Annotated in this window: 108 protein-coding genes, 1 tRNA gene and 1 pseudogene (2 of these 110 cut by a window edge); 69 read left to right on the forward strand and 41 right to left on the reverse strand. The window is 64.3% G+C overall.

The annotated features are described in order from the left end of the window. A protein-coding gene (locus ODR01_RS10100; RefSeq protein WP_316977520.1) for a tripartite tricarboxylate transporter permease crosses the window boundary here: on the forward strand, positions 1-413 show its final stretch. The gene continues 1081 nt to the left of window position 1, outside the view; 413 of the gene's 1494 nt are visible here — the last part of the coding sequence; the start codon falls outside the window, past its left edge; it ends in the stop codon at positions 411-413. A 295-nt stretch (positions 414-708) separates the two neighbouring features. Here ODR01_RS10100 and ODR01_RS10105 read toward each other — a convergent pair whose 3' ends face one another. Then, positions 709-1767, reverse strand: a complete 1059-nt coding sequence (locus tag ODR01_RS10105; RefSeq protein WP_316977521.1) for a class I SAM-dependent methyltransferase — start codon at positions 1765-1767, stop codon at positions 709-711. Between the two features lie 126 nt (positions 1768-1893). Here ODR01_RS10105 and ODR01_RS10110 point away from each other — a divergent pair, with 126 nt between their 5' ends. Beyond that, the gene (locus ODR01_RS10110) at positions 1894-2934 is read left to right on the forward strand and encodes a GlxA family transcriptional regulator (RefSeq protein ID WP_316977522.1); all 1041 of its coding nucleotides are present in this window, start codon (positions 1894-1896) and stop codon (positions 2932-2934) included. A 10-nt stretch (positions 2935-2944) separates the two neighbouring features. On the opposite strand, the gene ODR01_RS10115 is transcribed toward ODR01_RS10110, so the two are convergent. Genes ODR01_RS10115 through ODR01_RS10130 form a run of 4 tightly spaced genes read right to left on the reverse strand, consistent with a single transcriptional unit; the run spans position 2945 to position 7074 of the window. Next, complete coding sequence (locus ODR01_RS10115; RefSeq protein WP_316977523.1) at positions 2945-4381, reverse strand: alginate lyase family protein; 1437 nt, start codon at positions 4379-4381, stop codon at positions 2945-2947. Between the two features lie 28 nt (positions 4382-4409). Continuing rightward, the gene (locus ODR01_RS10120; protein ID WP_316977524.1) at positions 4410-5204 is read right to left on the reverse strand and encodes an ABC transporter ATP-binding protein; all 795 of its coding nucleotides are present in this window, start codon (positions 5202-5204) and stop codon (positions 4410-4412) included. Continuing rightward, positions 5201-6121 (reverse strand): ABC transporter permease, encoded by a 921-nt coding sequence (locus ODR01_RS10125; RefSeq protein WP_316977525.1) that lies wholly within the window; start codon positions 6119-6121, stop codon positions 5201-5203. Before ODR01_RS10125 ends, ODR01_RS10120 begins: the two co-directional genes overlap by 4 nt. Further along, complete coding sequence (locus ODR01_RS10130; protein WP_316977526.1) at positions 6118-7074, reverse strand: ABC transporter substrate-binding protein; 957 nt, start codon at positions 7072-7074, stop codon at positions 6118-6120. The genes ODR01_RS10125 and ODR01_RS10130 overlap by 4 nt, the downstream gene beginning before the upstream one ends. A gap of 137 nt (positions 7075-7211) precedes the next feature. Here ODR01_RS10130 and ODR01_RS10135 point away from each other — a divergent pair, with 137 nt between their 5' ends. From ODR01_RS10135 to ODR01_RS10165, 7 genes are all read left to right on the forward strand, one after another. Continuing rightward, the gene (locus tag ODR01_RS10135) at positions 7212-7949 is read left to right on the forward strand and encodes a DUF599 domain-containing protein (RefSeq protein WP_316977527.1); all 738 of its coding nucleotides are present in this window, start codon (positions 7212-7214) and stop codon (positions 7947-7949) included. Then, on the forward strand, positions 7946-8608 hold the full coding sequence (locus ODR01_RS10140) for a TenA family protein (RefSeq protein WP_316977528.1): 663 nt from the start codon (positions 7946-7948) through the stop codon (positions 8606-8608). Before ODR01_RS10135 ends, ODR01_RS10140 begins: the two co-directional genes overlap by 4 nt. A 31-nt stretch (positions 8609-8639) precedes the next feature. Continuing rightward, on the forward strand, positions 8640-9746 hold the full coding sequence (gene mnmA / locus ODR01_RS10145; protein WP_316977529.1) for a tRNA 2-thiouridine(34) synthase MnmA: 1107 nt from the start codon (positions 8640-8642) through the stop codon (positions 9744-9746). 98 nt (positions 9747-9844) lie between these two features. Further along, a complete protein-coding gene (locus tag ODR01_RS10150; RefSeq protein ID WP_316977530.1) occupies positions 9845-10096 on the forward strand; it encodes a type II toxin-antitoxin system Phd/YefM family antitoxin in 252 nt (83 codons plus the stop codon). Beyond that, positions 10093-10359, forward strand: a complete 267-nt coding sequence (locus ODR01_RS10155; protein ID WP_316977531.1) for a Txe/YoeB family addiction module toxin — start codon at positions 10093-10095, stop codon at positions 10357-10359. The genes ODR01_RS10150 and ODR01_RS10155 overlap by 4 nt, the downstream gene beginning before the upstream one ends. Before the next feature lie 201 nt (positions 10360-10560). Continuing rightward, complete coding sequence (locus ODR01_RS10160; protein ID WP_316977532.1) at positions 10561-11856, forward strand: phenylacetate--CoA ligase family protein; 1296 nt, start codon at positions 10561-10563, stop codon at positions 11854-11856. Between the two features lie 357 nt (positions 11857-12213). Further along, a complete protein-coding gene (locus tag ODR01_RS10165) occupies positions 12214-13902 on the forward strand; it encodes a methyl-accepting chemotaxis protein (protein ID WP_316977533.1) in 1689 nt (562 codons plus the stop codon). A 73-nt stretch (positions 13903-13975) separates the two neighbouring features. Here ODR01_RS10165 and ODR01_RS10170 read toward each other — a convergent pair whose 3' ends face one another. Genes ODR01_RS10170 through ODR01_RS10180 form a run of 3 tightly spaced genes read right to left on the reverse strand, consistent with a single transcriptional unit; the run spans position 13976 to position 16710 of the window. After that, complete coding sequence (locus ODR01_RS10170; RefSeq protein WP_316977534.1) at positions 13976-15025, reverse strand: ethylbenzene dehydrogenase-related protein; 1050 nt, start codon at positions 15023-15025, stop codon at positions 13976-13978. A gap of 34 nt (positions 15026-15059) precedes the next feature. Then, positions 15060-15752, reverse strand: coding sequence for a cytochrome b/b6 domain-containing protein (locus ODR01_RS10175; protein WP_316977535.1), 693 nt, complete (start codon positions 15750-15752; stop codon positions 15060-15062). Then, a complete protein-coding gene (locus ODR01_RS10180; RefSeq protein WP_316977536.1) occupies positions 15745-16710 on the reverse strand; it encodes a cytochrome c3 family protein in 966 nt (321 codons plus the stop codon). Before ODR01_RS10180 ends, ODR01_RS10175 begins: the two co-directional genes overlap by 8 nt. Positions 16711-17064: 354 nt before the next feature. On the opposite strand from ODR01_RS10180, the gene ODR01_RS10185 reads away from it, so the two are divergent. From ODR01_RS10185 to ODR01_RS10195, 3 genes are all read left to right on the forward strand, one after another. After that, a complete protein-coding gene (locus ODR01_RS10185; RefSeq protein WP_316977537.1) occupies positions 17065-20517 on the forward strand; it encodes a CheR family methyltransferase in 3453 nt (1150 codons plus the stop codon). Positions 20518-20590: 73 nt separating this feature from the next. Continuing rightward, on the forward strand, positions 20591-21283 hold the full coding sequence (locus ODR01_RS10190; RefSeq protein WP_316977538.1) for an AzlC family ABC transporter permease: 693 nt from the start codon (positions 20591-20593) through the stop codon (positions 21281-21283). Beyond that, positions 21280-21615: a branched-chain amino acid transporter permease gene (locus tag ODR01_RS10195; RefSeq protein ID WP_316977539.1), complete on the forward strand. Its 336-nt coding sequence runs from the start codon at positions 21280-21282 to the stop codon at positions 21613-21615. The genes ODR01_RS10190 and ODR01_RS10195 overlap by 4 nt, the downstream gene beginning before the upstream one ends. Here the strand turns inward: ODR01_RS10195 and ODR01_RS10200 are convergent. The 4 genes from ODR01_RS10200 to ODR01_RS10215 all read right to left on the reverse strand — a co-directional run bounded on the left by ODR01_RS10200 (position 21596) and on the right by ODR01_RS10215 (position 25410). Further along, a complete protein-coding gene (locus ODR01_RS10200; RefSeq protein WP_316977540.1) occupies positions 21596-22492 on the reverse strand; it encodes a DMT family transporter in 897 nt (298 codons plus the stop codon). The two genes, ODR01_RS10195 and ODR01_RS10200, sit on opposite strands and share 20 nt — an antisense overlap. 155 nt (positions 22493-22647) lie before the next feature. Continuing rightward, positions 22648-22863 carry a hypothetical protein gene (locus tag ODR01_RS10205; RefSeq protein ID WP_316977541.1) on the reverse strand — a complete coding sequence of 72 codons (216 nt, stop codon included), beginning with the start codon at positions 22861-22863 and terminating at the stop codon, positions 22648-22650. Between the two features lie 274 nt (positions 22864-23137). After that, positions 23138-25000 carry an ABCB family ABC transporter ATP-binding protein/permease gene (locus ODR01_RS10210; protein WP_316977542.1) on the reverse strand — a complete coding sequence of 621 codons (1863 nt, stop codon included), beginning with the start codon at positions 24998-25000 and terminating at the stop codon, positions 23138-23140. Positions 25001-25200: 200 nt separating this feature from the next. After that, positions 25201-25410, reverse strand: coding sequence for a cold-shock protein (locus ODR01_RS10215; RefSeq protein ID WP_316977543.1), 210 nt, complete (start codon positions 25408-25410; stop codon positions 25201-25203). A gap of 486 nt (positions 25411-25896) precedes the next feature. Between ODR01_RS10215 and ODR01_RS10220 the strand changes: the two genes are divergently transcribed. Then, positions 25897-27219 carry an EAL domain-containing protein gene (locus ODR01_RS10220; protein WP_316977544.1) on the forward strand — a complete coding sequence of 441 codons (1323 nt, stop codon included), beginning with the start codon at positions 25897-25899 and terminating at the stop codon, positions 27217-27219. A 129-nt stretch (positions 27220-27348) separates the two neighbouring features. Here the strand turns inward: ODR01_RS10220 and ODR01_RS10225 are convergent, their stop codons facing one another. From ODR01_RS10225 to ODR01_RS10240, 4 genes are all read right to left on the reverse strand, one after another. Continuing rightward, complete coding sequence (locus ODR01_RS10225) at positions 27349-27741, reverse strand: SRPBCC family protein (protein WP_316977545.1); 393 nt, start codon at positions 27739-27741, stop codon at positions 27349-27351. A gap of 62 nt (positions 27742-27803) precedes the next feature. Further along, positions 27804-28856 carry a molybdopterin-dependent oxidoreductase gene (locus tag ODR01_RS10230; protein WP_316977546.1) on the reverse strand — a complete coding sequence of 351 codons (1053 nt, stop codon included), beginning with the start codon at positions 28854-28856 and terminating at the stop codon, positions 27804-27806. Between the two features lie 84 nt (positions 28857-28940). Beyond that, the gene (locus ODR01_RS10235; RefSeq protein WP_316977547.1) at positions 28941-30326 is read right to left on the reverse strand and encodes a dipeptidase; all 1386 of its coding nucleotides are present in this window, start codon (positions 30324-30326) and stop codon (positions 28941-28943) included. A gap of 125 nt (positions 30327-30451) precedes the next feature. Continuing rightward, positions 30452-31330 (reverse strand): polysaccharide deacetylase family protein, encoded by an 879-nt coding sequence (locus ODR01_RS10240; RefSeq protein ID WP_316977548.1) that lies wholly within the window; start codon positions 31328-31330, stop codon positions 30452-30454. A gap of 125 nt (positions 31331-31455) precedes the next feature. Between ODR01_RS10240 and ODR01_RS10245 the strand changes: the two genes are divergently transcribed. Together ODR01_RS10245 and ODR01_RS10250 are read left to right on the forward strand one after the other, a co-directional pair. Then, positions 31456-32358 (forward strand): LysR family transcriptional regulator, encoded by a 903-nt coding sequence (locus ODR01_RS10245; protein WP_316977549.1) that lies wholly within the window; start codon positions 31456-31458, stop codon positions 32356-32358. Between the two features lie 146 nt (positions 32359-32504). Continuing rightward, positions 32505-32957 (forward strand): DUF1465 family protein, encoded by a 453-nt coding sequence (locus tag ODR01_RS10250; RefSeq protein WP_316977550.1) that lies wholly within the window; start codon positions 32505-32507, stop codon positions 32955-32957. A 120-nt stretch (positions 32958-33077) separates the two neighbouring features. Here the strand turns inward: ODR01_RS10250 and ODR01_RS10255 are convergent, their stop codons facing one another. The 5 genes from ODR01_RS10255 to ODR01_RS10275 all read right to left on the reverse strand — a co-directional run bounded on the left by ODR01_RS10255 (position 33078) and on the right by ODR01_RS10275 (position 37089). Then, positions 33078-33443, reverse strand: coding sequence for an MmcQ/YjbR family DNA-binding protein (locus ODR01_RS10255; RefSeq protein ID WP_316977551.1), 366 nt, complete (start codon positions 33441-33443; stop codon positions 33078-33080). A gap of 47 nt (positions 33444-33490) precedes the next feature. After that, complete coding sequence (locus ODR01_RS10260; RefSeq protein ID WP_316977552.1) at positions 33491-34507, reverse strand: zinc-binding alcohol dehydrogenase family protein; 1017 nt, start codon at positions 34505-34507, stop codon at positions 33491-33493. 158 nt (positions 34508-34665) lie between these two features. Then, entirely contained in the window at positions 34666-35310 is a 645-nt protein-coding gene (locus ODR01_RS10265) for a cupin domain-containing protein (protein ID WP_316977553.1), read from the reverse strand. A gap of 33 nt (positions 35311-35343) precedes the next feature. Beyond that, positions 35344-36375, reverse strand: a complete 1032-nt coding sequence (locus tag ODR01_RS10270; RefSeq protein WP_316977554.1) for an NAD-dependent epimerase/dehydratase family protein — start codon at positions 36373-36375, stop codon at positions 35344-35346. Positions 36376-36684: 309 nt separating this feature from the next. Further along, positions 36685-37089, reverse strand: coding sequence for a nuclear transport factor 2 family protein (locus ODR01_RS10275; RefSeq protein WP_316977555.1), 405 nt, complete (start codon positions 37087-37089; stop codon positions 36685-36687). A 148-nt stretch (positions 37090-37237) separates the two neighbouring features. Between ODR01_RS10275 and ODR01_RS10280 the strand changes: the two genes are divergently transcribed. Further along, positions 37238-38119, forward strand: a complete 882-nt coding sequence (locus ODR01_RS10280; protein ID WP_316977556.1) for a LysR substrate-binding domain-containing protein — start codon at positions 37238-37240, stop codon at positions 38117-38119. Positions 38120-38374: 255 nt separating this feature from the next. Here the strand turns inward: ODR01_RS10280 and guaA are convergent, their stop codons facing one another. Beyond that, on the reverse strand, positions 38375-39925 hold the full coding sequence (gene guaA, locus ODR01_RS10285) for a glutamine-hydrolyzing GMP synthase (RefSeq protein ID WP_394356820.1): 1551 nt from the start codon (positions 39923-39925) through the stop codon (positions 38375-38377). A gap of 715 nt (positions 39926-40640) precedes the next feature. On the opposite strand from guaA, the gene ODR01_RS10290 reads away from it, so the two are divergent. Next, positions 40641-41543: a LysR family transcriptional regulator gene (locus tag ODR01_RS10290; protein WP_316977558.1), complete on the forward strand. Its 903-nt coding sequence runs from the start codon at positions 40641-40643 to the stop codon at positions 41541-41543. A 279-nt stretch (positions 41544-41822) separates the two neighbouring features. On the opposite strand, the gene ODR01_RS10295 is transcribed toward ODR01_RS10290, so the two are convergent. Together ODR01_RS10295 and guaB are read right to left on the reverse strand one after the other, a co-directional pair. Then, positions 41823-43145: an RsmB/NOP family class I SAM-dependent RNA methyltransferase gene (locus ODR01_RS10295; protein WP_316977559.1), complete on the reverse strand. Its 1323-nt coding sequence runs from the start codon at positions 43143-43145 to the stop codon at positions 41823-41825. 144 nt (positions 43146-43289) lie between these two features. After that, positions 43290-44765, reverse strand: a complete 1476-nt coding sequence (gene guaB / locus ODR01_RS10300) for an IMP dehydrogenase (protein ID WP_316977560.1) — start codon at positions 44763-44765, stop codon at positions 43290-43292. Between the two features lie 184 nt (positions 44766-44949). Here guaB and ODR01_RS10305 point away from each other — a divergent pair, with 184 nt between their 5' ends. After that, complete coding sequence (locus ODR01_RS10305) at positions 44950-45399, forward strand: host attachment protein (RefSeq protein WP_316977561.1); 450 nt, start codon at positions 44950-44952, stop codon at positions 45397-45399. A 54-nt stretch (positions 45400-45453) separates the two neighbouring features. Here ODR01_RS10305 and ODR01_RS10310 read toward each other — a convergent pair whose 3' ends face one another. The 4 genes from ODR01_RS10310 to ODR01_RS10325 all read right to left on the reverse strand — a co-directional run bounded on the left by ODR01_RS10310 (position 45454) and on the right by ODR01_RS10325 (position 48451). Next, positions 45454-45960, reverse strand: a complete 507-nt coding sequence (locus ODR01_RS10310; RefSeq protein ID WP_316977562.1) for an Hsp20/alpha crystallin family protein — start codon at positions 45958-45960, stop codon at positions 45454-45456. 46 nt (positions 45961-46006) lie between these two features. Next, positions 46007-46492, reverse strand: a complete 486-nt coding sequence (locus ODR01_RS10315) for an Hsp20 family protein (protein ID WP_316977563.1) — start codon at positions 46490-46492, stop codon at positions 46007-46009. Positions 46493-46673: 181 nt separating this feature from the next. Then, positions 46674-47378, reverse strand: coding sequence for an RlmE family RNA methyltransferase (locus tag ODR01_RS10320; protein ID WP_316977564.1), 705 nt, complete (start codon positions 47376-47378; stop codon positions 46674-46676). Next, positions 47375-48451 carry a Ppx/GppA phosphatase family protein gene (locus ODR01_RS10325; protein ID WP_316977565.1) on the reverse strand — a complete coding sequence of 359 codons (1077 nt, stop codon included), beginning with the start codon at positions 48449-48451 and terminating at the stop codon, positions 47375-47377. Before ODR01_RS10325 ends, ODR01_RS10320 begins: the two co-directional genes overlap by 4 nt. A 221-nt stretch (positions 48452-48672) precedes the next feature. On the opposite strand from ODR01_RS10325, the gene ODR01_RS10330 reads away from it, so the two are divergent. Beyond that, positions 48673-48746: transfer RNA gene (locus ODR01_RS10330), tRNA-Gln, on the forward strand. Positions 48747-48781: 35 nt separating this feature from the next. Here the strand turns inward: ODR01_RS10330 and ODR01_RS10335 are convergent. Further along, positions 48782-49459, reverse strand: a complete 678-nt coding sequence (locus tag ODR01_RS10335) for a class I SAM-dependent methyltransferase (RefSeq protein WP_316977566.1) — start codon at positions 49457-49459, stop codon at positions 48782-48784. Positions 49460-49488: 29 nt separating this feature from the next. After that, positions 49489-50433, reverse strand: coding sequence for a glycosyltransferase family protein (locus ODR01_RS10340; RefSeq protein ID WP_316977567.1), 945 nt, complete (start codon positions 50431-50433; stop codon positions 49489-49491). A 189-nt stretch (positions 50434-50622) separates the two neighbouring features. Between ODR01_RS10340 and ODR01_RS10345 the strand changes: the two genes are divergently transcribed. Continuing rightward, positions 50623-51873 (forward strand): class I SAM-dependent methyltransferase, encoded by a 1251-nt coding sequence (locus ODR01_RS10345; protein ID WP_316977568.1) that lies wholly within the window; start codon positions 50623-50625, stop codon positions 51871-51873. Between the two features lie 24 nt (positions 51874-51897). Here ODR01_RS10345 and rfbA read toward each other — a convergent pair whose 3' ends face one another. Genes rfbA through ODR01_RS10370 form a run of 5 tightly spaced genes read right to left on the reverse strand, consistent with a single transcriptional unit; the run spans position 51898 to position 56197 of the window. Further along, entirely contained in the window at positions 51898-52785 is an 888-nt protein-coding gene (rfbA, locus tag ODR01_RS10350; protein WP_316977569.1) for a glucose-1-phosphate thymidylyltransferase RfbA, read from the reverse strand. After that, on the reverse strand, positions 52782-53678 hold the full coding sequence (rfbD, locus tag ODR01_RS10355) for a dTDP-4-dehydrorhamnose reductase (RefSeq protein WP_316977570.1): 897 nt from the start codon (positions 53676-53678) through the stop codon (positions 52782-52784). Before rfbD ends, rfbA begins: the two co-directional genes overlap by 4 nt. Further along, the gene (gene rfbB, locus ODR01_RS10360; protein ID WP_316977571.1) at positions 53675-54727 is read right to left on the reverse strand and encodes a dTDP-glucose 4,6-dehydratase; all 1053 of its coding nucleotides are present in this window, start codon (positions 54725-54727) and stop codon (positions 53675-53677) included. The genes rfbD and rfbB overlap by 4 nt, the downstream gene beginning before the upstream one ends. Before the next feature lie 17 nt (positions 54728-54744). Continuing rightward, on the reverse strand, positions 54745-55296 hold the full coding sequence (rfbC, locus tag ODR01_RS10365; RefSeq protein ID WP_316977572.1) for a dTDP-4-dehydrorhamnose 3,5-epimerase: 552 nt from the start codon (positions 55294-55296) through the stop codon (positions 54745-54747). A 16-nt stretch (positions 55297-55312) separates the two neighbouring features. Continuing rightward, positions 55313-56197: a glycosyltransferase family 2 protein gene (locus tag ODR01_RS10370; protein WP_316977573.1), complete on the reverse strand. Its 885-nt coding sequence runs from the start codon at positions 56195-56197 to the stop codon at positions 55313-55315. 392 nt (positions 56198-56589) lie between these two features. Between ODR01_RS10370 and ODR01_RS10375 the strand changes: the two genes are divergently transcribed. From ODR01_RS10375 to ODR01_RS10385, 3 genes are read left to right on the forward strand one after another with little or no spacing between them, the layout of a single operon-like run. Continuing rightward, the gene (locus ODR01_RS10375; protein WP_316977574.1) at positions 56590-57024 is read left to right on the forward strand and encodes an SxtJ family membrane protein; all 435 of its coding nucleotides are present in this window, start codon (positions 56590-56592) and stop codon (positions 57022-57024) included. Positions 57025-57034: 10 nt separating this feature from the next. Then, positions 57035-57184 (forward strand): DUF5989 family protein, encoded by a 150-nt coding sequence (locus ODR01_RS10380; RefSeq protein ID WP_316977575.1) that lies wholly within the window; start codon positions 57035-57037, stop codon positions 57182-57184. 11 nt (positions 57185-57195) lie between these two features. Next, positions 57196-59031, forward strand: coding sequence for a carbamoyltransferase family protein (locus ODR01_RS10385; RefSeq protein WP_316977576.1), 1836 nt, complete (start codon positions 57196-57198; stop codon positions 59029-59031). Positions 59032-59042: 11 nt separating this feature from the next. On the opposite strand, the gene ODR01_RS10390 is transcribed toward ODR01_RS10385, so the two are convergent. Continuing rightward, entirely contained in the window at positions 59043-60272 is a 1230-nt protein-coding gene (locus ODR01_RS10390; RefSeq protein WP_316977577.1) for a hypothetical protein, read from the reverse strand. A 176-nt stretch (positions 60273-60448) separates the two neighbouring features. On the opposite strand from ODR01_RS10390, the gene ODR01_RS10395 reads away from it, so the two are divergent. Continuing rightward, entirely contained in the window at positions 60449-61405 is a 957-nt protein-coding gene (locus ODR01_RS10395; protein ID WP_316977578.1) for a glycosyltransferase family 9 protein, read from the forward strand. Beyond that, a complete protein-coding gene (locus ODR01_RS10400; protein ID WP_316977579.1) occupies positions 61402-62163 on the forward strand; it encodes a glycosyltransferase family 2 protein in 762 nt (253 codons plus the stop codon). Before ODR01_RS10395 ends, ODR01_RS10400 begins: the two co-directional genes overlap by 4 nt. Before the next feature lie 7 nt (positions 62164-62170). Here ODR01_RS10400 and ODR01_RS10405 read toward each other — a convergent pair whose 3' ends face one another. Beyond that, positions 62171-63154 (reverse strand): glycosyltransferase family 2 protein, encoded by a 984-nt coding sequence (locus ODR01_RS10405; protein ID WP_316977580.1) that lies wholly within the window; start codon positions 63152-63154, stop codon positions 62171-62173. Between the two features lie 128 nt (positions 63155-63282). Between ODR01_RS10405 and ODR01_RS10410 the strand changes: the two genes are divergently transcribed. From ODR01_RS10410 to ODR01_RS10570, 33 genes are all read left to right on the forward strand, one after another. Next, complete coding sequence (locus ODR01_RS10410; protein WP_316977581.1) at positions 63283-64269, forward strand: glycosyltransferase family 9 protein; 987 nt, start codon at positions 63283-63285, stop codon at positions 64267-64269. 82 nt (positions 64270-64351) lie between these two features. Further along, on the forward strand, positions 64352-65014 hold the full coding sequence (locus ODR01_RS10415; protein WP_316977582.1) for a winged helix-turn-helix transcriptional regulator: 663 nt from the start codon (positions 64352-64354) through the stop codon (positions 65012-65014). A gap of 3 nt (positions 65015-65017) precedes the next feature. Beyond that, positions 65018-65521, forward strand: coding sequence for a transcription termination/antitermination protein NusG (gene nusG, locus ODR01_RS10420; RefSeq protein ID WP_316977583.1), 504 nt, complete (start codon positions 65018-65020; stop codon positions 65519-65521). A 64-nt stretch (positions 65522-65585) separates the two neighbouring features. Then, entirely contained in the window at positions 65586-66569 is a 984-nt protein-coding gene (gene fcl, locus ODR01_RS10425) for a GDP-L-fucose synthase (RefSeq protein ID WP_316977584.1), read from the forward strand. A gap of 21 nt (positions 66570-66590) precedes the next feature. Then, positions 66591-67664 carry a GDP-mannose 4,6-dehydratase gene (gmd, locus tag ODR01_RS10430; RefSeq protein WP_316977585.1) on the forward strand — a complete coding sequence of 358 codons (1074 nt, stop codon included), beginning with the start codon at positions 66591-66593 and terminating at the stop codon, positions 67662-67664. A 50-nt stretch (positions 67665-67714) separates the two neighbouring features. Further along, positions 67715-68728 (forward strand): UDP-N-acetylglucosamine 4,6-dehydratase (inverting), encoded by a 1014-nt coding sequence (gene pseB, locus ODR01_RS10435; RefSeq protein ID WP_316977586.1) that lies wholly within the window; start codon positions 67715-67717, stop codon positions 68726-68728. Between the two features lie 47 nt (positions 68729-68775). Continuing rightward, positions 68776-69657, forward strand: a complete 882-nt coding sequence (locus ODR01_RS10440) for an SDR family oxidoreductase (protein WP_316977587.1) — start codon at positions 68776-68778, stop codon at positions 69655-69657. Further along, positions 69654-70742 carry an N-acetylneuraminate synthase family protein gene (locus ODR01_RS10445; protein WP_316977588.1) on the forward strand — a complete coding sequence of 363 codons (1089 nt, stop codon included), beginning with the start codon at positions 69654-69656 and terminating at the stop codon, positions 70740-70742. The genes ODR01_RS10440 and ODR01_RS10445 overlap by 4 nt, the downstream gene beginning before the upstream one ends. Continuing rightward, on the forward strand, positions 70729-71277 hold the full coding sequence (locus ODR01_RS10450; protein ID WP_316977589.1) for a GNAT family N-acetyltransferase: 549 nt from the start codon (positions 70729-70731) through the stop codon (positions 71275-71277). The genes ODR01_RS10445 and ODR01_RS10450 overlap by 14 nt, the downstream gene beginning before the upstream one ends. A 117-nt stretch (positions 71278-71394) precedes the next feature. Then, positions 71395-72021, forward strand: a complete 627-nt coding sequence (gene hisH, locus ODR01_RS10455; protein WP_316977590.1) for an imidazole glycerol phosphate synthase subunit HisH — start codon at positions 71395-71397, stop codon at positions 72019-72021. 17 nt (positions 72022-72038) lie between these two features. Further along, positions 72039-72803 (forward strand): imidazole glycerol phosphate synthase subunit HisF, encoded by a 765-nt coding sequence (gene hisF, locus ODR01_RS10460; RefSeq protein WP_316977591.1) that lies wholly within the window; start codon positions 72039-72041, stop codon positions 72801-72803. Between the two features lie 14 nt (positions 72804-72817). Then, entirely contained in the window at positions 72818-74029 is a 1212-nt protein-coding gene (locus ODR01_RS10465) for an N-acetyl sugar amidotransferase (RefSeq protein ID WP_316977592.1), read from the forward strand. 4 nt (positions 74030-74033) lie between these two features. Further along, positions 74034-75029 (forward strand): class I SAM-dependent methyltransferase, encoded by a 996-nt coding sequence (locus ODR01_RS10470; protein WP_316977593.1) that lies wholly within the window; start codon positions 74034-74036, stop codon positions 75027-75029. Between the two features lie 445 nt (positions 75030-75474). Next, a complete protein-coding gene (locus tag ODR01_RS10475; protein ID WP_316977594.1) occupies positions 75475-75738 on the forward strand; it encodes a hypothetical protein in 264 nt (87 codons plus the stop codon). After that, positions 75719-76471 (forward strand): class I SAM-dependent methyltransferase, encoded by a 753-nt coding sequence (locus ODR01_RS10480; RefSeq protein ID WP_316977595.1) that lies wholly within the window; start codon positions 75719-75721, stop codon positions 76469-76471. The genes ODR01_RS10475 and ODR01_RS10480 overlap by 20 nt, the downstream gene beginning before the upstream one ends. Before the next feature lie 94 nt (positions 76472-76565). Continuing rightward, a complete protein-coding gene (locus tag ODR01_RS10485) occupies positions 76566-77330 on the forward strand; it encodes a glycosyltransferase family protein (RefSeq protein ID WP_316977596.1) in 765 nt (254 codons plus the stop codon). Between the two features lie 258 nt (positions 77331-77588). Next, the gene (locus tag ODR01_RS10490; protein WP_316977597.1) at positions 77589-79088 is read left to right on the forward strand and encodes a hypothetical protein; all 1500 of its coding nucleotides are present in this window, start codon (positions 77589-77591) and stop codon (positions 79086-79088) included. After that, entirely contained in the window at positions 79085-80962 is a 1878-nt protein-coding gene (locus ODR01_RS10495) for an ABC transporter ATP-binding protein (RefSeq protein WP_316977598.1), read from the forward strand. The genes ODR01_RS10490 and ODR01_RS10495 overlap by 4 nt, the downstream gene beginning before the upstream one ends. Continuing rightward, entirely contained in the window at positions 80959-81993 is a 1035-nt protein-coding gene (locus ODR01_RS10500) for an N-acetylneuraminate synthase family protein (protein WP_316977599.1), read from the forward strand. Before ODR01_RS10495 ends, ODR01_RS10500 begins: the two co-directional genes overlap by 4 nt. Next, positions 81990-83138: a UDP-N-acetylglucosamine 2-epimerase gene (neuC, locus tag ODR01_RS10505; protein WP_316977600.1), complete on the forward strand. Its 1149-nt coding sequence runs from the start codon at positions 81990-81992 to the stop codon at positions 83136-83138. Before ODR01_RS10500 ends, neuC begins: the two co-directional genes overlap by 4 nt. Positions 83139-83148: 10 nt before the next feature. Next, complete coding sequence (locus ODR01_RS10510; RefSeq protein WP_316977601.1) at positions 83149-83847, forward strand: acylneuraminate cytidylyltransferase family protein; 699 nt, start codon at positions 83149-83151, stop codon at positions 83845-83847. A 48-nt stretch (positions 83848-83895) separates the two neighbouring features. Further along, the gene (locus tag ODR01_RS10515; protein WP_316977602.1) at positions 83896-85074 is read left to right on the forward strand and encodes an NAD-dependent epimerase/dehydratase family protein; all 1179 of its coding nucleotides are present in this window, start codon (positions 83896-83898) and stop codon (positions 85072-85074) included. A 52-nt stretch (positions 85075-85126) separates the two neighbouring features. Continuing rightward, positions 85127-86584, forward strand: a complete 1458-nt coding sequence (locus tag ODR01_RS10520) for a hypothetical protein (RefSeq protein ID WP_316977603.1) — start codon at positions 85127-85129, stop codon at positions 86582-86584. A 62-nt stretch (positions 86585-86646) separates the two neighbouring features. Next, positions 86647-87417 (forward strand): imidazole glycerol phosphate synthase subunit HisF, encoded by a 771-nt coding sequence (hisF, locus tag ODR01_RS10525; protein WP_316977604.1) that lies wholly within the window; start codon positions 86647-86649, stop codon positions 87415-87417. A 2-nt stretch (positions 87418-87419) separates the two neighbouring features. Further along, positions 87420-88067, forward strand: coding sequence for an imidazole glycerol phosphate synthase subunit HisH (gene hisH, locus ODR01_RS10530; protein ID WP_316977605.1), 648 nt, complete (start codon positions 87420-87422; stop codon positions 88065-88067). 61 nt (positions 88068-88128) lie between these two features. Then, entirely contained in the window at positions 88129-89319 is a 1191-nt protein-coding gene (locus ODR01_RS10535; RefSeq protein WP_316977606.1) for an N-acetyl sugar amidotransferase, read from the forward strand. A gap of 357 nt (positions 89320-89676) precedes the next feature. Further along, a complete protein-coding gene (locus tag ODR01_RS10540; RefSeq protein ID WP_316977607.1) occupies positions 89677-90690 on the forward strand; it encodes an NAD-dependent epimerase/dehydratase family protein in 1014 nt (337 codons plus the stop codon). Between the two features lie 8 nt (positions 90691-90698). Then, positions 90699-91874, forward strand: coding sequence for a glycosyltransferase family 4 protein (locus ODR01_RS10545; RefSeq protein WP_316977608.1), 1176 nt, complete (start codon positions 90699-90701; stop codon positions 91872-91874). A gap of 99 nt (positions 91875-91973) precedes the next feature. Beyond that, positions 91974-93893: an asparagine synthase (glutamine-hydrolyzing) gene (asnB, locus tag ODR01_RS10550; protein WP_316977609.1), complete on the forward strand. Its 1920-nt coding sequence runs from the start codon at positions 91974-91976 to the stop codon at positions 93891-93893. Positions 93894-93943: 50 nt separating this feature from the next. Beyond that, entirely contained in the window at positions 93944-94972 is a 1029-nt protein-coding gene (locus ODR01_RS10555) for a glycosyltransferase family protein (RefSeq protein WP_316977610.1), read from the forward strand. 9 nt (positions 94973-94981) lie between these two features. Then, entirely contained in the window at positions 94982-95806 is an 825-nt protein-coding gene (locus ODR01_RS10560; RefSeq protein ID WP_316977611.1) for a class I SAM-dependent methyltransferase, read from the forward strand. Continuing rightward, positions 95806-96510, forward strand: a complete 705-nt coding sequence (locus tag ODR01_RS10565) for a TylF/MycF/NovP-related O-methyltransferase (RefSeq protein ID WP_316977612.1) — start codon at positions 95806-95808, stop codon at positions 96508-96510. The genes ODR01_RS10560 and ODR01_RS10565 overlap by 1 nt, the downstream gene beginning before the upstream one ends. Positions 96511-96635: 125 nt before the next feature. Next, complete coding sequence (locus tag ODR01_RS10570; RefSeq protein WP_316977613.1) at positions 96636-97529, forward strand: glycosyltransferase family 9 protein; 894 nt, start codon at positions 96636-96638, stop codon at positions 97527-97529. Here the strand turns inward: ODR01_RS10570 and pseC are convergent. Then, entirely contained in the window at positions 97526-98728 is a 1203-nt protein-coding gene (gene pseC, locus ODR01_RS10575; RefSeq protein WP_316977614.1) for a UDP-4-amino-4,6-dideoxy-N-acetyl-beta-L-altrosamine transaminase, read from the reverse strand. The two genes, ODR01_RS10570 and pseC, sit on opposite strands and share 4 nt — an antisense overlap. A gap of 202 nt (positions 98729-98930) precedes the next feature. Between pseC and ODR01_RS10580 the strand changes: the two genes are divergently transcribed. The 11 genes from ODR01_RS10580 to ODR01_RS10630 are packed head-to-tail and all read left to right on the forward strand — an operon-like array spanning position 98931 to position 113441. Then, positions 98931-99740 (forward strand): class I SAM-dependent methyltransferase, encoded by an 810-nt coding sequence (locus ODR01_RS10580; protein WP_316977615.1) that lies wholly within the window; start codon positions 98931-98933, stop codon positions 99738-99740. Beyond that, a complete protein-coding gene (locus tag ODR01_RS10585) occupies positions 99730-101046 on the forward strand; it encodes a transglutaminase-like domain-containing protein (RefSeq protein ID WP_316977616.1) in 1317 nt (438 codons plus the stop codon). Before ODR01_RS10580 ends, ODR01_RS10585 begins: the two co-directional genes overlap by 11 nt. A gap of 28 nt (positions 101047-101074) precedes the next feature. Continuing rightward, complete coding sequence (gene asnB, locus ODR01_RS10590) at positions 101075-103018, forward strand: asparagine synthase (glutamine-hydrolyzing) (RefSeq protein ID WP_316977617.1); 1944 nt, start codon at positions 101075-101077, stop codon at positions 103016-103018. Continuing rightward, a complete protein-coding gene (locus ODR01_RS10595) occupies positions 103015-104148 on the forward strand; it encodes a glycosyltransferase family 4 protein (protein ID WP_316977618.1) in 1134 nt (377 codons plus the stop codon). Before asnB (ODR01_RS10590) ends, ODR01_RS10595 begins: the two co-directional genes overlap by 4 nt. Positions 104149-104157: 9 nt before the next feature. Continuing rightward, the gene (locus ODR01_RS10600) at positions 104158-106653 is read left to right on the forward strand and encodes a glycosyltransferase family 4 protein (RefSeq protein ID WP_316977619.1); all 2496 of its coding nucleotides are present in this window, start codon (positions 104158-104160) and stop codon (positions 106651-106653) included. Beyond that, positions 106650-107585, forward strand: coding sequence for a glycosyltransferase family 2 protein (locus ODR01_RS10605; RefSeq protein WP_316977620.1), 936 nt, complete (start codon positions 106650-106652; stop codon positions 107583-107585). Before ODR01_RS10600 ends, ODR01_RS10605 begins: the two co-directional genes overlap by 4 nt. A gap of 7 nt (positions 107586-107592) precedes the next feature. Beyond that, positions 107593-109491, forward strand: a complete 1899-nt coding sequence (asnB, locus tag ODR01_RS10610) for an asparagine synthase (glutamine-hydrolyzing) (protein WP_316977621.1) — start codon at positions 107593-107595, stop codon at positions 109489-109491. Next, positions 109488-110846, forward strand: a complete 1359-nt coding sequence (locus ODR01_RS10615) for a lipopolysaccharide biosynthesis protein (RefSeq protein WP_316977622.1) — start codon at positions 109488-109490, stop codon at positions 110844-110846. Before asnB (ODR01_RS10610) ends, ODR01_RS10615 begins: the two co-directional genes overlap by 4 nt. Beyond that, the gene (locus ODR01_RS10620; RefSeq protein ID WP_316977623.1) at positions 110843-111994 is read left to right on the forward strand and encodes a glycosyltransferase; all 1152 of its coding nucleotides are present in this window, start codon (positions 110843-110845) and stop codon (positions 111992-111994) included. The genes ODR01_RS10615 and ODR01_RS10620 overlap by 4 nt, the downstream gene beginning before the upstream one ends. Positions 111995-112017: 23 nt before the next feature. After that, on the forward strand, positions 112018-113226 hold the full coding sequence (locus ODR01_RS10625) for an alpha/beta fold hydrolase (RefSeq protein WP_394356823.1): 1209 nt from the start codon (positions 112018-112020) through the stop codon (positions 113224-113226). Then, positions 113223-113441 carry a hypothetical protein gene (locus ODR01_RS10630; RefSeq protein WP_316977625.1) on the forward strand — a complete coding sequence of 73 codons (219 nt, stop codon included), beginning with the start codon at positions 113223-113225 and terminating at the stop codon, positions 113439-113441. The genes ODR01_RS10625 and ODR01_RS10630 overlap by 4 nt, the downstream gene beginning before the upstream one ends. 345 nt (positions 113442-113786) lie before the next feature. On the opposite strand, the pseudogene ODR01_RS25235 reads toward ODR01_RS10630, so the two are convergent. The 3 genes and pseudogenes from ODR01_RS25235 to ODR01_RS10645 form a co-directional block, all read right to left on the reverse strand. Then, a pseudogene (locus tag ODR01_RS25235) lies at positions 113787-113996 on the reverse strand (hypothetical protein); the annotation flags it as partial. A gap of 47 nt (positions 113997-114043) precedes the next feature. After that, on the reverse strand, positions 114044-114826 hold the full coding sequence (locus ODR01_RS10640; RefSeq protein WP_316977627.1) for a class I SAM-dependent methyltransferase: 783 nt from the start codon (positions 114824-114826) through the stop codon (positions 114044-114046). Next, positions 114823-115343 carry the end of a glycosyltransferase family 4 protein gene (locus ODR01_RS10645; RefSeq protein ID WP_316977628.1) on the reverse strand. The gene runs 589 nt beyond the window's last position, so the window shows 521 of its 1110 coding nt (coding positions 590-1110); the start codon falls outside the window, past its right edge; its stop codon occupies positions 114823-114825. The genes ODR01_RS10640 and ODR01_RS10645 overlap by 4 nt, the downstream gene beginning before the upstream one ends.

Genomic DNA, 115343 nt, shown 5'->3' on the forward strand with positions numbered 1-115343 from the left:
TTGCCAATTTTTTCCTGCTGGTGTTCGGCTTTTCGGGGATCCAGGTCTTCAAGAAGATGGTGTCGGTTCCCAAGGCGTATCTGCTTCCGGCGGTCACCCTCCTGACCATCATCGGCGCCTACGCCATCAATAACAACGTCACCGATATCTTCTGGGCATTCGGCTTCGGAATTGTCGGCTTCGTCCTCCGCCTCAACGGAATCGCCGTCGCCCCCATGGTTTTGGGAATCATTCTCGGCCCCCTGCTGGACGAAAGCGTGCGGGCGACGCTGATTGCCGACAACGGCCAGCTCGATGTCTTCCTGCTCGGGTTCGTGACGTCGCCGATCAGCCTGGTCCTCTCGTTCGTCATCCTTATGGCTCTGGCCTCCAATATCGGGATCTTCAAGCTCTTCGCGCGGGCGCGGACCTGATCGGACCCAACACGGAATTGGGGCGGCGCCCAGGCTGATTCGCCGCCGCGACGACTTCGAGCCGCCGGTCCAGGCGCGGCTGGCTTTCGCCGGCACGCCGGCTTTCACCCGCCGCGCCCCCGAGAAGGGCGGCTACGACGGTGCCGCTACCGGCCGCATCGTCTGGAACGCGCCGTAATTTCGGTGACAGTGCACTAAATTCGACGGCATTTCCCGTTCCAGGTGGGCGCAGTTGTGGCCGCGAATTTAGTGCACTGTCACCGAAATTTGTCACCGAAATTGCCGGCGACGGCGCTCAGCGCCGGGCTTCGAGGATCAGGTTGAAGGGCGTTTCGGCGGCGCGGCGGAACGACCCGAAGCCGGCCTTGGCGAAGATGCCGGCCAGGCGGGCCTCGCCGGCCTGCGCGCCCAGCACGTGCGAGCCCTCCTCCGAAATGGCGTGCGCGCAGCACAGCGTGGCCGAGGCCGAATAGTAGAGCCGGCCCACCGGGGTCAGGTTGTCCTCGACGTTGTCGTTGGCATAGGGCTCGACCAGCATGATGCGGCCGTCCTCGCCCAGCGTGCGGGCGGCATGGCGGGCGGCGGCCAGGGGGTGCCCCATGTCGTGCAGGCAGTCGAAGAAGCAGATCAGGTCGTAGTCCCGGGCCGCATAGGTGTCGGCCGCCGCCTTCTCGAAGGTGACGCGGTCCTCGACGCCGGCGGCGCGCGCATTGTCGCGGGCCGCCGCGATCGAATCCGGATGGGTGTCGAAGCCCCAGAAGTGCGACTTGGGGAAGGCCTCGGCCATGATGATGGTCGAATGGCCGTGTCCGCAGCCGACGTCGGCCACCGTGGCCCCGGCCGCCAGCTTCTCGGGCAGGCCATCCAGGGCCGGCAGCCATTCCGGCACCAGGCTGCCGCGATAGGCGTTGCGGTAGAAGGCGGCGACCCCGCAGTAAAGGCGATGGTTGTGATCGCCCCACGGAATGCCCCTGCCGGTGCGAAACGCGTCCAGCGCCTTGGCCTCGTCGAACCACATGGAGGCCGGCACCTGCCAGGCCGACGGGATGTAGACCGGGCTGGTGTCGTCGGCCAGCACGATGGCCTGTTCCGGGGTCAACTCGTAGGAACCGCTCGACGGATGATAGCGTACATAGCCGCCAGCCGCCTGGGCGTTCAGCCACTCGCGGACATAGCGTTCGGCGCAGCCGCTGCGCGCCGCCAGTTCGTCGGAGGTCAGCGGGCCGGCGCCGGCCATGGCTTTGTAGAGGCCGAGCTTTTCGCCCAGGCTGACCATCACGCCGCCATAGCCGGCGGCGAGATCGGTCACCACTTTATCCAGGAAGGTAGAGAGTTTCTGTTGGTCGATCGTCATAGCCGTTTTCCTTCGTCTCTGGCGGGCCCCGGCGGGGCCCATCGATGCCAAGGGTGACGGCGGCGATGCCGCAAAACGAGAGCCGGACCCGCCAATAGCGGTCCGTTCGTGCCAGGGGGATGCATCATGAGCGCGGATCGAGGAACGCTGCACGTCAGCCTGGTCGCCATTCCCGAGGCGGCGATCTCGACGTTGAGCGGCATTTACGACGTGTTGAACGCCCTGCGGCTGCTGTCGGGATTTAGCGACGCCATCCCCGAGCGCTCGCCGATCGCCGTCGAAATCGTCGGTCTTCGGCGCGGAAACGTGGATCTGGCCAGCGGGCTGCCGATGCCGGTCCAGCGCGCCATCGCCGAGATCGAGGAAACCGATATCGTCATCGTGCCTTCGCTGCTGGTGCCGGGGGGAAACTGGCAGGCCGGCCGCTACGACGGGCTGGTCGACTGGCTCAAGGCCATGTACGCCCGCGGCGCCACCCTGTGCTCGGCGTGCTCGGGCCTCTATGTCCTGGCCGAAACCGGCCTGTTCGACGGCCGCGACTCCACCATCCACTGGTCCTATGCGGCCGGTTTCGGCAAATCCTTTCCGGCCGTCCGGCTGCATCCCGAACGCGTGCTGATCGCTGCCGGCGACGATGGGCGGCTGATCACCTCCGGCGCCTCGACCTCGTGGCACGATCTCGTTCTGTATCTGATCGCCAGGCATGCCGGGCTGGCCGCCGCGCAGGCCATCACCAAGTTTTTCGCCCTGCAATGGCACCAGGAGGGACTGGCGCCCTACGTGGTGTTCAGCGCGCCGACCGATCACGGCGACGCCGCCGTCGCGCGCGTGCAGGCCTGGCTGGCGACGAACTATTCGGTGGCCAGGCCGGTGGAAGAGATGGTGCGCCGCTCCGGGTTGACCGAGCGCAGCTTCAAGCGGCGGTTCACCAAGGCGACCGGCCATTCGCCCATCGCCTATGTCCAGCGCCTGCGGGTGGAGGAGGGCAAGCGGCGGCTGGAGCGCACGACGGCGCCGATCGAGGAGATCGCCTGGCAGGTCGGCTACGAGGACCCGGCCTTTTTCCGCCGGCTGTTCCGCCGCCTGGCCGGCATTTCGCCGGGCGCCCACCGCCGCACCTTCCAGATGCCGGCGAGTGTCGGCCCGGCGCCGGCCGGGCGGGCCTGATGTCGGGGCCTTACAGCCCTCCGCCGGCCGGCCCGAAGCGCAGGGTCATGTCGCCGCCGGCCCAGGCGGAGAACAGGCCCTTGCCGCGCAGGTCCTTCAAGGTGGCGGCAAGTTCCGTCTTGCCGGGGAAGCGGGCGGCGTAGGGTTCGGCCCAGTCCCACATGGAGGGCTTGATGGCGTCGGCGCCGACCACGCTTTGCGCGACGTTCACCCTGCGGGCCACGATGTCGGGGTCGCGCATGGCGGCGGCGGTGTAGGCGACGAGGCGGTGCAGCGCGCCGTCGCCGACGGCGTAAAGGTCGATGCCGTTGGCCGCCGCGATCTCGGCGGCGACCGCCAGGGGTTCCAGCGCGAAGCGGTGGTAATGCGTGGCCTTGGAGGCCCGCTTGAGCTCGTGCGGCAGCGAGCCGTCGGCGTCGATGTTGCTGCCGATCACCCCCTTCAAGGCGGCGACGGACCAGTCGACGAGGCCGGCATCCTGCACGGCGACGCCGGTGGAGAGCGCCGCCAGCGCCGCCCAGTTGAGGTGGTTGTTCTGCTCGGCGAACGGCTTGGCGGCGTAATAGGGGATGGTCGCCCAGGCGATGGCGGCGAACCACGCCTCGACGGCGCGGCGGCGTTCCGGCCCGATCTCGGGGGCGTCGGCCAGCAACGCGTAGTTGAGCGACAGGGTGGTCAGCGTCCACTTGCGCTCGTAGGCCCCCTGGTGGGTCACCTCGCCCAGCATGGCGCCGGCCGCGGCCCAGGTCTCCATCCAGCCGAACAGGCAGGCGGCGAGCTTGGGGTCGCGCGGGCTGGCCTTGATGTAGCGGTCGCCCAGGCGGGCGATGCCGGCGGCGAGTTTATCGAAGGGTGCCGCCGCCTGGCGGCGGGCCTCGTAGGCCGCCGGGTCGACGATGGAATGGGTGGGATCGCCCTTCTGGTAGAACGGCTCGACCTTGACGTCGCGCACCGGCGCCGGCGGCTCGGGGCAGGCGAAGGCGGCGTCGCCGGGCTTGCCGATCAGGGCGCGGCGGGCGGCGACATCGGGCGCGGCGCGATAAGGACGCGTGGCGCCGCTCGGCGGCGGGGCGGCGGCGTCGAGCACGCAGCGGCGCGGGCCGCGCGGCCCCTCGGCGTGCATACGGCCGCCCGCGACGCGGCCCTCATAGCGGATCGGCTTTTCGATGTCGGCCCAATAGCGGCCCTCGATGGTGAGCGCGCCGTCGGCGGTGACGCCGACAGCCATGCGTTCGTAATTGCGCTGGCCGGCCACGCCTTTCTCCGAGATGAAGCGGCCGCCCTGCAAAACGAAGGCTACCGCCTGGGAAAATCCCGGCGAGGCGCCGGAGGCCTCGCAGGCGATGGTTCCGGTGTACAGGCCGTCGAAGGGCGCCGCCGCCGTGGCCGGCACCGACGCCAGCCACCCGGCCATGCCGAGGATGAGGGATCGTTCCGCCCGGGCCATTTTTTATCCCCTATCGGGCCGGCGGCGCCTATCCCAGCAGCAGGGCGTCGTCGTCCAACTCCTGGCCGCGTACCTTCTCGAACATGTGGAGCAGGTCCTCGACGGTCAGTCCCTTGCGCTCCTCGCCGATGACGTCGAGCACCACCTGGCCCTCGTGCAACATCACCGTGCGCTCGCCGACGTCGAGGGCCTGGCGCATGCTGTGCGTCACCATCAGCGTGGTCAGCTTGCGCTCGCCGACGATGGTCCGCGTCAGGTCGATCACGAAGGCGCCGATCTTGGGGTCGAGCGCCGCCGTGTGCTCGTCCAGAAGCAGGATCTTCATCGGGTTCATGGTCGCCATCAGCAGGCTCACCGCCTGCCTCTGGCCGCCCGACAGCAGCTCCATCGGATCGTCGAGCCGATCCTCCAGCCCAAGGCCGAGGCGGGCCAAACGCGCGCGGGCCTCCTCGCGCAGCGTCTTGCCGACCGCCGGGCGAAAGCGGCGGGAGCGGCCGCGGGCGCCGGCCAGGCCGAGGTTCTCGGCGATGGTCAGGTTGGCGCAGCTTCCCGCCATCGGGTCCTGGAAGACGCGGGCCACCAGTTCGGACCGCCTGTGGGTCGGCCACGGGGTGACGTCGGCGCCGTCGATCAGCACGTGGCCCGAATCGAGCGCGGTTTCGCCCGACAGCACGTTCAACAGCGTCGTCTTGCCGGCGCCGTTGCTGCCGATGACGGTGACGAACTGCCCGGTGGGGATGGCAAGCGAGATGCCGCGCAGGGCCGGCGTCTCCATGGGCGTGCCGCGGCCGAAGGTGACGCTGAGGTCCTTGAGCTCGATCATTTGAGCGGCCCGACGATGCGCGTGTCGCCCTTCAGTGCTCTTTTGACCGGCGCGCGCACGCTGGGCAGCACCATGGCGGCGGCGACCAAAAGCGCGGTGATGAGGTTCAAGTCCTGGGCCTTGAGCCCGATGAACTCGGCATTGAGCGCCAGGGCCACCGCCAGGCGGTAGAGCAGCGAGCCGGTAACGCAGGCGAGCGTGGCCAGGAAGATGGTGCGCGGCAGGATCACCGCCTCGCCGCCGATGACGGCGGCCAAGCCCACCACGATGACGCCGACCCCCATGGTCACATCGGCCGCCCCCTGGCTTTGCGCGAACAGCGCGCCGGCCAGCGCCACCAGGGCGTTGCTGATGGCCATGCCGAGCAGGGTATAGAAATCGGTGTTGATGCCCTGGGCCCGGGCCATGCGTGCATTGGCCCCGGTGGCCCGCATGGCGAGCCCGATTTCGGAGTTGAGGAACCAGTCCATGGCCAGCTTGGCGGCGACGATGAGCACGAAAAGGGCGGCCGGCACCGCCACGTAGGTGGAAATGCCCAGCGCGTCCAAGGGGCTGAACACGGTGGTCTCGCCCAGAAGCGCGATGTTGGGCCGGCCCATGATGCGCAGGTTGATCGAATAGAGCGCGATCATGGTGAGGATGCTGGCCAGCAGGTGCAGGATCTTGAGCCGCACGTTGAGCCAGGCCGTCATCAGCCCGGCCGCCGCGCCGGCCACGCAGGCCGCCAGCGTGGCGAGGAAGGGGTTGACGCCGGCGCCGACGATCAGCACGGCGGAAACCGCCGCCCCCAGCGGAAAGCTGCCATCCACCGTCAGGTCCGGGAACTGCAGAATGCGAAACGACAGATAGACGCCCAGCGCGACCAAGCCGAAGATCAGCCCGGTCTCGAGGGTGCCGAGGAAGGCGATCAGGCTCATCGGAAGACCTTGGTCGCCTCGCCGACCATGGCGTCCGGCACCTTGACCCCCATTTTGGCGGCGGAGGCCAGGTTGAGCCACAGGTCCATCTTGCGCACGCCGGAAACCGGGATGTCGCCGGGCTTCTCGCCCTTGAGGATGCGTGCCACCACCTCGCCGGTCTGACGGCCGACCTCGTAGTAGTTGAAGCCCAGCGCCGCGACGGCGCCGCGTTCCACGGAATCCGTATCCCCGGCGAAGACCGGGATCTTGGCGTCGATGCCGACCTTGACCACCGCCTCGAAGGCCGACACCACGGTGTTGTCGGTGGGCACGTAGAAGGCGTCGACCTTGCCGATCAGCGAGCGGGCGGCGGCCAGCACCTCGCTCGATTTGGGCGCGGCGCCTTCCTGCACCTCGATGCCCGCCGCCTTCGCCGCCTCTCGCAGGGCCTCCAGCGAGGAAACCGAATTGACCTCGCCCGGGTTGTACAGGAATCCCAGGCGCTTCACCCCCGGCGTCAGGCGCTTGATCATGGCCAGGTGCTTGTCGACCGGCGCCATGTCCGAGGTGCCGGTGACGTTGGCGCCCGGCTTTTCCCAATTGGAGACCAGCTTGGCCGAAACCGGGTCGGTGACGGCGGAAAAGACGATCGGCAGCGTCTTGGTCGCCGCCACCGCCGCCTGGGCCGACGGCGTGGCGATGGCGACGATGACGTCGGGGGCGTCGCCCACGAACTTGCGGGCGATCTGCACGGCGGTCGCCATGTTCCCCTGGGCGCTTTCGTATTGCCATTTCAGCGTCTTGCCGGCGACGAAGCCGGCCTCGGCCAGCACGTCCTGGACGCCCTGGCGGCAGGCGTCCAGCGCCGGATGCTCGACGATCTGGGTGATGGCGACGGATTTCTCGGCGGCCTGGGCGCCGGTGGCGACGATGAGCGCCAGGGCGGCCGCGGCAAGGCGGATGACGGTCATGGATAGTCCTCGGGTCAGATCCGGGTATCGGCGCATATTAATCCCCGAGGCCGCCAGGGAAAGGAAAAGTTCGCATTGAGAATTGTTGCGCCGCGTCCCATGTTGGGCCGGCCCCATCGTTGGTTTCGAGGCCCGCCATGTTCAGGACCTACCTCGGCGATCTTTCCGCCTTCGCCTGCTTTCTCGTCTGCTGGGTCGGCTACACGTGGTTTGCCGACTACGCGCGCCGCGATTCGCGCAGCATCATGGTCGCCATGCACGACCTGCACCTGCTGTGGATGCGGCGCATGCTGCGGCGCGAGGTGCGCATCGGCGACGTCAACATCCTGGGCGTGGCCAACCGCAGCGTCATGCTGCTGGTCACCACCACGGTCTTCATCCTGGCCGGACTGGTCGCCATCATGGGGGCGCTGGACAAGGCCCGCGAGCTGGTTTCCGGGCTGGCCTTCACGGTGCAGGCGTCGCGCGAGATGTGGGAAATCAAGATGCTGATGATGATCCTCATCTTCACCTACGCCTTCTTCAAGTTCATGTGGTCGCTGCGCCAGTTCAATTATTCCCTCCAGCTGCTGGGCGCGGCGCCGCTGCACGACGAACCCGATTCTCCGGACTGGGAGACGTTCCCGAAGCGGGCCAGCCGGGTGATCACGCTGGCTGTCGATTCCTTCAACCGCGGGGTGCGCGCCTATTATTTCGGGCTGGCGGCGCTGGGCTGGTTCATCCAACCCTGGGTGTTCGGGGTGGTCTCGGTGTGGATCGTGCTGGTGCTCTATCGCCGCGAGTTCCGCTCGCACACCCTCAAGACCCTGACCGCCGAGGAGGGCGATCCCTTCGCCGGCAAGGAAACGCCGGAGCGGGAAGGCGTGCCGCGATGACGCCGCTCCTCTCCACGCTCAAGCGGGCCTGCGCCGCCGAATGGGCGGCCTACGTCGACCATCCGTTCGTCCGCGCGCTGGGCGAGGGCACCTTGCCCGAGGCGGCGTTCCGCCGCTATCTGGGGCAGGACTATCTTTTCCTCGTCCATTTCGCCCGCGCCTACGGACTGGCCGCCTTCAAGGGCGAGACCATCGAGGATATCCGCCAGGCGGCCTTGGGCCTGGATGCCATGATCAACGTCGAGATGGGCCTGCACGTTTCCTTCTGCGCCGGCTGGGGCATGAGCGAGGCCGAGATGGCGGCGCTGCCCGAGGCCGACGCCACCATCGCCTATACCCGCTTCGTGCTGGAGCGCGGCCTGGCCGGCGACCTTCTCGACCTGCACGTGGCGCTGGCCCCCTGCATCGTCGGCTATGCCGAGATCGGCCAGGCGTTGGCCGCCCGCCACGAAGGCGCACTTGCCGGCAATCCCTACCGCGCCTGGGTCGAGATGTACGCCTCGGCCGACTACCGATCCGTCGCCGAGGCCGAGGCCGCCTACCTCGACACCCTGATGGCCCGGCGCGGCGGGCCGGGCCGGCTGGATGGCCTGTTGACCACCTTCCGGCAGGCGACCCGCCTGGAGGCCGCCTTTTGGGACATGGGGCTGGCGGTTTGACTTGGCCCCGTCAGGGGCCATATGAAGGCGCATGAACAGCCTGGGAATCGATAAGCCGCCGCGCGAAACCCGTGTCGTCGTCGCCATGTCGGGCGGCGTCGACAGTTCGGTGACGGCCGCCCTCCTGGCCGAGGAAGGCTACGACGTCGTCGGCGTCACCATGCAGCTTTACGACCACGGCGAGGCGACCGGGCGTCCCGGCACCTGCTGCGCCGGCAAGGACATCCACGACGCCCGGCAGGTCGCCGACGCCATCGGCATTTCCCATTACGTGGTCAATTACGAGGATCGCTTCCGCACCGCGGTCATCGACGATTTCGCCGACACCTATCTGCGCGGCGAAACGCCCATTCCCTGCGTGCGCTGCAACCAAACGGTCAAGTTCCGCGACCTGTTGGGCGCGGCCGGCGATCTTGCCGCCGACGCGCTGGTCACCGGCCATTACGTGCGCTGGCAACGGGGCGCCGCCGGCCCCGAACTGCTGCGCGGCGCCGACCATGGCCGCGACCAGAGCTATTTCCTGTTCGCCACCACCCGCCAGCAGCTTTCCTTCCTGCGCTTCCCGCTGGGCGCCATGGACAAGGGCACGACCCGCGAGCACGCCCGGCGCTTGGGCCTGCCGGTGGCCGCCAAGCCCGACAGCCAGGACATCTGCTTCGTGCCCACCGGCGGCTATGCCGCGGTCGTCGAGAAGCTGCGGCCGGGCGCCACCGAGCCGGGCGACATCGTCGATCTTGGGGGCAACGTGCTGGCCCGTCACGACGGCATCATCCACTACACCGTCGGCCAGCGGCGCGGCCTCGGCATCGGCGGCGGGGCGCCGCTTTATGTTGTGCGCCTGGAGCCCGAGGCGAGGCGCGTCGTCGTCGGTCCGGCCGAGGCGCTGCTGACCGGCAGGCTTGCCGTGCGCGAGGTCAACTGGCTGGGCGACGGCGACGGGCCACCGGAGACGGGGGTCAGGGTCGCGGTCAAGCTGCGCTCCACCCAGCCGCTCACCGCCGCCACCGTGTTCGGCCGCGACGGCGGCATGGCCGAGGTGGCGCTGGACACCCCCCAGGCCGGCGTCGCCCCCGGCCAGGCCTGCGTCTTCTACGACGGCGAGCGCATGCTGGGCGGCGGTTGGATCGTGCGTTCCTAGGCACGTTACGTCTCTGCACTAACCTGGGGCATCCGCTGCGGCGCTTGACACGCGGAGACCTGTACATAATTATGTACATGTCTTTCGAGGAGAGCGCCATGGGACACGTCAGCTACACCGAATTTCGCCAGAACCTTGCGAGTTTCATGGACGACGTCTGCGAGGGGCGAGCTCCCCTCACGGTCACCCGCCAGAAGGGCCGCTCCGTCGTGGTGATTTCCGAGGAGGAGTATGAAAGCCTCGTCGAGACCTTCCATCTGCTCAAGAGCCCGGCGAACGCCCGGCGCCTGTCGGGCGCCGTCGCCGCTCTTGATGCCGGCCAGGGTGTCGAGCGCGATCCCATCGAATGAAGCTCGTCTGGGCGCCGCAGGCCTGGGAGGACTACCTGCATTGGCAGGAAGACGACCGGGAAATCGTCGGCAAGATCAACGACCTCATCAAGGATGCCACACGGAGCCCTTTCCGGGGGCTCGGAAAACCGGAACCCTTGAAGGGAAGCCTTCAGGGCTGGTGGTCCCGGCGCATCACGGGCGAGCATCGGTTCGTCTATCGCGTCACCGGCGCCGGCGATGCCAAGGCGCTCGAGATCGCTCAGTGCCGGTACCATTACTGACGCCGCTTCCAGGCAAACTCCGTTCCGCCGCTAGGTCTCTGGGCTGACCAAAACGGGAAGCCAGACGGGCACTCCGTCTTTTTCCCCATGGTCGGGCTGGAAGTCGGGCTGTCCCCCGTGCTATCAGCGGCAGCGGTTGCGCGCGGCCGTTCGGCCGGCGGCGGCCAAAAACAAAGACGAACGCTGTGTCGGGAGACTGGAATGGACGTGTTCGACGCCGCCGAAAGCCTGGACCGCCAGGCCATCGAGGCCCTGCAACTCGAGCGCCTGCGCGAAACCCTGGGCCGCGTCGCCGCCGTTCCCCTTTATGCCGAACGTCTGGCGGCGGCGAACCTTTCGGCCGCCAGCCTGCGCTCGCTGGCCGATTTCCGGCGCCTGCCTTTCACCACCAAGGACGACCTGCGCGCCGCCTATCCGTCCCGCATGCTGGCTCGCCCGATGAGCGAGATGGTGCGGGTCCATACCTCGAGCGGCACCACCGGCACCGCCATCGCCATCTTCCATACCCGCAACGACATCGCGGTGTGGGCCGACCTCATGGCCCGCTGCATGCATATGGTCGGCCTGCGTTCCAGCGACGTCTTCCAGAACGCCTCGGGCTATGGGCTGTTCACCGGCGGGCTCGGCATCCACGCCGGGGCCGAGCGGCTGGGCTGCTGCACCATTCCGGCGGGGGCGGGCAACACCCATCGCCAGATCCAGCTGATCCGCGATTTCGGCGTCACCGGCCTGCACATCATCCCGTCCTATGCCCTCTACTTGGCCGAAGCCCTGGAGCACGAGGGGATCGATCCCGACGCGCTGGGCCTGCGCATCGCGCTGATCGGCGCCGAGCCGCACAGCGAGGAGGTGCGCCGGCGCATCGAGGCCGGCCTCGGGGTCAAGGCCTACAATTCCTATGGGCTGTCCGAGATGAACGGCCCCGGCGTCGCCTTCGAGTGCGTCGAGCAGGCCGGCATGCACGTGTGGGAGGACGCCTTCCTGTTCGAGGTGATCGATCCCGAAAGCGGCGAGCCGGTCGCCGACGGCGAAATCGGCGAACTGGTGATGACGACGCTGATGCGCGAAGGCATGCCGATCCTGCGCTACCGCACCCGCGATCTTACCCGCATCCTGCCCGGCCCGTGCGCCTGCGGGCGGACGCATCGGCGGATCGACCGTATCACCGGGCGGGCCGACGACATGCTGATCCTCAAGGGGGTCAACATCTACCCCATGCAGATCGAGAAGGTGCTGATGACCTTCGCCGAGATCGGCAAGAACTATCAGATCGTGCTGGAGCGCGAAGGGGTGGTCGAGCGCATCCGGGTGCGCGCCGCGGTGGGGGCCGAGGTGCTCAAGGGCAGCGCCGGGGCGCTGGAGGCCCTGCGCCGGAAAATCACCGCCGGCCTGCACGACGAGATCCTGGTGACGCCGACGGTCGAACTGGTCGCCGAAACCGAGGTGCCGCGCGCCGAGGGCAAGGCCAGGCGGGTGGTCGACCTCAGGGGGCAATAGCCGCGCCAATCCTTCCGATGGCCGCTAAAGCGGGCAACTTGCCACAATTTCCCGCAGAAATTTGTCAAAAATAAATGTAAATTGTCATGCGCGGAAATGGCGTACACCCGATCTGCGGGAGATATCGCTTAAATTTCAACGGATTTTGACGACGTTTGGTGCGCTTCGAAGCCGTAACGGGGGGGCCCTCGGCGAAACGAAAAAGGCCGCGTTCTGACATCGCGGCGTAAAGGGTGGATGTTCCAATTGCGTCAATTGGGACCCTCCGGGCTTTCATCTGCCGTTTGCGTGGCAGGCGGCAGCCGGAGCGATCGGCGGGCGACCGGAATAAGAAAGAAAACAGAGAGGAAACCAGGGATGAGCGTCAATTTGAACAACTGGAAAATCGGCCGCCGGCTGATGGTTCTGGTTGCGCTGTTTGCGGTGATGTATCTCGGCATCGGAGGAGTCAGTCTCGTCGGTCTGCGCGACGCGCTCTATGAACAGAAGGGCGACGAGACGCGGCGCATCGTCGAGGTCGCCCACAGTTTCGTTAAGGAGTTTCACGCCCGCGCGGGACGGGGAGAGCTGACGGAAGCCCAGGCCAAGGAAGGGGCGCTCGCCGCCCTCAAGGGGCTGCGCTACGACGGCGAGCAGTATTACTGGGTCAACGACATGGACGCCTTGATGCTGATGCATCCGACGGCGCCGAAGCTGGTGGGGACCAGCCTGCGCACACTGAAGGACGCGCACGGCAACTTCATTTTCGCGGACATGATCGAGGTCGTCAAAAAGGATGGCGCCGGCCAATACACCTATTACTGGCCGCCCGACAGCACGTCGCCGAAGCCGAAGGTGTCCTACGTGGCCGGTTTCAAGCCCTGGGGCTGGATCATCGGCAGCGGCGTCTTCGTCGAGGACGTCGAGAAGACCTTCTGGGGCAAGGCGGAACTGACCGGCGGCATGGCGGTGCTGACGGTGCTCATCGTCGTCGTCGTCGCCACGTCCATCGCCCGCAGCGTTTCCAGGCCGGTCAAGGAAATGACGAACGCCATGGACGCCCTGGCCCGCGGCGACAGGGCCATCGACATTCCGGCCCGCAATCGCAAGGACGAGATCGGCGAGATGGCCGCCGCCGTTCAGGTCTTCAAGGACGGCATGATCGAGGCCGATCGCCTGGCCGAGGAGCAGCGGCGCGAGCAGGAAGCGCGGACGGCCCGGGCCAAGCGCATCGAGGATCTCTGCCAAGCCTTCGACGCCACGTCGACCCAGGCGGTGAAGTCGGTGGCGGCGGCGGCATCGCAGATGCAGTCGTCCTCCGAAGCCATGGGGGCGACCGCCGAGGAGGCCAACCGTCAGGCCTCCGCCGTGGCGGCGGCCTCGGAACAGGCCTCGGCCAACGTGCAGACCGTCGCCTCGGCGGCCGAGGAACTGTCGTCCTCGATTTCTGAAATCAGCCGCCAAGTGACCCAGGCCTCGCAAATCGCCTCGGCCGCGGTGAGCGAAGCCGAGAAGACCAACGTCAAGGTCCAGGGCTTGGCCCAGGCCGCCAACAAGATCGGCGAAGTGGTGGCCCTGATCACCGATATCGCCGAGCAGACCAACCTGCTGGCGCTCAACGCCACCATCGAGGCGGCCCGGGCCGGCGACGCCGGCAAGGGTTTTGCGGTCGTTGCCAGCGAGGTGAAGAATCTCGCCAACCAGACGGCCAAGGCGACCGACGAGATCGGCGCCCAGATCGCCGGCATCCAGTCGGCCACCCAGGAAGCCGTGGCGGCGATCGAATCGATCACCAAGACGATCTCGAAGATCAACGAGGTCAACTCGGGCGTCGCCTCGGCGGTCGAGGCACAGGGGGCGGCGACCCAGGAGATCGCCCGCAACGTCGAGCAGGCGGCCGCGGGAACCCAGGAAGTGAGTTCCAACATCGGCGGCGTCAGCCAGGCGGCCAATGAGACCGGCACGGCAGCCGAGCAGATTAACAAGGCGGCCGGCGAACTGTCGCAGCAGTCGGAAACGCTTCGCGCCGAAGTCGACAAGTTCCTCGCCGGCGTGCGTTCCGCCTGAAGTCTGGCCCGTAAACCATCGGGGGCGGCCCATGGCCGCCCCCGTTTCTTTCAGGCGATCTCTCCGCCTTCAGCTATTTCTGGAAGACCAGCTTCAGCGGCTTCTCCTGATAGGCGTGACGCACCTGGGCGTTGTCGAAGAAGGCGACGCCGAAGGCGTACTCCTTGCCCATGTCGCTGAACTGGATGTCGAACTTGCTGCCGGTGGCGAGCTTGCGCGACATCTCCACCGTCCACTTGCCGTTGGCCCATTTGGCGCTGGCCTTGATTTCACCGCGGTCGCCCGCGAACGGCGCGATCATGATCGAGGCCACCTCGTCGCCGGCCTTGAACTTGCTGTCGTCGAACGGCGCCTCGTTGCCTTTCGTCACCCAGTAGGTGCCGCCGCCATTGGCCGGCTTGGCATCCTTGCTCATGACCTCGGGCTTGCCGTTGACGAGCTTGATGTCGCTGTAGCCGCCGCCGGTCTTGGGATCGCCGTGGCGACCGGCCTCGGGGGACTTCTCCTTGTCGTATTTGGTGTGGTCCAGGTACTGGTCGTCGACCTGGCCGACCGGCAGGGTGCGCACAAGCTTGAGGTGCCACATGTCGCCCAGTTCGCCGGCCTCGGCGGTGTACTTGTTGCCGAAGGGCTTGCCCGGCTCGCCGGCGTGGCAGGCGATCTGACAGCCGCGGCGGTCGAAGCCGAAGATGGAATCGTTGATGTTCCAGATCAGCGCCGCCTTGTCCTCGTAGACCTTGTTGTTGTCGCCGCCCTTGTCGTCGGGGTCCTTCACCTTGGCCCACGAGCCGTCGGCCTGTTTCTTGTAAGGGCTGCGCTGGTAGCTGAGGGTGGGATCGTCCCACTGCAGGAGGACATAGAGCATGTCCCCCACATAGGCGGCCTTGATCGTGCCCTTGGTCTCGCCGGAACCGCCGAAGTTGACCCCCTTGATCGCCGTGATGGAGGTGGCGGTCGCCTGACCCCAGGCGGCGTCGCCGGCGTCGCCGTCGAGCGTCGGCGCCGCCGAGCCCTTGACGGCCGTCACCGTGAACTCGTCCGCCGCCTGGGCGGCCGAAACAGCCAGCGCCAGCGCGCCCCCCATGACCAGGGCGGTGCCGGCCGGTTTCAGAAAGCGTTTCATGCCTGTCTCCTCAGCAAGGGGTGATGCCTCGTGGTTAAGCCCGCTTCCCGCCGTTTGCGGAGGGGGTCGGGGGAGTGCCCGTTCGATCGGGCGGTTGCCCGGCATGGCCGGGGTGATCGTCGTGCCAGCCGGTGATCATCATCTTGAAGCCGGCGGCGGCGGTGGTTCCCATGGTGCCCATGTAGATGTGGCCCAGCAGGAAAAGGGTGAGCAGGAAGCCGATGACGTAATGGGCGACCGCCAGCGGCAGCAATCCATCCATGCCGAACAGCCGCTCCGGCGCCCATTCGGGAAAGAAGAAGGCGATGCCGGTAACGATCAAAAATGGCATGGCCACGTACATGACCAGCAGGTAGGTGGCCTGTTGCAGCACGTTGAACTTTTTCCCGGGCGTCGGCACCGTCGGCGGCGGCGCGCCCTTGAAGATGCCGGACGCGACATAGGCGTTCTGGGCGTTGAGCCCGGAAATCAGCTCGTCGGCCGCCGGCACGTACTGCCGCCAGTTCCCGGAAACCGTGTTCCACACCAGGTACGCGACATAGAGAACGGTCAGCGCGATGCCCGAGACGTTGTGGATGGTGCGCGCGATGTCGAAGCGGATGAGTGGCAGGCCGGGGTCGGAGAAGTGCAGGCTGAAACCCGACGCCATCAGCAGGATCATCAGGGTGGCGTTCGTCCAGTGCCAGAGGCGGAGCCACAGCGGGATGATGTAGACGCGCTCAGCCATTGCGGCGCCTCCGCCTGATGCCGGCCACGATCCTCGCCAGGCCATGCAGCGCGATGCCGCCCACCACCACCGCCGCGACCAGGCCGAAAGCCAGATCGAGGTAGCGGTTGCGGGTGGCGCCGATCACGTAGGCCTCGTTCAGGATCACGCTGTTGATGAAGCCGACCGTTTCGCGTTCCTCCTCGACCAGATGCCGATACAGCCGCACGCGCAGGGTCGAATTGGCCGAGTGGCAGGCGACGCAGTTCTTCTCGGCCCGTTCGGCGGCCAGGATTTCATGAGACAGGATGCTCTGCGGCACCGGCGTGTGGCATTCGACGCAGCGCACCGCCGCCCAGTGCAGCGGCGTGTTGGGCAGCCAGGCGTGGATCTTCTGCAGGTCGGGCAGGGGGTCCTTGCTCAATTGTGCGAAACGTTCGCCCGAGGCGTGACATTGCAGGCACATGGCGTTGTCCTGGCGCACCGCCTGGCGGGTGGTGCTGAAGTGCGACGCCTTGAGGAAGACGTGGGGATCGTGGCAGGTGACGCAGGTGAAAGAGCCGGGCCGCGCCTCGGCCGTCTTGGCGTGCACGCTTTTGGCGAACTGGTCCTCGATGCGCAGGAAAGTGCGGGTGTGGCATTCGTCGCAGTTGTTGATCTGCTGCTTGGTCGCCTCGGCGTGGGGGAATTCCTTGAACCCCGTCACGTGGCAGGCCACGCATTCGACGTTGGCGTGGTTGGACTTGAGGAAGAGTTCCGGATCGACCAGGCGGTCGGCCAGATCCGCCTTGTCGACGTCGGGCCGCGTCAGCGCCTGCAATCCCGCCTCCGAATGGCAGTCCAGGCATTGGGCGTTGGAGCGGCGGATGCGTTCGAGTTCGGCCGGCTCGACCTTGGTGGCGGTCTGCGCGACGGCCGTCCCGCCGCCGATCAGAACCATCAGCCCCACAGCCGCCAATAGACGAACGGACGTTTGCATTCCACCCTTCGTCCTGTTCGCATCCGCCTCGCCACGAAGGCGCACGGAATGTCGAAAGCGCCATTCCATTCTAGCGGGCAGGCCATGGCGGCGGCAAAGGAAATTCGAATTGTTCCAATTAAAAAAAGAGAAGGGGTTGAAGGCTTTATCGAAAACGAGGAAGGCGAGGGGGAAGAAAACAACGGGAAAAGGCATTCCGGCGGCGGGGGCGGAACATTTGTTTCCCGGGCTTTCTCGGGTAAGATCGCGTCACGGAGGCCGAGAAACGGGCCGATGGAAGGCGGGCTGGGAGCGCCCCGGCCCCGCTTTGCCGTCGAAGGTAGCGTGCGATCTCGGATGATTGGGGATGGCTCGATGGCACGGAAACGGAGTGACAAGACCCGGTCGGGCCCCCGCCAGGCGGTCTTTCCCATCGTCGGCATCGGCGCCTCGGCCGGCGGCATCGCGGCGCTGAAGCAGTTTTTCGAGGCCATGCCGCGAGAGCCGGGCATGGCGTTCGTCGTCGTTCTCCACCTGACCCCGGACAAGCCCAGCCATCTGGCCGGGATCGTCGGCAGGTCGTCGCCCCTTCCGGTTATCGAAATCACCGGCGATATCGAGGTCGAGAAGGACCGCGTCTACGTCATCGCGCCCGCCCAGGCGCTGGTGCTGGAAGACGGTGTGCTGAGGGGCAAGCCGGCGGGCGATCGCCCCCACCATCCGGTCGACACCCTCTTCAAGAGCCTGGCGGTGGAGCGGCGGGAACGGGCGGCCGCGGTCATCCTGTCGGGTTCGGGATCGAACGGGGCGGCCGGCATTTTGCGCATCAAGCAGGAGGACGGCGTCGTCTTCGTGCAGCAGCCGGAAACGGCCGAGTACGACGGCATGCCGCGCGCCGCCATCGGCACCGGCGTCGTCGACCGCATCATGCCGCCGGCCGACATGCCGGCGGAACTGATCGCCTACATGCGCCACCTCGACGCCAGCAGGGCGCTGCCGCCGGCGGAGGCCAAGCAGGCGCCGATCATCGCCCTGCTGCGGGCGCGGGCCGGGTACGATTTTCGTCCTTACAAGGCGAACACCCTGCTGCGCCGAATCCAGCGCCGCATGGGGCTCAGGCGGGTGGACACCGTCGGCGCCTATGTGGAAATGCTGCACGCGGAACCGGCGGAGGTCGAGGCCCTGGCGCGCGATCTGCTGATCAACGTCACCGGCTTCTTCCGCGACGAAGCGGCGTGGCAGGCCCTGGCGGACGGCGTCATCGGGCCCCTGGTGAAGGCGCGCGACGCCGAGCAGCCGATCCGCGCCTGGACGCCGGGGTGCTCCACCGGCGAAGAGGCCTACAGCCTCGCCATGCTGTTGATGGAAGCCGTCGAGGATGCCGACAAACCGCTGGAAATAAAGGTCTTCGCCACCGATCCCGCGCCACACGTCCTGGCTCGCGGCCGGGCCGGCAGCTTTCCCGCCAGCGTCGTCGAGGTCATACCGCCAGAGCGCCTGCGGCGTTTTTTCGACCGCGACGGCGACAGTTTCGTCGCCAAGAAAAGGCTGCGCGACACCATCGTTTTCGCGCCGCAGAACGTCCTGTCCGACCCGCCGTTCTCGCATCTCGACATCGTCTGCTGCCGGAACCTGCTGATCTATCTCGAACCGGAAGCGCAGCGGCGCATCCTGTCGCTGCTCCACTTCTCGCTGCGCCGCGACGGCTATCTGTTCCTCGGGCCCTCGGAATCGGCCGCCGACCACGGCAACCTGTTCGAGCCCGTGGTCAAGAAGTGGCGCATCTACCGGCGGACGGGCGGCAGACGCCCCGGCATCCTGGATTTTCCACGCTCCGGCGTGGCTTTGCACGACCGCGCGCCGTCGCCCCCATCGCCGCCGCAACGCGAGCCCGACGACGCCGAAAGAACCCGCGAGGCCCTGCTTGACGATTTCGCGCCGCCCTCGGTTCTGGTCGACCGGGACTTCACCATCCTTTACTTCCACGGCTCGGCGGACGCCTTTCTGTCGCATCCCAAAGGGGAACCGACGCACAATCTGTTGCGCCTCGCGCAGCCGCGTTTCGCTCCTCACCTGCGTTCCCTCGTGCAGCGGGTCCTCGATGACAAGCGGTCGGCGCGCGTATCGGTCCAGATGACCGGCGACGCCGATGCCCCGACGGCGGAAATCGTCGCCCGCCCGTTGGCGACCGGCGGCGACCGGTTTCTCGTGCTCGTCTCGTTCCTGGCGTCGTCCCCGCCCCGGGCCGCGTCCGGGCCGTGGAACGAACACGACCTCGATATCGCGTTGCGGGCCTCGCAGGAGGAACTGCGCTACGCCGTCGCCGAACTGGAGCGCGCCAACGAAGACCTGAGGGCGTCGAACGAGGAGGTTTCCTCGATCAACGAGGAGTTCCAGGCGGCCAACGAGGAGTTGGAGACCTCGAAGGAAGAGTTGCAGTCCCTCAACGAGGAACTGACCACCGTCAACGTCCAACTTCAGGAGAAGGTGGAGGAACTGGAGGCCCTGACCAACGACCTCAACAACACCCTGAACAGCAGTGCCGTGGTCACGCTGTTCCTGGACAGCCAGTCGCGCATCCGCTGGTTCACGCCGGCGACCCGGGATCTGTTCTCGCTGACGGTGGCCGACATCGGGCGCAGCGTCACCGATTTCGCCCGCCATTTCCAGGACCCCGCCTTCATGGAGGATATCGAAAAGGTCCTGCGCGATCTGCAGCCGCGGGAAGCCGAGATTCTGAGCGCCGCGAACCGCTGCTTTCTGCGCCGCACCCTGCCCTATCGGACGGAGGACGACCGCATTTCCGGCGTCGTCGTGACCTTTGTCGAGATCACCGCCCGCAGACAGGCCGAGGATGCCCTGCGCGTGAGCGAGCGACGGTTCCGGGCACTGGTGGAGGCGTCGGCGCAGATGGTCTGGAGCACGGACGCGGACGGCGGCGTCGTCGAAGATTCGCCAAGCTGGCGCGCCTTCACCGGGCAAACGCGGGAGGAATGGATCGGCCACGCCTGGACGGATGCCGTGCATCCCGAGGACCGCGAGGGCGCCGAGCGGGCGTGGCGGGCGGCCGTCGCCGAGGCGCGCCCGCTGGCGGGTGAATTCCGCATTTGCCACGCGGGCACTAGGACCTGGCGATACATGGCCGTCCGCGCCATGCCCCGGCTCGATGGAAGCGGGCGGGTTCAGGAATGGGTCGGCATGACCATCGACGTCACCGATCAGCGCGAGGCCGGCCATCGCCAGCAGATTCTGCTGGACGAATTGCAGCACCGCATGAAGAACCTTTTCACCAACATCGTCGCCCTCCTGCGCCTGTCGAGCCGCGGCGCCACCGACGTCAAGGGCCTCGTCAACGGCTTCATCGGCCGCCTTGCGGCGCTCGAGCGGACCCAGAACCTGTTGGGCGTCCACGAGTCGAAGGAGGTGGACGTTCGAGATCTGGTGGCCGCCGAGTTGAACGCCCACGGCGCCGCGCCCGGCGGGCACATCCGGCTGGGCGAAAAATCCTGCGCCGTGCCCCAGGCGGTCGCCCAGGTGCTGGGCATGGTCATCCATGAACTGGCGACGAATTCCCGCAAGTACGGCGCCCTGCAGCACGACGGTGCCGGCCTGGACATCGCCTGGGGCGTGGTTGGGAACGAGCCTCCGCGGCTGGTGTTCACGTGGACGGAAAGCGGCGTGCCGATGCCGGAATGCCCCTCGCGGGCGGGATTCGGCAGCCGGCTGATCGAGGAGGCCGCCCCCCACATGCTGCACGGCGAGGCGAAGCTGTCGTTCGAGCCCGACGGCGTGCGCTGCCTGTTGGACGTCCCGCTCGCGCCGCGATGACGATAGAGGGGTTCATCCCGGCAGGATAAGGCCGTAATATCGCGCCGTCCTCGCCACCCGCCGGAGCCGCCTTGTGGGTTTTCCATCCCGTCTGATCGCCCGCGCTTTCCAAGCCACCGTGCCCGTCATCCTCGGCTATTTCCCGTTGGGGGTCGCCTTTGGGCTGTTGTTCGTCGACCAGGTGGGGGCGGGCTGGCTCTATGCCTTTCTGATGAGCCTGATCGTCTTTGCCGGCGCCTCGCAGTTCCTGGCGGTCGGCCTGCTGGCGGCGGGGGCGGGGATCGCCGAGATCGCGGCGGCTACCTTCGTGCTGAACGCGCGGCACGCCTTCTTCGGGGTCAGCCTGCTGGAACGCTGGCGGACCGGCCCCCTGAAGAAATTTTTCCTGATCTATTGGCTGACCGACGAGACCTATGCCCTGATTACCAGCCTGAAGGCCCCGCCCGACGTCGAGGAGAGCGACTTCCATCTGCTGATCGCCGGCATCAACTATTCCTCGTGGTGCGCCGGCAGCCTGGCCGGCGCGCTGGCCGGCGAGGCCATCGCGTTTGATACCGCCGGCCTGGACTTCACCCTGACGGCGCTGTTCGCGGTGCTTCTGGTCGAGCAGGTCCGCCGGGTCCGCGAGCCCTTTCCGTTCCTGCTGGCGTTGGCGGCCGGCTTGGCCACCCTGGCGGTGTTCGGGACCGCCAACATGCTGCTGATCTCGATCACGCTCGCCCTGATCCTGGTGGTGGCCGACGGCGCGAGGCGGGGGTGGGCATGAACGGCTACATTCTCTCCGCCATCCTGGCGATGGCGGCGGCCACCGTCATCAGCCGGGCCGCGCCCTTCGTCTTCCTCGGACGGTGGGCGACGCACCCGGCGGTGCGCTTCCTCGGCAAGGCGACGCCGCCGGTGATCCTGACGCTGCTGGTTCTCTATTGCCTGAAGGGGGTGTCGCCGACGGTGCCGCCCTATGGCCTGCCCGAGGCCGTGGCGCTGGCCGTTACGGTCGGGCTGCATCTCAGGTGGCGCAACGCCCTTCTCAGCATCGGGGCCGGCACCGGCGTCTACATGGCGCTCGTGCAGAGCGGCATCATGGCGGCGGCGATTTAGGCGCCCGGTCCTGGCGGTGGCGCACGCGCTCGCGCCACAGGATGTAAAGGCCGCTGGCGATGACCAGGCCCGAGCCGGTGAGGACGAAGGCGTCGGGAACGTCGCCGAAGACCAGGAAGCCGTAGAAGGCCGCCCACAGCATCTGGGTGTACTGGAAGGGGGCGACGGTGGCCGGCGGCGCCAGCTTGAAGGCCTGCACGATGCAGATGTGGGCCGATCCGGCGAGCAGGCCCACCAGGGCCATCAGCATCAGGTCGAACGGCGCGACGGGAACGAACGAGATCGGCAGGAAAACGCCGGAAACGATGAGCTTGCCGACGATCAGCCAGAACAGCATGGCGGTGTCGGATTCGCGGCCGCCGATCTGGCGGGTGATGATCAGCGCCACGGCGAAGGCGCAGGCCGATCCGAAGGCGCCGAAGTAGCCGATGTCGAGCGGCACCAGTCCGGGGCGCAGGACGACGAGAATCCCCAGGAAGCCGACGACGACGGCGCTCCAGCGGTGGCGGCCGACCGCTTCGCCCAGCAGCCACGGCGACAGCGCGGTGACGATCAGCGGCGAGGCGAAGATCAGCGTATAGGCGTTGGCCAGCGGCAGGCGGCTGAAGGCCAGATAGGCGCCGAAGGTGTCCATCGCCATCAGCAGCGTGCGGATCAGCACCGCCTTGGGGAAGCGGGGCTTGATGACGATCGGGCGGCCGCTGAACCACACCAGGGCGGCGATCGGCAGCGCCGCGAACGTGGTCGTCACGAAATAGATGAGCAGGACGGAATAGCCGCCGCTCAGGAACTTCACCGCCGCATCCGCCGACGAGAAGAAGGCGAACGTGACGACGGAGAAGATGATCCCCCGGCCGATGCGGTCGCCAGCCCTCATCGGACAAACCCCTGACGGGGCCGCCGGGCGGCGACGAACGCGAATTCATTCATGGAAGATGCCCGCACTCACCGCACCGCCTTAGCGCGGCGGCGCGCACCGTAGCAGAGGTTCCCTCGGGACGGAAGGGCGTTTCAGCCGAACGCCGGCGGTCCTCAGTGAACGCGCCCGTACCGCGGACGATTGAGCAGGTTGGTCTTGCCCACCAGCTTTTCGACCTCGGTCAAGAGCATCAGCGCGGTATCCAGGGTCAGGTGATCCCCCTGCCGCGACAGGCGTTCGGCCCGCTCATGGGCGATCTGCAGCGCCATGCTGCCATGACGCTCATAGAGTTCAAGAGCGGCCTTTTGAACCATTGCGGGATTGATCATACCCAGCTCCCCGTGCTCAGGCAGTCCATACGGTTACAACTCCCCGTCTCCTAAAGTGGGGCGGGTTGGCCACCACGACAATGGCAAATAGGAGGAAAAAGAGCCCATTCCTGTGACAATAAAGGGGTATAATCTGTGACAGCGCAGGATTCATGGATTGACAGCCCACGCGAAGGACATATCGCCGGCGCTGAGGGTAATTTTTCGCATAACTCAAGATTTCCCTCCCCGACAGCGGTGAGGCGGCGGAGGTCATTCCTCGTATAGATCTGTCCTATCCGGCCGCGGCGTCGACGGGGTTGGCGGGATCGGCCTCCGTTTCGAGCAGGCGGCGGGCCTGGCTGGCTTCCTGCTGGCGCGTCCACATGCCGGCATAGACGCCCCCCCTTTCCAGCAATTGCGCGTGGCTGCCGCGCTCGACGATGCGCCCGCCCTCCAGCACGATGATCTCGTCGGCGTCGACCACGGTGGACAGCCGATGGGCGATGATCAGCGTCGTGCGGTTGGCCGATACCTCGGCCAAGCTTTCCTGGATCTCGCGTTCGGTGTGGGTGTCGAGCGCCGAGGTGGCTTCGTCGAACAGCAGGATGGCGGGGTTCTTGAGGATGGTCCGGGCGATGGCGACGCGCTGTTTCTCGCCGCCCGACAGCTTGAGTCCGCGCTCGCCGACCATGGTCTGGTAGCCGTCGGGCTGATCCATGACGAAGTCGTGGATGCGGGCCAGCTTGGCCGCCGTCTCGACTTCGGCCGGGCTGGCGCCGGGCTGGCCGTAGGCGACGTTGTAATAGACGGTGTCGTTGAACAGCACCGTGTCCTGGGGGACCATGCCGATGGCGGCCCGCAGCGATTCCTGGGTCACGTCGCGGATGTCCTGGCCGTCGATCAGGATGCGCCCGCCGGTCGCCTCGTAGAAGCGGAACAGCAGGCGCGAGATGGTCGACTTGCCGGCCCCGCTGGGCCCGACGATGGCCACCGACTTGCCGGGCGGCACCGAAAACGAGATGCCCTTGAGCACGTGCCGGCGGGCGTCGTAGGCGAAGTGGACGTCCTCGAAAACGACTTCGCCGCCCCTCACCGCCAGGGCCGGCGCGTCCGGCGCATCCTTGATCTCGGCCGGTTCGTCGAGCAGGCCGAACATCTGCTCGAGGTCGGTCAGCGAACGTTTGATCTCGCGATAGACGAAGCCCAGGAAGTTGAGCGGCATGTAAAGCTGGATCAGGTAGGTGTTGACCAGCACGAAGTCGCCGATCGTCATGGCGCCGCCGGCGACGCCTTGGCCGGCCATGACCATGACGGCGACCAGACCGGCCGCGATGATGGCGCCCTGGCCGATGTTGAGCAGCGACAGCGTGGTGGTGCTTTTGACCGAGGCCTCCTCGTAGGCGGCCAGCGCGGAATCGAAACGCCGCGCCTCGTGGGCCTCGTTGCCGAAGTATTTCACCGTCTCGAAGTTGAGCAGCGAATCGATGGCCCGGGTGTGGGCCAGGCTGTCGGTTTCGTTCATCTGCTGGCGGTACTTGATGCGCCAGTCGGTGATGATCAGCGTCCAGGCGATATAGCAGGCGATGGTGGCGAGCGTGATGAGCGCGAACCACACCGAGTAAAGCGACCACAGGATGGCGCAGACCAGCAGGATCTCGAACAGCGTCGGCAGGATGTTGAACAGCATGAAGTCGAGCAGGAACTCGATGCCGCGCACGCCGCGTTCGATGGCGCGGCTGATGCCGCCCGTCTTGCGGTCGAGGTGGAAGCGCAGCGACAACCGGTGCAGGTGCTGGAAGGTGCGAAGGGCCGCCTGCCGCACGGCCCGCTGTTCGACCCGGGCGAACACCGCGTCGCGCACCTCGCCGAAGGCCTGGGCCATCACGCGGGCCAGCCCGTAGCCGACGATCAGCGCGACGGGGACGGCCGCCACGGCGACGATCTCGGGCGACAGCGCGTCGACCGCCTTCTTGTAGAAGACCGGGACGGTGACGTTGACGACCTTGGCGGCGACCAGGAAAACGACGGCAAGGACGACGCGCAGTCGCAGATTCGACGATTCGGCCGGCCACAGATAGGGCAGCAGGGTGCGCAACGTCGACAGATCCTTGCGGGTGCCTTGCATGGGGGGCAGTGGGTCGCGGTGTTGGGCCATGAATATCCCGGCGCGCGCCGAACGCCCGGGCGCGCCGCTTTCGAATCACGAGGTTCGTGTCGAATATGGGTGGCGCGCGGACGGTTGCCAAACACCATCCCGTCCGTATGCGCCCGCCGGACGGGATAAGACGCCAAGACGGTGCCGCGCTGACGTGCGGCGCCGGGAAGATCGACCGTCGGGCCGAACGGTCCGGCGGACTACTCGATGAGGGCCAACTGATCGGCGGAGGGCCGCCCGCGCATGTCGGGGACCAGTTCGTACTGAACCTTCTGCCCCTCGCGCAGGGTTTGCAGGCCGGCTTTCTCAACGGCGGTGATGTGGACGAAGGCGTCCTTGTCGCCGCTTTCCTGTTCGATGAAGCCGTATCCCTTACGCGTATTGAACCACTTTACCGTACCGACAGGCATAGCAATCTCTCTTTCCGCGTTCCTCGTCATTACGTTCCGCATTCTTAAGGCGGTTGCAATAGCGTACTCCCGGCCAGCGCGGAGAGGCAACCACAAAAGGTTGATGAGAAAAGTTCTTAAAAACTTTTAGTTTCAGTGCGGGAAGCCGGACACACCCCCATCTACCGCCACGCGAATCGCCATTTCCGGCTGCATTTCCAGGAGAAAACGACGGCCTCGGACTTGCGCCCGGATGAGCGCGCCACACGTCATGGGTGTTACCGCGGGCCGCCGTCCGGAAGGCGGCCGCGCCGACGGCGCGATGTGTGCCCGCGGAAATATCATGCTTCGATTGAAAAGGGTGGCAGCCCTATCCTATGATTGTCCCCGCCCGACTTTTTCGACAAGGCCGTAAACGGCCGGAACGCCCGGGTGCGGGCGGTAACGGGCAAGGGCGCGGCGGCGCCGGGGGGAAACGGCGTGCCGCTAGCCAGGGGGATGCGTCAGGTGCCAGGGTCAGATCCAGCGGACGACACGATCGCGAAGGAGGTGGACCAGGCCGGGGACGGCCGGTCCATCGAGAGTTTCGCCGACTTCGAGCGTATATCCCAGCGCATCCAGGCCGATGGCCGGCGGCTGATCGGGCAATTCCGCGGGCTTCGATTGCAAAGCGCCTTCCAGCCGATCTTCAGTTTCGCCCATCCCCGCCCGGTCGGCTACGAGGCCCTGGCCCGGGTGCGCGATCCGCTGGGCCAGCCGGTGTCGCCGGCCGCGCTGTTTTCGCGCTCCAGGGGCGACGACGAGGGCCTCGTTCTGTTGGACCGTACCTGCCGGGCCATTCACATGCGCAACTTCGCGGCGTCCGATCCGGGCATGTGCTGGCTGTTCCTCAACGTCCATCCCCAGGTCATCCTCGATCGGCCGTGGTACTCGACCTTTTTCGCCCAGATGCTCGAAACCAGCGGCATCGAGCCGCATCGCATCGTCATCGAGGTGGTGGAAAGCGAGATCGCCAACGAAGGCGCCCTGGCCGAGGCGGTCAGTTTTTATCGCGACCTCGGCTGCCTGGTCGCCATGGACGATTTCGGCAGCGGCTTTTCCAACATCAACCGCATCTGGAAGATCCGCCCCGACATCGTCAAGCTCGACCGCGATTTCATCGCCCAGGCGCCGCGCAACCCAAGCTTCCGCCAATGGTTGCCCCGGCTGGTCTCGCTGCTGCACGAGGTCGGCTGCCTGGTGGTCGCCGAGGGGGTGGAAACCGAGGGCGAGGCGGTCGCCGCCATGGAGGCCGATGTCGACCTTTTCCAGGGCTACTACTTCGGCCTGCCGGTGGAAACCATCGGCGCCGCCGCCATCCGCCCGCCGCTGGCCGTCCACAACAGCCTGCGCCACCGGGGAAGCGGCGGCGAGGACCCGGGGCGTTTGATCCGCCGGTTTGTCGGCATGGTCGTCGAGGCGCAGACGGGCCTCGCCGGCGGCGCCTCCATCGCCGAGGCGGCGGCGGTCCTCGTCGGGCAGCCGGGCGTGCAGCGCTGTTTCCTGCTCGATGCCGACGGCGGCCAGGTCGGCCCCAATCTCATCAACCCCAGCCGGGCCGAGCGCGACGACCGCAAGTTCGAGCCGTTGCGCGACCCCACCGGCGCCAACTGGGTTCAGCGGCCGTACTTCCGCCGGGCGGTGGCCAATCCCGGCGAGATCCAGGTGTCCCGGCCCTATCTGTCGCTGACCGGGGCCAACATCTGCCTGACCCTCTCGGTGGCCTTCGAGATGGGGCCCCGGATGCGCGTCTTCTGCTGCGATATGGACTGGCCGCCGGAAGCGGCCTGAGGGGATGGGCGGGACGCGCCGCCCAGCCCACGTGTCGTCATTTCCGCTTTTGCGGAAATCCAGCTTTTAACGATGTGCCGGGGTGACGAGACGGGAAGGCCGCGGTGTCTTTCGTGGCCGCCGACGGGCTCAGTTCACGTCATTGGCCGCATAGGCGGCGAGGCTTTTGAGGCGCCGGGTCCAGCCCGCGCGGTGGGTCTCGATCAGGTGATCGCGGTCGTCTTCGGGGAAGGCCGACCAGCCGCCGTGGGAAAGGGCGACGCACGTGTTGCCGGTGCCGCCGGTCAGCCGGATGGTGATTTCGGTGGCGATCGGCCAGTCGGGGCCGGCCCAGGACAGGCGAAGCTCTTTTTCGGTCTTGACGCCCAGCACGTTGCCGCGGGCGTCGCCTTGCGTTTCTTCGAATTGGCCGCCGGGGACGGCGTTAAGGGTGACGGTGTCGTTCCACCAGCGCCGCAGATGCGCGGGGCCGGTCAGGCAGATCCAGGTCTTCTCGATGGAGGCCGGGATCTCGAAAGTCATGTCTATCATGGCCCTGAACGTGTGCCGAAAGCCGGCGCCGATCAAGCCCCCGGGGCCAAACTTCACAGAACCGTCACGCGCACGGCATGGATGGCGTTGCGGGCGCCGTCGCCGGGTTGCGCGGTGCCGTTGGCCTCGATGGCCCGGACGCAAAGCCGAACGTCGCCGCGCCCGGCCGGCCGCCAGGGCAGCGAGAAGCGCTGCCAAGCCCAGCCGCGCCTTTCCTCCAGGGCCGCGCGCGTGAAATTCGCCCCGCCATCGACGCTGACCTCGGCCGCCGCGATGCCGCGAAAGGACCACGCCCAGCCCCAGATTTCCGTCGTCTTCCCGACGGGAACCGTGGCGTCGGGGGCCGGCGCGACGATGATCGATTCCGGGGCGGTGGCCCAGACCGGGCGCCGCGCGGCAAGACCGGCCGCCCTGTCCGCCGCCGAGGAGGGGTCGTTGTAAAGGGTGGTCGTGAACGGCCCCTCGGCCCGGCCTTCGGCGAGCGTAAGCCGTCCCAGCCACTTGACGCTGTTGGTGCCGTAATAACCGGGCACGACGAGCCGCAACGGAAAGCCGTGTTCGGCCGGCAGCGGCGCGCCGTTCAGTTCGTAGGCCAGCAGGACGTCGCCGGCGGCCAGGCGTTCGACAGGCAGGTCCTTGACGAAACCCTCGCAGGACACCCCGTCGAAGGTGCCGCGATCGAGCCCGTGCGACCACAGGAACCGCGCCCGCGGATCGAGTGCAAGTTCGTCCAGCAGCGTGGCCAGATCGGCGCCGCCCCATTGGACGTTGGCGACGCGGCGCGTCGGCACCGTCGGCTCAATGGGACTGCCGCAACACTGATGCACGGCCTCCACCGTTTTCTTGGGGCGCGCCTTGAGATCGTCGAGGCCGAAGCTTGCGGCCCGGCCGACCAGCCCGTCGACGACCAGCGACCATCGCGCCGGGTCGACGCGCGGCACGCCGAGATGGGCCAGGACGAAAACATCCTCCGTCGCCGTCGTGGCGTCCGCCATCTCGTGCGGGCGCTGCTTGATGCGGCGAACGCCGCTGGCGGGGTCCATGGGCGGGCGATAGGGCGCGTGGTTCATGGGGTCCTCCACGTCGATGCCGGTGGACGCACACATGATTTCGCCCAGCCGCGACCACAAGTGGCGAAGCCGAAAAGACGAGCCCGTTCGCCGGTTTTCCGGCGGCGAACGGCTATGCGGTCAGGCGCCGAGGGCGGCCAGGATGCGCGCCCAGCTTCTCTGCCCCTTGTGGAAGGACGACAGATCGTACTTCTCGTTGGGCGAATGGATGCGGTCGTCCGGCAGGCCGAAGCCGACCAGCAGCGAGTCCATGCCGAGGATTTCCTTGAACTCGCCGGCCACCGGGATCGATCCGCCCGCCGCGATGATCGCCGCCGGCTTCGGCCATTCGTCGGTCAGCGCCGCCTTGGCCTTCTTGACGAGCGGCGAATGGAAATCCAGCTGGATGGCCGGCGATCCGCCGTGCGGGTTGAACGTGACCGAGCAGTCGGCCGGCAGGCGCGCCCGGATGAAGTCGCGGAAGGCGGCGCGGATCTTCGCCGGGTCCTGCCTGTGGACCAGGCGGAAGGAAACCTTCGCATGGGCCTCGGCGGCGATGACGGTCTTGAAGCCCTGCCCGGCGTAGCCGCCGGCGAAGCCGTTGACCTCGGCGGTCGGGCGCGCCCACACCAGTTCCAGGACCGAGCGGTCCTTCTCGCCGGAAGGAACCGCCAGGCCGATGGGGCCGAGGAAGGTTTCCGCCGTCTGGTCCAGGTCTTCCCACATCTTCAGGACCTCGGGCGGGGTCTCCTCGACGCCGTCATAGAAGCCGGGAAGGGTGACGCGGCCGGTCTCGTCGTGGAGATCGGCCAGGATCTTCGCCAGGATGTGGAGCGGATTGGCGGCGGCGCCGCCGAACTCGCCCGAATGCAGGTCGCGGTTGGCGGCGCGCACCGTTATCTCCTCGCCCACCAGGCCGCGCAGGCCGGCCGTGATGGCCGGGGTGTCGCGGTCCCACATGCCGGTGTCGCAGATGAGCGCGACGTCGGCCTTGAGTTCGCGCGCATTGGCTTCCAGGAACGCCTTCAACGACGGCGAGCCGGATTCCTCCTCGCCCTCGAACAGCATGGTGACCGCGCAGGGAAGCGTTCCCTGCGCCTGCTTGAAGGCGCGGCACGCCTCGACGAACAGCATCAACTGGCCCTTGTCGTCCGAGGAACCGCGGCCGGTGATGATCTTGCGGCCGGCGCCCAGGTCCTTGATGGCCGGCGCGAAGGGATCGCTCTCCCAAAGATCCAGCGGATCGACCGGCTGCACGTCGTAGTGGCCATAGCAGAGAACGTGCGGTGCCCCGGCCGGCCCCGCGTGATGGGCCACCACCATCGGATGGCCGGGCGTCTCGCGCACACTGGCGTCAAATCCGATGGTCTTCAGGTCCGCGACCAGCCATTCGGCCGCGCGGCGCACGTCCTTGGCGAAGGCCGGATCGGCCGAAATCGAGGGAACGCGCATGAGGTCGAACAGGCGGGCGAGGCTTTGGTCGAGATTGGCATCGATAACGGCAAGGACGGGAGCGAGATCGGACATGGTCGGGCCTTTCAGTCGGTCATCGAAGCAACCGTAGCGGGACTCCGGCCGGACGAAAAGCCCCAAGCACCCGTGGGCCGGTCGAAAAAGCTCGGCGGCGTTTCGTCCCGGCCATTTTCACGTCGTCATCCCGGGATCTTGGCGGTGGAGGCCGCGGCAAGGTAATGGGCGGCGATGTCGTCGCTTGTGGTCAGCCAGACGCCGGGCCGGGACACGATGTGGTCGAGGGCCTTCGCCAGGTATTTGTGGCGGAAGGGTTGCCCCATGACGAACGGATGCAGCGCCAACGCCATCACGCGCCCCGAGGCCGCCCCATCCTCGTAGAGCTGATCGAACTGATCGACCGCCACGCGATAGAAATCGTCGCCCGACAGGCTCTTCGACACGAAAAGGTTGATGTCGTTCAACTCGATCGAGTAGGGCACCGAAATCATGCCCGGCACGTTGATGGGAAACGGCTGATCGTCGGCGCACCAGTCGAGAATGTAGCGCAGGCCCAGGTCCCGCAGGATCTTCGGAGTCCCGAACGTCTCGCTGAGGCCCGGGCCCATCCATCCCTGCGGACGGCGCCCCGTCGCCGCGGCGATGGTTTCCACCACGTCCTCCAGGAACCGGCGTTCTTCGGCCGGCGCGATGTCTGCCTGCAGGATCGAATTGTTTCTGCCGTGGGCGAGCCACGCCCAGTCGCGCTGCCGTCCGGCCTCGATGATCTGGGGATAATGGCGGCATACGTCGGCGTTCAGAAGGGCCGACGCCCTGAGCCCGAATTTGTCGAACGTCTCGAGCAGGCGCCAAAACCCGACCCGGGCGCCATAGTCGCGCCATCCATGATTGAGGGGGTCGGGCTTCAGGTGGGCCGTGCCGTTCCAGATGCTGGTCGACGGTTTGTCGACTTCGAAGTGTTCGATGTTGAGGCCGATATAGAAGGCCACGCGCGCCCCGTTGGGCCATCTCAACGGGGGCCGTTCGACGATGGGCGAATAGTCATACAGGGTGTTGTCCATGACCAACTCCATTTCATGGGTTTTCGACCGCACTCCATCGAAGATGGCGCTTGGCGGGACAATGGAAAATTGGGCTATAGTTCAAAACACTCAGGACGAAGTTTCCATAATCGGGACTGCGGGCGATGGACAATCTCGGTTCAATGAGCGCCTTCGTGGAAGCCGCCGAGGCGCGCAGCTTCACGGCCGCCGGGCGCCAACTCGGCGTCTCGGCATCGGCGATCGGGAAAGCGATCGCGCGGCTCGAGGAACGGGTCGGCGTCCGTTTGTTCCATCGCTCCACACGGACCATCACGTTGACGCCGGAGGGCGCACTCTTCCTCGAGCGGTGCCGGCGCATCCTTGGCGAGCTCGAAGCGGCGGAGATGGAACTCGCCCAGATCCGTGAAGCGCCCCGTGGCCGGCTGCGGGTCAGCCTCCCGCTGGTCGGCGTGGTGATGATGCCGGCCGTGTGCGCCTTCATGCGGGCCTATCCCGAAGTTCAGCTCGATCTCGACTTCAGCGACCGGCTGGTGGACGTCATCGGCGAGGGGTTCGACGCGGTGGTGAGGGCCGGGGAGGTCGCCGATTCACGGCTGATGAGCCGCGTGCTGGGTGAGTTTCATCTGATGCTTGTCGCGGCGCCCGCCTACCTGGCCCGTCGCGGCGTTCCGAAAACGCCCAAAGAGCTGTCGGCACACGCCTGCCTGCACCATCGCTACGCCACGAGCGGCAAATTCGAGCCATGGCCGCTGCGTGGCGGTCAAGGGGGGACTCTGCCGACGGCGGCGATCGCGAACACCATCGAGCCTCTGATCCACATGGCGGAGCAGGGCCTGGGCATCGCTTGCCTGCCGGACTCGGCGATCCGGCGCCAACTCGCCGACGGCACGCTGCGAAGCGTGCTCGACGACCACGTCCGCCACGCCGGCCTCCTCCGTTTGCTGTGGCCGTCCAGCCGTCACCCATCGCCGAAGGTCAGGGCCTTCGTCGACTTCATGGCCGAAAACCTCTTTCCGCCCGTTGCCGCACGCCGCCGCCGGGGCTGAGTGGCGGGCCTGAGTCTCTATTGCTGCGCCAAGCGGGGAACAAATCGCCGGCCGGCCGGGTCTTTAGGAGATGGGGTGGCATGGCCGGACCATGTCGGCGAGGCCGCCACGCCCTCGGTTCGGCTATCTGTTTGGCGGGGCTCGCGATGATCGTGGATCTGAATGTCTGCCCGGCAATCGAGCGACAGGCCCTTGATCTGGCCGTCGAGATGAGGAGCCATCTGCTTCGTTCGGTCGGCCGTGGCGACCTGCGGGCGACCCGCTTGCGGTTCTGGGCCAGCGAGCGGATCCAGCAGGTGGTTGCCTGGGGGCTTTACCAGAAGGCCCTGCGCGCCGGCGAACTGACGCCGGCCGAAATCCGGGAAAACCTGAAAGAGATGATCGAGCGGTCGGGCGAGCCGCCGGCGCTGGATGACGCCATCGATCCGGAACTGCGATCGCTCGTCGAGCGGAGCCGGTCGTTGTTTCAGCGGGTACAGAGGCTGGCCAAGGATGCATCGGCGTCGCGCGTCAAGCGGGGGACGCCCCGGCAATCGTCCGGTCGCGGCCGGGTCGGCGGGGAACCGAAAAGCCTGCCCCGCGAACAGCCGCGGGCCTGAGGGTCACCCCATGATTTCGTTTACGACTGCCGGCGACATCCCTGGGTTCAACTGCCGTCCGGTGTGCGGACCCATGAGAAAGACCCCGCCTGATCCCGGCGGTGCCGAAGGGCCCGGTTCTCAGCGGCCGGCGTCAAGCCCCAGTTGCGCCCGCTTCGCCTTCGGCAGGCCCGCCGCGACGATGGCATGGGATTCTCCGAGGTAGTCCCGCAATTCGTCGTCGGACAGTCCGGGCTTGGCGAAATGCTGGATCCATTTCAGCCCCCGCGACGCCAGGTAAGGGGCGGGGCGCAGGCCCGGCTGCTCCCTCAGCACCTCGTAGGAGATGTCGCTGACCTTGAAGGTGATCCTCGCTTCGTCATCGTTCCAGCCGCCGATGGCGAACACCTTGCCGCCGACCTTCCAGACATGGGACCCGCCCCATTGCACGACGGTGGTGGTGGCGGGCAGGCTACGGCAGAACGCGTTGAACTCGTCGCAGGTCATGTCGGTTGTCTCACGATGTTTTCGCCCAAGGATCGCGGGTCCGGCGTTCAGGCGGAAAAGCCTTCGAGCACGATCTTTCCGCGGGCCCGGCCGCTCTCGATCAGCGCGTGGGCGCGCCTCAGGGTCTCGGCATTGATGGCGCCGAACCGTTCGGTGAGGGTGGTTCGCAGGGTGCCGGCGTCGACGAGGCGCGACACCTCGTCGAGCACCGCGCCCTGCTCATCGACGTCGGCCGTGGCGAACAGGGATCGGGTGAACATGAACTCCCAATGGACCGAGACCGACTTGCGCTTGAACGGCAGAATGTCGAGGGTCGCCGGATCGTCGATGACGGCCAATCGCCCCTGCGGCGCGATCAGCTTGACGATCTCGGCAAGGTGGGCGTCCGTGTGGGTGGTCGCGAAGACGAAACCGGGCGCCGCCAATCCCGCGGCGGCGATCTCTTCCGACAGCGGCCTGGAATGGTCCAGGACGTGGTGGGCGCCGAGATCCTTGACCCACTCGCCGGTTTCCGGCCGCGAGGCGGTGGCGATCACCGTCAGTCCGGTCAGCTGGCGGGCCAGTTGCACGGCGATGGAGCCGACGCCGCCCGCGCCGCCGACGATCAGGATGCCCGTGGCCCCGGGAACGGGGCGCTTGACGTCGAGGCGGTCGAACAGCGTCTCCCAGGCGGTGACCGCCGTCAGCGGCAGGGCGGCGGCCTGCGCCCAGTCGAGGGTGCGCGGCTTGGTCCCGACGATCCGCTCGTCGACCGCATGGAATTCGGCGTTCGCCCCGGGCCGGGTAAACTCTCCGGAATAGTACACCGCGTCGCCGGCCTTGAAGCGGCGCGCCTCCGGGCCGACGCCGGCCACGACGCCGGCGACGTCCCACCCCAGGACCTTCCATTCTCCCTCCGGCGGCTGGGCCCTGACGCGGACCTTGGTGTCCACCGGATTGACCGAGATGGCCTTGACCTCGACCAGAAGATCCCGCCCCCTGGGCTCGGGGCGCGGAAGGTCGACATCGACGAGGGCTTCCCGGTCGTCGATCGGACGGGACACCTTGTAGGCGACGGCGCGCATGATGCATCTCCCTTTTCAGTATCGGAGACGATGTGGCATCTGGAGATCCTATGCGCAAGAACGGATGCCGCGTGCCGCATTCGTCATGGCCAAATCCACCGTGCATGCCTTCTTGCGCTTTTTAAGAGCGTCGGCTCTGCGTCGGGGTTCGCGACCATTCACGCGGCGGGCGGCTCGATGGTGACGCCGTATTTGGCGGCGATGGCCGCCAGCTTTCCGAATTCCGGCATGCCCGCGGTCGCGGCCGCGTCCAGTTCGGCGAACATCCGGTCGAGGCCGCAACTCGGCGCGCACAGGACGAGGACGCGGGCCGGCCTATCGGAGACGTTGCGGTAGGCATGGCGTCGCCCGCGCGGGCCGAAGAAGAAACCACCGGCCGCGATCCGATGGGGCGCCGATTCGCCCTCGAATTCGATGACGATTTCGCCGCTCAGCACATAGAAGGCTTCATCCTCATGGGCATGGGTGTGCGCTGGCGCGCCCGCGCCCGGCGGAACCACGTCTTCCCAAAGCGAGAAGGACCCCGCGGTTTCGGCGCCCGTCGCCTTGTAGATGTGGGTGACGCCCAGTACCTTGAGCGTCGAGCCGGCTGCCGGCTTGCGAACGAACGGTTCGGCTGCGGTGACTTTGGCACCCATCGTCGATCTCCTTGGTGGCTGTCGGTTCACCAGGAGATAGGTCCGCTCAGACCCGATGATCAGCCCGAACAGGTCTATCGACGGCGAATCCTGTGTTAATGGACGAACGAGCTTCGAGTGGGTTTCGTTTTCCGACGGGCTGCCGCAATGCATCGTGCGGCACATTTTGACAAAGTAGGACTTCTTGTCCGGCCATTGTCATGTCTTTCCGGTCCACTGAGCATCGACCGGGTACGGTCCCTCCAGAAACTCCACGTCGTGATAGCCCTTACTGCCTATGGCACGAGCGAGCGGGCTGCGAAAATCCTCATCGTTTTGCACGAGCCGTAGTGCGCGAGCAAAATTCCAGCGCGGCCTCCAACCCAGGGCAGAGATGGCGCGCTGACTCACATAGACACGGTCGATCTCGTCGAACATCGACCAGCCCTTCCTTGCGTAGATCTCTTCGGCATCAGGGAAGAGGCGTTGAACTACGACTGCTGGTTGCTGCCGCAATTGCAGCAAGTCGCTTTTACGAAAAGGCGTCGGCGCGGAGATGATGTAGCGTCCAAACCGGAGTTGAGGTGCGCGCTCCAATGCTAGCAGATGAGCTTGCACAACATCATCCAGGTCGACGCGTCGATATAGCAGTTCGTTTAGCTGGGCATTGTCGAGGCTGAAACGATTCCGAACGGCGACACTATCGTCTTCTTCCGGAAAGAAGCGCGACGTCCTGAGGATGATGAGCGACAGTTTCCGCCTATACGCGAACATTTCGCAAAGGTGCTCCGCGCCGAGCTTCGTTGCCGCATAGATATTTTTGGGGATGGCGACGACTTCTTCATTGATCCAGGCAGCTGGCGCGCCAGGGGCCGGCGTCAAAGCGGACCCGAAGGTGCTTGTGGTGCTTGTGAACACGAAGCTCTCGATACCGGTTTCAGCCGCTGCTTCAAGCAGGCACAGCGTGCCGGTAATATTTGTGTCGACAAATTCCTGATGGGAATGCGTCACCACATGCGGCTTGTGCAATGTGGCCGTATGGATGATCGATTGAATTCCCCCGCGAAATACACTGCCCAGGAAGTCCTGGTCGGATATGGATCCCACGAGATCGGTATAGGACGACGGCTTGATATCGATGCCCACGGCACGCCGATTTGAATGCCGCAGAACGCGCATCAAAGCTTCGCCGAGATGTCCTGCGCTTCCCGTCACAACAATTGTCATCGCCACCTCCACCTGATCACGCAACAAACGCCCTTCTTGCGGACGCGACGGCGATGACGATGATTAGAGCACACACAGCCTGAAACCCCTGAATCGCTTCGCCGAGAAACATCACTGCGCCACTCAACCCGAACACGGGGATCAGCGTCTTGAACAGGGCGGCCGTACTGGCCTTCAGCCGCGCTGCGTCGCCAAAACGCGGTCGATGCCGGAGCGATCGGATAGGAAGCAGTTGACCGACAATCGAACGAGCGAATCTTCCCGCAGAGGCGATTCGGTCTGTCTACATATTTTGTTGTTCGGATACCTGAGGGATTCGCGCCATTGACGCCGTTACGTTTTCGAAGTCATCACTTTCTGAACGATCTTCCAGGTTCCGTTGACCTTTAAGCATGACAACATGTCCGTGAAGTAACGTGGCGGAATCTGCAACTTTAACTTCAAAAGCGCGAGGTCTCTTTCAACGTCTATTGATAGGATCTGGTCGTCGCGCTCCAAGCCCCGTTGTTTCGGAGCTTCCATATTACGGACGGCCGCTAGCCACGTCGCAATCGGCGTCACGCCCACGTTGCCGTCGTCGCCGACCTTTGTCACAGAACTCGATGGATGAAATATGGATGCAAATTTCTCAGCATCCATTTCATAGGCGGCGTCGAAATAGGTCTGCGCTAGGGAGCGCAAGGCACGAACGTCGGTATCCATGGCCATCCCGAAAAAGTTGTTACCGATCCGATTCATACGCCCAGCTATCTTCTGCCGAGCGTCAGCCAGGCCGAAACGTGCAGACAGTTGCCTCACGTCTCCTTGTGGGCCAAGACTAGGACAAAGTGGCTTATGAGACTAGACGTGTTGAACGGGATGCGGTCATGAGCGATATTCATAAATCATGAGGCACGAACTGAACGAACTCGCTACATTTGCAATCGTTGCCAGTGAACGAAGCTTTACACGGGCTGCGGTAAAGCTAGGTGTGTCTCAGTCTGCCCTGAGCCACACGATCCGGGGACTTGAGCAACGACTCGAGCTGCAGCTTCTTGCTCGGACAACCAAGAGTGTCGCACCAACCGCTGCTGGGGCTGCTCTTTTGAAAGACTTGTCTCCGGCACTTGAGCAAATTGCTCGTGCCCTAGACAAAGCCCGAAGCGTTCGGCACCGACCTGCGGGGCGTCTTCGAATTGTAATGTCACGGTCGGCTGCGGTGATGGTATTGCTGCCGAGGCTCACGGCATTCGCTGAGGCCTACCCTGACATCGTTCTCGACGTTGTCACCGTCACTGGCCCTCTAGACCTCGTTGCAGGCGAGTTCGATGCCGGTATTCAGCTCGGCGAGTACATTCAAAAGGATATGATCGCGGTGCCCGTCACGCCAGAATTGCGATTGGCAGTGGTGGGATCGCCCCGCTATTTCGCCTCACGACGCATTCCGCAAAAGCCAAAGGATCTCAATGACCATCGGTGCATAACGCTGCGTCTTCCGGGCGGTCCGTATCGGTGGGAGTTCGAGCAGGGACGAAAGTCGGTCACGATCAGCGTGAATGGCCCGCTCATAATCGACGACACTCACCTGGTGATTCAGGCGGCGCTCGCTGGAGTTGGCCTTGGACTTGCTTATGAAGAGCAGGTCGCAGGGTACATTGCGAAGCGTCGGCTTATCCGCGTCCTGGAGGACTGGACGCCGCCAATTCCCGGCTTTTTCATGTATTACCCCAGTCGCGAGCATAAGCCTGCTGCGCTGTCTGCACTGGTGAACGCGCTGCGACTCTCTTAACGTTTTTCTCGAGCTTGCTAGGAGAACCGAACCGGCGACCTGACCAAAACTACCGTCATCGTCGTTAAGAGAAGATCGTCACCTCCCCCCAGCTCGGTCCATTGCATCGAAGCGCCTATGGGTTGTTCCGCGCCAAGTTGGCCTTTGGCGCCGGTGTCGCTTAGTGGGCTGGGCCGACTATCGACTGCTTTCGCTCAGGGGCAATCGGCTCCGGTGTGCAGCGATAAATCACCATCCTACACCAGAGCATTCCTCTCACTCCCACTCAATCGTTCCCGGCGGTTTGCTGGTGATGTCGTAGGTCACCCGGTTGATGCCGCGCACCTCGTTGATGATGCGGTTGGCGACCCGGCCCAGGAAGTCGTGGGCGAAGGGGTAGTAGTCGGCGGTCATGCCGTCGGTCGAGGTGACGGCGCGCAGCGCGCAGGCGAAATCGTAGGTGCGGGCGTCGCCCATGACGCCCACCGTCTGCACCGGCAGCAGCACGGCGAAGGCCTGCCAGATGGCGTCGTAAAGCCCCGCCGCGCGGATCTCCTCGATGAAGATGGCGTCGGCCTTGCGCAGGATGTCGGCCCGCTCGCGGCTGACCGCGCCGGGGATGCGCACGCCCAGGCCGGGGCCGGGGAAGGGATGGCGGCCGACCAGCCGTTCCGGCAAGCCGAGCTCGCGGCCCAGGGCCCGCACTTCGTCCTTGAACAGTTCGCGCAGCGGCTCGACCAGGGCCATCTTCATGCGCTCGGGCAGGCCGCCGACGTTGTGGTGCGACTTGATGGTGACGGAAGGGCCGCCGGCGAAGGAGACCGATTCGATGACGTCGGGATAAAGCGTGCCCTGGGCCAGGAAATCGGCGCCGCCGGCCTCTTTCGCCGCCTCGTCGAAGACGTCGATGAAGGTGGCGCCGATGATCTTGCGCTTCCTCTCGGGGTCGGTGACGCCGTCGAGCTTGGCAAGGAAGATGTCGGAGGCGTCCTTGGCGACCAGCGGGATGTTGTAGTGGCCGCGGAACAGCTCGACCACCTCGTCGGCCTCGTTCAGGCGCAGAAGCCCGGTGTCGACGAAGACGCAGACCAACTGCTCGCCGATCGCCTCGTGCAGCAGCACCGCGGCCACCGAGGAATCGACCCCGCCCGACAGCCCGCAGATGACCCGGCCCTTGCCGACCTGGGCCCGCACCTTGGCGATGGCCTGCTCGCGGAAGGCGGCCATCGTCCAGTCGCCCCGGCAGCCGGCGATGGTGTGGGTGAAGTTGCGCAACAGTGCGGCGCCGTGCGGCGTGTGCACCACCTCGGGGTGGAACTGCACGCCGTAGAGCTTCTTCTCGTCGTCGGCCACCGCGGCGAAGGGCGCCCCCTCGGTGACGGCGACGGGACGGAAGCCGGGGGCCAGTTCGATGACGCGATCGCCGTGGCTCATCCACACCTGGTGGCGGTCGCCGTGCGACCACACGCCGTCGAACAACCCGCACGTGCCGTCGACCTCGACGAAGGCGCGGCCGAACTCGCGGTGGTCCGATCCCTCCACCCGGCCGCCCATCTGGGCCATCATGGTCTGCTGGCCATAGCAGATGCCCAGCACCGGCACGCCCAGGGTGAAGATCTCGGGCGCCGCGCGCGGGGTGTCGGTCTCGGTGACCGAGGCGGGGCCGCCCGACAGGATGATGGCCTTGGGCGCGAAGGCGGCCAGGAAGGCGCCGTCGACCTTGTGGAAGGGATGGATCTCGCAATAGACGCCGCTCTCGCGCACGCGGCGCGCGATCAGCTGCGTCACCTGCGAGCCGAAATCGACGATGAGGACGCGTTCGGTCATGGCGGGTGCCGGCATTCCGCTGCTCGGGTGAATCGGGAGCGGACGATAGCCGAAACCCCACCCGCCCGCCAGCCCAAAGGCGCGCGTTCCTCGCCATCCCCCCACCGTCGGCATAAGCGATTTTCCTCTCCGCCCCCGGGGGCGGAGAGGATCAAGGTGAGGTGGGGGAAGTCTCAGGCGTCGGCCCTTCCCCACCTCACCCGCACGCTTCGCGCGCACCCTCTCCGCCCCGCCGGCGGAGAGGGTTGGCTGGCTTCACGCGTCGAAAGGGGGATGCCATGCGCCCAAAAGAAAACCGCCGCGTTCCGAGGCAACGGAGAGCGCGGCGGTCCAGGTTTGCCTAACCTGAGGAAAAACCTGGAAAAACTGCTTAAGCAGCGAGGGCGTTAGGCAGTAGACGGTGCCCCCTTGTGAGAGGGCCGCTGGACAGGGTGCGAAGACAGCCGCGAACGCAGCCAGCCGGCGATCTGCCGAAGGCCGTCGCTGCGGGCGTCCTTTCCCCGGGCCACGCACAGGTCCAGTTCACGCGATGTCATCGCGGGACGGGGAGTCATAACCGAACGTGCCATGGCCGTTGTCCTTATCGTCGCCCGTTCCCGTCGTCCGGGAACAAATGGGCCTTCCAACAACAAAGGCTACGCCCCTTTCCCTTGATTCATAACCCGTCCAGGGGTCATATCATCTGTGAACCTGGGTCATAAGGCGAGGGCGGGGGATGGAACGGTCGCACGAAATGGGCATCTTCGTTCGGGTGGTCGATGAGGGCGGCCTGTCGGCGGCGGCGCGCGCGCTCAACCTGGCGCCCTCGACCATCAGCAAGATCATGACCCGGCTGGAGGAACGCCTGGGCGTGCGCCTGATGAACCGCACCACCCGGCAGTTCAAGCTGACCGCCGAGGGCGAGGAGTTCTACAAGCGCAGCCGCGCCATCATCCAGGAGATCGAAGAGGCGGAAGCCTCGGTGTCGCGCGCCAAATCCGAACTCACCGGCCCGCTCAAGGTCATCTCGATGGTCGCCTTCGGCAACTATCAGTTGGTGCCGATCATCCCCGAGTTCCTGGCCCGCCACCCCGGGGTGCACATCGACCTTACGCTGACCGACGGCAAGATGGACGTCATCGAGGCCGGGGCCGACGTCGGCGTGCTGCACGGCAACCTTCCGGATTCCTCGTTGATCGTCCATCGCCTGGTCGACGACCGCCGCGTGGTGGTGGCCTCGCCCGACTATCTCAAGCGCTTCGGCGCGCCCCGCGAGCCCGAGGACCTGTTGAAGCACAACTGCATCATCTGGTGGAACGCCCAGCGCCACCTCAACCGCTGGCCGTTCGACGGCGGGCGCGTCGTCACGGTCAAGGGCAACGTCATGGTGGACAACGGCGAAACCCTGGTGCGCATGGCGATGGCCGGGGCGGGGCTCATCCGGCTGGCCGAATTCGTCGCCGGAGCGGCGATCCGCGACGGCCTCCTGGTGCCGGTGCTGACCGAGCACACCAAGGACGACACCCTGCCCATCTACGCCATCTTCCCGCACCGCCAGCACCTGGCCTCGAAAGTGCGCGCCTTCGTCGACTTCCTGGACGAGAAATTCTCCCCGGTGCCGCCGTGGCGGCAGGGGTGAGGCACGCGGCGGAAAACGCTTGAATTTTTCCGCAAATAGGTATATAATCCATTTTTCGATATTTAACAGGTAAATAGGCGTATCCCGGGCATCGAGCCAGTCCGAGCCGGCCACGAGCGGCCCGACCTTTTGTCCCCCTTCCGTCGGATGGCATTAACCCGCTGATTTCAAAAGATAAAACGGCAAAATGACGAGAAATGACGATGTTTTTTTCGGGGAATCCGGAGATTGCCGTTATTTTTCAATCGGTTGACGTGAATCGCCAAAACCGAATTCTCGTCATTTCCGGGCCCGTTCCAGGATCGCCGCGAAGAAGCCGTCGGTGCCGGTGGTGGCGGGGCTGAGACGCAGCGTCGGGCCGGTGGCCGGGCAGGGGGCGGCCAGCGCGGTGGCCCAGGCGTCGGCGACGGCAACCATCTGGAAATCGGGGTGGGCGGCCAGGAAGTCGCCAACCCGGTCCTCGTTTTCCTCCATGAGCAGCGAGCAGGTGGCGTAGACCAGCCGGCCGCCGGGCCTCACCAGGCCGGCGGCGGCCTCCAGCGCCTGGCACTGGCGGGCCATGAGGTCGGCGAGGCGCTCAGGCGTCAGCCAGGCGCGGGCCGCCGGGTGGCGGCGCCAGACGCCGCTTCCCGAACATGGCGCGTCGACCAGCGCGAGATCGGCCAGGCCGGCGTGAGCGGCGAGCCAGGGGTCGGCCTCGCCTTCCAGTGCATGGGTGCGGATAGCCGCCGCCCCGGCCCGGGCGGCGCGCTCGGTCAGGCGCTTGAGGAACCGGCCCTCGACGTCCAGCGCCCACAGCGTGCCCATCGGGCGGCCGGCCTCGCCCATGGCGGCGGCCAGCGCCAGGGTTTTGCCGCCGGCCCCGGCGCAGAAGTCGATCACCGTCATTCCCGGCCGGGCGCCGGCCAGCAGGGCCACGATCTGCGAGCCCTCGTCCTGCACCTCGATCAGGCCGTCCCGGAAGGCCCGCGTGGTCGGCAGCGCCGCGCGGCCGGCGACGCGCAGGCCGATGGGCGACAGGGGCGTGGGTTCGCTTTCCACCCCCTCGGCGGAAAGGGCCTGCCGCGCCGCCTCGGGCGTCGCCTTCAGGGTGTTGACCCGAAGATCGAGGGGGGCGGGGGCATTGAGCGCCGCCATCTCGGCCGCCAGGCGCGGGCCGAAGGCGCGCCCGAGGGGCCCGTCCAGCCAGTCGGGGTATTCGAGGCGGACCGGCCCCGGCATGGCGGGATCGTCGAGGGAACGGCCGGCCAGGGCCTCGGCCAGCGCCGTCTCCTCGGCGTCGAGCGGGGCCGGCGCGTGGCCTTCGCCCGAGAACAGGGCGGCGGCGTCGGCGGGGCTCAGGGCCTCGGTGAGCAGCAGGCCGGCCAGCGCCCGCCGGCGGGCCGTCGGCGTGTCGCGGCCGGCCCGCGCCAGGTGCCAGTCCAGGCGGCGCAGGGCGCGCAGCACGGCAAAGGCGCGCCCGGTCACCGCCCGGCGGTCCTTGGCGCCCATGTAGCGCCGCGACCTCACGAAGCCGTCGATGACCGGCTCGATCGGCGGCCCGGCGCGGCCGATGGCCTCCAGCAGCTCGATGGCGGCGGCGAGGCGGGCGGCGGGGGTCATTGCGGGGCCGGGACGGCAGGGCGGCCGGACAACTCACCCCCACCCCGTCCCTCCCCCATTAAGGGGGAGGGGGCACTCTTTCGATTCCCTCCCCCCTCGTGGGGGAGGGGCAGGGAGGGGGGCGCTTCGCCCATTACGTCCACCCTAGTCGCGGACGCGGTAGTTGGGCGGCTCGCGGGTGATGGTGACGTCGTGCACATGGCTTTCCGACAGGCCGGCCGAAGTCACCCGGCGGAAGGTGCAGCCGTGCTGCATTTCCCCGATGGTACGCTTGCCGGTGTAACCCATGGCCGAGCGCAGGCCGCCGACCAGCTGGTGGATGACGGCGTTGACCGGCCCCTTGTAGGGCACCCGGCCTTCCACCCCCTCGGGCACGAACTTCAGGGTGTCGGCCACCTCCTGCTGGAAGTAGCGGTCGGCCGAGCCACGCGCCATGGCGCCCAGCGAGCCCATGCCGCGATAGGACTTGTAGGATCGCCCCTGGAACAGGAACACCTCGCCCGGGCTTTCGTCGGTGCCGGCGAAGAGGGACCCGATCATCACGCAATCGGCGCCCGCCGCGATGGCCTTGGCGATGTCGCCCGAATACTTGACGCCGCCGTCGGCGATCAGCGGGATGCCGGCCTTGCGGCACACCTCGGAAGCTTCGAGGATGGCGGAAAGCTGCGGCACGCCGACGCCGGCCACCACCCGGGTGGTGCAGATGGTGCCGGGCCCGATGCCGACCTTGATGGCGTCCGCCCCGGCGTCGATCAGGGCCTGGGCCCCTTCGGCGGTGGCGATGTTGCCGGCCATCACCTGGGTGTAGTTGCTCATCGCCTTGATGCGCTTGACCGCCTCCAGCACGCCCCGCGAATGGCCGTGCGCGGTGTCGACCACGATGACGTCGACCTCGGCCTCCAGCAGCGCCTCGTTGCGCCGCTCGGCGTCCTTGCCGACCCCGGTGGCGGCGGCGGCTCGAAGGCGCCCCTTCTCGTCCTTGCAGGCGTGGGGGAACTTCTGGGCCTTCTCCATGTCCTTGACGGTGATCAGGCCGATGCAGCGGAAGGCCTCGTCGACCACCAGCAGCTTCTCAATGCGGTGCTTGTGCAAAAGCCGCCGGGCCTCGTCCATTTCGACCCCTTCCTTCACCGTCACCAGCGGGCGCTCGGCGGTGTGGGGGGTCATCAGCTCGGCGACCGGCTGGCGCGGATTGGTGGCGAAGCGGGTATCGCGGTTGGTCAGGATGCCGACCAGCAGGCCGCTGTCCGGTTCGACCACCGGGAGCCCCGAGAACTGGTGGGATTCCATGATCCCCTTGGCCTCGGCCAGGGTTGCCTGGGGGCCGATGGTCAGCGGGTTGACCACCATGCCGGATTCGAACTTTTTGACCTTGCGGACCTCTGCCGCCTGTTCGTCGGGGGTCAGGTTCTTGTGGATGACGCCGATGCCGCCGGCCTGGGCCATGGCGATGGCCAGCGCGCCTTCGGTCACCGTGTCCATGGCGGCCGACAGCAGCGGAATGCCCAATTCGATGGTCTTGGTCAGGCGGGTTCGGGTATCGGTGCCCGACGGCAGGACGCTCGACTCGGCCGGCACCAGCAGCACGTCGTCGAAAGTCAGGGCTTCGCGGATGTTCATGCCACCTCCGTTTGAAAGATGGCACGGCATCATACAGAACCATCCGGCATTGCCAAGGAAGATCGGCGGGGAGGCCGCGGCGGTCGCAATGATTGCGGAAATCGGGGGCCGATTGGTGTAAAATTGTGGGGTGGCCCGGGTGGGCTCACGTCTTGCGCTTTCAACGACAGCCCAGGAGTTTGGCATGAAAGCGACCCGCACATGGATTCTGATCGCCGATGGCGCCCGTGCCCGCGTCTTCCTCAACGAGGGGCCGGGCAAGGGGCTCAAGTCGGCATTGGCCGGCGAGTTCGCCACCGACCTGCCGCCGACCCGCGAGGTCATGGCCGACCGGCCGGGCACCGCGGTGCCGGGGGCGGGGCCGCGCCACGGCTATGCGCCGCGCGTCGACTGGCACCGGTTCGAGAAGCGGCGCTTCGCCGCCGGCATGGCCGGCGTGCTGAATGCCGCCGTCCGGCGCAACGCCTTCGAGCGCCTGGTGCTGGTGGCGCCGCCGGAACCGCTCGGCGCCTTGCGCGCCAAGCTCGACCCGGCGGCCCGCCAGCGGGTGGTGCGCGAGATCGGCAAGGACCTGACCGGCTTGACCGAGCACGACCTGCCGGCCCGGCTGGAAGGCGACGGCCTGGTTCTCTAGCAAAACGAAGGCGGCGGCGCCGCAGCGCCGCCGCCTGCGACCGAAGGGCCGCCGTTACTTCGACTTGATGTCGATCCGACGCACCTCGGCCTTGGCCTCGGGGGTCTTCTCGATGGTCAGTTTCAGCACGCCGTTCTTGAAGGCGGCCTCGACCTTGCCGTCGTCGGCGTCGGCCGGCAGCGGGAGCGAGCGCTGGAAGGCGCCATAGGACCGCTCGGCATAGAGCCGCCCCTTCTCCTTCTGCTCGCTTTCGGCCTTCTTCTCGCCCTTGATGGTCAGCACGCCGTTGGCGACGACGACCTCCAGGTCGTCGCGCTCGATGCCCGGCAGTTCGACCGAAACCTCATAGGCGGTCTCGGTCTCGGCGACGTCGAGACGCGGGGTCACGAAGCCGGCCTCGCCGAATCCCAAGCCGTTGCCGGCCGAGGGCAGGCCGAAGCCGCGGGTGAAGCCGTCGAACAGGCGGTCCATTTCGCGGCGCAGGGTGTCGAAGCCGCTATCGAAGGGCAGCGGCGCCGGCGTCGAGCGGGCGCGCCACGGGGTCAAATCACGAAGTGTCATGATCTCCTCCATTCAAAATCGTCGGACACGAAAACCGGGCCGGCCGTCAGGCCGCGCTGGTCGCGCCCTCGATCATCTTCTTCGCCTTGGCGGTGATCTTCTCCATCGGCGACGCCTTGATGTCGATGCGCCGGGGCTTCATCGATTCGGGCAGCTCGCGGACGAGGTCGATATGCAACAGGCCGCGATCGAAGGTGGCGCCGGCCACCCGCACATAATCGGCCAGTTGGAAGGTCCGCTTGAAGTCGCCCTCGGCGATGCCGCGATGGAGATACGTCACCTCGTTGCCTTCCGGCTTGCGCCGGCCGGTGACGATGACGGCGTTTTCCTTGCTTTCGACCGCCAGGTCGTCTTCGCCATAGCCGGCGACGGCCAGCGTGATGCGGTAGCTGTCGGCGTTGCGTTTCTCGATGTTGTAAGGCGGAAACGCGCTGCCGGCGACGTCGGAACGCATGGCGTCCTCGACCAGGCCAGCCAGCCGGTCGAAGCCGATGGTCGAACGGAAGAGGGGAGTGAAATCGAAAGTCGTCATGGCTACATCCTCCTGTGAGCAATGCATCCGCAACCGGACCCCCTTAAGGGGCGGGCCCAAGATTGCCGCCGAGCCCGTACCTGGCACCCGGCGAAGCTTGATTTAGGCAGGGGATTCCGGCGCTGCAAGGGGAGCGGAGCGGACTCGTGTCGGGCCGTAAAAATTATTTTATATCAGTATATTATGGGACCGTCCCCCGGAAGCCCTGGGCGACGACGTAAAGCTCCGGCGATTCCTTGCGCGAGGCCGGCGGCTTGGAGTGGCGCACGGTGGCGAAGTCGCGCTTCATGCGGGCCAGCAGTTCGCGTTCGCTGCCTCCCTGGAAGACCTTGGCGATGAAGGTGCCACCCGGGATGAGCACCGAGCCGGCGAAATCCAGCGCCGCCTCCAGCAGGGCCATGATGCGCAAATGGTCGGTGGGCGGGTGGCCGGTGGTCGGCGCCGCCATGTCGGAAAGCACGACGTCGGCGGGGCCACCCAGGGCCTCGACGATAAGCCCGGGCGCCGCCGGGTCGAGGAAGTCGGCCTGCAGCACGTGGGCACCGGCCAGCGGGTCCATGGCGTTGATGTCGAGCGCCACGACATGGCCGGCCGGTCCGATCCGCTCGACGGCCACCTGGCTCCAGCCGCCCGGCGCCGCGCCCAGATCGACGACGCGGCCGCCCTTCTTGAGGAAGCCGTAGCGGTCGTCCATTTCCATCAGCTTGAAGGCGGCCCGCGAACGGAAGCCCTGCTTCTTGGCCTCGGCGACGTAGGGGTCGTTCAACTGGCGCTGGAGCCACCGGGTTGACGACGTCTTGCGGCCCTTGGCGGTGCGTACCCGGGTGGCGATGGTGCGTCCGCTCAGCCTCGAACCGCGGCCGGTCCGTTTGCGCTCGTCGGTCATACCGGCACCGGGGTGGCGTCGTCCGTGTTCGGCAGGGGGAGCGAAGCGGGACCGATGCCGTCGGCAGCCATCATCTCCAGCAGCATGCCCTCGCGCAGGCCGCGGTCGGCGACCCGAAGGCTGCCCACCGGCCAGCGGCGGCAGATGGTGCCGAGCAGGGCACAGCCGGCGACCATCAGATCGGCCCGCTGCCTGCCGACGCAGGGAATGTCGGCCCGCTCCGGCACCGACAACGTGGAAAGGCGCTGCACCATCTCGTCGATGGCGGCGAACGGGATGTCGATGCCGTCGACCTTCGAACGGTCGTAGCGCGCGAGGCCCAGGTGGATGCCGCCCAGCGTGGTGACGGTTCCCGAGGTGCCCAGCATCTGCACCGAGCCGCGGGCGATCTCCTGGCTGATTCCGTAGACGCGGTCGAAGTCGGCCAGCGTGTCGTCGATGTGGGCCGTCAGTTCGGCGGCATGGGGTCCGGACAGCACGCCGGTGCCGTAGGTCTCGGCCACCGTCATGACGCCGACCGGGATGGAGAGGGTGCCCAGGATACGGGGCCCGACGGCATCGGAAAGGTCGAGCCAGGCGATCTCGGTGCTGCCGCCGCCGATATCGAACATGAGCACCTTGGCCATGGTGGAATCCAGCAGGGGAATGCAGCCGGCGACGGTGAGGCGGGCCTCTTCCTCCGGCGAGATCGACGCGAAGACAAGGCCGGTGTCGGCCTCGACCCGTTCCAGGAAGGCCGGGGTGTTGATGGCGCGCCGGCAGGCCTCGGTGGCGACGTTGCGGCAGCGCTTGACACCGAGTCGCCGGATCTTGACGGCGCAGATGCGCAAGGCGGCCAGCGTGCGCTCGATGGCTTCCCCGTCGAGATGGCCGCTGAGCCACACGCCTTCTCCCAGGCGCACGATGCGCGAGAACGAATCGACCACGTGAAGCCCGTCGCCATAGGCGCGCGCCGCCAGCATGCGGCAGTTGTTGGTGCCGAGATCGACCGCGGCATAGATCGGCCCCGCCGGACCGCGTGCCTGCGATCCAACGCGCCGCTCGCGCTCGTCCCTGAACGCGTCTCGCCGCATGTACCCTCCCTCGCGGATCGACTCCGCATCCGCATTGATAGCGCAAACCGGGGGGTGGGCGAAAGGTCGACGGCGCCGTCGGCGGTGAAACGAAAATTCCTACCCAAACGCGACGGCCTATGCTAGAAGCCCGCGCAGCCGCCGGGAACCCGGCCGCCCGCGACCGGTTTGTTTCTGGTCGTCGGGGCCGGCTCCCGCTATACTGACGGCATCAAACGCGTTGGGGCGTAGCCAAGCGGTAAGGCAACGGGTTCTGGCCCCGTGATCCCAGGTTCGAATCCTGGCGCCCCAGCCAACTTTTCCCGATTCAGCACGAGCAGCCGGCGGCCATCAGGCGATGGCCGGCTTCCTGCCCGCTATCCGATAATTATAGGCATAGAAGTCGATCAACCGGCCGCCCGTCAGCCTGTTGATGATCCATTTGTTCTTCCAGGGCTTGAGGGCCGTCGACGGTTCGACGGCGGTAATTTCCAGCCCGGCGTCGCGGACCATCGCCACCGCCGTCTCGCGGGTGAAGAACCGCAGATGGGTGGAATCCAGTACGCCGCGTTCCTCGTAGGACCATTTCCCTTTGAGAAGAAGGGGAAACACCGCCTTGTAGAAGCGGATATTGGGGATGCTGGCGATCACCGTCCCCCCGGGCGACAGATTCCCAACCAGCTTTTTCAGGACGGTCCACGGATCGAGGAGATGCTCCAGGACATCGAGACAAAGGATCGCGTCGAAGTTCTCGACCGCGCCGACGCCACCTTCGGCCGCAAGGACATCTTCGATGGCCCCGATCCAGATGCGGTCGACCTTAGCAGCGGCTTCCTTGGCCATGCCGGCGTTGATCTCGACGCCGCCATGCCACGTGCCGATGCCGTTTTGCTTGAGATAGCCCAACGTGTTGCCGGACCCGCAACCGACTTCCAGAATCCTCGCGGCATCGGAGGGGATCATCGCGGCAACGTCGGTACGGGCGTTGGTATAATAGTCGTCCAATTTGCGAAACGACGTCGTCGTCATGCTGCGGCTTCCATCCTGACCTGACGGCATCATGTGCCCGATGCCTTCGACCCCGACACGATATCCTCTCGTCGGGCGCGCCGCCTTCGCTTGCGGAGGTTGAGCATCTGACGAAGCACGACCCGGCTGTTGCCGATCCGGTTCAGCCAACGCCACCCCGAGAGAAATACCAGCGTGCAAGTGGTGGTGACCCATCGTGGTTTCCAGGCATTCGCATACTTGTCGATCAGGGCTTTCTCGATCCGCCGGAAGTCGGCATTCACATTGCCCGGGCTCTTGTGCCGCAATAGGAAGTTCACCACGAACGCCCGATAGCCGAGGCTCCGAGCGTTCAGGCAGAGATCGGTCCCGAAAAGATGAAATCCGCCGAGATCGCCAGACACGGCCAGGTTGGCGGCCCGCTTGACGACAATGAAGTTCTCGTCCAGCGACTGCACCTCGGCCGGAAAGGGCCCCCAGTCCGTTCCCCGCTCCGGCGACACGCTGAAGGGGTCGGAAATGCGGATAGCCAGGGTGCCATCCGCCCTCGCCCCGGCATTGCCGAAAAGTCCCCAGTCGGGATGGGCGCGGTCGAGTTCGGCGATGATCCCGTTCAGGCGCTCGATTCCGTCTTCGAGAAGCTGAACATCCTGATGGCACAGGATCACATAGTCGCCGCGGGCGGAATTGAGGAACAGGTTGCAGCCGGAAAAGCCGTCAAAGCGGTTTGTTGTCGTGTTGTCGAGATACAGGAACTCGCAGTCGGGCTCGCGGAAGCCGTTGGCCATGAAGCTTCGCACCATCGCGTCGTATTCGGCTTCCTTGTTGACGAGGGTGCATATGGAGTAGCGGATTCGGCCTTCCTGCGATCGCCTCGCCGCGTCCACGGCACCGCTGATGATATTCATAATCTGATTGACCCCCAACTGGCGCTTCTCTGGCCCAGTTGCCGCCTCGACCGCCATTGCCGACGGATAATGCGCTACGATCGCCATTCAGGAAAGCGGCGACATAGCCGATGTCTGCGAGAAAGGCTGGAGGACGCGAACGTAATATCGTACAGGATAGGCGGCTGGTCGAAAGCTGCGTGCTCGCCCAACCTTGCAAGTGCCGGCGGCGGGCGCACGGGCCGAAAGGATGTCCATGGGTAACGCCGGGGCACCGCTAGGGGAACGGAGACGGGAATGATTTGTCGGTGCTGCGGGAGACACATTTGCCATGTGTTTTTGGACCTGGGCGCGTCTCCGCCGGCCAATGCGTTTCTGGGGAAGGAGGATCTTGAACGGGCCGAGGTCTACTATCCGCTTCGTGCCTACGTCTGTAGCCACTGTTTCCTTGTCCAGGTGCCGGAGGCCACGGCCGCCAAGGACATTTTCAATTCGAACTATGTCTATTTCTCGAGTTGCTCGGAGGCTTTCGTCCGACACGCCGCAAACTACGTCGATGCCATCACGCCCCGGTTGGGACTGAACGAAGGCTCTCTGGTGGTCGAGGCAGCCTCCAACGACGGTTATCTGCTGCAGCACTTCAAGGCGAAGGGCATCCCTTGCCTCGGCGTCGAGCCCAGTGGGTCGACGGCGGAAGTGGCAAAGGCGAAAGGCATCGACACCATCGTCGATTTCTTCACCAACGCACTGGCCGAAAACATCGTCGCGACCCGTGGTCATGCGGACCTGTTCGTCGGCAACAACGTGGTCGCGCACGTGCCGAATCTTGCCGATTTCCTGAGCGGGATCGCCACGCTGCTGAAGCCGGACGGCACGGCGACCCTCGAGTTTCCGCATTTTCTGAACCTGATTCGAAACATCCAGTTCGACACGATCTACCACGAGCACTTCTCGTACTTCTCGCTGCACTCGATCGGCGAAGCCATGCGTCGCAACGGCCTGTTCATCTACAGGGCCGACGAAATGCCGGTGCACGGTGGCTCGTTGCGGGTTTATTGCGCAAAGGCGGGATCGGCCCGTGCCGTGGATGCCAGCGTGGAGCGGATCCTGGCCGAGGAAGTGCGGGCCGGTCTTGACCGGATCGACACCTATACGGGTCTGCAGGGAAGGGTGGAGGCCTTGTGCCGGAACTTCGTCGAATTCCTGTGCCGACAAAAGGACAAGGGGGCGAAGATCGCCGGCTATGGCGCGGCGGCGAAGGGCAACACGCTGCTGAACTACTGCGGGATCAAGCCCTATTTGATCGACTTCGTCGCCGACGTCACCCCAGCCAAGATGGGCAAGTTCCTGCCCGGGTGCCACATCCCCGTCTATGGCGAGGAGAAAATTGCCGAGTTCCGGCCGGACTACGTGGTGATCCTTCCGTGGAACTGGGAAAAAGAAATAAAGGATCGCCTGCAGTTCATAGAGGCCTGGGGCGGTCGGTTCGTCACCGTGATTCCCAAACTCACGGTCACCGATGCCCGCGGCGCCGAACTCGCCACCTGAACCGAAGCTCGGCCTTTCCTTTTCCTAGGAATTCGATGATCCCGGCCCCGGTTTCAGGAGGCCGCCCAAATACTCGCCGTAGGCGGTGGAGCGTAGCGGTTCGGCCAGGGACCGCAGCTGGTCGGCGTCGATGTAGCCCTTGTTGAAGGCAATTTCCTCAAGGCAGCCGATCTTCAGCCCCTGGCGGTTCTCGACCGCGCGAACGAACTCGGTCGCCTCGATGAGGGCGTCGTGGGTGCCGGTATCCAGCCACGCGAAACCGCGTCCGATGCGCTCGACGTACAGTTTTCCTCGTCCCAGATAGGCGCGATTGACGTCGGTAATCTCCAGTTCGCCGCGGGCGGACGGTGTGAGGGAGGCAGCGATATCAACGGCTTCGCGGTCGTAGACGTAGAGGCCGGTCACCGCCCAATTGGAAAGGGGAGCCTTCGGCTTTTCGACGATTTCGGTGGCGTTTCCTTTGTCGTCGAGGGTGACCACGCCATAGCGCTCGGGATCCTTCACCCAGTAGGCGAAGATCGTTGCGCCTTCCTTCCGGTCGAGGGCTCGCCTCAGCATGTCGGGCAGCATGTGGCCGTAAAACAGGTTGTCGCCGAGAATAAGGCAGCAGCCTTCGCCCTCGAGAAACGGTTTTGCCAGCAGCAGCGCCTGGGCAATGCCCTTGGGCTGGGCCTGTACGGTATAGCTGATCTCAATTCCCAGGTGCCGGCCGTCGCCCAGGAGGTTCTCGAAAAGCGGGCGATCGCGGGGCGTCGTGATGATCAGAATCTGGCGCACCCCTCCCAGCAGAAGCGTGCTCAGCGGATAGTAGATCATCGGCTTGTCGAACACCGGCAGGAGCTGTTTGCTCACCGCCTTGGTGATGGGGAAAAGACGGGTGCCGCTTCCCCCGGCCAGAATAATGCCCTTCATTGATCCGCCATCCTGTTGCGTTGAAACTCCTCGACCATTTGCTTGATCGAGCCCCGCCAATCCGGCTGGGTCAGGCCAAACGTCCGCGCGATCTTGCTGCAGTCCAGAATGGCCTTCAGCGGCCGTTTGGCGGGCGTCGGAAAGTCGGCATCCTTGATCGGCACGACCTCGACCGTGCGGCCGGCCGTCATGGCGTAATCCTCCATGATGACCTGGGTGAGCCGATAGCGGCTGACCGGCCCGGCCCCGCAAAAGTGATAGGTGCCCCAGGAAATATCCTGGTCCCCAGCGATGGTATCGATAAGGCTGACGGTGGCCGTGGCGATGTTCCAGGCCGGCGTCGGGCAACCGACCACGTCATCGACAATCCTCAATACGTCCCGCTCCGATCCCAGCCGCAACATGGTGGTCACGTAGTTGGGCCGGCCGGGCGAGAACACCCAGGAGGTCCGGAGGATGATGTGCCGCTGCAACGAGGCGCGGATGCCGTCTTCGCCCTTTGCCTTGCTGAGGCCGTAGAGGTTGATCGGGGCAATCGGATCGGATTCCGTGTAGGGAGAGGACTTGGTGCCGTCGAACACGTGCTCGGTCGAATAGGACACCAGTGCCGCGCCGATTTTCGCGCAGGCCTCGGCCAGCCGGCGCGGGCCATCGGCGTTGACAGAGTACGCGATATCCGGCTCGCTTTCGGCACGATCCACGGCCGTGTAGGCCGCCGCATTTACCACCACCTCCGGTCGATGGGCCGCGAAGGCACCTTCAATGGCGGTCGGATCGGCGATATCGAGGGCGCGACGATCCAGGGCCACCACCTCGCGGCCGGCCTGCCGAAGTTGTAGGGTAACGGCCTGGCCGACCTGCCCGCCGGCGCCGCAGATCAGGACCCCGCTCACCTCGCCACACCCAGGCGGTGACCGTCATAGGTTTCCGCCAGGATGCCCCGCCACCATTCCTGGTTGGCGAGATACCACGCCACGGTCTTGCGCAGGCCGGTGTCCAGCGTTTCCAGGGGTTCCCAGCCGAGGCTTTGCCGTGTTTCCGTGGAGTCGATGGCGTAGCGCGCATCGTGGCCCGGCCGATCGGTAACGTAGGTGATCAGGCTTTCCCGCGGGGTGCGCGTTTCCACCATCTCATCCAACAGGCGGCAGACGGTGCGAACCAGGTCGATGTTCGACCGCTCGCAATTGCCGCCGATGAGATAGGTTTCGCCGCGCACACCCCTTTCCAGGATGGTCAGCAGGGCGTGGGCGTGATCCTCGACGAACAGCCAGTCGCGAACATTCTCGCCGCGCCCGTAAACCGGGATGGATTTGCCTGAAAGGGCGTTGGCGATGACCAGCGGGATCAGTTTCTCGGGAAACTGGAACGGGCCATAGTTGTTCGAGCAGTTGCTGACCGCGACCGGCAGGCCATAGGTCTTTCCCCAGGCCCGCACCAGATGGTCGGCCGAGGCTTTGCTGGCGCTGTAGGGGGAATTGGGGCGGTAGGGGCTGTCCGGACGGAAGTGGCCCTCGGCCCCCAGGCTTCCGAACACTTCGTCCGTCGAGACGTGCAGAAGCAGGAATTCATCCCTCGGTTCGCCCCGCAGTGCGTTCCAGTAAGCGAAGGCGGCATCCAGCAGCCGATAGGTGCCGACGATATTGGTCTGGATGAAGGCGGCCGGGCCGTCGATCGAACGATCGACGTGCGTTTCGGCGGCAAGGTGAATGACACCGGCCGGTCGATAGGCGGCGAAAATGCGGGCCATTTCGGCGGCGTCGCAGATGTCGACGGCCTCGAAGCGGTAGCGGGGATCGCTGGCGACGGACGCCACGCTTTCCGCCGTTGCCGCGTAGGTCATCTTGTCGACGTTGACCACGGAATAGGGGGTCCGCGAGATGATTTGGCGGACCACCGCCGATCCGATGAAACCGCAACCGCCGGTGACGAGCAGGGTCTTCATGTCAGGCAACGTCATCCTCAAAAATAGCGGGGTATGTCCCTGAGCCGGGGTGCGGCGGCATCCTTGGCGGACAGGATTGCCTCGGCCGGCGAAACTGGCCACGCGATACCGAGATCGGGGTCATTCCAAAGCACACTGTAATCCGCCTCCGGGGCGTAAGGCGCGCTCACCTTATAGACGACTTCCGTGTCCGGTTCCAACGTGCAGAAGCCGTGCAGGAAGCCCTTCGGGACGAACAGCTGCGTTCCCGATCGGGCGTCCAGTTGAAAGGTGCAGTGGCGGCCGAAGGTCGGAGACGCGGAGCGGAAGTCGACGACGGCATCCAGCACGGCGCCGCGCGCCACCCGGAACAGCTTGTCCTGGGCGTACGGCGGGGCCTGAAAATGCAGGCCGCGCACCGTTCCCGGCAGGCGCGACAGCGACAGGTTGTCCTGTACGAAATCGCAGAGAACGCCGGCCCGCCGAAAACGCTCGGCGTTATAGATCTCTGAGAACAGGCCCCGCGCATCCTCGTGGCGGACCGGGGTCAAGAGTTTGACGCCTTCGAGCTCCGTCTCGCTTACGTTCATCGACCATACGCTCCCATCATCTGCCCGACGAAGGTACGTTCCGCACGGCCTTGACTCCCGCCAGCCATGCAAGAGTGCCGGCGAGACGGGCGGCATCGCGCGAACCCTTGCGGACGTTCAAGATCAACGAATACCCCAACGCCTTGGCGAGAAACTTCGGGGCATGGCGAACGGCTACCCTTACGGCCGCGCCGCGGCCATGGTACTTGGCCTCGATATACAGGCGCGACCATGCCATGTGCCAGAACTTGCGACAGTGGATGCGCAGGCTCGGGCGCGTAGAGCCGCCGCCCGCATGGCTCGCCCGGGCGTCCGGGACCAGGATCAAGGTATAGCCCGCTCGGCGCATGCGGATGGCCAGGTCGTCATCCTCGTAATAGAGGAAGATGTTGGTGTCGAACCCGTCGACCTCGCGCAGTGCGCTCATGCGTGCCAGCAGCACGGCGCCCGAGATGTGATCGGCGCACAAGGGCCCCTCGGGGACGAGATCGCAGTCCAGACGCTTGCCTCCAACAATCCTCTCGAAAAGGCCAAGGTCGTGCGACAGTTCCACGTGGCCGTTCGCGGCGATGATCGAGGGGCCCAGCAGGCCCGCTTCGGGCCAGCGGTCGGCGGCATCGATCAGTGCGGCCAGCGAGGCCTCGTCAATGGTCGAATCCGGGCCCAACATGAGAGCGAACTCGACGTTCACTCGCTCCAGGCCCTGGTTGCAGGCGTTGCCGAACCCCCGATTGGCTGGATTGGAGATGATATCGGCCGTCGGCAACGTGCGGCATGCCAACGCGGGCGTGCCATCGTCGCTGGCGTTGTCGACGACGATGACTTGCGCGGCCTTGGCGACGGAGGCCAGGCATTTTTCGATCACGGCGGCGGAATGATAGGTAACGGTGACGACCGCCACCCTCGACCACGGGTCAGACTGGACTGGTGACATGTCTTCCACGACCCGAGGAAAATTTTGATCCATTGGGCCTTTGCTGGTAAGGAAGGCCGCCTGGATTGTCAAGAACGAGATGCCTCCGGGGCGAGGCGGCGGGACGTCGCCTGGACCAGCGCCGGTCCCACTGTTCCGCGCCGTTCCGGGGCTCGATCGCGTCATTGTCATGGATAAGGGCCCCCGCAAGGCGCATTGGCGCAACCTGTGGCGGGAAACCGCCTTTCACCTGTGAGACTTGGTGGTCGACCTGCGCGCTTCGCCGCCCGCCTGCGCCGTCTGTAGGCCGGCGCCGGCAATCGGCCTTTACTCTTCCGGCCGAAAGACGCTAAACACGCGGGGATTGGAGATCGAGCGACATGCTGGACACTGGAGCCTTTCACGAGGACCTACGGCGGTGCGATACCGTTGATGTCGGCTCCGACAGGTCGTTCGGCATTGTCTTCGCGGTGGTTTTTGCCGTCATCGGCTTCTTCCCGCTGGTGGGCGACGGCGAGGTTCGTATCTGGGCCTTGGTCTTGGCGGGGGGAATCCTGCTGGCGGCGGTTGCGGCGCCCGGTTTCCTGCGCCCGGCCAATCGGCTGTGGTTCCGTTTTGGCCAGTTGCTCCACCGGATCGTCACGCCGCTGATTTTGGGCTTCATCTTCTTTTCCACGGTCACCCCGACAGGGTGGCTGATGCGTCTTTTCGGCAAGGATCCCATGAATTTGCGCTTCGAGCCGGAAACGCCCAGCTATTGGATTCGCCGCGATCCCCCCGGGCCGGCCCCCGACACCATGAAGAATCAATTCTAGGAAGGAAGACATGGCCTTTCTGGCGGAACTCTGGACCTTTCTACGGGTCCGCAAGAAATTCTGGCTGGTCCCCGTCATCGTTGTGATGGCGATGTTCGGCGGGCTGATCGTGCTGAGCCAGGGCTCGGCCGTCGCCCCGTTCATCTATACCCTCTTTTAGGGGTTTGGCGCGTGCGGGTCCTCGGCATTTCGGCCTTCTATCACGACAGCGCGGCGGCGCTCATCGAGGACGGCCGGATCGTTGCCGCCGCCCAGGAAGAGCGCTTCACCCGCAAAAAGCATGATTCCGGGTTTCCCCACCGCGCCATCGATTTTTGCATGGAGCGGGCAGGGATCGGCCTGGAAGAGGTCGATTCGGTCGTCTTCTACGACAAGCCGTTCCTCAAGTTCGAACGGCTTCTGGAGACCTATCTGTCCTTCGCGCCGAGGGGCTTCGCGTCCTTCCGCATGGCCATGCCGGTGTGGCTGCGCGAAAAGTTGTTCCAGAAGGACCTGTTGCATAAGGAATTGCGCAAGCACGGACCGAACTTCGACTGGAAGAACCGTCTGCTGTTCGCTGAACATCACCAGAGCCATGCCGCCAGCGCCTTTTATCCGTCGCCATTCGACGAGGCCGTCGTGCTGACCATGGATGGTGTCGGCGAATGGACGACGGCCTCGGTTGCCATCGGCCGCGGCAACAGCCTGGAGATGATCAAGGAGATCCATTTCCCGCATTCCCTGGGACTGCTGTATTCGGCCTTCACCTATTACACCGGATTCAGGGTCAATTCCGGCGAGTACAAGGTCATGGGCTTGGCCCCTTACGGGGAGCCGCGCTATCGCGATCTCATCTTGGACAACCTGATCGACCTCAAGGACGATGGTTCGTTCCGCCTGGATCAGTCCTATTTCGATTACTGCACCGGCCTGACCATGACCAACGGGCGCTTCGCCGCGCTGTTCGGCGGCCCGGCCCGGCGGCCCGACGAGCCGCTGACGCCCCGGCACATGGATCTGGCGGCCTCCATCCAAGCGGTGACCGAGGAGGTGATGGTGCGCACCACCCGGCACCTCGCCGCCGAAACCGGGCAGCGCAACCTCTGCCTGGCCGGCGGCGTCGCGCTCAACTGCGTGGCCAACGGCAAGATCCTGCGTGACGGCCGGTTCGCGGATCTGTGGGTCCAGCCGGCGGCGGGCGACGCCGGCGGCGCCCTGGGGGCGGCGCTTACCGCCTACCATAACTTTCACGGCCGGCCGCGTACCGCGAGCGGGTCGGGCGACGCCATGGCCGGGGCCTACCTGGGGCCCGATTTCGCTCAAACCGATATCGAGCGGCGCCTGACGGCGACGGGCGCCCGCTTTTCGGTGCTGGCGGATGACGAGGTCATCGCCACCGCCGCCCGGGCATTGGCCGACGGCCGCGCGGTCGGCTGGTTCCAGGGCCGCATGGAATTCGGTCCCCGCGCCCTGGGCGCTCGCTCCATCCTGGGCGACGCCCGCTCGCCCTCCATGCAGAAGATGCTGAATCTCAAGGTGAAATACCGCGAATCGTTCCGCCCCTTCGCGCCCTCGGTGCTGGCCGAGGACGCCGCCGACTGGTTCGAAATGGAAGGCGACAGCCCCTACATGCTGCTGGTCGCCGACGTCCGGAAGGAGCGCCGGCGCGCCATGACGGACGTCGAGACGGCCCTCTTCGGCATCGACAAGTTGAACGTCGTGCGCTCGGAGATCCCGGCCGTCACCCACGTCGACTATTCGGCCCGCATCCAGACCGTGCACGCCGACACCAACCCCCGCTACCACGCCCTGATTTCGGCCTTCAAGGCGCTGACCGGCTGCCCGGTCGTCGTCAATACCAGCTTCAACGTGCGCGGCGAGCCCATCGTCTGCACCCCGGAAGACGCCTTCCATTGTTTCATGGGCACCGACATCGAGGCCCTGGCCGTCGGCAACTGCTGGCTCACCAAGGAAGACCAGGACTCCGCACTCAAGCTTGACTACAAGAACGCCTTTAAACTGGATTGACGCCACCGACGCTATGGCGATGGGGCCCCAGTTTGTCGCCGGACCAGTGCCGATTTCACTTCAGGGAACGTCCTGGCCAGGGTACGCGAAGACAACACGGCTGTGGCCATCACGTCGTGGCCATTGGCGTTCCAGTGGCCGTTGAACGGAAACTCGAAACGCTCGTCAGTCTTTTCGTGCCGCTCTATGAACAGTGGGGTTAGGTCGCGAACCTCAAAGCCGCGGGCGATGCCGGCGGCGGCCATGTAGCGATGCATCACGGCGGGGAAGCTATCTTGGATGGTAGCCAGTTTGGCGGCGTCATAGAGTTCGGTACGCAGTCCGTCGAGAACGATGAGGATGCGTTCCGGAGGCAGGCCGCTCTCGTGTGGCAGCAAGTCCAGGAAGCGATCAACGTGACGCTGCGCCCGTGCGACCCGCTCTCTCTCCACGCGGGCGTCGGTATTGGCAACGTAATGGCTGGGCCCATCCGGTTCGGTCAATACGCTCCATAACATACCTAATTTTTCGGGCAAGGCGGTCACTTGCAGGTTGCGATACAGGTAAGCGACAAGTGCCGAGCGGCGCAGAAGGCCGCGCCACCAGGGATCGGTCGGCCGGTCGCTGCGTTTGAGGATCAGACTGCCGGTAGCGTCCTCGGCAAAATATGCCATGCCCCGGAATCCCGCTGAAAACTCATCGCCTCCCATTCCCACGCGTGGTAGGTCGTAATCGTTGGCAACGACGTTTACGACCAGCATATCGGGGGTGAAGGCATGGTGCGCGTAACGGGCCCACGCCAGATACTGCGCGAAAGAAGCGTAGGCGGCGCCGAATGCGTAAACATCGATGTTCGGCGTCAGCTTTTCATGAAGGCGGCCGTGAACAGACTCCTTCCAATCAACTTGAACAGCTTCGACGAAGCTGTCGCCGATCACGGCTAACACGGGCTTGGTCGGCGGAGAGACATAGTTTATGTCGCTGAGGAAACCCTCATTATTTGTCCGCCGGATGCGGCCATTTTTCATGTCCCAATCTTGGGAATAGCGGAATTCGCGGTTTGGTACGAAATGGTAAAGGGGCTGGCTGTCATTAATGGCCGGCACGATCAGCCCCTCGTTGTAAGGCAGGAAGCGGAGAACAATCTCCGCGACAATCAGCGATGAAATGAAACCTATCGTCACGGCAGCAAGGGGAAGCATCATCTGCCGAACACACGTCATGCTTTTCATTTTTTCGCTCTGGCATTGCGGTTCGGTCACGAATACTCAGACCAGAACCGGATATTGCCTCTTCCCGTGATTACGGCCCACTAGGGCTGGTGACATAATCCTCCGGGACTCGAGGAAAATTTTGATCCATATAGGCTTTGCTGGTAAGGAAGGCCGCCTGGATTGTCAAGAACGAGGTGCCTCCGGGGCGAGGCGGCGAGACGCGTGTGAAGATCCTTTTTGTTACCTCCAACCGCATCGGCGATTGCGTCCTGTCGACCGGGCTGCTTTCCCACCTGCTGGAGGCGTATCCGGATGCCCGGTTCACCATCGGCTGCGGGCCGGCTCCGGCCCCCCTGTTCCGGGCGGTTCCCAGGCTGGATCGCGTCATCATCATGGACAAGGGGCCGCGCAAGGTCCACTGGCGCAAGCTTTGGCGGGAAACGGCTTTCCATCTGTGGGATCTGGTGGTCGACCTGCGGGCGTCGGCATTTGCCTGGATCGTGCCGGCGCGCCGGCGCATCACCTTTCGCCCGGGCAAGGCGGCCGTCCATCGCGTCCGCCAACTGGGCGCGCTGATCAACCGCCAGGAGGCGCCGCCGGCGCCCCGGCTGTGGTTGGACGAGGCCGCCCGCGCCGAGGCCATCCGCCAGATCCCGGCCGGGCCGCCGGTGCTGGCGGTGGGGCCGACGGCCAATTGGCCGGGTAAGCAATGGCCGGTCGGGCGCTTTGCCGAACTCGTCGGCCGGCTGAGCGGCGAAACCGGGTTGCTGCCCGGCGCCCGCGTGGCTGTGTTCGGCTCGCCCTCCGAGCATGCGGTGGCCGAGCCGGTGCTGGCCGCCATCCCGCCCGCGCGGTGCATCGATCTAGTCGGTGGGGTCGACCTTCCCGGTGTCGCCGCCTGCCTGGGCCGCTGCGCATTCTATGTCGGCAACGATTCCGGGCTGATGCACATGGCGGCGGCGACGGGCGTTCCCACCCTCGGCCTGTTCGGCCCCAGCAACGACGCCCATTTCGCGCCGTGGGGCGAAAGGGCCTCCTTCGTGCGGGGCGGGCGGTCGTTTCACGAGTATATTGAGGCGCCTGGGTACGACTATCGGACCACGACGAGCCTGATGGACGACCTGTCGGTGGAGCGGGTGGTCGAGGCCGCGGCGGAACTGTGGAAAAGGTGCGCGACATGAAGAGCGGACGGCCGACCCTCAGCGCGCTGGTGGTTGCGCACAACGAGGAGGGCCAGTTGGCCGCCTGCCTGGAGCGGCTGGTTTCGGCCGACGAGATCGTCGTCGTCCTCGATAAGTGCACCGATGCTTCCAGGGACATCGCGTTGCGCTTCACCGACCGTCTGAGCGAAGGCAGCTGGACGATCGAAGGGGCACGGCGCAATGCCGGACTGGAGGCCTGTACCGGCGACTGGATCCTCGAGGTGGACGCCGACGAGCGGGTACCGGCCGCGCTCATCGAGGAAATCCGTGCGGCCATCGCCGATGCGGAATCGGGATATTTCCTGGTGCCGTTCGACAACTACGTGGGTAGCCGGCTGGTCCGCTATGGCTGGGGCGCGTCGTGGGGCGTATCGGCGGCGCCGCGGCTGTCGGCGCGCGGTGCCAAGCGTTGGGGCGAACAGCGGATCCACCCTCGCCTGCAGTTGAGCGGCCCCAAGCGGTGGCTGAAGACTCCCATCGACCACTATGTCGATGCCAGCATTTCCGACATGATCCTTAGGCTCGACCGTTATACGACGGCGCGGGCCCAGGACCTGCGTGAAAGCGGCGACATCGGCAGCTTCGCCAACAATCTGCGCCGCATGATCTCGCGCTTCGCCAAATGCTATGTCGGCCGCAAGGGATACCGCGAAAGCCACTACGGCTTCCTCATCGCCCTTTTCGCGGCCCTCTATCCGATGCTGTCCTACCTCAAGGCGCGGCTGGAACGCGACTGACGGCGGATCATCGCGCGGGGAGGATCGGTGCGGCGCGATTCTTTGGGGGGGTGCGGATGGCGCCGACGAAGCTCCGGCAGCTTTCTTCCATCAGGGCGACGGGGTCGCCGATCGCCAGCAGACCGCGGATGTAGCGCCAGAAATCTGCCGACGCCATGCCGGCCCCGCACCGCCGCCGCGCCCATTTCCATGCCCGCCCCGTGAGCCGCTTCGCCGCCCGCCGTCGCATGACGGCCGGAATTTCGGGATGTTCGGCGAAGAAGTCGGCGAACGCTCGATTGATGTCGTGCAGGATCTGCAACTCGCTTCCTGTCAAGCGTCCGTCGGCTTCCCGCGGCCAGAAAAAAACGGGGTAGTCGAGGGTGGCGAACGGGGTCCGCGCCGCCATGCGCAGCATAATCGAGACATCCTGGATGAAGACCTTCGGATCGGAACCGCCGGCAGCCAAAAGCAGCGCCCGGCTGGCCAGCCAGGCGCTGGCGTTGCCGAACAGGTACCCATCCATCAACCGTTCCAGTGGCCGCTCGACGCGAACGGCGGCGGGCGGCGCACCTTCCAGGGCGCCATGCTGCACCGTCAGCGGATCCTGGCCCGGCGGAAACGGCAGGCAGGTGCCGTAGGCCATCGGACATCCGGTCGTGCGGACGGCATCCAGCAGCAGCGACGTCGCCCGCGGTGTCAGCAGGTCGTCACCGTCGAGGCCTTTGACATAGGGAAACCTGGCGCGCGCCAGGCCGGCGTTGATGGCCCAACTCGGGCCGGCGTTCGGTTGCCGCACGATGGAGACATTTCGCAGATCGGCGGCTTCGCGCTCGATGACGGCGGCGCTATCGTCGGTCGAGCCGTCGTCGACGAAGATGAACTCCCGATCGAAGCTGCCCTCCTGCCGTTGCAACGCGCCGATCACTGCCGGCAGGCAGGCGGACTTGTTGTAGACGGTAATGACGAACGACACGCCCGTCCCGCCCGTCTCCGAATCGTGGAACACCATCTTCTCTTCCGCCATCGTGACGCCCGGTCCGGGGGCTGTTATAAGGCTTATGAATGCTTAAAGATTCGCCGCTCCGATATCAAGAAACCCGTTCAGACACCGCAATCGTGCTTAGGACCTTTCCGTCGATGTCTCCGCGCCAGGCCGCCAGCGTTCTGGTCTATGTCGGCTGCGACCTGGTGGGTGACGGCATGATGAAGCTGCCTTTCGTGCGGGCGTTGAGGGCTGCCTTTCCGGGCGCGCGCATCACCTGGCTCACGGGGCGCGGAACCTCGGTCTACGCCGGCAGCCTGGCCCCCTTGGTGGCGGGCCTGCTGGATGAGGTCGTGGCAGAGGACGTCGGCGACTTTGCGGCCCGGCAGCGACTCGCCGGGCAGCGTTTCGAAATCATCATCGATACCCAGCGCGGGCTGCCGACCACGCTCAAGCTCCGGAGCATCCCGCATCGGCGGTTCATTTCGGCTACGTTGGGATATCTCCTGTCCAGCGAGCATCCCCGCCACAGATTCCGCAAGATCCCGTCACTGGCGTCGCAGTTGCTGGAACTGGCGGCATTGGCGGCGGGCCGGACGGTGGATCCGTCGCTGATCGGGCGCCCCAATCTTCCTGCCGAGATCGAGGCGGAGGCGGCGCGGTTGTTGCCTCAGGGCGCCACCTACGTGGGGCTCGCTCCCGGGGCCGGCGGCAGACAGAAGTGTTGGCCCCTGGAAAACTATCTCGAGGTGGGCCGCCGGCTGCTGGCCGCCGGTTACATTCCGGCGGTCCTGTTGGGACCCGGCGAGGCCGGATGGGGTTCGGCGGTGGCCGACGCCTTGCCCCGCGCGCGATTGCCTCTCCAGGACGCCGTCGCACTGTCGCCACTGCTAACGGTCGCGTTGGGGCGCCACATGCGCGCGGCCGTCGCCAACGACAGCGGTGCCGGCCACATGCTGGCGGCTGCTGATGTGCCGATGGTATCCCTATTCGGGCCGACGTCTCCGGCGAAATTTGCTCCCGTGACCTGCCGCCTGATCGTGCTGCGAGCCCAGGATTTCGGGGGCAGCGCCATGGCGGCGATCCCGGTCGAGGCGGTATGGGATGGGGTTGCGACCTTGCTCCACGGCAAGCCGGCGTGAAGCCGCCAGGATTCATTGACTGAACACTCCGCTAACTGTATGTTCTTAGCGTGAACGCGTTCGCGCTATGAACGCCAGTTTGGTGACTGCTGGACAGGAGCGACCATCGCGTCGTTTGCGCATGCCGGAAGAGCAGACGAACATCACCCTGGGCCTGCTGAACGCGGTTCACGAGAACAGCCACGTGACCCAGCGCACGGTGGCGACCGAACTGGGCGTGGCGCTGGGCCTGGTCAACACGTACATCAAGCGCTGCGTGAAGAAGGGCTATATCAAGGTCCGCCAGGCGCCGGCCAATCGCTACGCCTATTACCTGACGCCGGCGGGTTTCACCGAGAAGAGCCGTCTGACCGCGCAGTACCTGTCGCATTCATTCACCTTTTTCCGCCGCGCCCGTCAGCAGTGCGCCGAAGTTCTCGCCCTCAGCGAGGAGCGCAACTGGCGGCGCCTAGCGTTGGCTGGGGCCAGCGAACTTGCGGAAATCATGATTCTCTGTTCCCACGAGTACCCGGTGACGTTGGCCGGTATCGTCGATCCCGCCACCCCCCGCGAAACCTTCCAGAACCTGGCGGTGTTTCCGTTGCTGAAGAAGGTTGGGCCGGTCGATGCGGTGGTCATCACCGATCTCACCGATCCGCAGGCCGCCTATGCCGCGCTGGCCGAGCACCTGCCGGACGAACGCATCCTGGCGCCTTCCATTCTGCGTGTTGTCCGCAATGGTGCGCGAGAGCGGGGGGGGAGATAGGCCATGCGACGCTGGTATGTGGTTCAAACGCGGCCGCGGGACGAATCGACGGCGCTGCTTCACCTGACGCGCCAGGGGTTCGAGGGATATCTGCCGCGTTTTCTCAAGCGCCGCCGGCATGCCCGCAAAGTGGACATCGCGCCGGTCCCGTTGTTTCCGGGCTACCTGTTTGTGGCGCTTGATCTGGCGGCGGCCCGCTGGCGCTCGATCCAGGGCACGGTGGGGGTCAGCCGCTTGGTGTGCCACGGCGACAATCCGGCACCGATTCCCGACGGTGTGGTCGAGGATATCCAGGGGCACGAGGATGCTGCCGGTTGGATTATCCTGCGTCCGCAGACGTCGTTGCAGCAGGGCCAGGTGGTGGAGATTTCAAACGGTCCCCTCGCCGAGCTGCGTGGCATTTTCGAGGGGTTGGATTCCAAAGAGCGCGTCATTGTGCTGCTGAGCCTTCTCGGCCGCGAGGTCAGGGCGCGCGTTCCACTCGGCTGGGTGCAGGCCACCGCCTGAGCCGCCGGGTCATCGGCCAAATGGCCTAACGGGTGAAGGCATTTTTCACCCGAATGGCGGTAGCATGGCCGGCGAAAACGTTTTATCGATAGCGAGATCCGTGACCTACGATATTTCCGGAAAGCGCATCTGGGTGACCGGCCATCGCGGGATGGTCGGCAGCGCCGTGGTGCGCCGGTTGTCCCGGGAGTCCTGCGAAATCGTGACGGCCGGTCGCACGACGCTCGACCTGCGCCGGCAGGCCGAGGTCGAGGCCTGGGTGGCGGCCAATCGGCCACAGGTCGTGGTGGTGGCCGCGGCGAAGGTCGGCGGCATTCACGCCAACGCCACCTATCCGGTCGATTTCCTCTATGACAACCTGGCCATCGAGGCCAATGTCATCCACGCCGCCTTCAAATCGGGGGTGGAGAAGCTGCTGTTTCTTGGCTCGTCGTGCATCTATCCGCGCGAGGCCCCGCAGCCGATGGCCGAGGACGCCCTGTTGAGCGGTCCCCTGGAACCGACCAACGAGTGGTACGCGGTGGCCAAGATCGCCGGCATCAAGCTGTGCCAGGCCTATCGGCGCCAGCACGGGTGCGACTTCATCTCGGCGATGCCGACCAATCTTTACGGACCCGGTGACAATTTCCATCCGACCGACAGCCACGTTCCGGCCGCGCTGCTCAGGCGGTTGCATGAGGCGAAAGAGGCGGCGCTTTCGGAGGTCGCGGTGTGGGGCTCCGGCCAGCCGCGCCGCGAATTCCTCCATGTCGACGATCTGGCCGACGCCTGCGCGTTTCTTCTGAAATCCTATTCCGGCGAATCGCATGTGAACGTAGGGACGGGCGAGGATGTGACGATCGCCGATTTCGCCGAGAGGGTGCGGCGGGTGGTCGGTTGGGAGGGGCGGCTGGTTTATGATACCGCGCGCCCCGACGGCCCGCCACGCAAGGTTCTCGACGTATCGCGCTTGGCGGCGATGGGATGGCGGGCGGCGACACCGTTGGAAGAGGGGCTGCGGGGCTATTACCGCTGGTTCCTCGACAACATCGACCATATCCGCCAATAGCGGGCCGGGGGAGCGAACGCCGTGACCGAGAAAGTTGCATTGATCACCGGAATAACCGGCCAGGACGGCGCCTATCTGGCCGAACTGCTGCTGGAAAAGGGCTATCGGGTGCATGGCGTCAAGCGGCGCTCGTCCTCGTTCAATACCGCGCGGGTGGATCATCTTTACGTCGATCCGCACGTCAACGATCCGCGCTTCCTGATGCATTACGGCGACATGACGGACGCCACCAACCTGATCCGCCTGGTCCAGGAAACGCAGCCGGACGAGATCTACAACCTGGCCGCCCAGAGCCACGTGCAGGTCAGTTTCGAGACCCCCGAATATACGGCCAACGCCGACGCGCTGGGAACGCTGCGCCTGCTGGAAGCGATGCGCATCCTCGGCATGGAGAAGACGACACGCTTCTACCAGGCCTCGACCTCGGAGTTGTTCGGCAAGGTCCAGGAAACGCCGCAGCGCGAGACCACGCCCTTCTATCCGCGCAGCCCCTATGCGGCGGCCAAGCTTTACGCCTACTGGATCGCCGTGAACTACCGCGAGGCCTATGGGATGCATGCCTCCAACGGCATCCTTTTCAACCACGAAAGCCCGATCCGCGGCGAAACCTTCGTGACCCGCAAGATCACCCAGGCGGTGGCCGCCATCGCGGCCGGAAGGCAGGACTGCCTCTATCTCGGCAATCTCGACTCCAAGCGCGACTGGGGCCACGCACGGGACTACGTGGAGGGCATGTGGCGGATCGTCCAGCAGCCGGAGCCCGACGACTACGTATTGGCGACCGGCGAGACCCATTCGGTGCGCGAGTTCGTCGAACTGGCCTTCGCCCATGTGGGGCACACCGTCGTCTGGCGGGGCGCGGGCGTCGCGGAGGAAGGGCTTGACGATGCATCCGGCAGGACGCTGGTCAGGATCGACCCGCGCTACTTCCGGCCGACCGAGGTCGAGTTCTTGCTCGGCGATCCTGCCAAGGCCCATGAGAAATTGGGCTGGCGCCACCGCACAGGATTTAGCGACCTGGTGCGCGAGATGGTCGAAGCCGACATTGACTTGCTGGAAAGCGGACCGGCCGAACCGTTGCATTCCGGCGCATGACGTCCGTCTATCGATCCAAGCCCTTATAATCAAGAAGCAGGGAGTTAAGCATGCGCCCCTTCGACCAGCCGATGATCGATCTGGACGGGAAATCCGTTCTGATCACGGGCGGGACGGGATCTTTTGGCCAGGCCCTCGTTTCCGAGGCCATCAGGCGGTTCAAGCCCCGCAAACTGATCATCTTCTCGCGAGACGAGCTCAAACAGTATGAAATGGCGCAGAAATTCCGTGTGGAGGAATACCCCTTCATGCGCTATTTCATCGGCGACGTCCGCGATGTCGACCGGCTGGAGTTGGCCCTGCGCGACGTCGACTATGTGGTTCATGCCGCGGCGCTCAAGCACGTCCCGATCGCCGAGTACAATCCGTTCGAATGCATCCAGACCAACGTGCATGGGGCCGAAAACGTGGTCAAGGCGGCGCTGCGGTGCGGCGTGAAGAGGGTGGTCGGGCTGTCGACCGACAAGGCGGCCAGCCCCATCAATCTCTATGGGGCGAGCAAGCTGGCGTCGGACAAGATCTTCGTCGCCGCCAACAACCTATCGGGCGGCGAACCCAATTTCGCGGTCGTCCGGTACGGCAACGTGGTCGGATCGCGCGGTTCCGTTGTTCCCTTCTTTCGCAAGCTGGTGGAAGATGGCGCCAAGACCCTGCCCATTACCGATCCGCGGATGACGCGCTTCTGGATCACTCTTCGGCAGGGTGTGAACTTCGTGCTGTCGTCGCTGGCCATGATGCAGGGAGGAGAGATCTTCGTGCCGAAGATCCCCAGCATGAAGGTCGTCGACCTGGCGACGGCCATCGGTCCCCGCCTTGATCACGAAATCGTCGGAATCCGACCTGGCGAGAAGCTGCACGAGGTGATGATCACCAGCGACGACGCGCGCTCTACCATCGAACTCGATGATCGCTATGTGATCTGCCCGAGTTTCAATTCGTTCCGGCACGAGACCTATCGGGATATGGGGGCGCGCGAGATCGAGAACGGATTCCAATACGGCAGCGAGAACAATCTTGAATGGTTGCAAGCGGAGCAACTGAAGGAGGTCCTAGGCACATGCTGATTGATCGGATCACCCGGGCCGCCACAGCCCGCGTTTGGGGGCGATAGGTGGTTTTGTCGGCCGAACGCAAGGTATTGGTTTTCGGGGCGACCGGTATGGTTGGGCAAAGCTTGTGCAGAGCCATGAAGCAGGCTGGCTACAACGTTATCGGCGTCGCGCGGGAGCATGCGGATATTGGCATCGACCTTCGTCATTTCCGGTCCTGTTTCGATGTCGTCGCCTCGGCCCGGCCGGACGTTGTTATAAACGCAGCGGCGATAACGGATTTTGCAGAATGCAAAAATGACACCGCCTTAGCGTATGCGGTAAATGGATGCGCACCGGGAATCATGGCGGAGGCGGCCTCCTCCATCGGAGTTAAGTTTGTCCAGATTTCGACCGACCATTATTACATTGATGACGGCCGACGCTGTCATGACGAGGCGGCGCCTGTCGTTCTCGTGAATGCTTATGCCTCTTCGAAATATGCGGGCGAGGTTTGTGCCCTGTCTGTTCCCGACAGCCTCGTGGTCCGGACCAATGTAACCGGTCCTGTCGGCCTTCGTGGAAGACAAACGTTTTTCAACTGGGCGTTGGCTGTCGTCGAGCGGCGTGAAAAGGCTATTCTGTTCAACGATTACTTCACGTCCACCATCGGCACGGGATGGTTTTCCCGTTCCTTGATTAGGTTAATCGAGGCCGATGCTCGGGGGATCGTCAATATCGCCTCTCGCGAGGTGTCGAGCAAACTGGAATTTGTAGCCGCCTTGGCGGACGCCTTGGGGGCGCCGTTGCGCAACGTCAGTCCGGTTTCGGTTCGGTCTTTGGCGGTGCGCCGGGCCGAAAGTCTAGGACTAGACGTCTCGAAGGCCGAGTCAATTCTCGGCGTGGCTTTGCCGACGCGTGCACAGGTCATCGATGATTTGCTGCGGGAGGGCCGTGCCTTATGAGTCATTATGATCGTGATCTCTATATTCAATCTCGGCGGATCTCGTTGGATACGCCAACATATTTCATAGCAGACTTGGCTTCCAATCACGACGGAGATTTGCAGCGCGCCAAGGCCCTAATTTGGAAGGCCAAGGAATGTGGCGCCGACGCAGTCAAGTTTCAGCATTTCCTGGCGTATGCTATTGTCAGTGATCGCGGCTTCACACAACTTGAGCGGATGTCACATCAAAAGGCATGGAAGGGATCCATATACGAGATTTACGAAAAGTGTGAACTCGATCGGACCTGGACCCGGACGTTACAGGAGACCGCTCGCGACGCCGGCATACACTTCATGACCTCCCCGTATGATTTCGATGCCATCGAACAAACAGTCGGCGCGGTCGACGCTTTCAAGATCGGATCTGGGGAAATAACCTGGAGCGATGCGTTGACGCGAATTGCAGCGGCGGGGAAGCCGACGATTCTCGCCACCGGCGCCTCGACCATGGTCGAGGTGGAGCGTGCTGTAGATGCTGTCCTCGCTGTGAATCCGCGCTTTTCCCTAATGCAGTGCAACACGAACTACACGGGCAGCCCGGACAATTTCCGTTTCATCAATCTGCGTGTCCTCAATACATTTGCGGCAAGGTGGCCTGGCTTGGTGCTCGGCATTTCCGACCACACGCCTGGACATTCGGTTGTCCTGGGGGCGGTCACCTTAGGCGCCCGCATTGTCGAGAAGCACTTTACAGACGACAACCAGCGGATCGGGCCTGACCACGGATTCTCTATGACCCCATTGACTTGGCGCGACATGGTTGATCGCACTCGTGAAGTTGAACTGGCCTTGGGAGATGGAGTGAAACGGCTAGAGACGAACGAAGCGGAAGCCGCGGTCGTCCAAAGACGGTGCCTTCGCCTAGCTCGCAATCTCTTAGCCGGGTCCATCATCGGTCCATGCGATGTGGAGCCGTTGCGTCCGGCGCCGCCCGGGTCGGTGGAGCCGCATGCCCTACGTGGCGTTCTCGGCCGCCGATTGCGAGTGACCAAGGAACGCGGCGATGACTTAAAATGGACGGATCTGGAGGATGGGCGTGATTAAGGGGTCGGTGACCGGACTTAGAGCGGTCGAGCGTGACGATCTGCCGCAACTGCTTGAGTGGAGAAACCAGCCGCTGTACCGCAGGTTTTTTCGCGAGGATAGGGAACTGAATTCGTTCCAGCAGGAACGATGGTTCGAGGAAACGGTGGTTGGCGGCTCCTCCACGCGTATGTTTTCAATCGTGGAGTTGGATGGTGGCCGACTAATCGGGGCCTGTGGTCTGTGCTATATCAATTGGCGGGATCGTAACGCGGACCTTTCTCTCTACATCGGAATAGGCGGTCTTTATATTGACGACACCTACGCGCCGGATGCTGCGCGCACGCTACTGCACTTCGGTTTCGAGGAAATGGGACTACATCGCATCTGGGCCGAAATCTATTCTGTCGATACGGCCAAAGAAAAGCTTTTCAAGTCGCTTGGTATGACGTTGGACGGGCGGCATCGTGAGACCCGCTGGACAGCGGGCCATTGGGTGGATTCCCTCTTTTTCAGCGTTTTGGCCGACGAGTATAGGATCTGTGGCGACGTCTAGCAGTTTATTCTCGCGGCGACATGCTGTAACGGGGGGAAAGGGCAGCTTAGCTATCGGTACAGGGACTCTTTCCATGGGAGACGTTGTGACGCAATGTGTGGCTGACGGACCAGAATAATGATTACAATTATCGATTACGGTATGGGAAACCTACGCTCGGTCGCGAACGCGTTTGAGGCGTTGGGACGGGAGGTGCAGTGCGTTGGCGAGCCGGAGGCATTGGCGTCGGCAACGGCGATCGTGCTGCCGGGGGTCGGGGCATTCGGCGACGCGATGGAGAATCTTTGGACGAAAGGCCTTGTGGATGCCCTCGACCATGAGGTTCGCGGCAAAGGAAAGCCTTTCTTAGGCTTGTGCCTTGGATTGCAACTCCTCGCCGAGCGGGGGACGGAGCAAGGTGACCATCGGGGACTGGGCTGGATACCGGGAGTTTGTCGTCGGCTCGAACGCCGATCCAACGACCCGGACATCCACATCCCGCACATCGGATGGAACGATGTGAGTATCCGCAAGGCGGAGGGGTTGTATCGCGACCTCGGTGACGTGCAGGCGTTTTATTTCGTCCATAGCTACATTCTGTGCGCCGCGGATGATTCGGTCGTAAGCGGGATTTGCGATCACGGCGAGGATTTTGCCGCAAGCATAGAGACCGGCAATGTCTGGGCGACCCAGTTTCATCCCGAAAAGAGCCACAAGGCAGGGCTCAGCCTCCTGAACAACTGGTGTGCTGCGGCACGATGCTAAAGAAGAGGCTCATTCCGGTGCTGCTGCTGCAGAACGGGCTTCTGGTCCGCAGCGAGCTTTTTCGTATCTACCAGGCGATCGGCAACCCGATACACGAGGTGGAACGCTTCAACCAGTGGAACGTCGACGAACTGATCTACCTCGACATCAGCCGGGACGATTCTTACGACCTGCGCCGCGACGATGCCCGTGTGAAGAACATCGGCGGCCCTCTGGACATTCTGCGGGCGGTCGGCAAGAACTGCTTCATGCCGCTGACCTGGGGCGGACGCATCAGGAGCGTGGACGGCATGCGCGCCATCATCAGCAGCGGTGCTGACAAGGTGGCGATCAACAGCCAGGCGCTGGCGAACCCGGACCTCATCGCCCAGGGGGCCAAGGTGTTCGGCAGCCAGGCCATCGTTGTCAGCATCGACGTGCGCCGACATGACGACGGACGGTTGGAGGTCTTCTCAGAGGGCGGGCGCACGGCGACCGGCCGGCGACCCGAGAAATGGGCCCGTGAGGCTGAGGAACGCGGGGCCGGTGAGATCCTCATCCAGAGCATCGATCGCGATGGGACAGGAAGCGGTTACGACCTCGACCTCGTGGCGCGCATGGCGGATGCCGTATCGATCCCGCTGATTGCCTGCAGTGGGGTCGGCCGGTACGAGGATTATGTGGAAGGCATCAAGGCAGGCGCGGCGGCGGTCGCCGCGGCAAACATTTGGCATTTCAAGGATTTGGCCGACCGGGGCGGAAAAAGGGCCTTGGTCAAAGCTGGAATCAACGTGCGACACTAGAATGGATGATGGCGATGGCAATTCGATACTGCTCCAACTGTGTTTATCCCTCGGCAGCGGCGACGCCGTTGACCTTCGACGAGAATGGGGTCTGCTCGGGATGTCGGGTCGCCAAACAGAAGAGCGACATCGATTGGTCACAGCGTTGGCAAATGCTGAAGGATCTGGCCGGGGAGTATCGCAGCGATGGGAACTACGACATCGTCATCCCGGTCAGTGGCGGAAAGGACAGCTATTTCCAGACCCACGTCGCGGTCAAGGAACTGGGTCTGAAGCCGCTTTTGGTGACCTACCACGGCAACAACTACCTGCCGGAAGGCGAGTATAATCTCTTCCGCATGCGCGAGGTCTTTGACTGCGACCACGTTGTCGTTCGTCCCTCGGTCGGGACCCTCGTCAAGATGAACCGCCTGGGCTTCAAGGTTCAGGGCGACATGAACTGGCATGCCCATTGCGGCATCTTCTCAGCGCCCATCCAGGTCGCGGTACGCTACCGTGTGCCGCTCATGCTGTGGGGAGAGCACGGTTTCATGGACCTGGGCGGCATGTATTCCTACAACGACTTCATCGAGTTCACGGCCAAGTACCGCAAGGAACACGCGCTCAGAGGGTATGATTGGTACGATTTCACAGACGAAGGGCTGGAGAAGTTGGGGCATCCCGAATGGAAGGAGGGGTTGCGAACCAAGGATCTCCTGTGGGCGCAGTATCCGTCGGACGATGAAATTGACGAGGCGGGGGTTCGGGGGATTCATCTTTCCAACTTCATCGACTGGGACGGCCATAAGAACGCAGGCCTCGTTACGCAGCTTTACGGTTGGCGGGCCTCAGAGCGGGAGTTCGAGCGGACGTATCGGCGCGTCTCGAACCTGGACGATATCCACGAAAATGGCGTGCACGACTACATGAAGTTCGTCAAGTTCGGCTACGGTCGGGCTTCGGACCACGCGTGCAAGGACATCCGTTCCGGCCGAATGACCAGGACTGATGGTGTTGAGGAAGTCCGCAAGCGTGACCACATTAAGCCTCGGGATTTGCGGAGATGGCTCGAGTACGTGGACATGAGCGAGGTAGAGTTCGACTGCATCGCCGACACCTTTCGCGATCCGCGGGTGTGGCGTATTGAAGACGGCGAGTGGGTGAAAGATAATCTGTGGGGCACACCATCGTCCTATGGACGGGTCCATCTGCCGCGCGACCAGTGGGACAAGTATCAGAGGGGCTAATGCCGTGCTGACCGAGAACGAGATTCGCCCGGACACGATGCGGGAAGAGCAGGCCCGGCGATTCGCTCAAGATATCCACCGCTTGAACGAACGCAAGGGCGAGTTCGTCGCTGTTCCTTGTCCGGCCTGCGGAGACGACCACCCGGTGGTCCGTTTCGAGAAGTACGGACTTACCTATGTCGACTGCCTATCTTGCGGCACCCTGTATGTTAATCCTCGGCCAACGCCGGGAATCCTCGCGTGGTACTACGAGACGTCGGAGCACTACCGGTATTGGAATACGTTCATCTTCCCCGCCTCTGAAGTCATCCGGCGAGAGAAAATCTTTCGGCCGCGCGTTGATCGACTCGTAGACATATGCCATCGGTTTGGCGTGCCCACCCATACCCTCCTGGAGGTTGGCGCCGGTTACGGTACTTTTGGCGAGGCCGTGTTGGAAACTGGCCTGTTCGGACGATATGTTGCGGTGGAGCCCACCCCGGATCTCGCGGCGACCTGCCGCAAAAAGGGTTTAGAGGTGATAGAACTGCCGATCGAGCAGACAGACCTCCCGGATGACTTCGCCGATATTGTAGTCAGCTTCGAGGTCATCGAGCATCTGTTTTCGCCGCGCGTTTTTATCGAGGCGAGTGCGCGCCTTCTCGCATCAGGAGGGGTGCTCATCCTATCTTGTCCTAACGTGAGGGGGTTTGAGGTGGAGGTCCTTCAAGCGGCCTCGGACACCGTCGACGTCGAGCACCTCAACTACTTCAATCCGGAATCCCTATCAGATCTCGTCGCGCGGTGTGGGTTCACGGTGCTTGAGACGACAACCCCTGGAGAGCTCGACGCCGAACTGGTGCGCAAGAAGGTGCTTGTCGGAGATGTTGATCTCGATGGGCAAACGTTCCTGAAGCGTGTGCTAATCGATGAATGGGAGCGCCTTGCAGAGCCTTTCCAGAAGTTTCTATGGGTCAACGGTCTGTCCTCGCATCTTTGGCTTGTGGCTCGGAAGGCTTGAAGGATTGATCGAATCGTAGAAGTCTAATTTTTGGCTTGTTTCGAGGCATAGCCGTTCAAACTCTGTATATCTGCGCCCCGATCTTACTCATAGTATCCAGAATCAATCACCGACGCCGTGGTGTCCAATGTACAGAACAATAGTGTTGCTGCTCTTTTTTGAAGCAACGAAGATAAAAAATATTAAAAAACCATTTTAGCGTTTGCATATGACATTGTAATGGAAATATTCAAATCTACAAAGATGGTCGCAAGTTGAGTATTTATTGCTACAAAGGTGAGTTAGTGTATTGATATTGTTTTCTACGGAACCGCTGACAATTTTCGTATCCCAGTTTGGATCGCTCAGGGGGGGCGCGAGGCATTGTTGCTGTTCTGTTTCAATATATATGCATGGCAAAAAAAACAAGATACCAAGCGTCACATTGGATTAAAAGAGGACGGCAATGACGAAAAATACAGGGACGAAGCCATGCTATGGCAACACAGTAAATGTAAAATACTCTAAATCCGCAGAATTTTATATAAAAACTAAACAAAATTATTTTGAAAATAACAATGATCTATTTAATAAGGCTATGCGTAAAAATGAAATATATTCACACCAACCAATAAGGGTAAAATGTAAAATATGCTCTTCTATGTTGCATGATAAATTTGATTTTAGACAACATGGTATTGAAAATATATATGGAAGATGGTGGGATTGATTATTCAGAGGAGTATGTATCTGGAAATTATAATCAACGAATGATCGATATTTATATGCCGAAAGTTAATTTTTTGTTGGATAATCTTCCAGTTAGAAAATACAAGTTGCTTGATATCGGATGTGGTGGAGGGCATTTCGTGTATGCATCGATGCAAAGAGGTGTTGATGCTTATGGTATTGATATTGGAAAAACGGTCATTGATTTCGGAAACGCACAAATTTTGAGATTATCAAACAAAAAACCACTTTCGAACTCAGATGAAAATGGATTTTATGATGAAATAAGGAGAACTGATGCCGATATAGTTTCGGCTATTGGGGTTATCGAGCACTTGAGAGAGCCAAATAAATTATTTGAGGCGTTTCGTAACGGAAATGCCGGATATCTTTATTATTCCGTGCCAATGTTTTCATTGTCAGTGATTGTAGAGAATGTTTTTAGCAGAGTTTTCCCAAGGCAATTGTCTGCGGACCACACACATCTTTTTACGGAGAAATCCTTACGGAAAATGAATTTACTTGCCGGAGTTAGGCCAGTGGCTGAATGGAGATTTGGCACAGACATAATGGATCTATATAGAAGTATCATGATAACTATTCGTGAAAATGGCGGTTCTAAAACGCTCATGGAGTACTTTGGAAATGGCTTTGGAAATAAAATTGATGATTTGCAGTCAGAACTTGATAAGAATCATTTTTGTTCAGAAATTCATTGCCTGACAAAAAGATGAGTGACATTATATAACGTCACTGTAGTATATACGGGTTAATTTTTATCTATACGCGACGTGGCGTGATGATAGGGAAAGTTATTTTGGTGTATTAATGACAAGAAGGACTATTGTTATTGTGCAGGCGCGTATGACATCGACGCGTCTGCCCGGCAAGGTGCTGATGGATCTTGATGGACAAAGTGTACTTGCCCATACGCTGTTCCGTTGTGCCGCCATTCCTGGGATCGATGGTGTCTGCTGCGCGATACCTGAGGGCGAGATCCACGACCGGGTGGCTGTCGAAGCCAAGGCGGCTGGGGCCATTGTCTTCCGTGGGGCCGAGCATGATGTGCTTGACCGCTATTGGAGAGCTGCTTTGGCGCTGGGGGCCGACATCGTCATGAGGGTGACCAGCGATTGTCCGCTGGCCGACCCCCAGATTTGCGGCCAAGTCTTACAACTGGTCGCGGACGACGGGGCCGACTATGCCTGCAACAACATGCCGCCGAGTTGGCCACATGGTCTGGATTGCGAGGCCTTTACCTTTGATGTTCTCAACCGCGCAGCGAACGAGGCAAAAGAACTCGACCAGCGCGAGCACGTAACGCCCTGGATTAGAGCCCATCCGTCCGTCCGCAAGGCCAATCTCACCGGACCGGGCGGGTGGGTGGCCGACCAACGTTGGACGCTCGATTTTGATGAGGACCTCGACTTTTTCCGGGCGCTGTTCATGGAACTCCCGCCGCTTCCGGCTATGCCGTCGACTAACGAAATTCTTGGGGTGTTGCGAGCCCAGCCGCATATCGCCGCCCTTAACGCGCGGCATCACAACGTTAGTCGGCCAACCGTGCCTGCGGCCATGAAAGAAAATCCATGAAAATAGTAGTTAGGCCGATAGCTCATGGCGCTCCTTAATATGGGAGTTTGCTCCAGGAAATTCTCGTTCTGCGGTGGGCTCGGTTATCGTATCGGGAGGATCGCGCGCCGCACCTATGATGCTGGCCGCAATCTTCGGGCCTTATTGTCGCCCTCCCGGCGGTGCAAACGCGCCGGCATCGCAGCGCAGCGTGCCCAGGTCGATGCTCTCCTGAACCGTCTAGGCCGGGTCAGTGCTTGCCGGTTCGAGGGTACCGTGTTGGTCGACGCCATGTGGGACAATCCGAACCACTGGGTCCGCTACGCGCTGTTCCGGGCGGCGCTTGGATTGGCGTACGGGCGGGAAATCTCGCTGCATGGCCGCCACGCGCGCGCCGAGACGCTGAGAACGGCGGGGCGGCTCGGATTTGCCGACGCGGTGACTTTCTGTGACGTGCCGGCCGACGATCGGGCGGCGCGCCGGCAGGCGCGCCGGTTGCTGGCGGGAACGCAGCGGCCCGAAGACATCCTCGCCTGGGATCTGCCTCACGATCTGCCCCCGGGAATCGTCTACGACGGCCTTCTCCGTCGGCAAATCAGCGCAACCGTGGATGTGCGCCATCCGGGCATTGAGGATCATGTCACCGAAGCTCTGATGGAGCTCCAGCGGGCTGAACGCCTCCTTGAAACCGTCCGCCCCGACCTGGTCGCGCTCAGTCATACAGTCAACTTCGATTTCGGTTCGCTCGCATGGCTGGCTGTTCGCAACGGCATTCCTGGCGGGGTCCTGTACGGCGAGTACGGATTGCAGCGATTTTCCAAGCTTCGGGGGCCGGACAGCGTCTACCTGACGTCCAATTCCCTGACGCGAGCGCTTTTCGACGCCCTTCCGGAGTCGCAGCGAGCGGCCCTGCATGTCGTCGGTCGCGAGTATCTGGAGCGCCGCCTGGCGGCCCAGACGTGGGATGTTGGCGCGATTCATGCGTACCGGAACGGCGTTACCAGCACCTCTCGCACGGAGTTATGCCGATCGGCCGGCTGGGACGAAGATCGTCCGATCGTCGCGGTGTATTCCGTGTCCTGGTTCGATTTTCCGCACCTCTACGGAGAGATGACATTTCGCGATCCGTTGGACTGGATGCAGACGACGATTGACGCCGCCCTTCAGGCCCCACACGTCAACTGGCTATTTCGGCCTCATCCGCTGGAGGGCCGGTATGGAGGGGTATCGCTGCGCTCGATGATGCCGGCGCGGCTTCCGGCCCACATCCGCATGGCGCCATCCAGCGCCAGCGGCGCCGACGTGATGGCAAGCGTCGATGCCCTTGTTACTCTCTACGGTACAGCAGGCATAGAGTTCGCGGCCTTGGGGAAGCCCGTCCTGTCGGCCTCTCGCGGTTGGTACCACGACATCGGGTTTACGCGAACGCCGACCACCCGCGATGACTACAAGGCCGCGCTCGGCACCACTTGGTGGGAGGGCCTTGGCAACGAACAGACCCGTTACCTGGCGAATGTCTTTGCCGGGTGGCATTTTTGCTGCCCGTATTGGCAGGGGGGCTTCGTGCTGGGCGACGATTTTGAGCAGGGGCGGCTCTACCAGACCATTCCGGATCTGTTCGAGAACCATGCCGAGGAAACTGGCAAGGAGATTGACCTCATCTCCGACTGGTGGGAGTCCGATGTGAAGGGCAGCCACTCGTTCAAGATGCTCAGGGCCTCGGGTTACGCGTTGTCCAACGTCGTTCGCGAACCTGCGCCCGGGACGGGTACGAGATGACCGAGCCCAGGCCCGCGAATGCCCTCGGCACGCTGAGGGAGGGGTGGTCACTGTTTGTCGGCAGCGAGCGCCGCCGCATCCTGCTGCTCGCCCCCATCGTCGCTGCCATTGGCGTCTTGGAGGTTGTCGCCCTCGCGTCTGCCATGCCGCTGGTTGCCATCATCATCGATCCCGATGCGTTGGGCCGATGGGAGATCCTGGGCCGCCTCCGCGCCCGGGTCGGCGGTGCAGACCTCCAAGGCCTAGTCGCTCTGCTAACGGCGCTGGTGGTCGTTGCGCTTATTGTGGCAACGGTCGCCAGCTACCTGAAAGACTACGCGATCGCGCGGTTTGCGGCGGGCTGTTGGACCCGGCTTGGTCATGACCTCATGAAGAGCAGCCTTGATGCGCCGTACGTCTGGTTCCTGCAGCGCAACGCCTCTGTGCTCACGCGGCTGTTCACCCATGATCTCGTCCTGTGGGCAAGGGATTTTGTCGAGTTCCTGCTCACCTTCCTCAGCGACTTCGTCATCGTGGCCACGGCCATCGTCGTGATTCTTGCGATTGCGCCGGCAGCCGGACTGGCGGCCATTGCCGCGGTGCTGGTCATCTACGGCGGGATCCTGTTGTGGATACGTCCGCGCCTGCAGGGCCATGCGGAAGTCAGCCGGCGCAAGTCCGACCAACTGGCGTTGAGTGCCCACGAGGCCTTCTCGGGGGCCAAGGACATCCGTCTGAGTTCGCAGGAGGCCTTCTTTGTCTCGGCCTTCAGCCGTGCCAATGCCAAGGTTGCGAACGCCAGGGTCATGACGTCCGTGTGGGGCAAGATTGCGCCGCTCCTGATGTTGCTGCTTGGCCAGCTCGCCCTTGTCGTGATGGCCTTCGGTCTGTGGTGGGCGAAGGTGCCGACGGCCGAAATCGCGGCGACGATGGCCGTGATCGTTCTTGTTTCCGCGCGCCTGATCCCGGCCCTCAACCGCATCGCGGCGAACGTCAACAAGATCTGGAACGTAGGCCCCTATGTCACGGGCATCAACGAGGTGAGCCGAAGCCTCCATGCGGCGATGGAGGTGCAGCGCGCGGAGTGGACCGGCGAGGGGCGGCCGGTTCCCGCGGATTGGCGCCGCCTTGAGGCCGAAGGCATCGACTTCGGCTACGGGTCCAGTGGCGCTCTCGTCCTCAACGGCATCAGCCTTGTCATCGAGCGGGGCCGGACCTATGGGATCATCGGCCCTTCTGGCGCCGGCAAGAGCACGCTGGTCGACGTTCTTCTCGGGCTCCTCGATCCGGTGGGGGGCAAGCTGTTCCTGGAGGGGCAGCCCTTGACCGGGATCGACAAGACGTCATGGCAAGCAAGGCTCGGGTATGTGCCTCAGGCGCCGTTCATCTCGGACGACACGCTGCGGGCCAACGTTGCCTTCGGTGTACCGGCCTCCGAGGCCGACGACAAGCGCGTCACGGAGTGCCTGGAAGCGGCGAACCTGTCGCAACTTCTGGACGAGCTTCCGTCCGGCCTCGACACCCGCATGGGCGATCGCGGATCGCGCCTGTCGGGAGGGCAGAAGCAGCGACTGGCCATCGCCCGCGCCCTCTACAAACAGCCGGACATCCTGGTCCTGGACGAGGCGACCTCGTCTCTTGACACCCTCAACGAATTGGCGATCCAACTGGCTATCCAACGCCTCCGCGGCAAGGTAACCCTGGTGATCGTCGCCCACCGCCTGTCCACCATCCGCGACGCCGACCACGTCTTCGTGCTCGACAACGGCAGGCTCGTCGACGAGGGCACCTACGACAGCCTGCGAACGTCCTCGCCGCTCTTCGCGCGGCTGGTCGCGGCGCAGTCTGACCATGCGCTTCCCGCAAACGAACCGATCGCCGGACCGGTGCCGTGAGTCCTTCCGTATTTCGCAGCGAATTTAAGATCGACGATCGCCACGTCGGTGGCGGCGCCCCCTGTCTGGTCATTGCAGAGGCCGGCGTCAGCCATTTCGGCGACATGGGTTTGGCGCGCGATCTCGTCGACCTGGCGGCCGACGCCGGGGCGGACGTTTTCAAGACCCAACTCTTCGACGTCGAGGCCTTGATCGCCGAGCGCGCATCCGACTGGCGGGAACGCTTGCGCCCGCGCAACCTGACGTTTGACCAGGTGTTCGAACTGAAAGCGCGTTGCGAGGCCCGCGGTCTGCTGTTCATGGCCACGGCGCACGACGACAGCCGCATTCCATGGCTCCGCGAGCTTGACGTGCCGGCGGTCAAGATCGGCTCGGGCGAGCGCAACAACCCGGCATTTGTCGCCCGCCTTGCCGAACTCGGCCGGCCGATGATCATTTCGACCGGCATGTACGGCGCCGAAGACGTTCTCGAGGCGCTTGACGCCTGCTTGGAAAGGGGTTGCGGGTCGGTGGCTCTGCTTCACTGCGTCACCAGCTACCCGACCCCGCCTGAGGACGTGAACCTCGCGGCGATGGAAACCTTGCGCAAGATCTTTCCGGGGCCGGTCGGCTATTCGGACCATACGGTCGACGAATTGGCGGTGCTGGCGGCGGTGGCCCGCGGCGCCGACATCGTCGAAAAGCACATCACCATCCTGCGCGACGTGCCGAATGCGCAAGACTGGAAGGTCTCGGCGGGGCCGGAGAATCTGGCCTCGATAATCGAGCGGATCCGCCGGATCGAGGCGATGATCGGTCGCGGCACCAAGCAACCGGCACCAAGCGAGGCGGCCGGCGTGGCCTGGGCGTTGAAGTCGCTGGTCGCGCGGCATGACCTGCCGGCGGGCCACATCCTGGCCGAGAGCGACCTCGCCGCCAAGCGACCCGGAGACGGCTTGCAGCCCAACCGCATCGGCGAGTTGCTGGGGGGGCGTCTCAGGCGGGCGCTGGCCGCCGACGAGGTCGTGCGGTTGGAGGATCTCGAACCGTGAGGAAGCGGATTTGCATCGTGCTCACCACACGCGGGAACTATGCCAAGATGCGCTCGACCATGGAGGCGATCGCCGGTCATCCGGAGCTCGCCTTGCAGACGGTCATCGGGGGCGCTCTCCTCGATCCGGCCTATGGCGATTTCCGTGGCGCGATCGAGGCGGATGGCTTTCGCGTCGATCATACGCTGGACTACATGGCGCAAGGCAAGACGCTTGGCAGCGTCACCGAGTCGGCCGGCCGCTGCGTCCAGGGCATGGGACATATTCTGACGCACCTGGAGCCCGATTTCCTGTTGGTCATCGCCGACCGCTACGAGGCTCTCGCCATCGCGCTCGGCGCATTGTGCCACAACGCGCGCATTGCCCATCTCGAGGGCGGCGAGGTGTCGGGCTCGATCGACGAGCGCATCCGCCACGCCATCACCAAGCTTGCCCACGTCCACTTCCCGGCCAATCGCGAGGCGGGGGACCGTCTGGTGCGGATGGGCGAGCACGCGACGTCGGTTCATGTGGTGGGCACGCCAAGCCTCGATCAGTTGGCGCGCATCGATCTCGACGACCGGGCCTCGCTGCAACAGTTCCTCGACCAACGGGGCGAGGGAGGGCGGGTCGATGCCGGTGGGGACTACGTGGTCGTATCCCAGCACCCCGTAGCGACGGAATACGGCCATGCCGGGCGACAGTTCGACGAGACGGCGCAAGCCGTCCGCGGCCTTGGCCTGCCGGTCGTGTGGGTCCTGCCCAACGACGAGGCCGGGGCGACCGACGTGGCGGCGCCCCTTGCGTGGCTGTCCCGGCAGGGGCTGCCGGTGGTGTCCTTGGGCAGCCTTCCGTTCGCCCAGTATGCGCGCCTGCTGGCCCACGCCCGCTGCCTTATCGGCAATTCGTCGAGCGGCATCCGCGAGGGGGCCTTCCTGGGCGTGCCGACGGTGAACATCGGGACCCGCCAGCAGGGGCGGCAGCGCGGCGGCAACGTCATCGACGTCGGCTACGCGGCGGACGAAATTGCAACCGCCGGCCGCCGACAGATCGCCCACGGCCGCTATTCGTCCGACGGCGTCTACGGCGACGGCCGCTCGGGACCGCGCATCGCCGAGGTCCTGGCGACGGCATGGCCGCCGCTCGACAAGACCATCGCCTACTGATGGCCAAGGCATGACCGTTCTCGCCCTCATTCCCGCCCGCGGTGGCTCAAAGGGTGTGCCGCGCAAGAACCTCCGCCTGGTGGGCGGCCGCTCGTTGATCGAGCGGGCCGTCGCCGCGGTCCGGGGCTCGGGTGTCGTCGACCGCGTGCTGGTGTCGACCGACGACGAGGAGATCGCCGAAGCCGCGCGCAAGGCCGGCGCCGAGGTGCCGTTCCTGCGTCCCCCCGAGTTGGCGAACGACCGCGCGCCGATGGGGCCGGTGATCCGCCACGCGCTTGCCGCGTTCGAGGACCATTCGGGCGTGACGGTGGAAACGCTGGTGTTTACCGAGGCCACGGTCCCGTTCCGCAATGCCGGCCATGTCGCAAAGGCGGTCGAACGCTACCGCAAGGACGACTGCCGCTCGGTCATCTCGGTCTGCCCGCTCGAACGCAAGCCGGAAAACATCTTCGCGAAGGACCGCGACGGCCATCTCGCCCGCTATATCCGCGATCCCCGGCGGACCTTCGCCAACCGTCAGGACATGGCCGACCTGTGCCGGCTGAGCAGCGGCGTCTACGTGATCGGGCGCGATACCTATGTAGCGACCGGCGCGCTGGTGGCCGAGCCGGTCGGCTTCGTCGAAATGACGGCGATCGAATCCGTCAATATCGACGAGGAGATCGACTTGATGCTTGCGGAAATTATTGCGGAACGCTACGGCCTCTGATGGCGGGCGATCTGGACGGAAACCTGGAAACGGACAAGAAAGGGACAAATGATGCGCGTGCTCGTTCTCGGCGGTGACGGCTATCTCGGCTGGCCGACCGCCATGCATTTCTCGGCGCGTGGCGACGAGGTCGTCATCGTCGACAACTTCGCCAAACGCCAGTGGGAACTGGAGGACGGTATCGAGCCGTTGATGGCCGTGCCTCCGCTGCACCGCAGGGTCGGGCAGTGGGAGAAGGTTACCGGTCACAAGATCCGCATCCGGGTCGGCGACCTCTGCAACCATCGGTTTGTGTACACGGTTCTCGACGAATTCCGCCCGGAAGCGATCATCCATTATGCCGAGCAGCCTTCGGCGCCCTATTCCATGCAGGGCCGCGAAAAGGCCGTCTATACCCAGACCAACAACATCGTGGGCACGCTGAACCTGCTGTTCGGCATTCAGCACTCCTGCCCCGACTGCCATTTCATCAAGCTCGGCACGATGGGCGAGTACGGCACGCCCAACATCGACATCGAGGAAGGCTGGCTCGACATCGAGCACAACGGCCGCAAGGACCGCGTGCTGTTTCCGAAAAAGGCCGGCAGCTTCTACCATCTCTCGAAGGTGCACGATTCGAACAACATCGAATTCGCCTGCCGGGTCTGGGGAATGCGGGTCACCGACCTCAACCAGGGGCCGGTCTACGGCATCGAGACCGAGCAGACCGAGCTTGCCCCGGGCCTCCATACGTCGTTCCATTACGACGACGTGTTCGGCACCGTGCTCAACCGCTTCCTCATCCAGGCGGCCATCGGCGTGCCGCTGACGGTTTATGGCGCCGGCGGGCAGACCCGAGGCTACCTCAACCTGCGCGACACCCTCCAGTGCGTCGAACTGGCCGTCGATCATCCGGCGGAGCGCGGCGAGTTCCGCGTCTTCAATCAGTTTACCGAGCAGTTCTCGGTCAATCAGCTGGCGGAGATGATCAAGGCGGCCGGCATCCGCGCAGGACTGGGCGTCCAGGTCAACCACCTCGAAAACCCGCGTGTCGAGCAGGAGAAGCACTACTACAACGCCAAGCACTCCAAGCTGGCCGACCTTGGCCTGGAGCCGCACCTGTTGACCGAACAGGTGATGGATCGAATGCTTGCTGTGGTGCGCCGGCACGCGGAAAACGTCAACGAGAATGCCATCCTGCCGCGCGTCCGGTGGCTCGCCGGCGATAAGACGGAGGAGGCCCTCTGACTACTGCCACTTCTCGGCACGCTCTCGCAAAACCCCAGGGGAGACGGGGGGATTGTCCAGCATCACCGCCAGGGTCCGGTATCAAATTGGCGACGTATTGGCCGGGCCCCTTGGAGTGAACAGGCCAGGAATGGAAACCAAGAAGAAAATTTTAGTGTTTGTGGATTTTGACGTCGTCGTAAGGCACTTTCTCAAGAACAATACGTTCCGGGAATTGGCCGACCAGAACGACGTCGTCTATGTTTTCAACAATGACACAACTTCTGCGAAAAAGGGCGTCACGATCAACGTGGCCGAACTCGGGCTGCCTCGAGTTGTTTTCACGTCGGTCCCGCGCAAGCGGACCGGGCTATGGTACTTTCTTTACACGGCGGCGGTGCTCCGGCAGCAGCGCGGGTCGCCGAATTTCGTGGCGAGACATCGCCAGCTAGTGGACGTGCTTGGGGCCTGGAGGGTACGGGTCCTTGAGCTCTTGGGGCTGCCTGGCCTGTACAACCTGTTCCGCTGGGCGTTCATCCATCTGATGGGAGTGGAGCTCAGCGTCCAATCCGTGATCGAGGCGGAGAAGCCGGACCTCATCCTGCACCCCAGCATCCTCACCGGCTATTATGTGAATGAGCTGCTCATCGAGACCAAGCGCCACGGCATTCCGCTCGTCCTGCTCATGAATTCCTGGGACAATCCGTCGGCTAAAGCGGTGTGCACCGGTTTTCCAGACCAGCTGGTCGTGTGGGGCGAGCAGAGCAAGCGCCAAGCGATCCAGTACATGCGGATGCCGCCCGACCGCATCAAGTGCTTCGGGGCTGCCCAGTTCCAGGTGTATCGCGACCCGCCGCCCGAATCTCAGGCCGAACTGCGGAAGATGTTCGGGGTCCCGGCCGGAAAGAAGATCCTTCTCTATGCCGGCGCCGGTAACGGCCGCCACGAGACCCACTATCTGCGCCTGCTGGAGAACGGCATCGAAGACGGGACCTTTCCTGATTGCCACGTGATCTATCGGCCCCACCCCTGGCGGGGCGGCCTGGCGGTTGGAGAGGATGACTTCTTTTCGATCGCCTGGCGGCACATCACCATGGATCCGTTCATGGCCGACTATTACCGCCGGGAAACCAAGAGTCCGAGCGGCATCATCTTCATGGCCGACTACAGGATCGCCAACAAGCTGCTCACGCTGGTCGACGCCGTCATCTCTCCGTTGTCGACGATGTTGATCGAGGCGTTGGTCAAGGGAAAGCCGGTGCTGGCGTTCTTCCCCGAGCGGGAGCACGGCGTGGTGTTCGGGATCGACGAGGTGCACTTCGCCGATTTCCTGAAGATGCCCGACGTGAACGTCTGTCTCGAGGAAAGGGAGTTCCATCCGGCGTGCCGGCGCCTCGTCGGCCAGATCGGCGACCCCGCCCTGGCGACGCGGCTTCGCGAAAGCGCCGAGTTCTTCGTTGTCATGGACGGGCCGACGTACGGCGAGCGCCTGCGGGACTTGGTCGGCGACATGATAGGGGCGCGCGCCTGACCGATCTTCAACAGCGCGGGAACGGAGAGCGGCCGTCGAGCGGGAGTCGGCCGGCGCCGCGCGTGCGGCTCATCGCCCGTCTGGACGTCAAGGGTCCGAACCTCATCAAGGGCATCCACCTCGAAGGACTGCGTGTGGTCGGCGATCCACACGAACATGCCCGCCGTTATTACGAACAGGGGATCGACGAGATCCTGTACATTGATTCCGTGGCCAGCTTGTACGGTCGCAACAACCTGTCCGACATCGTCGATCGCACGACGTGCGACATCTTCATCCCGATCACCGTGGGCGGGGGTGTGCGCTCGGTGGAGGACGTGCGGCGGCTATTGCGGGTGGGTGCCGACAAGATCGCCGTGAACACCGCCGCCGTGGCGTGTCCCGAACTCATCACCGAAGCGGCCGAGGCGTTCGGGTCGCAGTGCGTCGTGGTGTCGATCGCCGCGAAGCGTCGAGCCCGGGGATCGGCGGGTTGGGAGGTATTGGTCGAGACCGGGCGCGAGCGCACCGGGCTCGACGCCGTCGAATGGGCCCACCGGGCCGCCGAGCTGGGTGCCGGTGAGCTGCTGGTCACCTCCGTCGATCGCGAGGGCACGCGGATGGGCTTCGATGTCGAATTGACGCAAGCCATCGCGCGCGCGGTCGACGTTCCGGTCATCGCCTCGGGTGGCGCCGGCCGGCTTGAGGACGTGGCGGAGGTGATTGAGGACGGCGGCGCGGATGCCGTTGCGCTCGCCTCCATCCTGCATTTCGGCACGGCCGAAATCGGAACCATCAAGGATTTCCTCGCCGGGCGCGGCATTGGCGGGCGGCCGGCGCGGCGAGACAGCTGACGATGCCCGCGCCTGTCGCCTCCATCCTCGATTACGATTGCGGCAACCTGCGCAGCCTCGAGCGTGCGTTTGTCCGCGTCGGCGCCCAGGTGCGAATGATCGAGCGGGCCGAGGACGTCGCCACGGCGGGCCACCTCGTGTTGCCGGGCGTCGGTGCCTACGGGCAGGCGATGGATCGTCTGTCCCGCCGCGGCTACGCCGAGGCGGTGTCGGAGCATGCCGCGGCGGGAAAGCCGCTGCTGGGCATCTGCCTGGGCATGCAGCTCCTGTTCGACGAGAGCGAGGAGTTTGGACCGCACAAGGGGCTCGGGCTGGTACCGGGTCGCGTGCGCATGTTCGACAAGGACCGTGCCGCCGACCACGGCGTGCGCATTCCGCACATCGGCTGGACGGCGATGCTGCCCGGTCCGACGCGGTCGTGGGCCGACACCATCCTCGCCGACGTTCGGCCGGACGATCACTTCTACTTCGTGCATTCTTTTCATGGCCGGCCGGCCGACCCCAACTGCGTGCTTGCCGAGGTGGACTACAACGGCGAGCGGATTTGCGCGGCGGTCTACCGTGACAATGTCATCGGATTTCAGTTCCACCCGGAGAAAAGTGCCGACGCCGGACTCGCCATCTTGTCGCGGTTCGTCGGCCTCCGATAATACCTGTACGCCAGACGAAGCTAGGATTTACGCCGTGGTTGACCGTTCCAATGAACCGAGAGTGAAGTGGGGACTGCCCGAGACCGTGCAGTTCTGCACCCAGTGTGTCGTATCCAATCAACGTCCCTCGACCGTGGTGGAGTACGAGCACGGCAAGGATTCTCGCAAGCCGACGATTTTTTTCGATGAGGAGGGCGTCTGTTCGGCCTGCCGCTATCATCATCGAAAGTACCATGAGATCGACTGGGAACAGCGCGAACGGGAACTCGTGGACCTGTGCGACCGCCATCGCAGCCGCAACGGGTCCTATGACGTCGTCGTCCCAGGGAGCGGCGGCAAGGACAGCGTTTACGTCGGCCATATCCTCAAGCACAAGTACGGCATGAATCCGCTGACGGTGACGTGGGCGCCCCATCGCTACACCGACATCGGCTGGCGCAATTTCCAGAACTGGATCGACGCCGGCTTCGACAACATTCTGGTGACGCCGAACGGCAAGGTCCACCGCACCCTTACGCGCTTCGCCTTCGAGAACCTCCTGCATCCCTTCCAGCCGTTCATGATCGGCCAGAAGAACGTCGGCCCCCGCCTCGCTCTCGAGAAGGGCATCAAGCTGATCATGTATGGGGAAAGCCAAGCCGAGGGCGGTTCGCTGCTGAATGCCGACAACCCGCGCATGCCCAACTCGTTTTTCGCCCGGCCGCGCGATCGGCTACGCGGCATCGAAGTGGGGGGGGTGCCCTTCGACCAGCTGGTTTCATATGGCATCCCGGAGAGCGAGTTGCAGCCCTATATTCCGGTTGCGCTAGAGGATGTCGAAGCCGCAGGCATCGACGTTCACTTCATGAGCTACTACAAATTGTGGAGACCGCAGGACAATTACTACTACGCCGTCGAACACTGTGGATTCGAGGCCAACCCGGAACGCAGCGAAGGGACCTACTCGAAGTACGCAAGCCTCGACGACAAGATCGACGGCTTCCACTACTTCACGACGTATATCAAGTTCGGAATCGGCCGCGCTACCTACGATGCTGCCCAGGAGGTCCGCAACGGCCACATCACGCGCGAAGAGGCGGTCGCGCTGGCTCATAAGTTCGACGGTGAGTTTCCCAAGAAATACTTCGTGGAGTTCCTGGACTACATAGGAATCACGGAACAGCGTTTCTGGGAACTCATCGACAACGGGCGCAGCGCGCACCTCTGGGAGCACACGGATTCCGGCTGGAAGCTGAAGCATCAGGTTCGATGAGGGAGCATCGTCATAAGAAGCCACCACGCTCGCCAGCCTGCCCGTCCAATGATCTTCTCGATTTACCCATTCATACTGGCGTCGCCGGCGGTGGTCCCGCGACCGTGGATGCTACAGACTGCGAATTCGTCGACGGATTTCATCCCGGCGACGTAGCGTCCGAGACTATCGCCTTGAGTCCCGGAGGCTCTCTCGCTCCTTACCTCGATCACGCGTTTGGTGGCGAATTCACCACGGCGCATCGAGGCCGTACCGGCGGCGGCGACCGCTACAGAATGGACGGCGAACGGGAGGTCGATTTCCTGCAACTGGGGTGCGATAAGAAAGGTCCGTAGCCGTGAAAAACGAGTTCCCCGAATGAAGCCTCCCCGTAGTGGGTTTTTCGATGGCTGTAAGGTGGCCGTGACGGGCGGGGCCGGACTGATCGGCTCGTTCGTCGCCGAGCAACTTGTGAATGCCGGTGCGCGCGTCGTCGTCGTCGACGATTTCTCGAAGGGACAACGCGCCAACTTGAAGGGTATCGCCGGCCGGATCGAGGTCCGCGAGGGGAATTTGGAGGATCAGGCATTTGCCGAAGAGGCGCTTGGCGGTATCGAAATGGTCTTCCACTTGGCCAGCCGGGCATTCGGAGTGGGCTACTCGTCAGCGCACCACCTGGACATGCTTGAACACAACGAGCGGATTAACAACAACCTGTTTTCGGCAGCGCGTCGGACTCGGCCAAAGCGAATCCAGGTTGTCTCGTCGTCCTGCGTCTACCCGGATGACGGGCCCGATACGGTGCCGGAACTACCGCTGTTTACCGGCGAGCCCGAGGCGGTGAACTTGGGGTATGGGTGGGCCAAGCGGTTTCTTGAACAGAAGGCGGTGGTCTTTCAGGGTCAAATGGGTATCCCGGTGTCGATTGTGCGTCCTTTCAACATCTATGGTGAACGCTACAACTGGGTCGGCCAGTACAGCCAGGCCATACCGATGCTGGTCAAGCGGGTCATGGACGGAGCCGATCCCGTGATGATCTGGGGAAGTGGCAATCAGCGGCGCAACTACCTCCACGCAACGGACTGCGCGCGGGCTATGGTTTCCGTGATGGCTTCGGGATTCACCGAGCCGGTGAATATCGGTACGGAGGACACCGTGACCATGCGCGAACTCGTCGGCCTCATCTGCCGCTTGAGCAAGGTTTCACCGCAGGTGGTGACAGACACGACGAAACCGGAAGGACGCTTCATCAAGAGTGCGGACAGCAGACGGCTGCGTGCCGTGGTCCCCGATTTCCACGTTGCCGTCGGTCTCGAGGAGGGCATTGCCCGTATGATCGGCTGGTACCACGCCACGTTCGGCCTCGGGGCTGCCCTCGGAGCCGCCACGTGAGAGAAGAGATGAACATGACACGAGCCCGGATCGGACCCGGAGATGCCGACGTCCTCCTACTGCTCAAGTCGGGCCTCGAAGAGAGGGTCGAGGCGGTCCTTCGGGGAGAGGCGCCGCGGGAGTTCTTCTACAGTTTCTTTGGCCTGCTGGAAAACGGCATCGATACACGGATCATGAATACGTCCGAGCCCTATACGGGCGTCGCGGCGCAAGCGATCCATGTCGGAGAGCGCATCTTCTCCCGAATTTCCGGTATCAGCATAAGGCGCCAGTATCTGGCAGGTCTGCGACCTCAGTGGGCACGCGCAAAGGTGCTCGCCAGCTTCATGGATCATTTCAGCCTGACCATGGGGAACTACTTCTGCGGCCGCCGCGACCGCCCCTTCACGATCGGCTTTTTTCACGGATTTAGCGATATTCCCCACCACATTTCCCCACTTGGCCGCTGCATTCTGAACCGTTATGTCAGGCGGGCCCTAGAGGGGTTGGACGTCGTCGGCTTCTTCGGTCCGGCCGATCGCGCGGAGGCGGTGCGGCGGTGGGACCTTCCAGAAGCGAAGACGGCATTGGTGCGATTTGGCGTGGATCAATCGTTCTGGACGCCGGCGGCGGCGGAGCGCGGCAACGATGGCAGGGACTTCAAGGTTCTGTCCATCGGGTCCGATCCCAATCGGGACTATGACACGCTGGTTTCGGCGCGGCTGCCGTGCCCCGTGACGATCATTACCCGCTTGCCGGTCAAGCGGACACCCGATGCCGCCAATGTCGAGGTCACGGAGGGCAGTTTCTGGAAGTCGCCACTAACCGATGCGGTCTTGCGCGGCCTTTACAGGGATGCGGGGGTGGTTGTCGTGCCGCTTCACGATGTCTTTCAGCCGAGCGGTTACAGCGTGACGCTGCAGGCGATGGCGTGCGGCCGCCCGGTCGTGTTGTCGCGCAACAAGGGATTGTGGACGCCGGAGTACCTGAAGGACGGCGAGAACTGCTTGCTCATCCCGCCGGGGGATCCCGCCGCCCTGCGCGCTGCCGTCGAATCCCTTCGCGATGATCGAGCGCTGGCGGCGCGGATCGGGACGGCCGGGCGGAAGACGGTGGACGATCACTTCACGATCGAGGCCATGAACCGCAGCATGGTTCCGTTGGTCCAGCGAGGTCTTGCGGCGCGGGCGGAGGCGCGCCGATGATGGCCTTCCGGGCCTTGTGTTTTGCCGCCGTGCGATCAGCGGCCAGCGTGATCGCTTTCGCCGGCATCGTGAAGCGCTGCTAGGAGGGAGCCGGGCAGCATGTGCGGCATTGCCGGAAGCGTTGATTGGCGTGGTTGCGACCCGGGGGGGCTTCGCCGTAGCGTCTCCATGATGACCCGCGCGCTTCGGCACCGCGGGCCCGACGACGAGGGACTTTGGTGCGACGAGGCGGCCGGCATCTGTTTCGGCCACCGTCGCCTGTCGATCATCGACCTCAGCCCGACGGGCCATCAGCCTATGGTCAGCGCGTGCGGCAACTACGTCATTACCTTCAACGGTGAGATCTACAACTTCCGCGAACTGGCGAAGGATCTGGAGCGTTCGGGACGGACGCTGCGTGGAGTCTCCGACACCGAGGTTCTGCTCGAGGCCTGTGCCCAATGGGGGGTGGAAACGGCAGTACGGCGCTGCGACGGCATGTTCGCCTTCGCATTGTGGTCCCGACGCGATCGAACCTTGATCCTGGTTCGCGACCGATTGGGGAAAAAGCCACTGTACTGGGCGACGGTCGGGGATCGCCTTTTCTTCGCTTCCGAACTGAACGCCTTGAAGCAGATCAGAGAAATCGACCGCAAGATCGATCATGAGGCGTTCGCCGCCTATCTGACGCTGGGATACGTACCATCGCCCATGTCCATCATCTCCGGCGTCAACAAGCTCCTGCCAGGAACCCTCTTGGGGTTTTCGGACGGTCGGAAGGAGTTGGAACTGCGGTACTGGAGCCTCGATGCAATTGCCGGTGACCCCTTTCGCCACAATCCGCCGGTCGATCCGCAAGAATCCGACGCGATGCTGGAACAGCTGCTTCGGGAGTCGGTCGTACATCGGATGATCGCCGACGTGCCGATCGGCGTCCTTCTGTCGGGGGGTGTGGATTCCTCGCTGGTAACGGCGATCATGCGGGAGGAGGCGTCCGCTCCCATCCGCTCCTTTTGTCTCTCGTTTGACGGGGGCGAGTATGACGAAGGCAAGTTCGCCCGCCAGGTAGCCGAGATCCTCGGTACGGAGCATGTCGAATTCAAGCTGTCGGGCGAGGATGTCCTGAATTCCGTCGAACGCATCACCGAATGGTTTGACGAGCCGCTGGCGGATAATTCCGTCCTGCCCACCGCCTTGATCAGTATGCAGGCACGAAGCCATGTTACGGTGGCGCTGTCGGGCGACGGCGGCGACGAGATGTTCGCAGGCTATTCGCGATATCCGTGGACGAGAGCGCTTTGGGAAAAATTGGAGCGCTATCCGTTGCTGTTCAGGCGCTTGACGGGGGCGCTGATGGCGGGCATCCCGGCGGGCATGTGGGGGATCGCTAGCCGGGTCGGCGACGGACTTGCCTTGGGCGAGCGCATAGGCCGGTACGCGGAGTTGATCGACGCCCCCGATGTCGACGAGCTCTATCGCCGCGTCACCGCCTACTGGCCGTGTCCGTCCGAGGTGCTGCGGCAGCGGGAGACCCCGGCCGGACGGACCGAGTCGCCGACTTCGCTCGGTGACCCCGTTTTGCGGATGCAGTGCTGCGATACCCGAAGTTTTCTGCCGGACGACATCCTGGCAAAGGTGGATCGAGCCTCCATGGCATTCGGCCTCGAGGTGCGTTCGCCGTTGCTCGACCACAAGGTCGTCGAGTTCGCCTTCGGCATGCCGAGGCACTACCATTTGAGCGACGGCAGGGGGAAGGCGCCTCTCCGCCGGCTGTTGGGGCGCTATCTGCCCGAGGCACTGATCGACCGTCAGAAGCGCGGCTTTTCCTCGCCTACCGGCGATTGGCTGCGGGGCCCCTTGCGGGAATGGGGACGGGCAACCCTCGACCAGCTGATGGCGAACGAACCGGCGCTTTTTTGTCGATCCGCAATCGCCCGGGTCTGGAAGGAACATCAGGGCGGTCTGCGAAATCACCAGAACAGGCTGTGGTCCCTGCTGATGTTCGAGGTATGGCGCGAGAAATATGGCGCATCGTTCTGACCACAGGGCCCCTGCCGATGGGGATGTTGGATGCGCGTCGAGAGGTATCGATGAAGGTCTGCATCGGCTATAGGATTCAGGAAGGGCCATGGGGCGGGGGGAATTCCTTCGTGTCCTCGATGACGGCGGCGTTGCGCTTGGCCGGACATGAGGTGGTCCCGGACTTGGCCGATGGCGACGTCGACATCATCCTGATGGTGGATCCCCGTTCCCGTCTGCCGAACGTGACCATCGGCGCATCGCACATTCTTCGCTATTTGACCTTCCGGAATCCGCTCGCCGTCGTCGTTCATCGGATCAATGAGTGCGACGAACGCAAGAAGACGCACACGGTCAATCTGCGTCTGCGCCTCGCCAACTACTGCGCCGACCATACCGTGTTCGTCGGTGCGTGGCTCCGGGAACTGCCGATATGGAAGTCCCATCCCCCGCGTGCCTCCAGCGTCATCCGCAACGGCTCGGACACAAGCGTGTTCAACCCTGTCGGTTTCCAGGCCTGGGACGGCCGGGGACCTCTGCGTTTGGTCACCCATCACTGGGGCGGCAATTGGATGAAGGGCTTCGACGTCTACACCCGGATCGACGCCATGTTGGCGGAGCCGGCGTGGCACGACCGGCTCGCGTTCACCTATATCGGCAATCTGCCCGCCGGATTTCGGTTCAGAAACGTACGGTACCTCGAACCTCTGGACGGTTCCGCTCTTGCCGACGAATTGCGCGCGCACCACGGGTATGTGACGGCGTCGTTGAACGAACCCGGCGGGAACCATCAGAACGAGGGGGCCTTGTGCGGATTGCCGTTATTGTACCGCAGCAGCGGATGTCTGCCGGAATACTGTGACAAGTTCGGCGTTGCCTTCGACGGGCCAGAGGACTTTCCGGAGGCGCTCAGCCGCTATATCGCCCAATATCATGGCCTGGCAGCGCTCATGCCCACCTATCCCCATACCAGCGAAAAATGCACGGCAGCGTGGATCAGGCTTTTCGAGAACCTGATGGCACGACGCAACGAGATCGTGGCCACCCGCGGGATCTGGCGAAACCCGCTCCTGTTTGCATTCAACCAGATTCCGTTCTAGGGCCGATCCATGCGCAAGGACTTCGTGGAAATCGACAGTACTCAAAGCGAGAGCGAGATCGCCTTCGTCGAGCGCTATTGGACGGAGGTGTGGGAACGCGAAGGGGGCCCCAAGGCGGCGATCGACAAGATCCCGGGCAAGGCCGAATACCGGATTATGCGGCCCTATATCGTATCCATGCCGCCGGGAGCGCGCCTGTTGGACGGCGGCTGCGGGCTAGGCGACTGGTCGGCCTATCTGACGCGGAAGGGCTATCCCACCCTCGGCCTGGACATCAGTCGCAGCACCGTCGCCAAGCTCAAGGAACTGTTTCCCGACGTCGAGTTCGCGGTGGGCGACATTCGCGAAACTGGGCTGCCTGCCGAGAGCTTCGACGGTTATTTCTCGTGGGGGACCTTCGAGCATTTCGAAGAAGGACTTGAGCGTTGCGTGGCCGAGGCATGGCGGGTTCTCAAGCCCGGTGGCTATCTGTTTATCAGCGTGCCTTTCGACAACTTTCGCCATGCCCTGCGGGCGGCCTTCGACAGAAGGCGGAAGGGGGACCCCCGCCCCGGAAAGGAACGGTTCTATCAGTGGCGCCTGACCCGACCGGAAGTGCGGGGACTGCTTGCTCGTGGCGGATTCTCGGTCCTCAACATTCAGCCGATCCACAAGCGGCAGGGGGTATTGCGGAGCCTCCATCACGAGTTCGGCTTTCCCTACGAGTGGCTGGCGACGAAGGGCCTTGGCGTTGCGCTGGCGCAGGTTATCCCGGGTGGCCTCATCGCGCACATGTTGATGGCGGTGGCGCAAAAGCCGGCCGGGGCACCCTCTCAGCCGGAGGACAAAGGTTGATGTCTGCCCGACAGGCTCTACGCACGCTCCTATCCGCTTGCCTGCGTCCGGCCCGACTCAAGCTTGCGCCCAGGTACGTCGATTGGCCGGACATTTGGGCCAAGGACGCCGCGTTTATCGACGCCATGGCCAAGATCGAGGGCGTTACCCTCGTCCCCCGCGAGCGGTGTTTCGTTCTCCATCAATTGGCCCGCACCCTCGAGGGGAGCAACGGAGATTTTGCCGAGATCGGCGTCTACAAAGGGGGGACCGCCTATCTGACGGCATGTGCCGCCCCCGGCAAGACGATCCATCTGTTCGATACCTTCGAGGGCATGCCCGAAGTCGACGCCGGTATCGATGCGCATCGGACGGGCGATTTTGCCGATACGCGATACGACGACGTCCGCTCCTTTCTTGCCCCTTTCCGTGAAAGGATCGCCTTCCACAAGGGGTTCTTTCCGGCGACGGCGGCCGGCCTCGAGGAGAAGACGTTCGCGCTCGTCTATGTCGACGTTGATATCTATCAGTCGGTCAAGGACGCGCTGGCGTTCTTCTATCCCCGGCTGGTGCCGGGGGGCGTCATGCTGTTCGACGATTTCGATTCGCCCAAATGCCAGGGGGTTCGCAAGGCCATCGACGAATTTCTCGCCGACAAGCCGGAGCGGCCGGTGGTGACGGCGTACTATCAGACGATGATCATCAAAGCCGCCGCCGTTTCGTGAGCTAGGGAATGGGCCTGGGCGGCGACCTCATCTGGACGGCCATTTTAAAGGCTGTTCGCGACCACGACGGCGAACCCCCCGTTGCTTGTTTTATGCCGGGGATCTCCGATTTACTGGCCGGCCGCTTGTACGAAGGATCCGTCTCTCTTCGCGACAACGCCGTGTTCCGTCACAATCCCTTCGTCGCCCTTACCGAGGCGCGGCGAAAAAGCCTGGGGTCGCGCGGGCTCGATACCGCCGCCCGCCTCATCCTGAAGTTCCCGCCGGCCCGCCGATGCTACGAGGATTGGATATTCCGTCGGGCCGAGCGGGTGCGGGCCGAAGGCGGTCCCCACTTCGTTCATATCGACCTGCAGCGCCATTCCTATGCCGCCCGTCAGACCCGGCGCCGAACCTATTGGAAGCAGGGCCGGGCCGTCGATGCGATGGCCGGGCCGTTCGGTGTCGAGCGCGTCGAGGAACCGCCAAATCTGCATTTCACGCAGGACGAGCGGTCGGCGGTGTCGCGGTTGCTGGCGGAAGCGGGGCTGCATAAGGCGTTCGTCGCCATTGAACCGGACACCAATCGCGACTGGTTCGGGGAACTCCGCGCCTGGCCGATGGATCGCTGGCAGACGGTCGTCGACCGTGTGCGGGAGGCCCATCCGGACCTGCCGGTCGCGCAGGTCGGCCTGGGGCGTTCCGGAATCCTGGAGGGCGTTGTCGATCTGACGGGACGGACCGGCTTTCGGGATGCCGCGCTCGTCATAGGCCGCGCCACCCTGTTCATCGGAACCGAGGGGGGGCTGATGCACGCGGCGCGGGCCGTCGATGCCCGCGCGCTCATCCTCTGGGGCGGCGTGACCCTGCCGGAATTCATCGGCTATCCGGATCATCAGACGACGATCTGCAAGCATGTGTTCTGTGCGCCATGCGGCAACGCGGGGTGGTGCCCGAATGGTCACCGTTGCATGCTCGATATCGAGGTCGGCGAGGTTGCCGACACCGCGCTGCATTTGTTGAATGGGGAACTTGGCTAGAGCCCGAGCGTTTGCGAAAGCGCGGCGATCACGCGATCGACGTCTTCTTCGCCCATCTCGACGAACAGGGGCAGCGTGAGAACGCTTTCGTAATAGGCCTTCGCCCCCGGATACCGGACCGTCCCGACCCGGGCGCGCCAATATGGCTGATCCGGGACCGGGATGTAGTGAACCTGCGAGCCGATACCTTTCTCCGCAAGCCGCCTCATGGCGTCGGCTCGGGACACGCCGGTGGCGCGGAAATCGATCCGCACGACGTAGGTATGCCAGACCGGCTTCTGCCCTCCCATCCGAGGCAACGGTCGGACGATGGGCGCCAGCGAGGCGATTTTCTCGTCATAGGCCGCGACCAGGCCGCGGCGTTTGGCGGCAAAAAGATCGAGCTTCTTGAGTTGACTGAGGCCAAGCGCGCAGTTGATGTCCGGCGCGCGATAGTTATGGCCCAGGACCTGCATTTCGTAATACCAGGGATTGACGCGCCCGTCGGCGCCGAAGGCCGCATCCTTATGAACGAACGCTTTGGGGTCCCGTGTGATGCCGTGGCTGCGCAACAGTCGAAGTCGCTCGGCGACGGCGGCGTTCCGGGTGGAGACGGCGCCGCCTTCACCCATGGCGATGGTCTTGACCGGATGAAACGAGAACGTCGCGGCGTCGGACCATGCGCAGGAGCCGACCGGCGTATCGACGCCATCGCGTCCGGGGGTCGTTCCGCCGATCGCGTGGCAGGCATCCTCAACGACAAGGAGTTCGTTTGCCCGTGCGATTTCGGCGATATCGGGCATGGCGACGCACTGGCCGTTAAGGTGGACCGGAAAGACGGCTCGCGGCCGGCCGGCCAGCTTGGCCCTGGGCAGCGCTTCCGCCAAGGTGGCGCCGGTCAAAAGGCCGGTTTCCGGATCGACATCGGCGAAGACGACGTCGGCTCCCGTCATGGACGGTCCATTGGCCGTGGCCGCGAAGGTCATCGCCGGGACGATGACGACGTCGCCAGAGCCGACGCCAAGGGCGTCCGCCGCCATATGCAGGGCCGCCGTCCCGTTCATGCAGGCGACGACGTTAGGTACCTGGAACCTCTCGGCAAGCGCATTCTCGAACGCCGTGACGGCCGGGCCGGTTGTCAGGAAATCGCTTTTCAGGACCTCGATGACGGCAGCAATATCGTCGTCGCCGATCGAATGTCGTCCGTAAGGCAGAAACATGGCGCGTTCTTCTTCTCCAGGGGTAGGCTTGATGGCCCGCGATGGAGCGAAGCTAGAGCAGGAAAAGCGAGATGTCCCGCCAAAATTTCGCAGCCGTAGCCGACGCGTCCTCAATCTCTGCCGGGACGCACGCCCGCGATCTTTCGAGAGGTGAGCGGTGAGGGCGGAATGGGAACTCAACGGCGACCTTCCTCTTTCGCCGTTGAAGCGGTTCACCTATCTGGCCCGCAACCTGCGCCGCAACATGGCCGGTTTGCCCAGGTCCATGCCATTCAGGCCGTTCTGTCGGGGACGCGTCGAAAAATCCGATGGAACGCCGTCACCCACGCGTTTGCTGGGGCAGGTCTTCATCCGCGAGGAACTGCCGAGGCTGTTGCCGACCGCCGAGATCCGCGTCCTCGACGTCGGGTGCGGAACGGGCCGCATGAGCGACCTCCTGGAGAGGGCCGGGTACCGGGGGACCTACGTCGGTGTCGACATCGATGACCGCTTTGCCCGCGATGGCGGAGGCACAGGAGCCTTCGCTCGCCGTTTTGTGCACGGCGATGCCCACGACCTAACCGAAGCCGATTCTTTTGACCTCGTCTTTTCCAACTCGGCCCTCGAACACATCCCGAACGACCGCCGCCTTCTGGCGAAACTTGACGAACTGGTGGCGCCGGGGGGCATGCAAGTGCACATCGTCCCGAGCGGCTGGGGGTTGCCGCTCTATCTGTGGCACGGTTATCGCCAATATCCGCTGTCGCGGATTGGATCGCTCTTCCCGGGGGAGGGAACGCGGGTCTATGGCCTTGGAGGACTAGCCTGCTTCGGGGTGCACCTCGCGTTCATCTCGCTGGGCGAGATCCTTCTCCGCATGGATCTACGGAGGCGGATTCCCGCAACCTATCGAGCCTTTCTCAATACCGCGTTCAGGATTGACCGGGTATTCTCGACCGCGCCCGGGATGTACGTCGTGTGCCGCCGGAGCATGGGGGATGCCAAGCAGTGCGACGAGATGAATGACCGATAAACGCGTTAAGATCATGCGAGAGGTGGCTGCGATCCTTTGCGGCGTGGCCTTTGTGGCCGGGTTGTCTTTCGGTGGTCTTTATGTCTTTCGGGCGGATTTCTACGGTACGGTCGAAGTGGAATTGACGCCCGTCGCCGAGCTTTATCCAGTCTCGCCGACGGCGGTGGCGATCACCGGTTATGACACCGAGTCCGGACCGTTTCTCATTCCCCGGTTGCGCAATGCTGACGAATGCACCGGCTGGCGTATCGAGAGCGGAGCGGCGGAGATTGCGCAGTCGGACGGCGAGTTGCGGATTCCCTTGCGCCCGGGCGATCACGACTATGTTGCCAAGCCGCTGGGGTGCGTGCTCGGCGAACCCGCCGTGGATGCCCTGCGCTTCAACCTGTTCTTCGGGGAAGTCGAGTCCTTCGGCGTGCAGAACTTGTCCCGCGAGCAGTATCAGGTGAACTTCCAAAATGTGCCGATGGCCTTGGGCAAACCTCTGCCGTTCTCCCGCTGGGTGCCCGATGTCGAAGCCGCATTTCCCGAGGAGGCTGCGCAGGCCCGGGAAGCGTTGATCGATGCGGGATTCGATTCTTCGGCGTCAACCCGTGAAAAGATCGAATTTCTCGTGGCCTTTGTCCGCCGCCACATGCCAAGCGCGGCTCCCCCCTCGTACCTGAACAATCTGTCTCCGTGGCGGGTCTTTCTGGAGGGCAAGCTCAAGGGTGCAGGAAACTTCTGTCGCCAGTGGTCGCTGGTCTACGGCTACCTCGCCAACCTGATCGGCATTCCTTCCCGGAACGTGTTTACGGGGGGCGCGATGGACAATGTCGATCTGGGATCCCACGCGTTTTCCGAGAGCTATATTCGCGAGCAAGCCGGATGGGCGTTCGTCGATCCTACCACCGAGATCGCCTATGTCACCAATGCGGCGGGCAGGTTGCTGAGCGGGGCCGAGCTTTACACCGCCATCATCACCCGAACCTCGTCGGCGTTGACCGCCAGGGCTCTGGTCGAGAACGGCTACAAGTCCGTTCCCTTCGCGGCCGTGGGGAAAGCGCTGAAACAATTCATGCGCAGGAACAGTTTCCTCATCTACATCGGTAGCCATGACGGACGCTATCAGATGCAGGGATCCGGTGCGGCGCGTTATGTGCAACAGCTCTACCGCTTCCTGTTCCAGCCGCAGCAGTATTTTGGATTTGCCCATTTCGTCAGTTTTTCGTGGATCAGGTCGGCCGCGTTCTTCACGTGCATTGTCGCCGCGTTCTTCGCCTTCATTTTCTCTATCGCAGCGATCGTCCGTGGAAGCAGGCGGTGATGGCAGAATGGCCACGGGAACCTGATTGATGTGCGGCGTTGCCGGCATATTCGACCGCACCGGCTCGACGCCCGTCGATATGTTGGGGCAAAGGGCGGATGCCATGCAGCGGGCGCTGGCCCATCGCGGGCCGGACGATCACGGTGTGTGGAGCGATCCGGTCGCCGGCGTGGCGCTGGCCCACCGCCGGCTGGCCATCATCGACCTGGCGCCGAGCGGCCATCAGCCGATGGTGTCGGCCGATGGCCGTTTCGTCATCGCCTACAATGGCGAAGTCTATAACTACAAAGCCATCGCCGCGGAACTGGCGGTGGCGGGACGCGCCGTGGCCGGAGGGTCGGATACCGCGGTGCTGTTGGAGGCCTGCGCATGCTGGGGCGTCGAGCGGGCGCTGGCCAAGTGCGTCGGCATGTTCGCCTTCGCCTTGTGGGACCGCGAGACCCGGACCCTGACCCTGGCCCGCGACCGCCTGGGCATCAAACCGCTCTATTGGGCCCGCTTCGGCGAGCTGTTCCTGTTCGGCTCCGAACTCAAGGCGCTCAAGGCACACGGCAGCTGGCCGGAGGAGATCGACCAGGGCGCTCTGCTGGCCTATTTCCGGCATGCCTACGTCCCGGCGCCTTACAGCATCTTCAAGGGCGTCCGTAAGCTGGAGCCCGGCCATATCCTGACCGTCGGTCCCAGCGGCGAGCCGGTTTCCCGCCAGTATTGGGACCTGCGCGGCTTCGCCCGCGCCGGCGCCACCGACCCTTTCACCGGCTCCTATGAAGAAGCCCGCGAACAGGTCGAAGCGCTGCTGCTCGATGCGGTGAGGCAGCGGCTGGTCGCCGACGTTCCCCTCGGAGCTTTCCTATCCGGCGGTGTCGACTCCTCGGCGGTTGTTGCCCTCATGCAGGCGCAAAGCGACCGCCCGGTCCGCAGTTTTTCGATCGGCTTTCACGAGCAGACCTACAACGAGGCCACCCACGCCAAGGCGGTGGCCGCGCACCTCGGCACCGATCACACGGAACTCTATGTCACGCCGGGGCAGGCTCTCGACACCGTTCCCGAGTTGCCGCGTTGGTACGACGAGCCGTTCGCCGATTCCTCGCAGATCCCGACCCTGCTGCTGTCCCGGCTGACTCGCGACCATGTCACGGTATCGCTGTCGGGCGACGGCGGCGACGAGGTGTTCGCCGGCTACAACCGCTATTTCTGGGCGGAGCGCATCCGGCGCGCCGTCGGCTGGATGCCTCGCTCCGCACGGACGGCGCTACGGGCTGCGCTCACAGCCCTGCCTCCGGGCGGCTGGGATGCCCTATCGGCTGTGCTGCCGCGTCGCCTGGTCCCGCCGCAGGCGGGAGACAAGGTGCACAAGATGGCGGCGATACTGGATGCCCGTGACATGGACGACATTTACCGGCGTCTGGTCAGCCAATGGGCCGATCCGGAGACCCTGATGCCGGGCGTCGCCGAGGCCCGAGGGGTTTTGTGGAACGGCACCCTGGCCGCCGACCGGCCCGATGCCATGGGGCGCATGCAGTTGGCGGACATGGCGACCTACCTTCCCGACGACATTCTGACCAAGGTGGATCGCGCCAGCATGGCGGTGGCCCTGGAGGCGCGGGTGCCGCTGCTCGATCATCGGGTGGTGGAGTTCGCCTGGCGCCTGCCGCGGGCGTTCATGGTGCGAAACGGCCAGGGCAAGGCGATTCTGCGCGACATCCTTTACAAATACGTGCCCCGCGAGTTGATCGAGCGGCCGAAGATGGGCTTCGGCGTTCCCATCGATGCCTGGCTGCGCGGGCCGTTGCGCGAATGGGCCGAGGATCTGCTGGACGAGCGGCGCTTGCGGGACGGCGGATTGCTCGATCCGGCGCCTATTCGCAAGGCGTGGCGCGACCATCTGTCCGGCACGGTGAACCGGCAGTATGCGTTGTGGACCGTGCTGATGTTTGAGAGCTGGCGGGCGCATTGGGGGCGGGCGGCATGAAGATCTGCCAGCTCTGTTCGGTGGACTTTACCCTTTACCATTTCCTGTTGCCGCTGATGCGGGCGATGCGCGAGGCCGGTCACGAGGTGGTCGGCGTTTGTGGCGAAGGCCCTTTCGCCGAACGGGTCCGTGCCGCGGGCTTCCGGGTCGAAGCGGTCGGATTTCGCCGCAACTACGATGTCCTGCACCATGTCCGCGTTTACGGCGAACTGGTGCGGTTGTTCCAGCGGGAACGGTTCGACATGGTGCACGTGCACTCGCCGATCGCCGCGTTGATCGGCCGGCTGGCCGCCGCGCGCGCCGGGGTCCCGAAAAAGGTCTATACGGCGCACGGATTTTATTTTCATGAGCATCAGCCGTGGGGGCTGCGCCACGCCTTCATCGGGCTGGAATGGATCGGCGGCCGTTTCACCGACGTGCTGTTCACCCAGTCGACCGAGGATGCCGAAACGGCCCGGGATCTACGCCTGTGCCGCGGGCCCGTCATCGAAGCCATCGGCAATGGGGTCGATCCGGTCCGCTTCTGGCCGGCCGACGCGGCGGACGCGGCGCGGCACCGGCTGCGGGCGGAATTGGGCGCCGGCAGCGACGACGTCGTCATCCTGATGATCGGCCGCCTGGTGGCGGAAAAGGGATACCCGGAGCTGTTCGCGGCGATGAAGGGCGTGAATGCCCGCCTGTGGGTGGTGGGCAACCGGCTTAAGAGCGACCACGCGGCCTCGGTCGACGACGCGATCGCCGGCATCGAGGCCGACCCCGACCTGTCGCGGCGTATCTCATTTTTGGGTTACCGCAGCGATGTCGACGCGCTGTTGCGGGCAGCGGATATATTTACCCTGCCATCCCATCGCGAGGGCATGCCGCGCTCGATCATCGAGGCGATGATGAGCGGGCTTCCCGTCGTGGCCACCGACATTCGCGGCAGCCGGGAAGAGGTGGTGGACGGCGAAACCGGGTTCCTGGTGCCGGTACGGGATGCCGGTCGCTTGACCGTAGCGCTGCAACGCCTGGTGACGGATGGCAGGTTGCGGTCGCGCCTTGGTGCGGCAGGCCGGCAGCGCGCACTCGCGCAGTTCGACGAGGAAAAAGTGGTCGCGCGCCAGATCGTGCACTTGGGGCTGGAAAGTTAGCGCGCCACGATGTCGGGGCTCGCCGTTATCCTCTGCGTCGCCATTCCCCTGGCCCTGTTGGCAAGGGAGGTCCAGCGCCAGCCGCTCAAGCGACTGACGCTTTCGCATTTTTGGTATTTCACCCTGATCTGGATGGCGGCATTTCCGCTGCGGGCATGGCTGGTCGATACCGGGCAGCGGGTTTCTCAGGTGATCATGACGGGCGCGGCGACAAAGCCCGACAGCGCCTTCCTGGCGGCGGCCCTGGCGGTCGCCTTCATTTATTGGCTGGCGGTCTATGGGGGGTATCGCTGGGCCGATGAGGGTAGCAGTGACACGCCGTCGGCGACGGATCATCCGGAGGAGGTGGGCCGGGCGCGCCTGTTTGCCGTCGGCGTCGGTTGGCTCGTCGTTTCGCTGGGCGCGACACTTTACCTGGCCCCCGCTCCGTCCGGTCTCGACGGGGCGCCCTATCTGAGCGCACGAACGGGGGCGGGCTTGATCTGGATGCTTCCGGAACAGTTCGTCCCCGCCTTCATCGCCTTTCTCGGCTGCGTCACAGTTCGTCCCGATTTGGTCGGTCGACGGCTGCTGATTTTCGTACTCGTCCTGGCAACTGCCGTTTCGCTGTGGCTGACGATACAATTCAGCACCCGTCGGCTGTTGGCGGCGGTTCTGTTGGGGATGGTCGTCGTGGCGGTGTTGCGCAAAGGCCGATTGTGGCCCTTGGGTATCGCTGCAATCTTCGGTAGCGTGTTCGGGGCCGGCATCTTCGAACTGGTTCGCGCTATTCCCGCCGCAATTCGTAATGCCACCGAAAGCGGTGAGAGCGTCGCAGTGGCGGTAGCTGCGACGATGGACACGGCCCTAACGAAAAACCTGCTGCTGTTGCTGTCAACCAGCTATGAGGGTGCGGACCATGTTGCGAGGCTCCTGGACAAGGCGGGGTGGCGCGAACTCCTGACGGGGATCGACCACGGCATGTCATGGCTGTTCAATCTGGGCCTCAGCTTCGTCCCGCGGGCCGTGTGGCAGACCAAACCGGTCGTGTACGGCGGCTTGGAGCAGATGGCGTGGCTCTATCCGGCCTATGTCAAGGACGGGTTACCTACCACCGCCATTCCGACGTCATTCGTGGTCGATTTCGCTTTCGGGTTCGGGCTGCCGCTGGGGCTGGTGCTGGCGTTCTTCCTCGGCCGCTATTTCCGGGTTTGCGAGGGCGTTCTGTGGAACCGGGCGGCTCACCCGGTTGCGGTCGGGTTTTCACTCGTCACCTTCATCTTCATGTTCAACACCGTGCGGGGCGGTACCGCGACCGGGCAGACGCTGGTGGTATTCGCCGTGGTTGCCGCGTCGATGTACGGGATCGGCCCAACGGTGGCCACGGTGCGCCAACTCGTCGCCGATACGTTCCGGCTGCGGCCTTGCAAGAGGGGAGCAGCCCCGCCGCGGGTTTTCTTCTATCCCCATGCCTACCTGCGGGATCGGCAAATGGATACGATCCGCGCATGGCCGGCCGGCGAGGTGGCGAATCCCGATCTGGTGGATCGACGTCATGGCGCCCAGGTCTCGCGGGACGCGGCCCTGACGACGCGGCGGCGGTCCTGGAAGCAAGCCTTGCCTCTTCTCAACATCAAGCGGCGGCCTATGGCTGCGCCGCGGGGCGCGGCGGTTTACGTGTGGGGCGGCCTGATCCTCTCAGGATCGTACATCGTCGACCTCGACAATCCCTATGCCCTGACCGGTTACAACGTTTTTGCGACGCGGCTTTACCGACCCTTGATCCGCTGGTTTCTGCAAAGTTCCCGATGCCTGTCGATCCGCTGCCTGAGCCGGGCCTGCCTTGATGGTGTGTGCGACCTCTACGGTGAGGCCGTCGCCGCCAAGGCGGTCGTCGCCTATCCCTTCATGCCGCCCAAGGTTCAGGCCCCGCCGCCGGCTTCGGCGGATCGTTGCCGATTCCTGTTCGTCGCCACCCAATTCGAGATCAAGGGCGGGGCTGCCCTGTTGTCGGCTTTCCGCCGGGTCGTCGCCGCCTTTCCGGGGGCGACGCTCGACTTGGTGACCCACCTGCCGCCCGAGTTTGGAGAGGCGGCGCGGACCTGTCCGGGGTTGACCGTGCATGACGCGGGATTCAGCCGCGAACAGATTGCCGAACGGTTCCTGGCCCATGTCGACGTCCTCGTCCATCCGACCTACTTCGACTCCTTCGGGATGGTGGTGCTCGAGGCAATGGCCCATGGCCTGCCGGTCATTGCCACACGTCTCTATGCGTTGCCCGAACTGGTGGAGAACGGCGGCAACGGTATCCTGCTCGATCCGCCGGTGTCGATTTGGGAGGGCACCCGGCCGGGTCCGATGTTTTCCGATACGGGAAAGGTGCGCGCAGCACTCCGGACGACGGACACCCGTTTATTTGAGACGGAGTTGGCCAACGCCATGCTGGCGTTGGCCAGCGATCCCGTCCGCCGCGGTTTTGCCGGCCAAGCCTCCCTGGACAGGGTGAGGGCGTGGTTCCGATCATGAACCTTTCGATCGTGATTCCCGCTTTCCAGGCCGCCAAGACCATTCCGGCTACCTTGACGTCGATCCTTGCCGCTCCGCTGCCGGAGGGGTGGCGCCTCGACGTGGTCGTGGTCGACGATGGCAGTCCCGATAGTGCGGCGCTGGCATCGGCGGTGTCATCTTATCCCGCCGTGATGCTGTTTCGCCTTCCGCAGAACCAGGGCAAGACCAAGGCGATGAACGAGGGGATCGCGCGGACCACCGGCGACGTCGTCATACTTCTAGATGCCGACGATACATTGGTGTCGGGATGGCCGGCGGTGTTGGAGAGGGTCGTCGCCAATTGGCCGCGGGAGTGCCCGATCTGTTTCACCGCATGTCGGACCCCCGATGGCCGGGTAACAGTCACGCACCCTGATTATTCGGGGCTACTATCCTTCAGCGACATGCTGGCCGAGCGGTTTAGTGGTGAGTACCTGCCGATGTTCTGGGGCGGCGATCTGCGTGGCGCGGGTGGGTACAGGGACCCGGGGGGATTGTGGGGTTGCGAGATGCTCACCTATCTCGGGTTTGCCAAGAAGCATCCATTGTGGATCAGTGCAGAGGTGATACGAGTCTATTATGCAGGGCGGCCGGGTTCCCTAAGCGATTCCGTGATGCGGGCCTCCGGTGCCGCCAATGTCAGCCTGTGCTATGATTTCGTCTTTGACGCTTATGGCGAGGATTACCGGCAATTTGCCCCACGCGCCTACCGCCGGAGACGATTGCGGCAGGCGGTTTTCGCTGCCATAGCTGGCGAGGCGCGTGCCATGGCGTTGTGGCGCAACGCCATTCATTGGCGGCTTCCGATCGAGAGTGCCGCCGCGCTGGTCCTGGTCCTTTCGCGTGGCCGGATCGGACTTGGCATGGTCAGGCTCGGCAAGCGGCTTGGGCTTCTGCGGCGGTTCGGCTGACGCCATCATGTGCGGCATCGCGGCGCTGACCGCCGACCATCCCATCCCCGACCTGGACCGGTTGCTCGGCCGCATGATGTCGGCCATCCGGCATCGTGGACCGGACGACGAGGGAACATTCGTGGCCGCGACGGGGCGTGCCGGCCTGGCGCATGCGCGTCTCAGCATTGTCGATCTGAGCCCGCGTGGGCGCCAGCCCCTGTTGAACGAGGACGGCAGCCTTGCCGTCGTTTGCAACGGCGAGATCTACAATTACCGCGAGCTGCGCCGCGACCTGGAGGGCAGGGGGCATTGCTTCCGGTCGGATAGCGACAGCGAAGTGATCGTCCACCTGTACGAAGAGATGGGCGAGCGGTGCGTCGAGCGACTGCACGGCATGTTCGCCTTCATCGTATTCGACACGGCTGACGAGACCCTGTTCTGCGCCCGCGACCGGATCGGCAAGAAGCCCCTGGTCTATGCGGAAACGGCGGCTGGCGTCGGGGTGGCCTCCGAGATTCCGGCGCTGTTCGACATTCCGGGCGTCGACTTGTCCATCGATGCCGAGGCGGTCGCCCTCTACCTTCTGCGTAACCTGCGGCATATTCCCGATCCGTGGACCTTGTATCGCGGGATCCGACGGCTGCCGCCAGCCCATACGATGACGGTTCGTGGCGGGCGGATCCAGCACATCCGGTCCTACTGGCACCCTTGCCGAGAGCCCCTGGCGACGACGACGGAGGCATTTCTCGATGTCTTCGACCGGGCGGTATCGCTACGCCGACTGGCCGACGTCGAGGTAGGCGCGCTGCTGTCGGGGGGCGTCGATTCCACGGCCATCGTCGATTCCCTTGGCCGTCAGGACGTCAAAGGGATTCGGACATATGCCTTCGGCCGCGATCCCCAGGACGAGGAACTCATCCGGGCACGCCGCGCCGCCCTGTTGCTGGGAACGAGGCATCGCGAAGTGTACTTCGATCCGGAGCGCCAGCACGAAGACTTCGACGCCCTTCTCAGGCTACACGGCGAACCGATCATGGCGCTGCCGCTGACGCACGCCTATAGCCTGTGCCGGGAAATCCGGGCCGACGGGCTCAAGGTGGTGCTGGCCGGTCATGGGGCGGACGAGACGTTCTTCGGCTATTCCGGATTCAACCGCATGGCCGTACTGTCCGACGTGTTGAGGCTGGCGCCGACGGTGGCGACACGGGCAATTTCCGGCGGGCTGGCACGCACGCTGCCACCCGGGGCTGCACGCGAGGCCCTGCTGGTGGCGTCGGCCCGGCCTGGAGGGCGGAAGGCCGCCCTCTACGGAGATGAAGCTTCCCGCGTTTGGCCGGTGCTGCTGGGCCGGGAAAATGCGCGAAAACTGGCCGATGATCTCATCGCGCGGTGGGTCGAACCATGGTTCGCGGACGGCGCGCCCGTTGCCTACGTCGACGAAGCGGCCTACCTGGGCCTTATGCAGGAGAATAGCCACGCGGTAACGATCGCGGGCGATCTGCCGGCCATGGCGCACGGCATCGAAGTTCGTTGTCCGTTTCTCGACCACGAGTTGGTCGAGATGGCCCTGCGCATTCCTTACCGTCAGAAGGTCGTCGGCATCGCCGATCGCGGCCGCAACAAGCTGTTTCTCAAACAGGCGCTGGAGCAGCGCCTTCCGACCGATATCCTTTACGCCCCAAAGCGGGGCTTCGGCTTTTTCGTCCAGGAAGAAGCGGTACTTCGCGGACCGTGGAAGGAGCGCGTCGATGCCGCTTTCGCAGATTTCGATGGTCTTGGCGGTGTGCTGGATGCAGAGGCGGCACGCGCGCTCAAAACCGAGTTCGATGTCCGCGGTAAAGTCCCGGCGGCAATGATTGCGAAATTGTACGCGTTGCAACGGCATCGCCAATTGCTCCGCGGCCCAACTGGAGGTGCTTCGTGACCGGCGCAGCGGAAGCTGGTCTGCGCGCCTTGTGGTCCCGCTTGGCCAATAATCCCGACTATACCCGTAGCGTCGTTACCAGCTACGGCAGCGTTGCGCTGAACGTTCTCGTGCAGTTGGTGCTGGTCCCGCTTTACCTCGCGTACCTGGGAAAGCATCAGTTCGGGATCCTGATGATCGTTCTTGGAGCGATCAACTACCTGAACATCGGGGTGGGATGGGCGAGTTCAGGTACGCAGAGGATCATCGGCGAGATGGCCGCGGTCGGCGATCGCGATGGACTTGCCGAAGCCTATGGGATGTCCAAGCTGCTGTTCGTTGGCTACGCGCTGGCGATCGCGGGCCTCGCACTTGGTGGGGTGTCGCTTGCGCAAGGCATGGTCGATCCCGCCGCGGGGATCGCCTATAGCGCGTTGTTCGACACAGTGGCGATCGCCAGCGCCTATTTCGTTGTAGCGTTCGATTTCAACCTTGATCGCGTGGTGCTGGTCGCCTCTGGCCACCAAGCGAAGGCCAATGTCATGGCCATCCTTAATCAAGCGGTTTTCGCGGTTGTCGCCATCCTGCTCCTGCGGCAGGGGTACGGCCTGCCTGGGGTGATGACGGCCTTCCTGTGCGGCGCTGCGGTCGCGCGGGGGGTGTCGTGGTGGGCGCTCAGCCGCCAGGGCATCCGCTGGCGTTGGCCGGGAGGGCGCGGCCGGCAGGTCCTGAAGCGATTGGTCGGTCATATGGGGTTGGGCTATGCCGTTTACGGCGGGCTGATCATGACCCTGCTGCAGGCGGATGTGCTGATTCTTGGGTGGCTGGGCGGGGCCAAGTTGGTGGCCGATTTTGTCCTGATCTGGAAGATCGCCGATGTCGGGATGCAGGCCTTGTGGCGTATCCCAGAATCATTACAACCCTACATTGTTCAAATGGATGTACGCAACGAAGAAGAACGGCTGCGCCGCATCTATCGGCAGGGACAGGTATGGATGACGGGGATCGCCGCCGTGGCGGCGGTCGGCTATGCTGCGTTCGGTCCAACGGTGGTTCGTCTTTGGGTGGGGGCAGAGAACGCACCGGATGCACCGTGGGCGTTTGTCTTGGCGGGTGGTGCGATCTTCTGGCTGGTGAGCGCGCGGCTGCCGGCGATCTTCGCCTTTTCGTTGTTGCGGCTGCGCCCGCTCAACATCGCTATCGCGACCGAGGTTGCTGTGAAGATCGCGCTGCTCCTGGTGCTTTTTCCCGTAGCCGGATATTACAGCCCCCTCATCGCCGTCAACGCTGCGCACCTGGGTGGTGTCGCCATCCTATACCGGCGGCTGGCGCGGCAGGTCAAAGAACGCACGAACGGGCGGACGGTCGGTCCATGAACAAGATTCGGATAACCCACGTCATCACAGGGTTGTCAACCGGCGGCGCCGAAAACGTGCTCCGCCAACTGGTTATGCGCATGGACGGCGACGCCTTTTCCAACAGCGTCATTTCCCTCACCGACCTCGGCCCGGTGGCGCGCCGGATCCAAGAGGTCCATGTCCCGGTGTCGGCGGCCGGTTTTCCGAAGAGCCGTTTTCGAGTTGCCCCGGTCGCCAAGCTGATTGCAGCGGTCCGCCGGAGCGACCCTCATATCGTCCAGACCTGGATGTACCACGCCGACCTGATCGGTGGCATCGCGGCGCACTTCTTTGCCGGGGTGCCGGTCGTCTGGAATCTGCGCCAAAGCACGTTCGACCCTCAGAGCAGCAAGAAGACGACCGTTCGCAGCGCCAGACTATGCGCCAGGCTTTCCAACAGCCTGCCGCACGCCATCGTCTGCGGGTCGAACGCGGCTCATGAGTCCCACGTCAGGTTCGGCTATCGCCCGGACCGGATGGTGGTGGTGCCCAACGGGTTCGACACGGCGGCGTTCCTGCCCAACCCACGGTATCGTCTGGACGTGTTGCGCGAACTTGGGTTGGGCGACGAGGCATTCCTCGTTGGGCTGGTTGCCCGCTTCGACCCGCAGAAGGATCACGCGACCTTCTTCGCCGCCGCGGCCCGGCTTTCCCGCCATCTGCCGCAGGCCCATTTCGTGCTGTGTGGCGAAGGAATCGATGACAGGAATAACGGTCTCCGAACCCTCGTCGATGCGCACGGGCTGGATCGGCAAACCCATTTTCTTGGCTTGCGTGATGGTCTGGCCTCGTTCTATCCGGCGCTCGACGTACTCGCCTTGAGTTCTTCCTATGGGGAGGGGGCGCCCAACGTGCTGGGCGAGGCCATGTCCTGCGGGGTCCCCTGTGTGGCGACGGACATCGGGGACGCCGCGTCAATGATCGGCACGACAGGCTTGATTGTACCATGTCGGAATGCCGATGCCCTGGCCGCCGCGCTACGGAATATCGCCGGCATGTCCGCCGCCCAACGCCGCCAGCTGGGCGAAATGGCGCGGTCGCGCATCGTCGAGGAACATCCGATCAACCTGATGGTCGAACGCTACGAAGACCTTTATCGACGGGTCTATAGCCAGTGCTTTCCTTGACGGATGCCTTTGCCGTGAACCGTATGCGCGCTAAATGGCATTGCCGACGGATCTGTGTGTGCGTTCTCGACATTGCCGGGGCCGCACTTGTTTTCGCTTCGTGGCTGGCGGCGCTTTACTACTGGGACCCGACGCGGATGCTGTTCAAGCGGGCCGTGGCCACGGACCCGTATCTGTATGAGGCTGTAGAGCCGCGATTTCGTGACCAGGATCCCGCGGCATTCATCGGTGTTCGCGACGGTGCGGCACTTCGGGAAGTCCGCTCGAAGGTGGTCGAGGTTATCTGGGGCAGGGACGGGCTGCCGGATAGCGGCCTGCCTGACGAGGTCATTCGCGACCTCGACAAGCGTCGCGATAGCGGGGATAAGTGCCCGTCCGGTCCTTTCGAGCCGTTGCTCAAGACGCTCCGCTGCGAGGTTCGAAACTACGCGACTTGGGACAATTTGGCCGGCATCGACGAGCTGCGCATCTTCGTCCGGTCCGAAAGCGTCGAGTCTGCCTTTCCCGCCTCGGTTGCCTACTTCCGGCCGCTTCGGGCCAACGGAACGCTGGTCATCTATCAGCATGGCTTCGCCGGTACCTACCATGCCCAGCACCGCTATCTGGAGCACTTGGTGGCCGCGGGCTTTACGGTGGCCGCGACAAGTCTGGCCAATTATGGCGACAACAACTGTCCCGAAAGGGAACAAACGCCGTGGTGCGCGGTGAGCGCGGGCGTGTTCGACGTTCCGCTGCCCATGCGGGTTCATTTCACCCCGTTGGTCAAGACGATCAACTTCGCGTTGGGCGAAGGGAGTGTTCGTCATGTCGCGATGATTGGCTTTTCCGCGGGGGCCTGGATCACGGCCGTCATGGCCGCCGTCGACACGCGAATAGCACGAAGCTATCCGGTTGCCGGGGTCATTCCGTTTTACCTGCGGCGGGACAAGGAATGGTCGCCTGCCCAAAGCTATCCGCCGTTGATCAACGCGGCCGGTATGCTCGACCTGTATGTGTTGGGGGCTAGCGGGGCCGGCCGGCGCCAAGTCCAGTACTTCAACCGCTTCGACCGCTGCTGTTACAACGGCACACGTCCGCTACTCTACGAAAAGGCTGTCGAGACGGCCGTTCGGGAATGGGGCGGCGGCGCCTTCGACGTGGTGATCGACGAAACCCATGCGCGGCACAAGATCTCCCGGTGGACTTTCGAGCGTATCCTCGGCGATCTCGGTGCGTCCTTGGGCTCGCAATGAAGAAGATCGTTCTCCGGGGTGGCGTGGTGGCCGCAGCGGTGGCTGCATGTGTGGCATCACTCGTTTTCTGGTGGAGCGATGGTGCGTGGAACAACGGCTCGATGCCGACGGACGGCATGATCAAGGTCGTCGCACTCGCCGGCAGCGGGAGCTTGTCCGTTCTCGCCGCCGCTTGGATCGGCCGCAGATTGGGCGGTGAGCGTCCGAGACGTTAAGCAGCGGGGCGCCCGGCGCTGATGACACACAGAAAAGACGCGTGAAAGCGGGGCCAGAGGAAAGCGAGAGCGGCAACGATGGCGCTTGCGACCCGCATAGCCGGCGGGTCGGAAAGGGTGAAGAAGGCGGTGTCCTGGAGCCTGTATCCGTGTCGGTCGCAAACCGCCTGGATATGCTCGGGCGTGTAAAGGGCGACATGATCCCAGTAGACATTCGGCGAACGGCCGCATAGCGCTTTTAGAAAGGTTCCGGCGGATGTGGCATTGGGGGTGGTGATGACGATCCTGCCCCCCGGGTGCCAGATGACGGGCCGTGTTGGTGAGCGCCATTCCGGGATTCCCGACGTGTTCGATGACGTCGGACAGCACGATCAAATCGAAGGTTTCGCCGAGGGTGACGGTTTCGCAGCCGCCGGCGATGATATCGAAGCCGATGTTGCGGGCAGCCGCGATTTCGGCTTCATCTATGTCGAGACCGATCAGCCCCGCCGCCCCGACGTTGAGAACCCTGCTGCCAGCCGCCAGGTTGATGATCAGGGCATGAGCATCCCCTATGACGCGGGGGGACGATCAAGTCGGACGCTATCGCCGATGCGCATGCGCTAGTTTCCTGCCTTTGCTTGCGGAGCGCACACCGACCAGATCTCGCCCCAGCGGATCTCCTGCTTGCGGATTTCCAGCCCCGCCGCCGCCGTTTCGGCGGCGAACTCGTCCAGGGTGTGCTCGATGTAGTGCGTGGAGTCCGAGAAATAGCCGATGCCGAGTTCCTTGCGCATCGGCAGGTGCCAGTGGCGTTCGAACAGCGGCACGCGGATCAGCACCGTTTTCGCTCCGGTGACGGCAATCAAGCGGCGCAGGAACTCCACGCGCTTCTCGATGTGCTCGAGCACGTTCGACAGCACGACGACGGTCCACGGCCCTTCCGGCAGGTCGACCAGCGCGTCGCCAAGCACGAAGCGAAGGTTGGGCGGGTTGTCGGCGGCTTGCGCCTGGGCGATCCGCGTCTCGTCGAAGTCGATCCCGACCACGGTGACCCCGGGAATCCGGCCGGCGACGCTGCGGGCGACGGCGCCATAGCCGCAGCCGACGTCAAGGACACGGCTGCCGGCCGGGATGTTGCCGACGAAGAAATCGTGATAGCGCATCAACCGGTGCTTGGGGTGCTCGCCGCCGCCATAGGCCGTCGCCCGCTCGGCGACCGTCCGCTCGACCATGTCGAGAACGGCGAACTCGCGCCGTAACGCGCCATCCGGCCGGCCGATCCGGGAGTCGGTGGCGAGCAGGCCCTTGATGAAGCCGACGCGCAGGCTGGCCGGTATCAGTGAGAACGGCAATGCGAGACCCTTGAGCAGCGCCAAGATCAGGGCCTTTGAGGTCGGCGTCATGAACGATCTCCGATAAGTTGGGCGAATACCTCTTGGTGGCGCCGTAGCCATTGCCCGATGTCGAAACGCTCGACGGCGCGGGCCCGTGCCGCCGTCGCCAGCCCGGCGCGGTCGGCGGCGATGGCAAGCATGCCGGCGCCGATCGCCTGCGGCCCCGGCACTTTCGGTGCGTCCCAGCTTTCCTCGCAGGGAAGCCCGACGCCGCACGGTCCCACCAGTTCGGCCACGCCACCGCTGTCCGAATAAAGCACCGGCAGGCCGCATGCCAGGGCTTCCAGCACGGTGTTGGGGCAGGGGTCGTTGTGCTTGGTCATCACGTAGGCGTCAGCCTGCCGATAGACGGCGGGAGCCTCTTCCTGGGTGTAGGGTCCACTGAAGGCGACGACACCGGAAAGCCCGAGTTCGTCAGCCAAGGCGCGGGCACGGGCGAGCGGCGCCTCGGCCACCCAGCCGGCGACCACGAGACCGCAATCCAATCCCTGTTGCCGGGCCTCGGCCAAACCGCGGAGCGTGCTGT

Source organism: Shumkonia mesophila, assembly GCF_026163695.1.
GTDB classification, from domain to species: Bacteria; Pseudomonadota; Alphaproteobacteria; order Rhodospirillales; family Shumkoniaceae; genus Shumkonia; species Shumkonia mesophila.

Coding starts and splice junctions, on each gene's coding strand:
- ODR01_RS10105 (WP_316977521.1), bottom strand. CDS start 1,767: ATGACGATCGACCAACAGAAACTCTCTACCTTCCTGGATAAAGTGGTG.
- ODR01_RS10110 (WP_316977522.1), top strand. CDS start 1,894: ATGAGCGCGGATCGAGGAACGCTGCACGTCAGCCTGGTCGCCATTCCC.
- ODR01_RS10115 (WP_316977523.1), bottom strand. CDS start 4,381: ATGGCCCGGGCGGAACGATCCCTCATCCTCGGCATGGCCGGGTGGCTG.
- ODR01_RS10120 (WP_316977524.1), bottom strand. CDS start 5,204: ATGATCGAGCTCAAGGACCTCAGCGTCACCTTCGGCCGCGGCACGCCC.
- ODR01_RS10125 (WP_316977525.1), bottom strand. CDS start 6,121: ATGAGCCTGATCGCCTTCCTCGGCACCCTCGAGACCGGGCTGATCTTC.
- ODR01_RS10130 (WP_316977526.1), bottom strand. CDS start 7,074: ATGACCGTCATCCGCCTTGCCGCGGCCGCCCTGGCGCTCATCGTCGCC.
- ODR01_RS10135 (WP_316977527.1), top strand. CDS start 7,212: ATGTTCAGGACCTACCTCGGCGATCTTTCCGCCTTCGCCTGCTTTCTC.
- ODR01_RS10140 (WP_316977528.1), top strand. CDS start 7,946: ATGACGCCGCTCCTCTCCACGCTCAAGCGGGCCTGCGCCGCCGAATGG.
- mnmA (WP_316977529.1), top strand. CDS start 8,640: ATGAACAGCCTGGGAATCGATAAGCCGCCGCGCGAAACCCGTGTCGTC.
- ODR01_RS10150 (WP_316977530.1), top strand. CDS start 9,845: ATGGGACACGTCAGCTACACCGAATTTCGCCAGAACCTTGCGAGTTTC.
- ODR01_RS10155 (WP_316977531.1), top strand. CDS start 10,093: ATGAAGCTCGTCTGGGCGCCGCAGGCCTGGGAGGACTACCTGCATTGG.
- ODR01_RS10160 (WP_316977532.1), top strand. CDS start 10,561: ATGGACGTGTTCGACGCCGCCGAAAGCCTGGACCGCCAGGCCATCGAG.
- ODR01_RS10165 (WP_316977533.1), top strand. CDS start 12,214: ATGAGCGTCAATTTGAACAACTGGAAAATCGGCCGCCGGCTGATGGTT.
- ODR01_RS10170 (WP_316977534.1), bottom strand. CDS start 15,025: ATGAAACGCTTTCTGAAACCGGCCGGCACCGCCCTGGTCATGGGGGGC.
- ODR01_RS10175 (WP_316977535.1), bottom strand. CDS start 15,752: ATGGCTGAGCGCGTCTACATCATCCCGCTGTGGCTCCGCCTCTGGCAC.
- ODR01_RS10180 (WP_316977536.1), bottom strand. CDS start 16,710: ATGCAAACGTCCGTTCGTCTATTGGCGGCTGTGGGGCTGATGGTTCTG.
- ODR01_RS10185 (WP_316977537.1), top strand. CDS start 17,065: ATGGCACGGAAACGGAGTGACAAGACCCGGTCGGGCCCCCGCCAGGCG.
- ODR01_RS10195 (WP_316977539.1), top strand. CDS start 21,280: ATGAACGGCTACATTCTCTCCGCCATCCTGGCGATGGCGGCGGCCACC.
- ODR01_RS10200 (WP_316977540.1), bottom strand. CDS start 22,492: ATGAGGGCTGGCGACCGCATCGGCCGGGGGATCATCTTCTCCGTCGTC.
- ODR01_RS10205 (WP_316977541.1), bottom strand. CDS start 22,863: ATGATCAATCCCGCAATGGTTCAAAAGGCCGCTCTTGAACTCTATGAG.
- ODR01_RS10210 (WP_316977542.1), bottom strand. CDS start 25,000: ATGGCCCAACACCGCGACCCACTGCCCCCCATGCAAGGCACCCGCAAG.
- ODR01_RS10215 (WP_316977543.1), bottom strand. CDS start 25,410: ATGCCTGTCGGTACGGTAAAGTGGTTCAATACGCGTAAGGGATACGGC.
- ODR01_RS10225 (WP_316977545.1), bottom strand. CDS start 27,741: ATGACTTTCGAGATCCCGGCCTCCATCGAGAAGACCTGGATCTGCCTG.
- ODR01_RS10230 (WP_316977546.1), bottom strand. CDS start 28,856: ATGTGTGCGTCCACCGGCATCGACGTGGAGGACCCCATGAACCACGCG.
- ODR01_RS10235 (WP_316977547.1), bottom strand. CDS start 30,326: ATGTCCGATCTCGCTCCCGTCCTTGCCGTTATCGATGCCAATCTCGAC.
- ODR01_RS10240 (WP_316977548.1), bottom strand. CDS start 31,330: ATGGACAACACCCTGTATGACTATTCGCCCATCGTCGAACGGCCCCCG.
- ODR01_RS10245 (WP_316977549.1), top strand. CDS start 31,456: ATGGACAATCTCGGTTCAATGAGCGCCTTCGTGGAAGCCGCCGAGGCG.
- ODR01_RS10250 (WP_316977550.1), top strand. CDS start 32,505: ATGATCGTGGATCTGAATGTCTGCCCGGCAATCGAGCGACAGGCCCTT.
- ODR01_RS10255 (WP_316977551.1), bottom strand. CDS start 33,443: ATGACCTGCGACGAGTTCAACGCGTTCTGCCGTAGCCTGCCCGCCACC.
- ODR01_RS10260 (WP_316977552.1), bottom strand. CDS start 34,507: ATGCGCGCCGTCGCCTACAAGGTGTCCCGTCCGATCGACGACCGGGAA.
- ODR01_RS10265 (WP_316977553.1), bottom strand. CDS start 35,310: ATGTGCCGCACGATGCATTGCGGCAGCCCGTCGGAAAACGAAACCCAC.
- ODR01_RS10275 (WP_316977555.1), bottom strand. CDS start 37,089: ATGAATCGGATCGGTAACAACTTTTTCGGGATGGCCATGGATACCGAC.
- ODR01_RS10280 (WP_316977556.1), top strand. CDS start 37,238: ATGAGGCACGAACTGAACGAACTCGCTACATTTGCAATCGTTGCCAGT.
- guaA (WP_394356820.1), bottom strand. CDS start 39,925: ATGACCGAACGCGTCCTCATCGTCGATTTCGGCTCGCAGGTGACGCAG.
- ODR01_RS10290 (WP_316977558.1), top strand. CDS start 40,641: ATGGAACGGTCGCACGAAATGGGCATCTTCGTTCGGGTGGTCGATGAG.
- ODR01_RS10295 (WP_316977559.1), bottom strand. CDS start 43,145: ATGACCCCCGCCGCCCGCCTCGCCGCCGCCATCGAGCTGCTGGAGGCC.
- guaB (WP_316977560.1), bottom strand. CDS start 44,765: ATGAACATCCGCGAAGCCCTGACTTTCGACGACGTGCTGCTGGTGCCG.
- ODR01_RS10305 (WP_316977561.1), top strand. CDS start 44,950: ATGAAAGCGACCCGCACATGGATTCTGATCGCCGATGGCGCCCGTGCC.
- ODR01_RS10310 (WP_316977562.1), bottom strand. CDS start 45,960: ATGACACTTCGTGATTTGACCCCGTGGCGCGCCCGCTCGACGCCGGCG.
- ODR01_RS10315 (WP_316977563.1), bottom strand. CDS start 46,492: ATGACGACTTTCGATTTCACTCCCCTCTTCCGTTCGACCATCGGCTTC.
- ODR01_RS10320 (WP_316977564.1), bottom strand. CDS start 47,378: ATGACCGACGAGCGCAAACGGACCGGCCGCGGTTCGAGGCTGAGCGGA.
- ODR01_RS10325 (WP_316977565.1), bottom strand. CDS start 48,451: ATGCGGCGAGACGCGTTCAGGGACGAGCGCGAGCGGCGCGTTGGATCG.
- ODR01_RS10335 (WP_316977566.1), bottom strand. CDS start 49,459: ATGACGACGACGTCGTTTCGCAAATTGGACGACTATTATACCAACGCC.
- ODR01_RS10340 (WP_316977567.1), bottom strand. CDS start 50,433: ATGGCGATCGTAGCGCATTATCCGTCGGCAATGGCGGTCGAGGCGGCA.
- ODR01_RS10345 (WP_316977568.1), top strand. CDS start 50,623: ATGATTTGTCGGTGCTGCGGGAGACACATTTGCCATGTGTTTTTGGAC.
- rfbA (WP_316977569.1), bottom strand. CDS start 52,785: ATGAAGGGCATTATTCTGGCCGGGGGAAGCGGCACCCGTCTTTTCCCC.
- rfbB (WP_316977571.1), bottom strand. CDS start 54,727: ATGAAGACCCTGCTCGTCACCGGCGGTTGCGGTTTCATCGGATCGGCG.
- rfbC (WP_316977572.1), bottom strand. CDS start 55,296: ATGAACGTAAGCGAGACGGAGCTCGAAGGCGTCAAACTCTTGACCCCG.
- ODR01_RS10375 (WP_316977574.1), top strand. CDS start 56,590: ATGCTGGACACTGGAGCCTTTCACGAGGACCTACGGCGGTGCGATACC.
- ODR01_RS10380 (WP_316977575.1), top strand. CDS start 57,035: ATGGCCTTTCTGGCGGAACTCTGGACCTTTCTACGGGTCCGCAAGAAA.
- ODR01_RS10400 (WP_316977579.1), top strand. CDS start 61,402: ATGAAGAGCGGACGGCCGACCCTCAGCGCGCTGGTGGTTGCGCACAAC.
- ODR01_RS10405 (WP_316977580.1), bottom strand. CDS start 63,154: ATGGTGTTCCACGATTCGGAGACGGGCGGGACGGGCGTGTCGTTCGTC.
- ODR01_RS10410 (WP_316977581.1), top strand. CDS start 63,283: ATGTCTCCGCGCCAGGCCGCCAGCGTTCTGGTCTATGTCGGCTGCGAC.
- nusG (WP_316977583.1), top strand. CDS start 65,018: ATGCGACGCTGGTATGTGGTTCAAACGCGGCCGCGGGACGAATCGACG.
- fcl (WP_316977584.1), top strand. CDS start 65,586: ATGGCCGGCGAAAACGTTTTATCGATAGCGAGATCCGTGACCTACGAT.
- pseB (WP_316977586.1), top strand. CDS start 67,715: ATGCGCCCCTTCGACCAGCCGATGATCGATCTGGACGGGAAATCCGTT.
- ODR01_RS10445 (WP_316977588.1), top strand. CDS start 69,654: ATGAGTCATTATGATCGTGATCTCTATATTCAATCTCGGCGGATCTCG.
- ODR01_RS10450 (WP_316977589.1), top strand. CDS start 70,729: ATGGGCGTGATTAAGGGGTCGGTGACCGGACTTAGAGCGGTCGAGCGT.
- hisH (WP_316977590.1), top strand. CDS start 71,395: ATGATTACAATTATCGATTACGGTATGGGAAACCTACGCTCGGTCGCG.
- ODR01_RS10465 (WP_316977592.1), top strand. CDS start 72,818: ATGGCAATTCGATACTGCTCCAACTGTGTTTATCCCTCGGCAGCGGCG.
- ODR01_RS10475 (WP_316977594.1), top strand. CDS start 75,475: ATGACGAAAAATACAGGGACGAAGCCATGCTATGGCAACACAGTAAAT.
- ODR01_RS10480 (WP_316977595.1), top strand. CDS start 75,719: ATGGAAGATGGTGGGATTGATTATTCAGAGGAGTATGTATCTGGAAAT.
- ODR01_RS10485 (WP_316977596.1), top strand. CDS start 76,566: ATGACAAGAAGGACTATTGTTATTGTGCAGGCGCGTATGACATCGACG.
- ODR01_RS10495 (WP_316977598.1), top strand. CDS start 79,085: ATGACCGAGCCCAGGCCCGCGAATGCCCTCGGCACGCTGAGGGAGGGG.
- ODR01_RS10510 (WP_316977601.1), top strand. CDS start 83,149: ATGACCGTTCTCGCCCTCATTCCCGCCCGCGGTGGCTCAAAGGGTGTG.
- ODR01_RS10515 (WP_316977602.1), top strand. CDS start 83,896: ATGATGCGCGTGCTCGTTCTCGGCGGTGACGGCTATCTCGGCTGGCCG.
- hisH (WP_316977605.1), top strand. CDS start 87,420: ATGCCCGCGCCTGTCGCCTCCATCCTCGATTACGATTGCGGCAACCTG.
- ODR01_RS10540 (WP_316977607.1), top strand. CDS start 89,677: ATGAAGCCTCCCCGTAGTGGGTTTTTCGATGGCTGTAAGGTGGCCGTG.
- ODR01_RS10545 (WP_316977608.1), top strand. CDS start 90,699: ATGAACATGACACGAGCCCGGATCGGACCCGGAGATGCCGACGTCCTC.
- asnB (WP_316977609.1), top strand. CDS start 91,974: ATGTGCGGCATTGCCGGAAGCGTTGATTGGCGTGGTTGCGACCCGGGG.
- ODR01_RS10555 (WP_316977610.1), top strand. CDS start 93,944: ATGAAGGTCTGCATCGGCTATAGGATTCAGGAAGGGCCATGGGGCGGG.
- ODR01_RS10560 (WP_316977611.1), top strand. CDS start 94,982: ATGCGCAAGGACTTCGTGGAAATCGACAGTACTCAAAGCGAGAGCGAG.
- ODR01_RS10565 (WP_316977612.1), top strand. CDS start 95,806: ATGTCTGCCCGACAGGCTCTACGCACGCTCCTATCCGCTTGCCTGCGT.
- pseC (WP_316977614.1), bottom strand. CDS start 98,728: ATGTTTCTGCCTTACGGACGACATTCGATCGGCGACGACGATATTGCT.
- ODR01_RS10585 (WP_316977616.1), top strand. CDS start 99,730: ATGACCGATAAACGCGTTAAGATCATGCGAGAGGTGGCTGCGATCCTT.
- asnB (WP_316977617.1), top strand. CDS start 101,075: ATGTGCGGCGTTGCCGGCATATTCGACCGCACCGGCTCGACGCCCGTC.
- ODR01_RS10595 (WP_316977618.1), top strand. CDS start 103,015: ATGAAGATCTGCCAGCTCTGTTCGGTGGACTTTACCCTTTACCATTTC.
- ODR01_RS10600 (WP_316977619.1), top strand. CDS start 104,158: ATGTCGGGGCTCGCCGTTATCCTCTGCGTCGCCATTCCCCTGGCCCTG.
- ODR01_RS10605 (WP_316977620.1), top strand. CDS start 106,650: ATGAACCTTTCGATCGTGATTCCCGCTTTCCAGGCCGCCAAGACCATT.
- asnB (WP_316977621.1), top strand. CDS start 107,593: ATGTGCGGCATCGCGGCGCTGACCGCCGACCATCCCATCCCCGACCTG.
- ODR01_RS10620 (WP_316977623.1), top strand. CDS start 110,843: ATGAACAAGATTCGGATAACCCACGTCATCACAGGGTTGTCAACCGGC.
- ODR01_RS10625 (WP_394356823.1), top strand. CDS start 112,018: ATGCGCGCTAAATGGCATTGCCGACGGATCTGTGTGTGCGTTCTCGAC.
- ODR01_RS10630 (WP_316977625.1), top strand. CDS start 113,223: ATGAAGAAGATCGTTCTCCGGGGTGGCGTGGTGGCCGCAGCGGTGGCT.
- ODR01_RS10640 (WP_316977627.1), bottom strand. CDS start 114,826: ATGACGCCGACCTCAAAGGCCCTGATCTTGGCGCTGCTCAAGGGTCTC.